Source organism: Pseudomonas poae, from assembly GCA_028869255.1.
Classification (GTDB): Bacteria; Pseudomonadota; Gammaproteobacteria; order Pseudomonadales; family Pseudomonadaceae; genus Aquipseudomonas; species Aquipseudomonas poae_C.
In genome coordinates this window covers 350,911-464,619 of the sequence record CP110972.1, presented here as the reverse complement: position 1 = coordinate 464,619, position 113,709 = coordinate 350,911, and the positions used below count along the sequence as shown (strand labels likewise).

Annotated in this window: 106 protein-coding genes and 11 pseudogenes (2 of these 117 cut by a window edge); 53 read left to right on the top strand and 64 right to left on the bottom strand. The window is 61.1% G+C overall.

Annotation, left to right across the window (positions count from 1 at the left end; all coding sequences use genetic code 11):
* On the bottom strand, positions 1-701 hold the 5' portion of the coding sequence (locus tag LRS56_02205) for an MBL fold metallo-hydrolase (GenBank protein ID WDU63405.1). 352 nt of this gene lie to the left of the window's left edge; only the first 701 of its 1,053 coding nucleotides appear in the window; its start codon is at positions 699-701; its stop codon lies beyond the left edge, outside the window.
* Positions 702-825: 124 nt separating this feature from the next.
* Here LRS56_02205 and LRS56_02200 point away from each other — a divergent pair, with 124 nt between their 5' ends.
* From LRS56_02200 to LRS56_02185, 4 genes are all read left to right on the top strand, one after another.
* Positions 826-1,452, top strand: a complete 627-nt coding sequence (locus LRS56_02200; protein ID WDU63404.1) for a TetR/AcrR family transcriptional regulator — start codon at positions 826-828, stop codon at positions 1,450-1,452.
* Between the two features lie 191 nt (positions 1,453-1,643).
* Positions 1,644-2,702: a diguanylate cyclase gene (locus LRS56_02195; protein ID WDU63403.1), complete on the top strand. Its 1,059-nt coding sequence runs from the start codon at positions 1,644-1,646 to the stop codon at positions 2,700-2,702.
* Between the two features lie 263 nt (positions 2,703-2,965).
* Entirely contained in the window at positions 2,966-4,285 is a 1,320-nt protein-coding gene (locus LRS56_02190) for a PAS domain-containing methyl-accepting chemotaxis protein (GenBank protein ID WDU63402.1), read from the top strand.
* 73 nt (positions 4,286-4,358) lie between these two features.
* A complete protein-coding gene (locus tag LRS56_02185; protein WDU63401.1) occupies positions 4,359-4,877 on the top strand; it encodes a DUF1003 domain-containing protein in 519 nt (172 codons plus the stop codon).
* Here the strand turns inward: LRS56_02185 and LRS56_02180 are convergent.
* Positions 4,859-5,758 (bottom strand): LysR family transcriptional regulator, encoded by a 900-nt coding sequence (locus LRS56_02180; protein WDU63400.1) that lies wholly within the window; start codon positions 5,756-5,758, stop codon positions 4,859-4,861. The two genes, LRS56_02185 and LRS56_02180, sit on opposite strands and share 19 nt — an antisense overlap.
* 80 nt (positions 5,759-5,838) lie before the next feature.
* Here LRS56_02180 and LRS56_02175 point away from each other — a divergent pair, with 80 nt between their 5' ends.
* Both LRS56_02175 and LRS56_02170 read left to right on the top strand, forming a co-directional pair.
* Entirely contained in the window at positions 5,839-6,546 is a 708-nt protein-coding gene (locus LRS56_02175) for a CTP synthase (GenBank protein ID WDU63399.1), read from the top strand.
* Complete coding sequence (locus LRS56_02170) at positions 6,543-6,866, top strand: antibiotic biosynthesis monooxygenase (protein WDU63398.1); 324 nt, start codon at positions 6,543-6,545, stop codon at positions 6,864-6,866. Before LRS56_02175 ends, LRS56_02170 begins: the two co-directional genes overlap by 4 nt.
* Before the next feature lie 208 nt (positions 6,867-7,074).
* Here LRS56_02170 and LRS56_02165 read toward each other — a convergent pair whose 3' ends face one another.
* Positions 7,075-7,398, bottom strand: coding sequence for a DUF2025 family protein (locus tag LRS56_02165; protein WDU63397.1), 324 nt, complete (start codon positions 7,396-7,398; stop codon positions 7,075-7,077).
* A gap of 232 nt (positions 7,399-7,630) precedes the next feature.
* Between LRS56_02165 and LRS56_02160 the strand changes: the two genes are divergently transcribed.
* The 3 genes and pseudogenes from LRS56_02160 (at position 7,631) to LRS56_02150 (ending at position 10,526) form a co-directional block, all read left to right on the top strand.
* Positions 7,631-8,758, top strand: a complete 1,128-nt coding sequence (locus LRS56_02160) for a glycerophosphodiester phosphodiesterase family protein (GenBank protein WDU63396.1) — start codon at positions 7,631-7,633, stop codon at positions 8,756-8,758.
* 100 nt (positions 8,759-8,858) lie between these two features.
* The gene (locus LRS56_02155) at positions 8,859-9,167 is read left to right on the top strand and encodes a PepSY domain-containing protein (GenBank protein ID WDU63395.1); all 309 of its coding nucleotides are present in this window, start codon (positions 8,859-8,861) and stop codon (positions 9,165-9,167) included.
* 187 nt (positions 9,168-9,354) lie between these two features.
* A pseudogene (locus LRS56_02150) lies at positions 9,355-10,526 on the top strand (GAF domain-containing sensor histidine kinase).
* Here the strand turns inward: LRS56_02150 and LRS56_02145 are convergent.
* Positions 10,527-12,153 (bottom strand): annotated as a pseudogene (locus LRS56_02145) (methyl-accepting chemotaxis protein).
* 262 nt (positions 12,154-12,415) lie between these two features.
* Between LRS56_02145 and LRS56_02140 the strand changes: the two are divergent.
* Positions 12,416-13,438 (top strand): transporter, encoded by a 1,023-nt coding sequence (locus tag LRS56_02140; GenBank protein ID WDU63394.1) that lies wholly within the window; start codon positions 12,416-12,418, stop codon positions 13,436-13,438.
* An 85-nt stretch (positions 13,439-13,523) separates the two neighbouring features.
* Here LRS56_02140 and LRS56_02135 read toward each other — a convergent pair whose 3' ends face one another.
* Positions 13,524-13,748 carry a hypothetical protein gene (locus tag LRS56_02135; GenBank protein ID WDU63393.1) on the bottom strand — a complete coding sequence of 75 codons (225 nt, stop codon included), beginning with the start codon at positions 13,746-13,748 and terminating at the stop codon, positions 13,524-13,526.
* A 358-nt stretch (positions 13,749-14,106) separates the two neighbouring features.
* Here LRS56_02135 and LRS56_02130 point away from each other — a divergent pair, with 358 nt between their 5' ends.
* On the top strand, positions 14,107-15,723 hold the full coding sequence (locus tag LRS56_02130) for an inorganic phosphate transporter (protein WDU63392.1): 1,617 nt from the start codon (positions 14,107-14,109) through the stop codon (positions 15,721-15,723).
* Positions 15,724-15,784: 61 nt separating this feature from the next.
* Here LRS56_02130 and LRS56_02125 read toward each other — a convergent pair.
* From LRS56_02125 to LRS56_02115, 3 genes and pseudogenes are all read right to left on the bottom strand, one after another.
* A pseudogene (locus LRS56_02125) lies at positions 15,785-16,758 on the bottom strand (biotin-dependent carboxyltransferase family protein).
* A complete protein-coding gene (locus LRS56_02120) occupies positions 16,755-17,633 on the bottom strand; it encodes an allophanate hydrolase subunit 1 (GenBank protein ID WDU65679.1) in 879 nt (292 codons plus the stop codon). The pseudogene LRS56_02125 and the gene LRS56_02120 overlap by 4 nt, the downstream one beginning before the upstream one ends.
* 60 nt (positions 17,634-17,693) lie before the next feature.
* A pseudogene (locus tag LRS56_02115) lies at positions 17,694-18,446 on the bottom strand (5-oxoprolinase subunit PxpA).
* Positions 18,447-18,550: 104 nt separating this feature from the next.
* On the opposite strand from LRS56_02115, the gene LRS56_02110 reads away from it, so the two are divergent.
* The gene (locus tag LRS56_02110; GenBank protein WDU65678.1) at positions 18,551-19,468 is read left to right on the top strand and encodes a LysR family transcriptional regulator; all 918 of its coding nucleotides are present in this window, start codon (positions 18,551-18,553) and stop codon (positions 19,466-19,468) included.
* Here the strand turns inward: LRS56_02110 and LRS56_02105 are convergent.
* Positions 19,465-20,361 carry a LysR family transcriptional regulator gene (locus tag LRS56_02105; GenBank protein WDU63391.1) on the bottom strand — a complete coding sequence of 299 codons (897 nt, stop codon included), beginning with the start codon at positions 20,359-20,361 and terminating at the stop codon, positions 19,465-19,467. The genes LRS56_02110 and LRS56_02105 overlap by 4 nt on opposite strands.
* Before the next feature lie 108 nt (positions 20,362-20,469).
* Between LRS56_02105 and LRS56_02100 the strand changes: the two genes are divergently transcribed.
* On the top strand, positions 20,470-21,228 hold the full coding sequence (locus LRS56_02100; GenBank protein ID WDU63390.1) for an SDR family oxidoreductase: 759 nt from the start codon (positions 20,470-20,472) through the stop codon (positions 21,226-21,228).
* Positions 21,229-21,288: 60 nt separating this feature from the next.
* Here LRS56_02100 and LRS56_02095 read toward each other — a convergent pair whose 3' ends face one another.
* Positions 21,289-21,729: a multidrug/biocide efflux PACE transporter gene (locus LRS56_02095; GenBank protein WDU63389.1), complete on the bottom strand. Its 441-nt coding sequence runs from the start codon at positions 21,727-21,729 to the stop codon at positions 21,289-21,291.
* 88 nt (positions 21,730-21,817) lie between these two features.
* Here LRS56_02095 and LRS56_02090 point away from each other — a divergent pair, with 88 nt between their 5' ends.
* The gene (locus tag LRS56_02090) at positions 21,818-22,672 is read left to right on the top strand and encodes a LysR family transcriptional regulator (protein ID WDU63388.1); all 855 of its coding nucleotides are present in this window, start codon (positions 21,818-21,820) and stop codon (positions 22,670-22,672) included.
* Positions 22,673-22,789: 117 nt separating this feature from the next.
* Here the strand turns inward: LRS56_02090 and LRS56_02085 are convergent, their stop codons facing one another.
* Genes LRS56_02085 through LRS56_02070 form a run of 4 tightly spaced genes read right to left on the bottom strand, consistent with a single transcriptional unit; the run spans position 22,790 to position 25,318 of the window.
* On the bottom strand, positions 22,790-24,001 hold the full coding sequence (locus LRS56_02085) for an RNA polymerase sigma factor (protein ID WDU63387.1): 1,212 nt from the start codon (positions 23,999-24,001) through the stop codon (positions 22,790-22,792).
* Positions 23,998-24,477, bottom strand: coding sequence for an SRPBCC family protein (locus LRS56_02080; GenBank protein WDU63386.1), 480 nt, complete (start codon positions 24,475-24,477; stop codon positions 23,998-24,000). The genes LRS56_02085 and LRS56_02080 overlap by 4 nt, the downstream gene beginning before the upstream one ends.
* 34 nt (positions 24,478-24,511) lie before the next feature.
* Complete coding sequence (locus LRS56_02075) at positions 24,512-24,856, bottom strand: YciI family protein (GenBank protein ID WDU63385.1); 345 nt, start codon at positions 24,854-24,856, stop codon at positions 24,512-24,514.
* 42 nt (positions 24,857-24,898) lie between these two features.
* On the bottom strand, positions 24,899-25,318 hold the full coding sequence (locus LRS56_02070; GenBank protein ID WDU63384.1) for a nuclear transport factor 2 family protein: 420 nt from the start codon (positions 25,316-25,318) through the stop codon (positions 24,899-24,901).
* A gap of 148 nt (positions 25,319-25,466) precedes the next feature.
* On the opposite strand from LRS56_02070, the gene LRS56_02065 reads away from it, so the two are divergent.
* A complete protein-coding gene (locus tag LRS56_02065) occupies positions 25,467-25,961 on the top strand; it encodes a GNAT family N-acetyltransferase (GenBank protein ID WDU63383.1) in 495 nt (164 codons plus the stop codon).
* Positions 25,962-26,029: 68 nt separating this feature from the next.
* Here the strand turns inward: LRS56_02065 and LRS56_02060 are convergent, their stop codons facing one another.
* The gene (locus LRS56_02060; protein ID WDU63382.1) at positions 26,030-26,509 is read right to left on the bottom strand and encodes a GyrI-like domain-containing protein; all 480 of its coding nucleotides are present in this window, start codon (positions 26,507-26,509) and stop codon (positions 26,030-26,032) included.
* Positions 26,510-26,704: 195 nt separating this feature from the next.
* On the opposite strand from LRS56_02060, the gene alaC reads away from it, so the two are divergent.
* Positions 26,705-27,916, top strand: coding sequence for an alanine transaminase (gene alaC / locus LRS56_02055; GenBank protein WDU63381.1), 1,212 nt, complete (start codon positions 26,705-26,707; stop codon positions 27,914-27,916).
* Positions 27,917-28,076: 160 nt separating this feature from the next.
* Here alaC and LRS56_02050 read toward each other — a convergent pair whose 3' ends face one another.
* Both LRS56_02050 and LRS56_02045 read right to left on the bottom strand, forming a co-directional pair.
* Positions 28,077-29,429 carry a GntP family permease gene (locus tag LRS56_02050; GenBank protein ID WDU63380.1) on the bottom strand — a complete coding sequence of 451 codons (1,353 nt, stop codon included), beginning with the start codon at positions 29,427-29,429 and terminating at the stop codon, positions 28,077-28,079.
* A gap of 84 nt (positions 29,430-29,513) precedes the next feature.
* The gene (locus LRS56_02045; GenBank protein ID WDU63379.1) at positions 29,514-30,047 is read right to left on the bottom strand and encodes a gluconokinase; all 534 of its coding nucleotides are present in this window, start codon (positions 30,045-30,047) and stop codon (positions 29,514-29,516) included.
* A 223-nt stretch (positions 30,048-30,270) separates the two neighbouring features.
* Between LRS56_02045 and LRS56_02040 the strand changes: the two genes are divergently transcribed.
* Positions 30,271-31,302, top strand: coding sequence for a LacI family DNA-binding transcriptional regulator (locus LRS56_02040; protein WDU65677.1), 1,032 nt, complete (start codon positions 30,271-30,273; stop codon positions 31,300-31,302).
* A gap of 179 nt (positions 31,303-31,481) precedes the next feature.
* Positions 31,482-31,721 carry a DUF6124 family protein gene (locus tag LRS56_02035; protein WDU63378.1) on the top strand — a complete coding sequence of 80 codons (240 nt, stop codon included), beginning with the start codon at positions 31,482-31,484 and terminating at the stop codon, positions 31,719-31,721.
* Between the two features lie 53 nt (positions 31,722-31,774).
* On the opposite strand, the gene LRS56_02030 is transcribed toward LRS56_02035, so the two are convergent.
* Positions 31,775-33,130: an ATP-binding protein gene (locus LRS56_02030; GenBank protein WDU63377.1), complete on the bottom strand. Its 1,356-nt coding sequence runs from the start codon at positions 33,128-33,130 to the stop codon at positions 31,775-31,777.
* Positions 33,127-33,837 carry a response regulator gene (locus LRS56_02025; protein WDU63376.1) on the bottom strand — a complete coding sequence of 237 codons (711 nt, stop codon included), beginning with the start codon at positions 33,835-33,837 and terminating at the stop codon, positions 33,127-33,129. The genes LRS56_02030 and LRS56_02025 overlap by 4 nt, the downstream gene beginning before the upstream one ends.
* Positions 33,838-34,006: 169 nt before the next feature.
* Here LRS56_02025 and LRS56_02020 point away from each other — a divergent pair, with 169 nt between their 5' ends.
* From LRS56_02020 to LRS56_01995, 6 genes are all read left to right on the top strand, one after another.
* Positions 34,007-34,795: a VacJ family lipoprotein gene (locus LRS56_02020; protein WDU63375.1), complete on the top strand. Its 789-nt coding sequence runs from the start codon at positions 34,007-34,009 to the stop codon at positions 34,793-34,795.
* A complete protein-coding gene (locus LRS56_02015; GenBank protein ID WDU63374.1) occupies positions 34,785-35,027 on the top strand; it encodes a hypothetical protein in 243 nt (80 codons plus the stop codon). The genes LRS56_02020 and LRS56_02015 overlap by 11 nt, the downstream gene beginning before the upstream one ends.
* 121 nt (positions 35,028-35,148) lie before the next feature.
* Entirely contained in the window at positions 35,149-35,781 is a 633-nt protein-coding gene (locus LRS56_02010) for a glutathione S-transferase (protein WDU63373.1), read from the top strand.
* A 15-nt stretch (positions 35,782-35,796) separates the two neighbouring features.
* A complete protein-coding gene (locus tag LRS56_02005) occupies positions 35,797-36,534 on the top strand; it encodes an NAD(P)-dependent oxidoreductase (GenBank protein ID WDU63372.1) in 738 nt (245 codons plus the stop codon).
* A 9-nt stretch (positions 36,535-36,543) separates the two neighbouring features.
* Positions 36,544-37,953: an MFS transporter gene (locus tag LRS56_02000; GenBank protein WDU63371.1), complete on the top strand. Its 1,410-nt coding sequence runs from the start codon at positions 36,544-36,546 to the stop codon at positions 37,951-37,953.
* 136 nt (positions 37,954-38,089) lie between these two features.
* Positions 38,090-38,581: a hypothetical protein gene (locus LRS56_01995; GenBank protein WDU65676.1), complete on the top strand. Its 492-nt coding sequence runs from the start codon at positions 38,090-38,092 to the stop codon at positions 38,579-38,581.
* 133 nt (positions 38,582-38,714) lie between these two features.
* Here the strand turns inward: LRS56_01995 and LRS56_01990 are convergent, their stop codons facing one another.
* From LRS56_01990 to LRS56_01980, 3 genes are all read right to left on the bottom strand, one after another.
* On the bottom strand, positions 38,715-39,503 hold the full coding sequence (locus LRS56_01990) for a methyl-accepting chemotaxis protein (GenBank protein ID WDU63370.1): 789 nt from the start codon (positions 39,501-39,503) through the stop codon (positions 38,715-38,717).
* A 5-nt stretch (positions 39,504-39,508) separates the two neighbouring features.
* Entirely contained in the window at positions 39,509-40,033 is a 525-nt protein-coding gene (locus LRS56_01985; protein ID WDU63369.1) for a PAS domain-containing protein, read from the bottom strand.
* Positions 40,034-40,187: 154 nt separating this feature from the next.
* Positions 40,188-41,057, bottom strand: coding sequence for a LysR family transcriptional regulator (locus LRS56_01980; GenBank protein WDU63368.1), 870 nt, complete (start codon positions 41,055-41,057; stop codon positions 40,188-40,190).
* A 96-nt stretch (positions 41,058-41,153) separates the two neighbouring features.
* Between LRS56_01980 and gstA the strand changes: the two genes are divergently transcribed.
* The gene (gstA, locus tag LRS56_01975) at positions 41,154-41,756 is read left to right on the top strand and encodes a glutathione transferase GstA (protein WDU63367.1); all 603 of its coding nucleotides are present in this window, start codon (positions 41,154-41,156) and stop codon (positions 41,754-41,756) included.
* A gap of 121 nt (positions 41,757-41,877) precedes the next feature.
* On the opposite strand, the gene LRS56_01970 is transcribed toward gstA, so the two are convergent.
* The 9 genes and pseudogenes from LRS56_01970 to LRS56_01930 form a co-directional block, all read right to left on the bottom strand.
* Complete coding sequence (locus tag LRS56_01970; protein ID WDU63366.1) at positions 41,878-43,272, bottom strand: aromatic amino acid lyase; 1,395 nt, start codon at positions 43,270-43,272, stop codon at positions 41,878-41,880.
* Positions 43,269-44,273: an ornithine cyclodeaminase family protein gene (locus LRS56_01965; GenBank protein ID WDU63365.1), complete on the bottom strand. Its 1,005-nt coding sequence runs from the start codon at positions 44,271-44,273 to the stop codon at positions 43,269-43,271. Before LRS56_01965 ends, LRS56_01970 begins: the two co-directional genes overlap by 4 nt.
* A 22-nt stretch (positions 44,274-44,295) precedes the next feature.
* Positions 44,296-45,228 (bottom strand): aliphatic sulfonate ABC transporter substrate-binding protein, encoded by a 933-nt coding sequence (locus LRS56_01960; protein ID WDU63364.1) that lies wholly within the window; start codon positions 45,226-45,228, stop codon positions 44,296-44,298.
* Positions 45,228-46,241: an ABC transporter substrate-binding protein gene (locus tag LRS56_01955; GenBank protein WDU63363.1), complete on the bottom strand. Its 1,014-nt coding sequence runs from the start codon at positions 46,239-46,241 to the stop codon at positions 45,228-45,230. Before LRS56_01955 ends, LRS56_01960 begins: the two co-directional genes overlap by 1 nt.
* A gap of 161 nt (positions 46,242-46,402) precedes the next feature.
* Positions 46,403-49,039 carry a TonB-dependent receptor gene (locus LRS56_01950; protein ID WDU63362.1) on the bottom strand — a complete coding sequence of 879 codons (2,637 nt, stop codon included), beginning with the start codon at positions 49,037-49,039 and terminating at the stop codon, positions 46,403-46,405.
* Between the two features lie 242 nt (positions 49,040-49,281).
* Positions 49,282-50,226 carry a FecR domain-containing protein gene (locus LRS56_01945; protein WDU63361.1) on the bottom strand — a complete coding sequence of 315 codons (945 nt, stop codon included), beginning with the start codon at positions 50,224-50,226 and terminating at the stop codon, positions 49,282-49,284.
* On the bottom strand, positions 50,223-50,732 hold the full coding sequence (locus LRS56_01940; GenBank protein WDU63360.1) for a sigma-70 family RNA polymerase sigma factor: 510 nt from the start codon (positions 50,730-50,732) through the stop codon (positions 50,223-50,225). Before LRS56_01940 ends, LRS56_01945 begins: the two co-directional genes overlap by 4 nt.
* 108 nt (positions 50,733-50,840) lie before the next feature.
* Positions 50,841-51,623: a PhnD/SsuA/transferrin family substrate-binding protein gene (locus LRS56_01935; protein ID WDU63359.1), complete on the bottom strand. Its 783-nt coding sequence runs from the start codon at positions 51,621-51,623 to the stop codon at positions 50,841-50,843.
* A gap of 9 nt (positions 51,624-51,632) precedes the next feature.
* Positions 51,633-52,562 (bottom strand): annotated as a pseudogene (locus LRS56_01930) (fatty acid desaturase).
* A 300-nt stretch (positions 52,563-52,862) separates the two neighbouring features.
* Between LRS56_01930 and LRS56_01925 the strand changes: the two are divergent.
* The gene (locus tag LRS56_01925) at positions 52,863-53,300 is read left to right on the top strand and encodes a GNAT family N-acetyltransferase (GenBank protein WDU63358.1); all 438 of its coding nucleotides are present in this window, start codon (positions 52,863-52,865) and stop codon (positions 53,298-53,300) included.
* A 59-nt stretch (positions 53,301-53,359) separates the two neighbouring features.
* On the top strand, positions 53,360-54,178 hold the full coding sequence (locus LRS56_01920) for a methyltransferase (GenBank protein WDU63357.1): 819 nt from the start codon (positions 53,360-53,362) through the stop codon (positions 54,176-54,178).
* A 138-nt stretch (positions 54,179-54,316) separates the two neighbouring features.
* Here LRS56_01920 and def read toward each other — a convergent pair whose 3' ends face one another.
* From def to LRS56_01905, 3 genes and pseudogenes are all read right to left on the bottom strand, one after another.
* The gene (gene def / locus LRS56_01915; protein WDU63356.1) at positions 54,317-54,856 is read right to left on the bottom strand and encodes a peptide deformylase; all 540 of its coding nucleotides are present in this window, start codon (positions 54,854-54,856) and stop codon (positions 54,317-54,319) included.
* 3 nt (positions 54,857-54,859) lie between these two features.
* A pseudogene (locus LRS56_01910) lies at positions 54,860-55,811 on the bottom strand (YihY/virulence factor BrkB family protein).
* Between the two features lie 170 nt (positions 55,812-55,981).
* The gene (locus LRS56_01905) at positions 55,982-56,167 is read right to left on the bottom strand and encodes a CsbD family protein (GenBank protein ID WDU63355.1); all 186 of its coding nucleotides are present in this window, start codon (positions 56,165-56,167) and stop codon (positions 55,982-55,984) included.
* 201 nt (positions 56,168-56,368) lie between these two features.
* Here LRS56_01905 and LRS56_01900 point away from each other — a divergent pair, with 201 nt between their 5' ends.
* Positions 56,369-56,746, top strand: coding sequence for a hypothetical protein (locus LRS56_01900; protein WDU63354.1), 378 nt, complete (start codon positions 56,369-56,371; stop codon positions 56,744-56,746).
* A 182-nt stretch (positions 56,747-56,928) separates the two neighbouring features.
* Here LRS56_01900 and fadD1 read toward each other — a convergent pair whose 3' ends face one another.
* Positions 56,929-58,620 (bottom strand): long-chain-fatty-acid--CoA ligase FadD1, encoded by a 1,692-nt coding sequence (fadD1, locus tag LRS56_01895; GenBank protein ID WDU63353.1) that lies wholly within the window; start codon positions 58,618-58,620, stop codon positions 56,929-56,931.
* 391 nt (positions 58,621-59,011) lie between these two features.
* Positions 59,012-60,700 carry a long-chain-fatty-acid--CoA ligase FadD2 gene (gene fadD2, locus LRS56_01890; protein ID WDU63352.1) on the bottom strand — a complete coding sequence of 563 codons (1,689 nt, stop codon included), beginning with the start codon at positions 60,698-60,700 and terminating at the stop codon, positions 59,012-59,014.
* Positions 60,701-60,923: 223 nt separating this feature from the next.
* On the opposite strand from fadD2, the gene LRS56_01885 reads away from it, so the two are divergent.
* Positions 60,924-61,868 (top strand): alpha/beta hydrolase, encoded by a 945-nt coding sequence (locus LRS56_01885; protein ID WDU63351.1) that lies wholly within the window; start codon positions 60,924-60,926, stop codon positions 61,866-61,868.
* Between the two features lie 69 nt (positions 61,869-61,937).
* Positions 61,938-62,408 (top strand): MaoC family dehydratase, encoded by a 471-nt coding sequence (locus LRS56_01880; GenBank protein ID WDU63350.1) that lies wholly within the window; start codon positions 61,938-61,940, stop codon positions 62,406-62,408.
* A gap of 83 nt (positions 62,409-62,491) precedes the next feature.
* Here the strand turns inward: LRS56_01880 and LRS56_01875 are convergent, their stop codons facing one another.
* A complete protein-coding gene (locus LRS56_01875) occupies positions 62,492-62,959 on the bottom strand; it encodes a PA2169 family four-helix-bundle protein (protein ID WDU63349.1) in 468 nt (155 codons plus the stop codon).
* A gap of 205 nt (positions 62,960-63,164) precedes the next feature.
* On the opposite strand from LRS56_01875, the gene LRS56_01870 reads away from it, so the two are divergent.
* Both LRS56_01870 and LRS56_01865 read left to right on the top strand, forming a co-directional pair.
* Positions 63,165-63,401, top strand: coding sequence for a DUF3820 family protein (locus tag LRS56_01870; GenBank protein WDU63348.1), 237 nt, complete (start codon positions 63,165-63,167; stop codon positions 63,399-63,401).
* Between the two features lie 11 nt (positions 63,402-63,412).
* Complete coding sequence (locus LRS56_01865) at positions 63,413-64,588, top strand: aminotransferase class V-fold PLP-dependent enzyme (GenBank protein ID WDU63347.1); 1,176 nt, start codon at positions 63,413-63,415, stop codon at positions 64,586-64,588.
* A gap of 105 nt (positions 64,589-64,693) precedes the next feature.
* Here LRS56_01865 and LRS56_01860 read toward each other — a convergent pair whose 3' ends face one another.
* From LRS56_01860 to zwf, 3 genes are read right to left on the bottom strand one after another with little or no spacing between them, the layout of a single operon-like run.
* Positions 64,694-65,359: a bifunctional 4-hydroxy-2-oxoglutarate aldolase/2-dehydro-3-deoxy-phosphogluconate aldolase gene (locus LRS56_01860; GenBank protein ID WDU63346.1), complete on the bottom strand. Its 666-nt coding sequence runs from the start codon at positions 65,357-65,359 to the stop codon at positions 64,694-64,696.
* Positions 65,360-65,376: 17 nt separating this feature from the next.
* The gene (gene pgl / locus LRS56_01855) at positions 65,377-66,090 is read right to left on the bottom strand and encodes a 6-phosphogluconolactonase (protein WDU63345.1); all 714 of its coding nucleotides are present in this window, start codon (positions 66,088-66,090) and stop codon (positions 65,377-65,379) included.
* The gene (zwf, locus tag LRS56_01850; protein ID WDU63344.1) at positions 66,077-67,543 is read right to left on the bottom strand and encodes a glucose-6-phosphate dehydrogenase; all 1,467 of its coding nucleotides are present in this window, start codon (positions 67,541-67,543) and stop codon (positions 66,077-66,079) included. The genes pgl and zwf overlap by 14 nt, the downstream gene beginning before the upstream one ends.
* A 219-nt stretch (positions 67,544-67,762) precedes the next feature.
* Between zwf and LRS56_01845 the strand changes: the two genes are divergently transcribed.
* Positions 67,763-68,623: a MurR/RpiR family transcriptional regulator gene (locus LRS56_01845; protein ID WDU65675.1), complete on the top strand. Its 861-nt coding sequence runs from the start codon at positions 67,763-67,765 to the stop codon at positions 68,621-68,623.
* Between the two features lie 120 nt (positions 68,624-68,743).
* On the opposite strand, the gene LRS56_01840 is transcribed toward LRS56_01845, so the two are convergent.
* The 10 genes from LRS56_01840 to LRS56_01795 all read right to left on the bottom strand — a co-directional run bounded on the left by LRS56_01840 (position 68,744) and on the right by LRS56_01795 (position 79,861).
* Complete coding sequence (locus LRS56_01840; GenBank protein WDU63343.1) at positions 68,744-69,589, bottom strand: D-hexose-6-phosphate mutarotase; 846 nt, start codon at positions 69,587-69,589, stop codon at positions 68,744-68,746.
* 102 nt (positions 69,590-69,691) lie between these two features.
* Positions 69,692-71,038, bottom strand: a complete 1,347-nt coding sequence (locus LRS56_01835; GenBank protein ID WDU63342.1) for a carbohydrate porin — start codon at positions 71,036-71,038, stop codon at positions 69,692-69,694.
* 84 nt (positions 71,039-71,122) lie between these two features.
* On the bottom strand, positions 71,123-72,283 hold the full coding sequence (ugpC, locus tag LRS56_01830) for a sn-glycerol-3-phosphate ABC transporter ATP-binding protein UgpC (GenBank protein ID WDU63341.1): 1,161 nt from the start codon (positions 72,281-72,283) through the stop codon (positions 71,123-71,125).
* Between the two features lie 2 nt (positions 72,284-72,285).
* Complete coding sequence (locus tag LRS56_01825) at positions 72,286-73,131, bottom strand: carbohydrate ABC transporter permease (protein ID WDU63340.1); 846 nt, start codon at positions 73,129-73,131, stop codon at positions 72,286-72,288.
* On the bottom strand, positions 73,124-74,032 hold the full coding sequence (locus LRS56_01820; GenBank protein ID WDU63339.1) for a sugar ABC transporter permease: 909 nt from the start codon (positions 74,030-74,032) through the stop codon (positions 73,124-73,126). The genes LRS56_01825 and LRS56_01820 overlap by 8 nt, the downstream gene beginning before the upstream one ends.
* Before the next feature lie 149 nt (positions 74,033-74,181).
* Complete coding sequence (locus tag LRS56_01815; GenBank protein ID WDU63338.1) at positions 74,182-75,468, bottom strand: ABC transporter substrate-binding protein; 1,287 nt, start codon at positions 75,466-75,468, stop codon at positions 74,182-74,184.
* A 104-nt stretch (positions 75,469-75,572) separates the two neighbouring features.
* Positions 75,573-76,832 (bottom strand): AGE family epimerase/isomerase, encoded by a 1,260-nt coding sequence (locus LRS56_01810; GenBank protein WDU63337.1) that lies wholly within the window; start codon positions 76,830-76,832, stop codon positions 75,573-75,575.
* A gap of 114 nt (positions 76,833-76,946) precedes the next feature.
* Complete coding sequence (locus LRS56_01805; GenBank protein WDU63336.1) at positions 76,947-77,789, bottom strand: ATPase; 843 nt, start codon at positions 77,787-77,789, stop codon at positions 76,947-76,949.
* Between the two features lie 127 nt (positions 77,790-77,916).
* Complete coding sequence (locus LRS56_01800) at positions 77,917-78,915, bottom strand: NAD-dependent epimerase/dehydratase family protein (GenBank protein ID WDU63335.1); 999 nt, start codon at positions 78,913-78,915, stop codon at positions 77,917-77,919.
* A 52-nt stretch (positions 78,916-78,967) separates the two neighbouring features.
* Complete coding sequence (locus LRS56_01795; protein WDU63334.1) at positions 78,968-79,861, bottom strand: LysR family transcriptional regulator ArgP; 894 nt, start codon at positions 79,859-79,861, stop codon at positions 78,968-78,970.
* A 99-nt stretch (positions 79,862-79,960) separates the two neighbouring features.
* Between LRS56_01795 and LRS56_01790 the strand changes: the two genes are divergently transcribed.
* From LRS56_01790 to LRS56_01765, 6 genes are all read left to right on the top strand, one after another.
* On the top strand, positions 79,961-80,401 hold the full coding sequence (locus LRS56_01790) for an ACT domain-containing protein (protein ID WDU63333.1): 441 nt from the start codon (positions 79,961-79,963) through the stop codon (positions 80,399-80,401).
* Positions 80,402-80,403: 2 nt separating this feature from the next.
* Positions 80,404-81,003 (top strand): LysE/ArgO family amino acid transporter, encoded by a 600-nt coding sequence (locus LRS56_01785; GenBank protein ID WDU63332.1) that lies wholly within the window; start codon positions 80,404-80,406, stop codon positions 81,001-81,003.
* A 178-nt stretch (positions 81,004-81,181) separates the two neighbouring features.
* Positions 81,182-81,778: a superoxide dismutase [Fe] gene (locus tag LRS56_01780; protein ID WDU63331.1), complete on the top strand. Its 597-nt coding sequence runs from the start codon at positions 81,182-81,184 to the stop codon at positions 81,776-81,778.
* Positions 81,779-81,925: 147 nt separating this feature from the next.
* The gene (locus tag LRS56_01775; protein ID WDU63330.1) at positions 81,926-82,186 is read left to right on the top strand and encodes a hypothetical protein; all 261 of its coding nucleotides are present in this window, start codon (positions 81,926-81,928) and stop codon (positions 82,184-82,186) included.
* Between the two features lie 210 nt (positions 82,187-82,396).
* Positions 82,397-84,448, top strand: a complete 2,052-nt coding sequence (locus tag LRS56_01770) for an EAL domain-containing protein (GenBank protein WDU63329.1) — start codon at positions 82,397-82,399, stop codon at positions 84,446-84,448.
* 270 nt (positions 84,449-84,718) lie between these two features.
* Positions 84,719-86,062, top strand: a complete 1,344-nt coding sequence (locus LRS56_01765; protein WDU63328.1) for a peptidase — start codon at positions 84,719-84,721, stop codon at positions 86,060-86,062.
* An 80-nt stretch (positions 86,063-86,142) separates the two neighbouring features.
* Here LRS56_01765 and LRS56_01760 read toward each other — a convergent pair whose 3' ends face one another.
* Together LRS56_01760 and LRS56_01755 are read right to left on the bottom strand one after the other, a co-directional pair.
* The gene (locus tag LRS56_01760) at positions 86,143-87,579 is read right to left on the bottom strand and encodes a hypothetical protein (protein ID WDU63327.1); all 1,437 of its coding nucleotides are present in this window, start codon (positions 87,577-87,579) and stop codon (positions 86,143-86,145) included.
* A complete protein-coding gene (locus tag LRS56_01755; GenBank protein ID WDU63326.1) occupies positions 87,576-90,359 on the bottom strand; it encodes a hypothetical protein in 2,784 nt (927 codons plus the stop codon). The genes LRS56_01760 and LRS56_01755 overlap by 4 nt, the downstream gene beginning before the upstream one ends.
* 87 nt (positions 90,360-90,446) lie before the next feature.
* On the opposite strand from LRS56_01755, the gene LRS56_01750 reads away from it, so the two are divergent.
* On the top strand, positions 90,447-91,901 hold the full coding sequence (locus tag LRS56_01750; protein ID WDU63325.1) for a TrkH family potassium uptake protein: 1,455 nt from the start codon (positions 90,447-90,449) through the stop codon (positions 91,899-91,901).
* On the opposite strand, the gene LRS56_01745 is transcribed toward LRS56_01750, so the two are convergent.
* The gene (locus LRS56_01745) at positions 91,858-92,916 is read right to left on the bottom strand and encodes an AraC family transcriptional regulator (GenBank protein ID WDU63324.1); all 1,059 of its coding nucleotides are present in this window, start codon (positions 92,914-92,916) and stop codon (positions 91,858-91,860) included. The genes LRS56_01750 and LRS56_01745 overlap by 44 nt on opposite strands.
* A gap of 160 nt (positions 92,917-93,076) precedes the next feature.
* Between LRS56_01745 and LRS56_01740 the strand changes: the two genes are divergently transcribed.
* The 3 genes from LRS56_01740 to LRS56_01730 all read left to right on the top strand — a co-directional run bounded on the left by LRS56_01740 (position 93,077) and on the right by LRS56_01730 (position 95,244).
* A complete protein-coding gene (locus LRS56_01740; GenBank protein WDU63323.1) occupies positions 93,077-93,388 on the top strand; it encodes a DUF962 domain-containing protein in 312 nt (103 codons plus the stop codon).
* A gap of 381 nt (positions 93,389-93,769) precedes the next feature.
* Complete coding sequence (locus LRS56_01735; GenBank protein WDU63322.1) at positions 93,770-93,943, top strand: hypothetical protein; 174 nt, start codon at positions 93,770-93,772, stop codon at positions 93,941-93,943.
* A gap of 104 nt (positions 93,944-94,047) precedes the next feature.
* Positions 94,048-95,244: an MFS transporter gene (locus LRS56_01730; GenBank protein ID WDU63321.1), complete on the top strand. Its 1,197-nt coding sequence runs from the start codon at positions 94,048-94,050 to the stop codon at positions 95,242-95,244.
* Here the strand turns inward: LRS56_01730 and arfB are convergent.
* The 3 genes from arfB to LRS56_01715 form a co-directional block, all read right to left on the bottom strand.
* Complete coding sequence (gene arfB, locus LRS56_01725) at positions 95,241-95,654, bottom strand: alternative ribosome rescue aminoacyl-tRNA hydrolase ArfB (GenBank protein ID WDU63320.1); 414 nt, start codon at positions 95,652-95,654, stop codon at positions 95,241-95,243. The two genes, LRS56_01730 and arfB, sit on opposite strands and share 4 nt — an antisense overlap.
* A gap of 12 nt (positions 95,655-95,666) precedes the next feature.
* A complete protein-coding gene (locus LRS56_01720; GenBank protein WDU63319.1) occupies positions 95,667-96,350 on the bottom strand; it encodes a pentapeptide repeat-containing protein in 684 nt (227 codons plus the stop codon).
* 106 nt (positions 96,351-96,456) lie between these two features.
* A complete protein-coding gene (locus tag LRS56_01715; protein ID WDU63318.1) occupies positions 96,457-97,875 on the bottom strand; it encodes an amino acid permease in 1,419 nt (472 codons plus the stop codon).
* A gap of 636 nt (positions 97,876-98,511) precedes the next feature.
* On the opposite strand from LRS56_01715, the gene LRS56_01710 reads away from it, so the two are divergent.
* Both LRS56_01710 and LRS56_01705 read left to right on the top strand, forming a co-directional pair.
* Positions 98,512-98,649 carry a hypothetical protein gene (locus LRS56_01710; GenBank protein ID WDU63317.1) on the top strand — a complete coding sequence of 46 codons (138 nt, stop codon included), beginning with the start codon at positions 98,512-98,514 and terminating at the stop codon, positions 98,647-98,649.
* Between the two features lie 73 nt (positions 98,650-98,722).
* Positions 98,723-99,681: pseudogene (locus tag LRS56_01705) on the top strand (leucyl aminopeptidase).
* A 188-nt stretch (positions 99,682-99,869) separates the two neighbouring features.
* Here LRS56_01705 and LRS56_01700 read toward each other — a convergent pair.
* From LRS56_01700 to LRS56_01675, 6 genes and pseudogenes are all read right to left on the bottom strand, one after another.
* Positions 99,870-101,080 (bottom strand): annotated as a pseudogene (locus LRS56_01700) (pseudouridine synthase).
* Between the two features lie 144 nt (positions 101,081-101,224).
* A complete protein-coding gene (locus LRS56_01695) occupies positions 101,225-101,416 on the bottom strand; it encodes a DUF1289 domain-containing protein (protein WDU63316.1) in 192 nt (63 codons plus the stop codon).
* 120 nt (positions 101,417-101,536) lie between these two features.
* Positions 101,537-102,475, bottom strand: coding sequence for an SMC-Scp complex subunit ScpB (scpB, locus tag LRS56_01690; GenBank protein WDU63315.1), 939 nt, complete (start codon positions 102,473-102,475; stop codon positions 101,537-101,539).
* Between the two features lie 12 nt (positions 102,476-102,487).
* Positions 102,488-103,187 (bottom strand): annotated as a pseudogene (locus tag LRS56_01685) (ScpA family protein).
* 120 nt (positions 103,188-103,307) lie between these two features.
* The gene (locus LRS56_01680; GenBank protein ID WDU63314.1) at positions 103,308-103,937 is read right to left on the bottom strand and encodes an L-threonylcarbamoyladenylate synthase; all 630 of its coding nucleotides are present in this window, start codon (positions 103,935-103,937) and stop codon (positions 103,308-103,310) included.
* Between the two features lie 13 nt (positions 103,938-103,950).
* Positions 103,951-104,814 carry a PHP domain-containing protein gene (locus LRS56_01675; protein WDU63313.1) on the bottom strand — a complete coding sequence of 288 codons (864 nt, stop codon included), beginning with the start codon at positions 104,812-104,814 and terminating at the stop codon, positions 103,951-103,953.
* An 87-nt stretch (positions 104,815-104,901) separates the two neighbouring features.
* Between LRS56_01675 and LRS56_01670 the strand changes: the two genes are divergently transcribed.
* From LRS56_01670 to LRS56_01640, 7 genes and pseudogenes are all read left to right on the top strand, one after another.
* On the top strand, positions 104,902-105,498 hold the full coding sequence (locus tag LRS56_01670) for a septation protein A (GenBank protein WDU63312.1): 597 nt from the start codon (positions 104,902-104,904) through the stop codon (positions 105,496-105,498).
* 1 nt (position 105,499) lies between these two features.
* Positions 105,500-105,799 (top strand): YciI family protein, encoded by a 300-nt coding sequence (locus tag LRS56_01665; GenBank protein ID WDU63311.1) that lies wholly within the window; start codon positions 105,500-105,502, stop codon positions 105,797-105,799.
* Positions 105,800-105,906: 107 nt separating this feature from the next.
* On the top strand, positions 105,907-106,314 hold the full coding sequence (locus LRS56_01660; GenBank protein ID WDU63310.1) for a translation initiation factor 2: 408 nt from the start codon (positions 105,907-105,909) through the stop codon (positions 106,312-106,314).
* Positions 106,315-106,321: 7 nt separating this feature from the next.
* Positions 106,322-106,999, top strand: a complete 678-nt coding sequence (locus tag LRS56_01655; GenBank protein ID WDU63309.1) for a response regulator transcription factor — start codon at positions 106,322-106,324, stop codon at positions 106,997-106,999.
* Between the two features lie 266 nt (positions 107,000-107,265).
* Positions 107,266-107,732: pseudogene (locus tag LRS56_01650) on the top strand (LTXXQ domain protein).
* 67 nt (positions 107,733-107,799) lie between these two features.
* Positions 107,800-109,143 carry a HAMP domain-containing sensor histidine kinase gene (locus tag LRS56_01645; GenBank protein WDU63308.1) on the top strand — a complete coding sequence of 448 codons (1,344 nt, stop codon included), beginning with the start codon at positions 107,800-107,802 and terminating at the stop codon, positions 109,141-109,143.
* A 40-nt stretch (positions 109,144-109,183) separates the two neighbouring features.
* Positions 109,184-110,533 (top strand): CoA transferase, encoded by a 1,350-nt coding sequence (locus LRS56_01640; GenBank protein ID WDU63307.1) that lies wholly within the window; start codon positions 109,184-109,186, stop codon positions 110,531-110,533.
* 97 nt (positions 110,534-110,630) lie between these two features.
* Here LRS56_01640 and LRS56_01635 read toward each other — a convergent pair whose 3' ends face one another.
* Entirely contained in the window at positions 110,631-110,891 is a 261-nt protein-coding gene (locus LRS56_01635) for a hypothetical protein (protein ID WDU63306.1), read from the bottom strand.
* Positions 110,888-112,314: pseudogene (arcD, locus tag LRS56_01630) on the bottom strand (arginine-ornithine antiporter). Before arcD (LRS56_01630) ends, LRS56_01635 begins: the two are co-directional and overlap by 4 nt.
* A 424-nt stretch (positions 112,315-112,738) precedes the next feature.
* Here arcD (LRS56_01630) and arcD (LRS56_01625) point away from each other — a divergent pair.
* Positions 112,739-113,709 carry the 5' portion of an arginine-ornithine antiporter gene (gene arcD / locus LRS56_01625; GenBank protein WDU63305.1) on the top strand. The gene runs 457 nt beyond the window's last position, so the window shows 971 of its 1,428 coding nt (coding positions 1-971); its start codon is at positions 112,739-112,741; its stop codon lies off the right edge, out of view.

Here is a 113,709-nt window from a genome sequence, read left to right as displayed (position 1 = left end):
TCGAAGTAGCCGGTGTCGCCGCTGAAAAAGATCCGTCGCGCACCATCGATCATCACCCAGGAACACCACAGGGTCTGGTTGGAGTCAAACAGCCCGCGCCCGGAAAAGTGCTGCGCCGGCGTGGCAATAAAGCGAATGCCATCCACCTCGGTGCCCCCCCACCAATCCAGTTGCCGTACCTTGCCGGCATCGACGCCCCACTTGATCAAAAGATCGCCCACGCCAAGGGGCGCCAGAAAGTAGCGGGTCTTGGCGGCCAACTGGACGACAGCCTTATGGTCAAGATGGTCGTAGTGGTTGTGGGAAAGAATCACCGCCTCCAGGGGCGGCAGCTCTTCAAGACTGATGGGCGGCTGGTGGAAACGCTTGGGGCCGGCCCAACTGAACGGCGAGGCGCGCTCGGCAAATACCGGGTCGGTGACCCAGAACTTGCCACGCATTTTCAACAATACAGTGGAATGCCCAAGGCGAAACACGCTGTGATCGGGAGCGGCCAATAGCTGCTCACGCGTCAGGGGTTGCACCGGAATATTGCCCACTGGCCGCGTACTGCGCGGCTTGTTGAACAGCATGTTCCAGAAGATGCGCAAGGTCTTCCCAAAGCCTCCGTGTTGAATCGGGGCGTCATTGGTGAAGTGCCCCTGCTCCTGCTCGGCAGGCTTGAGGGACGCAGGCTTAAGACGGGTTGAGAGGGTAGCCATTACTGAGTGACTCCTACGATTCGCTCATAAGTTACACTGCACAGTGTAGTTTCTAGATTGCAACAAAACCCGGAGCAAGTAAACTACCCGGTGTAATTTCCCCTCAAAGGACCGAGCGCCTTCCATGACTGCCCCTCAACGCCTTACCGACCGCAAACGCGAAGCCATTGTGGCTGCGGCTATCGCCGAGTTTCGGGCTAATGGGTTCGAGGTCACCAGCATGGACAAAATCGCTGCCACTGCCGGCGTGTCCAAACGCACGGTATACAACCATTTCCCGAGCAAGGAAGAGCTGTTTTCCGAGATTCTCCACCAGCTCTGGGCCAGCAGCGTTGCGCAACTCGACATCAGCTACGCCAGCGACCGCCCACTGCGCGAACAATTGCGCGGGTTGCTGGAAGCGAAAATGAAGATGATGTCGGACGCCAACTTCCTCGACCTGGCCCGCGTCGCCATCGCCGCCACCATCCATTCACCGGAGCGTGCGCAGGATATGGTCAACCGCCTGAGCAAACGCGAAGAAGGCTTTACCCAATGGGTGCGCGCCGCCCACGAAGACGGCCGCCTCACCTGCAGCGACCCCGCCTTCGCCGCCCACCAGATCCAGAGCCTGCTCAAAGCCTTCGCGTTCTGGCCGCAGATCACCCTGGGCCAACCGACCCTCGACGCCACCGCCCAGGCCGGGGTGATCGAGTCAGCCATCGATCTGTTCCTCGCCGGTTACGAAGTGAAAACGCCGCGCCAGCCATAAACCGCTGTTGTACGAGCGACATTTCGGGTCGTTTTTGACGCATTCGCCCTCTGTATTGCGCAAATGGCCTGGAAGGACACTGATTATTCCCACGCGAATAACTGACAATATTCACCGGCATTATCCGATCAACGGTTGATCCAGCGGACGCGCTTCGCCGTACCTGTAAAAAATAGCTGACCCAGGAATCTATGGAAAACAGACAAGGCAAAGGGCTGTCATTTGCCAAACGGATCTACAAGCCAAGGATCATCGGCCTGGGTATCGGCTGCATCAGTGTCATCGGGGCCCTGTGGCCCCTCACGATGCCAGGCTGGGTCTGGGCCTTTGTGTTGTTCAACGGCTTTGCCTGGGCGCATGTGGCGTATCAGCTTTCGACGCGCTCTCGCTATCCCTACCAGGCCGAGCAACGCAACTTGCTGTATGACTCGCTGTGCGGCGGTTTCTGGGCCGCCGCCACGCAGTTTACGCCGCTGACGGCGGTCACCATCCTGTCGATGATGACCATGAACAACGTCGCTGCGGGCGGCAAGCGCCTGTTCCTGCGCGGCTTGCTCGCTCAGGCAGTAGGCATCGGTGTGGCGTGGGCGCTGTTCGGCATCACGTTCAACCCCGACGTCGGCCTGCTGCAGGTCTACACCTGCCTGCCGATGCTGACCCTCTACCCGATGGCCATCGGCATGGTCTGTTACCAACTGGCGATCAAACTGTCGGAACATAAACGCGCCCTCAGTGCCCTGAGCCGCACCGACAGCCTTACCGGCCTGCTCAATCATGGCTCCTGGAAAGACCTGCTCCACCTCAAATACCACAAGTGCCAGCAACAGCAGAGCAACGCCACTATCGCGTTGATCGATATCGATCACTTCAAACAGATCAACGACACCCACGGGCATATCGTCGGGGACGCGGTGCTGCGGCAATTGAGCCTGGAGCTGCGGCGCAACCTGCGGGAAAACGACCTGGCCGGGCGTTACGGTGGCGATGAATTCTGTGTGATTCTTCCGCAAATGCCTCTGGAACAAGCCGCGCAGATCATGGAGCGCATGCGCGAAACCTTCAGCAATTACCGCAACCCGCAAATTCCGGAACTGCGCGTAAGCCTGAGCATCGGCCTGGCGGATTTCCAGCCGTTCTACACCGATGCGGCCATGTGGCTGAATGCCGCGGACCGTGCGCTGTACGCCGCCAAAGACACCGGGCGCAACCGGGTGAATGTCAGTGACGAAAGGGTCGCGCACTCCGCCTGAGATGGCCCTACGACATTTCGTCTGAATTTCCGGCTCCGCGCCCTCGTCGATAGCATAATGACACCATCGGTCGCCTACCCAGAAAAGGACCTCCCCAAGGGGCGAACTTCTTGGCAGGCTGATCACTCTTAATCCGTTGTTCCACCCCTGCTGTCAGCACAAGGAGGCTGACAATGAGCACGTCAACCGTACGGCAAAGCCTTACGGGGGCAGGCGCATACCCATGGATACTCCCTGCAGCTTGCTTGCCCGAGCCCCCGAACATGCTATTCAACGCCCACAAGAAAACCATCAATACCCTGCAACATACCGTCGCCCATCAGGCCAGCCTGCTGGATGCCATCGAGCGCTCCATGGCAGTGATTGAATTCGACCTGCACGGCACTGTGCTACGCGCCAATGACAACTTCCTCAAGACCATGGGCTACCGCGCCGATCAGATCGAAGGCCAGCCGCACCGGATGTTCTGCACGCCCGCCTTCGCCCGCAGCGCCGAGTACGGCCAGTGGTGGTCGAACCTGCGCAGCGGCCAATTGCAGTCCGGCACTTTTGAACGCGTGAGTGGCAACGGGCATTCGGTGTGGCTGGAAGCCAGCTACAACCCGGTGCGCGATGACACCGGCCAGGTGATCAAAGTGGTGAAGTACGCCATGGACGTCACCCCGCGCCTGCAGGCCGAAAGCGAAGCCAACGCCAAACTGGAAGCGATCGGCCGGGCGATGGCGGTGATCGAGTTCAACCTCGACGGCACCATCATCACCGCCAACGCGAATTTTCTGCAGCGCATGGGCTACAGCCTGGGGCAGATCCAGGGCAAACATCATCGCCTGTTCTGCACCCCGGAGCTGGCCAATAGCTCGGCCTACAGTGATTTCTGGCGGCGTTTGAACCAGGGCGAGCTGTTCAGCGGCCAATTTGAACGCGTGGATAAAAGCGGCCAGACCGTGTGGCTCGAAGCCAACTACAACCCGGTGTACGACGCCAGCGGGCGTCTGTGCAAAGTGGTCAAATTTGCGTCGGACATCACCGCACGCGTGCAACAACACGCTGCGGATGCACAGAGCGCAGCCCAGGCGTATCACTTGTCGCTGCACACCCAGGACATGGCGGAAAAAGGCGCCGAAGTGATTCAGAAAACCGCCAGCGGCATGCGTGAAATTTCTGCAGACATCGACGATTCCTCGCAGTTGATCGCCAAGCTCGGTGATCGCTCGCAGCAGATCACCGCCATCGTCAACACCATTCGCGGCATCGCCGACCAGACCAACCTGCTGGCCCTCAACGCGGCCATCGAAGCAGCCCGCGCCGGTGAACAAGGCCGGGGGTTTGCCGTAGTGGCCGATGAAGTACGGCAGTTGGCGGCGCGCACCAGCGGTTCCACCACGGAGATTTCCAGCATGATCGCGATGATTCAGGCTGAAACCCGCCAGGCCATCGACAGCATGGACGCCACCCGCGACCGCGCCGCGCAGGGTGTGGAGTTGGCCAACCAGGCCGGTACGGTGATCCTGCAGATTCGCGAAGGCACCAGCGAGGCAGTGCAGGCCGTCAGCGCGTTTGCCAATGAGCGTGGCGCCAGCTGACCCTATCTTCATGCGGGCGGCCGAGGGCCCGGTCTATAGTGCTTCACTGTCTCTATGAAAACCCGAGCCCGCCATGACCCCAGACAAGCCCGAAGCCGCCCCCGTCGACCACCTGCGCTTCCACCGTGGCCACGCCCACCTGGCGCCGACCTTCGGCAACGACACCTTTGCCCTCAAGGCCGAAGCCTTCGCCCGTTTCTTCGGCACCCCCACCTTCCTCGGTGCGCAAACCGCAATCGTGATTTTGTGGGTGGTGCTGAACATGACCGGCATCACGCACTTCGACGTGTACCCGTTCATCCTGCTCAACCTGGCCTTCAGCCTGCAATCGGCCTACGCCGCGCCGCTGATCCTGCTGGCCCAGACACGCCAGGCGGCCCGCGATAAAGCCCAGTCGGACGCCGATGCGCAGCACCGCGAAGCGCTGGCCATCGCCAACTCCGAACGCCAGGCCCAGGCCGCGCAGACCACCAAGCACTTGCTGGAACTGCTGGAGCAGAACACCCGGCTGACGGAGATGACCAAACAACTGACGGAGCACATCGACGCCCTGACGTGCGAAATGCATGAGCACTATGTGCGAAAAACCTGACGCCCCGGCAATTGCACATGCCGGCCCAACTCATCAAACAGCGTGACCACCGAGCGCAGCGCCCGGCAATCAGGGCGCGTCAACAGCCATAACGCCGTGTCGTGCCCTGCCAACGCGGGGCCCAATGGTTGCAGGGCGTCATCCAATAGAAAATCCGGTAACGCCGCCACACCCAACCCCGCCCGCACCAGCTCGGTCACCGACAGCATGCTGTTACAGCGATAGCTTGGGCGCACACCCGGCAAGTGTTCGCGGCGCCAGGCGACCGAGGGGTGGTCGGGCAGGAAGTCATCCGGGGCGATCCAGGCCAGCGCAGCCAGCTCGACGCCTGAGTGGCGGCGTGCATAGTCCACACTTGCGCAGACTTGATACGACACGGTGCCAAGGCAGCGTCCTACAAGATGCTCCGGCGGCGTACGGGTCAGGCGCAAGGCGATGTCCGCGTCGCGGCGGCTGAGGTTGGCGAAATCATTCGAGGTGCTCAGCTCCAGGGTCAGCGCCGGAAACTGCGGCATGAAGTGCGCCAGGGCCGGCAGCAGTAAACCCTGCAACACCGAGTCGGTGCAGGTGAGGCGCACCGTGCCGCTGATCACTTCACCGCCTTGCTCCACGCCGACCCGCGCAGCTTCCAGGGCTTGCTCGGCGTATTCCGCCTGCTGCGCCAGGGTGCCGGCCAGGCTGGTGGGCAGGTAGCCGGCGCGGCTTTTCTCAAACAGCGTCTGGCCCAGCGCCGCCTCCAGGCGTCGCACCGCACGGAACACCGTTGACACATCCACCCGTAACAACGCCGCCGCCCGCGCCAGGGTGCCGCCACGCACCAGCGCAAGGATCAGCGACAGGTCGGCGTAGTCAATTTGATAGTGCGTGGCTGCATTGAACATATGGGCAAATGCCAATATTGATTGCGTGAACGCCAATCTATAGTGCGCAACAGCACACAACAAGCCATGGGATGCCTTAGATGACCGCCACCGCCCTGCACCTCGCCTTGATCGGCGACTACAACCCCGACGTGACCGCGCACCAGGCCATTCCCGTTGCGGTGCAACAGGCCGCCGACACCCTCGGCCTGACGGTGCACCTGCACTGGCTCGACACCGACACCCTCACCGCAGTTGCTGAACTGCAAGGCTTCGACGGCTTCTGGTGCGTCCCCGCCAGCCCCTACCGCGACACCGAGGGTGCCCTGCGCGCCATCCGCTTTGCCCGCGAGCAACGGCGACCTTTCCTCGGCACCTGCGGCGGTTTTCAACACGCAGTGCTGGAATATGCCCGCAATGTGCTGGGCTGGGCCGATGCCGAACATGGCGAACTGGCGCCCAACGCTGAACGCGCAGTGATCGCGCCACTGAGCTGCGCCCTGGTTGAAGCCTCAGGCACCGTGCGTCTGGCGCCCTACACGCGTATCGCCGAGGCTTACGGCCGTCTCGACATTGAGGAAGGCTACCGCTGCAGTTACGGCGTAAATCGCGAGTTCGCTGACGCATTGCTGGAGCGCGAGCTGATTCCCAGCGGCCATGATTCGGCGGGGGAGTTGCGCGCCATGGAGCTGCTCGACCATCCGTTCTTCGTCGCCACCCTGTTCCAGCCGGAACGCGCCGCGCTTCAGGGCATTACCCCGCCCCTGGCGATTGCCCTGCTCAAAGCGTGTCAGGAGCAATCGGCATGATCGCCAACACACCCACCCCGCCCTACTACGCAGTGATTTTCAGCTCACTGCGCACCGAAGGCGATCAAGGTTACGGCCAGGCCGCCAACCGTATGTTGGAACTGGCACGCGAACAACCGGGGTTTCTCGGCGTGGAATCGGCGCGGGAGGATGGTCTCGGGATCACCGTGTCGTACTGGACCAGCGAGGCCGCGATCCTGGCCTGGAAGCAGCAGGCCGACCACCGTGCGGTGCGCGAGCAAGGGCGCGCCACCTGGTACTCGGCGTTTCAAACGCGGGTGTGCAAGGTGGAGCGGGCTTACGCCTTCACCAGCGAGTAACCCTGCATGGGTTTCGAGCAGGCTTATGTGGCAAGCAGGCTTGTTGTGGCGAGCGGGCTTGCCCGCGTCGGGGTGCGAAGCAGCCCCAAAACCAGCGCTCTCGGTGTATCTGAAACACCGAGGGGTGCTGAATGGGGGCGCTTCGCACCCCAACGCGGGCAAGCCCGCTCGCCACAAAAAGCCACAACAAGCCCGCTTGCAGCAGTTACTAGCTCACCAGACTGCGCAACGCACTGATCTGTGGAATTTCCACACGCCGCATATACACGCGCAGCGGTTCGCTGATGTTGATGCGGTCGTCGATGTTCTGGTCGAGCAGCAACTGGATGCGCTCGCGGGACAGGGTCATGGTTTGCTCGGGGGCCGGCAGCCAGACAAACTCAGCGGTGGGGATGATGCCGTCATCGGCCACGTCCATGCCGAAGGAGTCTTCGCTGAAACGTACGATGTACTGGCCGGTCTTGCGGTTCAGGCCGACAAAACCATGGAGTTGGTCGGCGGCCTGGCAGATAAGCTCGGAAGTAATGCGCATGGTAAACCTCACAGAAAAGTCCCACAGGGACTGGAAAGATGGTTTACACGCGTGGCGGAAAGTGCCGTCCTCTAACGGGGCAGCTTCGGGCAAGAGTACTGGAATGCGTCCTAAAAAAACCAAGAAAATTGGCCCGTGCGCACGTTAATGTCGGTTTGGTGATAGCGCCTTTCGCAATCAATTGTTAAAAAGGAGGCCTTCTCAAAGCTACCTCCACGAAAGGACTTCGCATATGCCTGTCACGTTTTCCAAGAGCGCCCTGCTGCTCGCACTGGCGCTCGGCCTCGGCCAGGCACAGGCTGCCGACCCGATCAGCCCGGCTGAATTGGCGACAAACGAAGGCATCCCCTACCCTGCCGTGATCGCTCACCGTGGGGCTTCCTACGACGCGCCGGAGTCCACCGCCGCCGCCTACAAGGTCGCACGCGACCTGGGCGCCGACTACCTGGAAATGGACCTGCAGCGCAGCAAGGACGGCGTCCTGTTCGCCCTGCACGACAACAACCTGCAGCGCACCACCGACGTGGCCACCAAGTTCCCCGACCGCAAGGACGCCCCGGCCAACGAGTTCACCTGGAAAGAGCTGCAAACCCTCGACGCCGGCAGCTGGTTCAACGCCGCCTACCCGGACCGTGCGCGCCCAGGCTTCGTCGGCCTGAAAATCCAGAGCCTGGACGACATCATCAAGATCGCCGAAGGCAACCCGCAGCACAAACCCGGCCTGTACATCGAAACCAAAGAGCCCAAGCAATTCCCGGGCATCGAAGCCGACCTGAAAAACAAGCTGCTGGATAAAGGCTGGTTGAGCTCCGCCGGTTCCAAGCTGGGCAAGAGCAACACCGGCGTCGGCCAGGGCAAAGGCCGTGTGGTGCTGCAAACCTTCGAGACTGCCAGCCTCAAAGAGCTGCAGAAAGAAATGCCGAACACCCCGAAAATCCTGCTGCTGTGGGTCGGCCCAGGCAGCATCGAGCCGAAATCCACGCAAACCTTCGCCGAATCCGGCGAACCGACCAAGGCCGCCTACTACGCCAAGCAAGCGCCGAAAGACGCCGCCGAGTTCGAAAAATGGGTGGACGAAGCCAAGAGCCTCGGCGCCATCGGCACCGGCCCGTCGGCCGAGCTGACCGACCACGGCGACCAAAGCTACACCGACCTGGTGAAGCCTGAAATGAACAAGCTGACCCATGACAAGGGCCTGCTGGTGCACGTTTATACCGTGGATGAGCCAGTGGACTTCGACAAGGTGATGAAGGCCGGCGTCGACGGCATTTTCACCAACCGCGCCGCCGAGCTGCTGAAGTTCTACAAACGCTGGCCGTCGTCCAGCGTGCAAGACCTGCTGAACGATCATAAGTACTGAGTGAGTCGGGCCTTGGTGTCAGTGCGCCATTAAGGATGAGTTAAGTTGCGCCGGTTAATCTGGCGCCACTTAAACAGCTCACCGAAGAAGGATACACACCATGAAAACCTTGACCGCACTGTTCGCCGCTACCGCCCTGACCCTGACCGCCGGCCTGGCCCAAGCGGATGTTCGCCCGGATCAGATCGAGGGCCTGCTCAAGTCCGGCGCCGTAATGCCGTTCGACAAACTCAACGCTGCCGCCGTGGCTAAACATGCCGGTGCGAACATCACCGACACCGAGCTGGACCACAACAACAGCGGCGTACTGGTCTACGAAGTCGACCTGACCGACACCGCCGGCAAGCGCTTTGAAGTGAAGCTCGACGCCAAGACCGGCGCCGTGCTGGAAGACAAACAAGACACTTGATTGTCCCCTGCAAAAAAAAACCGCGCCACCTTCGGGTGGCGCGGTTTTTTTATGCCTGCGCAGGCACCAGTCGTAGGAAAAAGCTCAACTTAATGAATGAAATTACACCTGCAACGCGCAAGGTCGCTAAAATCCCACCCATTGGCCGGGGCATAACGCTCAGCACCTTACGGATCGAGATTGCTGCATGGGGCAAAAAGCCGCCGATATCGCCACCATTGGCCGAATCAGTGCCGTGCCTGCTATGCTCAAAGTCATCAGCGACATGACTGGCCTGCGCTTTGCCGCCGTGGCACGTGTCACCGACGACACCTGGACCGCCTGCGCCGTGCTCGACCAACTGGAATTCGGCCTGGGGGTCGGTGGCGAGCTGGACCTGACCACCACCATCTGCCATGAAATCCGCGGTTCCCATGTGTCCGTGGTGATCGACAAAGCCAGCGAAGACCCGCTTTACCACGACCACCACACGCCGCGCATGTACCACTTCGAAAGCTACATTTCGGTGCCGGTATTTCGCACCGATGGGCGGTTTTTCGGCACGATCTGCGCCCTCGACCCCAACCCCGCGCCCCTGCGCAGCAGCACGATCCAGTCAACCATGGAGTCGTTCGCCCGCGTACTGTCGCTGCAGATCGAAGCCGAAGAAGCCGCGCAGCATACCCAGGCGCAACTGCAGGAAGAACGCGGCACCGCCGAGTTGCGTGAGCAATTTATCGCGGTGCTGGGCCATGACTTGCGCAACCCGCTGTTTGCCATCAACTTCGGCGCCGAACGGCTGCTGCGCAAATACCCGGACCCCGCCACCGACACCCTGGTGCGGCATATCCTCACCAGCGGCCGGCGCGCCGCGCAGTTGGTCGAAGACGTGCTGGACTTCGCCCGCGGGCGCATGGGCAGCGGAATTCCGTTGAACATCGGCGATTGCCAGGGGTTGCGGGAAGCCTTGCAACATGTGGTGTCGGAAGTGCAGGGCGTGCACCCGCAACGGCTCATCCAGGCCGATATCGGCGACTTGCAGGGCGTAAGCGGCGACCGCGATCGCCTCGCACAATTGCTCTCCAACCTGGTGGCCAATGCTATCCACCATGGCAGCCATGACGGGCCGGTGGAGGTCACGGCGAAGATCGAGCAGGGCCACTTCACCCTGACGGTGAAAAACCCCGGCAAGATCGACGAACAAGCACTGCCCCGACTGTTCCAGCCCTACGCACGCCCGGCCAATACCACCCCCAAGCCGGCCTGGGCCTGGGGTTGTATATCGTCAAGCAGATTGCCGAGGCGCATGGCGGTGAACTGAGCGTGAGCACCACCACCGAACACGGCACCGTGTTTACCTTCAGCCTGCCCACCGGCTGATCAAGCGCTCAGGCGCGCCGTCACCTCATTTAACTCGCCGGACAAACCGCGAGTTGTGGCTCGCCGCTTCGGTACGCTGCACGTTGTCGAGGTTGGCCGTGGCCACGGTGGTGATCTGCGTGATATTGCGCGAAATGTCTTCGGCCACCGAGGTCTGCTCCTCGGCTGCCGTGGCGATCTGGCGGTTCATGTCGCGAATCGCTTCTACCGCCTGGGTGATGTGGGCGAGCATCGCGCCGGCCTGGGTAACTTTTTCCACACTGTCATCGCTGCACGACTGGCCACTGACGATTGCCTGGGCCGCATCCACCGCGCCGGTTTGCACCGCCTGGATAATCTGGTTGATCTCGATGATCGACGCCGCCGTGCGCTGCGCCAGGCTGCGCACTTCATCCGCCACCACCGCAAAACCGCGCCCGGCCTCGCCTGCGCGAGCCGCCTCGATAGCGGCGTTGAGCGCCAGCAGGTTGGTTTGCTCGGCAATCGCGCGAATCACTTCGAGCACTTTGCCGATGCGCACGCTGTCGGTTTCGAGGCGACGGATAATCGTGCCCGTGTTGAGAATTTCGCTGCGCATCTGGCCGATGGTGGCGATGGTGATTTTCATCACTTCACCGCCTTCGCGGGCCGATTGGTCAGCCTCATCGGCGGCGCGCGAGGCACTGGCGGCGTGGCGTGCGACCTCCTGGGCAGTGGCAGACATTTCGGTCATGGCCGTGGCCACCTGGTCGGTGCGATTGAATTGCTCATGAGTGCCGGTGGCCATCTGCCCGGCAATTGAGTTCAACTCGCCGCTGGCGCTCACCAGGTCGGTGGCGCTGCGTTGCAGGCGGCTGAAAGTCTCGGCGAGGAAGTCGCGCAGGGTATTGGCGGCGGCGGCCAATTGGCCCAGTTCATCCTGGCGATCGCTGGTCACGCGCTGGGTAAACCGGCCATGGCTCAGTTGCGTCACGTAGTCGATCAGGCCACGGATCGGCAAAATCAGGTTACGGTTGATCAACCACAAGCTGAACAAGCCGATCAACGCGCCGGACACCAGCATGATCGCCAGGCCCACCAGCACCGTGCGCTCGGCATAGGCGCTGATGGCCAGGGATTTCTGGCTGCCTTGTTCACGCAGATCACTGACCAGGGCGCTCATCTGCTCACTGGCGGCGCGGTCCACACCTTTGACGGCCGTGTCGCCGGCCGTAGGATCGCCCCCCGCCGCCACGTAGGCATCACGCCCGCGCTGGTAAGCGACGCCTAGTTGCTGGTGTTCCTGGCGCAGGGTTTCGATGCGCCGGCTCAACGCCGGCTCGCTGCTGGTCTGGGTGACCAGGCGGGTGAGGATGCCTTGCACATCGCGCTGCCGGTCCTGGAACTGGCCCCAGTATTTCTCCATGTCCTGGGGCTGTTTGCCGCGCAACAACACATTTTTCCATTCCTGCACCTGCACTTTGAATTGCAGGTTGGCTTCGTCGATCAGCTGGGAAGTGAGCAACGGCCCGTCAATCAAACTGCGATAACTCTGCACCCCATTGGAGAGAAAGTTGAAACAGGCCAGGGCAATCAACAGCATCGCCAGCAGGCTGCCACCGAGCAGCGAGAGAATTTGTGCTCTCAGAGAGGTTCGCAAAACATTCATCGGGGAAAAGCCTCGATACAGATAATTCGTGCAGGCACGCGGTAACTTCCCTGTCATCAAAGGCACCCCCATCCACAGAGGCTCTTAATGCCCTGAATCGGCCGTGCTAGAGGCTTCTTGAACGAATCCTGACAAGCGGTCAAAAAAATGTCACCACAACGAAATAAATCCAAATTCGTCATAAAACTGTCAAATTTACTTGCAATGATTCGCTCACGCGAACCTGTGAAACGTCCTACAGGCGCTTTCTCTGCGAGCCTCCATGAACCACAGCCTCGACCACAGCCACCAGGATTCCGATCTGTTTGGCTTGCTTTACGGTTTCCGTTTTCGCCCCGGTGAAAAGGGTGAGCAAATTGATTCGGCCACGGCCCTGCGGGCCTTGCAACAACCGGCCGACCCGGACGAATTCCTCTGGCTGCACCTGAACCTGGCCCACGCCGCGTGCGAGCGCTGGATGCAGGCGCACCTGGACCTGCCCGAAGAGTTCTTCGAGGCCCTGCACGAAGGTTCGCGCTCTACCCGTATCGAACACGTGGACTCGGCTTTGCTGGCGGTGGTCAACGACGTGGTGTTCAACTTCAGCAGCATGGTCTCGTCGGATATTTCCACGCTGTGGGTGTGCGCCCGCAGCCGCTTGTTGATCAGCGCACGCCTGCAACCCTTGCACTCGGTGGACAAGCTGCGCTCGTCGGTCAAGGCCGGTGAGCACTTTCGCTCGCCGTTGGAATTGCTGGTGCACCTGCTGCGTGACCAGGGCGAAGTGCTGACCCAGATCGTGCGTAAAACCAGCATCAGCGTTGACCATATCGAAGACCAGTTGCTGTCTTCACGCCTGTCCACCAACCGCGCAGAACTGGGCGCGGCGCGCCGGGTGCTGGTGCGCCTGCAACGCCTGCTTGCACTGGAACCGGGTTCGCTGCTGCGCCTGCTCAACCGCCCGCCGCCCTGGCTGCAAAAGGAAGACGTGAAGGAACTGCGCAAATCCACCGAGGAGTTCGCGCTGATCATCAACGACCTGACGGCACTCGGTGAGCGGATAAAACTGTTGCAGGAAGAGATCGCCGCCAACCTCAACGAGCAAAGCAACCGCACGCTGTTTACCCTCACCGTGGTGACGGTGCTGGCGCTGCCGATCAATATCATTGCCGGCTTTTTCGGCATGAACGTGGGCGGCGTGCCGCTTTCCCAGGACCCCGAAGGGTTCTGGATTCTGGTGGCGCTGGTGGCGACATTTACCTTGATTGCCGGGCGCTGGGCGTTCCGTAAACGTAAGGATTACTGAGCAAGGTTAAAGACCGGTGCCGGAGCGTTGTCACTGACTACAACGGCAACGCCGGACTATTCCCGCTGCTGGACGGCGGGGTTAACTAGATATATTCAAGAATCACTTCCACCGGCCTGGAGCGCTTCACTGCAACTCCGGTTTCCGTAACGGCGTAGTTCAGAACGACTGAGTCCACCCCGCCAAGGTACTGAGCAGAAAGCTCGAATTTCCAGGGCTTGAGCAAATGTTCTTGCTTCAACGTCAGCTGTAAGTCGTCGTGATCCTGATTTTTTGCATAAATCAAAATTTGTTGACCGACCTTGGTCAACGAGCTGCCTGGAACTTCAACGCGCAAAGCGGCGGCGGTAGTTTTTTGACGGTCAATTTCCCATCCACCAAGGTGGCGTCCGGTACTTGGATATCAGCAAGATCAGGCATTTTGTTTCTCCTTTTCCATCGCGTGCCGCGAAAAATTCGCCAGTGCACCGCGTCGCCGACAATCAAGCCTTGAGGGTCGAGGCGTGTCTACTGTCAGAGTTCACAGGTACCTCACGCCATCGCGGTCAACACCAAGGCGGCGCGACGAGTGGTCACCCGCATCGCCACTAACACTGATCTGCCGCAGCATCTCTGTAACATTCTGCAATGAATATGAACGACATCCTCCCCACACTGGATGCTCCGGCATGGCCACCCCTTCCCTGACTGCCTCCACGCGCACCTCTGCTGCAGACCCCAAACCCAGGCTGGACAAGAAACCCGGCCTGGTGACGGTAATCATTTTCTTCGCCGTACTGGCCATGGGCCTGTTGTTTACCGCCTACAGCCTGATGCATGACATGCACGAAATGGGCGCCCAGCTCACCACCTGGACGCCGTTCCTGCTGCTGGGTGTGGCGCTGTTGATCGCCCTGGGGTTCGAGTTCGTCAATGGTTTCCACGACACGGCCAACGCCGTCGCGACGGTGATCTACACCAACTCGCTGCCACCGCATTTCGCGGTGGTGTGGTCGGGCTTTTTCAACTTCCTCGGGGTGCTGCTTTCCAGCGGCGCCGTGGCGTTCGGCATCATTGCCCTGCTGCCGGTGGAGCTGATTTTGCAGGTCGGCTCAAAGGCCGGTTTCGCGATGATCTTCGCCCTGCTGATCGCCGCGATCCTGTGGAACCTCGGCACCTGGTGGCTGGGTTTGCCGGCCTCCTCGTCCCACACCCTGATCGGCTCGATCATCGGCGTGGGCGTGGCGAATGCCTTGATGCACGGGCGTGATGGCACCAGCGGTGTGGACTGGAGCCAGGCGATCAAGATTGGTTACGCGCTGCTGCTGTCGCCGCTGATCGGCTTCGCGTTTGCCGCCTTGCTGTTGCTGGCCCTGCGCGCCTTTGTCAAAAACCGTGCGCTGTACAAGGCGCCAAAGGGCGACACCCCGCCGCCGTGGTGGATTCGCGGCATGCTGATCGCCACCTGCACCGGCGTGTCGTTCGCCCACGGTTCCAACGATGGCCAGAAAGGCATGGGCCTGATCATGCTGATCCTGGTCGGTACCCTGCCGATGGCCTATGCACTGAACCGCACCATGCCCGCCGAGCAGTCGTTGCAGTTTGCGGCGGTAGCCGAAGTGACCCAGGTGGCCCTGGTAAAAAGTGCGCCGCAGCCGCTGACGGGCGATCCACGACCGATCCTGTCGACCTACGTACGCACCAAGGAAGCCACCCCGGAACTGGTGCCCGCCCTTGCCGCCCTGGCCGGGCAAATCGGTGACGAAGTAAAAGGCTACGGCTCCCTGGCCAAAGTCCCCGCCGAAGCCGTAGGCAACGTGCGTAATGACATGTACCTGACCAGCGAAACCATTCGCTTGATGGACAAGGGCCAGGTCGGCAATTTCGACGCCGACACCCAAGGCAAGCTCAAGCTGTTCAAGGACCAGATCGACAGCTCCACGCGCTTTATTCCGCTGTGGGTGAAGATCGCTGTGGCCATCGCCCTCGGGCTGGGCACGATGGTCGGCTGGAAGCGCATTGTGGTGACGGTGGGCGAGAAAATCGGCAAGACCCACCTGACGTATGCCCAGGGCGCTTCGGCAGAAATGGTGGCGATGCTGACCATCGGCGCGGCGGATATGTATGGCTTGCCGGTGTCGACCACGCATGTGTTGTCGTCGGGCGTGGCAGGAACCATGGTGGCCAACGGCGGGGGATTGCAGATGCGGACTATCCGCAATTTGGCGATGGCGTGGGTGCTGACGTTGCCGGCGGCGATTTTGCTGTCGGGCAGTTTGTACTGGCTGTTCACCCAACTGTTCTGACACAACTCAGATATAAAAGTGGGAGCTGCAAGCCAGCTCCCACAATGGGTCTTGGGGTGTGTCAGAGAGTGAAGAGGTTAGCCATCGCCCTCAGGCGCTTCTTGTAAACCCGCCGCGCCTCCAGCGCCTCCTCCAGACTGACCGCCACAAACCCAGCCCGCTGGTTCGGCTGCATCTGCCCGATCAAATCCAGGTCGGCACTGATCACCGTGCCGATCATCGCGTACCCCCGCCCGACAACGCATCCCGATGCAACACAATCGGCTCCAGCCCGGCCGGTACCTGGATCGAACCGATCGGGTAGCAACTGTCGACGATATTCGAAGGGTCGGACCCGGCGCCAAACGGCTGCTCGCGTGGCTGAAAGCTCAGCGCACTGCCGCCCTTGAAGCGGTAGCCGATGCGATCCGCCTCGGAGCCGACGGTCCACGGCTCGGCAAAAAAGCTGCGTTTGGCGCCGTCAGTCAGCCGGTCGTAATACAGGCCCGGCACCACGCGCAACGTGACATCGCCGCCCACCGAGCGGCGCAATGCCATGGGCAAGCTATTGCCCGCCCGCCCCTGCCCGCTGGCGCCGCCGATGGGCAACTGATCGCCCTCTTGCAAGCGCCGCCCGTGAAAACCGCCGAGTGCGCCGAGGGTGTAAGTCGAGCGGCTGCCGAGCACCAGCGGCACATCAATCCCGCCGGCCACCGCCAGGTAAGTGCGCGCACCGGCCTTGGGAAACTCAAAGCGCAGCACCTGCCCGGCGCGCACCTGAAACGCGGTGTCCTGGTGCACCACTTCCCCGTCCAGACGCGGCGACATCAAGGCGCCACTGAGTGCGACCAAGGCGTCCTGCATGAACTCCAACTCAGGTCCGATCAGTGTGCATTCCAGGCCCGCCGCGCCCAGCGGATTGCCCACCAGGTGGTTGGCCGCACTCAACGCGTACTGGTCCAGCGCCCCCGAGGGCGGAATGCCCAAGTGGTAATAGCCTTCGCGGCCAAGGTCTTGTACCGAGGTGGCGAGGCCGGGTTTGAGGACCTTGATCATGCCAGCGCCTCCTGCAGGGTTTTCGGGTAGCCAACCGGGTCGGCGAGAAACGCGTCGAGGGAAAATTCCACCGGGCGGATGCGCAGGTCGAAACGGCCGGCGTCCACTTCGGCCACCGCCTGGTCGTAGGCATCCCGGCCCATGGGTTTGAACTGCACGATGTCACCGGGCCGGAAGAACACCATGTGCTCCTTGAGGTACGCCAACTGCTGCGCCGGGTCATAGATCGGTGCCGGGGTCACGCCGAACATCTGGTAGCCGCCGGCGCCGCGTACCGAATAGATGCAGCCGAAGCAGCCGCCATGGCCGAGGGTGAGTTTCGGCGTGTCGGTGCGCGGGCGCAGGTATTTGGGCACCTGCAATTGGCGTTCGCGCTCGACCATCTGGAACATGAACGGCAAGCCCGCGACAAACCCGACCATCGACACAAACCACGGCGCGCCGCTGTGGGCCGCGATAAACGCATCGACATCGGCGAGGCCGTTGATGCGTGCCGCGTATTCCAGGTCCGTGCCCGTGGGGTCTTGATGACGGTCACGAAAGCGCATCAGGGTTTCATGGGTCCAGGGGTCGTTGTAGAGCACCGGGATTTCGATGATGCGCGTGTGCAAGGTGCGTTCGGCCACGGCCTGGGCTTCGGCGGTTTGCACGGCATCGAGCAGCACATGGGGCGCGATACGGTCGGGGTCGAAGCGAATCTGGAACGACGCATTGGCCAGGCACACATCCAGCACGCCTTCCAACGCCAGGCGCTCTACGGCGCGGGTTACGGCCATGCCCTTAAAAAATGCCTGCAGGGACATGCTGTCGCTGACCTCGGCAAACAGGTGTTCATCACCGCCGAAGCTGTAGCGGATGGGGGTGGTTTCGGCCATGTCTGTTCCTCTTGGAATCATTGTAGAAAGGCAGGCAAAAAATGAACGATCGATCTTATTAGGGGTTTTGACCGTGATGCCCGCTTGGTCCAGTGCTTCGCGGGTGGCCTCCACCAGTTCCAGCGCGCCGGGGGTGTCGCTGTGCAGGCAGATGGAATCAAATTCGATAAACAGGTCTTCACCTTCTACGGTGCGCACCAGCCCAGTCTGACAAGCGCGTAGGACGCGAGCCGCAACCGTTGCAGGATCAAGTGCGCGCACATTGCGGGTAAACACAATCGAGCCGGTCAGATCGTACTCACGGTCGGCATAAAACTCGCGCACCACCGGTTGCCCGAGTTCCTTGGCCACCCGCCAGATCACCGAGTTGGGCATGCAGTACAGCAACAGCGTCGGCTCGATACGTTGCAGGTTCTGCACCAGCAGCCGCGCCGCTTCTTCGTCGCGGGCCAAGTGCATATAGAGCGCGCCGTGGGGCTTGATATGTTGCAGGGTCACGCCTTGGGCACGGGCGATTTCGCGCAGGGCGCCGAGCTGGTAGAGCATGTCATCCACCAGTTCCTGGGCCGATGCATTGATATGCCGACGGCCAAAGCCCACCAGGTCGCGAAAGCCCGGATGCGCGCCGATGGCCACGCCCAGTTGCTTGGCGCGCTCCACGGTACGGCGCATGGTGCCGGGGTCGCCGGCGTGGAAGCCGGTGGCGATATTGGCCGAGCTGATATAGGCCATCAGTTGCGCGTCGACCCCATCGCCGATGGTCCAGGGGCCGAAGCCTTCGCCCATGTCTGAATTGAAATCCACTGCCTGCATCAGAATCGCTCCGTCAAAGGTGATGCACCGAAAGTAGGCTGGGGCTTGACCCCTTGGGAAGATCTATTATCAGATGGCTCATCTTCTGAAAAACAGATATGGCTATGTCCCTGACCTTGCGCCAAATCCGCTACTTCGTCGCCACCGCTGAAATCGGCCAGATTTCCCAGGCGGCGATTCACCTGAACATCTCCCAGTCGGCGGTGACCACCGCTATCAAGGAGCTGGAAGCAATGCTCGGTGTGCAGCTGTTCGTGCGCTCGGCCCAGGGCATGAACCTCACCGACGCCGGGCGGCATTTTCTCAACCGCGCCTACGTGATTGTGCGCAGCGTGGAGGATGCGCTGAACAGCCCGTTGCCCGACTACCGCGCCAGCGGCGTACTGCGGGTGGCGGCCAGTTACACGGTGCTCGGCTATTTCTTGCCGCACCACTTGCAGCGCATGGAGCACTGGCACCCGGATGTGACCATCGAGGTGTTTGAACAGGAGCGCCAGGCCATCGAACACGGGTTGCTCGAGGGTCAATTCGACATGGCCGTGGTGCTCACCGCCAACCTCACGCACCCGGATATCGTGTCCGAGATCCTCTTCAACTCCGAACGCCGCCTATGGCTGCCCAGCCATCACCCGTTGTGCCAGCGCGGCGCCGTGAGCCTGGCGGATGTGGCGCAGGAACCGTATATCCTGCTCACCGTCGACGAGGCCGAACACAGCGCCATGCGCTATTGGGAACAGGCCGGGCAAACACCCAAGGTACGGCTGCGCACCAGCTCGGTGGAGGCGGTGCGCAGTATGGTCGCCAATGGCAGCGGCGTGGCGATTCTGTCAGACCTGGTGCATAGGCCCTGGTCGCTGGAAGGCAAACGCATCGAAACCCTGACCGTGACCGACCCGGTCACCCCCATGAGCGTCGGCCTGGCCTGGCACCGCGAGCGGGCGTTTACCCCGGCGATGCAGGCGTTCAGGGACTATTTCCACGACGCGTTCCTGGCGCCGCAGCAGTTGTCGGCGCGGCGTTAGAGCCGCGATTGCAAGGTGGCGGCCAGCCAATCCATAAACACCCGCACCCGCTGCGGCAAATGCCGTTGCCCGGCGTAGAGCAGCGACACGTCCAGCGCGGGTGCCGGGTAGTCGGGCAATATCGCCACCAGCTCGCCACTGTCGAGCAAGTCGCGAATCCCCAGGACGGGCACCTGGGTAATGCCGAAGCCCCCCAGGCACGCCGATTTATACGCATCGGTGCTGTTGACCGTGACCCGCCCGGCCATCGGCACCCGGTGCACCTTGTTGCCGTGCTGGTATTCAAACCCCGCCGAGCGTGAGCCCAGCGGGCGCACGTAATGCACCAACTGGTGGTGCGCCAGGTCGGCCAGGGTTTCGGGCCGGCCATGGCGGCGAAGGTAGTCGGCGCTCACGCAGTTGATCATCGGCATGCTGCACAGCCGCCGCGCCACCACCGACTGGTCGGGCTGCGCGCCGACGCGCAATACGCAGTCGAAACCTTCGGCGAGCAGGTCGACCTGGCGGTCGGTGGTGCTGACTTCCAGCTCGATCAAGGGGTGCGCATCCATGAATTCGGGCAGGCGCGGCAGGATCAAATCCCGCGCCATCACATTGGGCATGTCCACCCGAATACGCCCGCTCAGCTGCGCTTCATCCTGGCGAAACAGCCCTTCCAACTCCTCCATATGCGCGAGCAAATCCTTGCTGCGTTCATACAACACGCGCCCGTCCTGGGTCGCCTGCACCTTGCGCGTGGTGCGCTGCAACAGGCGGGCGCCGAGCAGTTCTTCCAGCGCCTGCACATGCTCGGACACGGTGGAGCGCGGCAGGCCAAGGCTCTCGCCTGCGCCGGTGAAACTCGACAGCTCGGTGACGCGCACGAAGGTGCGCAGCAGCTCAAGTTTGTTCATGGGATTGTTCGCCTTATCCGGCCAGTGATTCCGATTTGGCCATGTTTATCACGTTACGGCCGGACAAATACACTCAGCCTCACGATCACATCAGAAGAGGGCTACACCATGACCCGTAAAATCGCACTCATCACCGGCGCCAGCCGTGGCTTGGGCAAAAGCGCCGCGCTGCACCTCGCGGCACAAGGCGTCGACATCATCGGCACTTACCACAGCGCCGCAGCCGAAGCCCAAGCGCTGGTCGAGCAGGTTGAAGCCCTGGGTGGGCGCGCCGCCATGCTGCAGCTGGATGTGAGCCAGAGCGCGAGCTTCAATGGCTTTGTGAGCCAGGTCGGCTCTGTGCTCAAGGAGGTTTTCGCACAGGATCACTTCAACTTTCTGATCAACAACGCCGGGATTGGCGTACACGCCAGCTTTGCCGACACCAGTGAAGAACAGTTCGACCGCCTGGTGGCGATCCACTTCAAGGCGCCGTTTTTTCTCACGCAAAAACTGCTGCCGCTGATCAGCGATGGCGGGCGCATCATCAATATTTCCAGCGGCCTGGCGCGGTTCAGCCTGCCGGGGTATGCGGCGTATGCCTCGATGAAGGGCGCGGTGGAAGTGCTGTCGCGCTACCAGGCCAAGGAACTGGGCCCGCGTGGCATCACGGTGAACACCCTGGCGCCCGGCGCGATCGCCACCGACTTCAGCGGCGGCGCGGTGCGCGATAACCCGGACCTCAATACGATGGTCGCCAACAACACCGCCCTGGGCCGCGCCGGTTTGCCGGACGATATTGGCGGGGCGATTTCAACCCTGCTGGCCGACGGCAGCAACTGGATCACCGGGCAACGTATCGAGGCGTCGGGCGGTATGTTTCTGTAGCCATTTCGCGCTGGCAGCAATGCCCGCAAATGCGGGCATTGCTGGATTTTTTCGCGTGGCTCACGCTTCGCTAGGCAGGCGTTGCTGCAGGACTTTTTCCCGAATAACGTCATACCCCCAGTGATACACATAGGTGTACGGCAGGAAAAACAGCAACACGCCGATGTCGAGGATAAACGCCTGCATCAGGCTGATGTTCAGCCAGGCGGCGATCAATGGCACGGCCACCAGGATCAGGCCACCTTCAAACATCAGCGCGTGCAGCACGCGGGTCCAGGCGTTGTTGGCCAGTTGCAGGCGCACCTTGAGACGGTCAAACAGGCCGTTGAAAATCACGTTCCAGGTCAGCGCCATCAGGCTGAGCGCCAGGGTGACCATGCCCATTTCCAGGGCCGGTTTGTTCATGATCCACGCCAGCAACGGGGTGCAGATCAACAAGGCCAGCGCCTCAAAACCGATGGCCTGGCAAACACGTTCAGTAATCGACTTGGTAGGGTTCATAACCCGGCTCCGTGAGTGACGATGGTTGCCATGATCACCCCTAGACTCGATACTTCATAACCAATAACCATCGAGCAAGGCGATACTTATGGCCTCCAATGAAGTGCTGCAGGCATTTGTGCAAGCGGCCACCCAAGGCTCGTTTTCGGCGGCAGCGCGCAAGTTGGGCAAGAGCCAGTCCACCGTCAGCGCCGCGGTGGCGAGCCTGGAGATTGACCTGGATGTGGTGCTGTTTGATCGCAGCAGCCGCAAGCCGACGCTCACCCCGGCGGGCCATGTGTTGCTGCAACGCGCCGAGCAGGTGCTGGAGGCCAGCAGCCGCCTGGAACTGGCGGCGAGCCAGTTGGCCCAGGGTTTGGAGCCTAAAGTGACGATTGCGATGTCTGATACCTACCAATCGGAACGCTTCGAACTTGCCCTCAAAGCCTTTGAGCAACGCTACCCGGACCTGGAACTGGAATGGTTGATCGCCGAATGCGAAGACTTGATCGCCCTGGTACAAAGCGGCCGCGCCCAGATGGCGTTTGTCGAGGCTCAAGAGGTTTATCCCCCCGACCTGACCCGTGCGCCCGTGGCGGAACGCACGGAAATCGCGCTGTTCGTCGCGCCGGATCATCCCTTGGCCAGCTTGGCTGACATCAACCAACAAGCCCTGCAGCAGCACCGTGAACTGCGCCTGGCGAGCATCATCAACCCGAATGAAACCCGCCCCAGTGGCCGTGTGTGGTCGGCCCCGAGCTTTCTGATGCTGATGGAAATGGCCCAACTCGGTTTCGGCTGGGCGGCGTTGCCGCGCTGGCTGGTGGAGCGCTTTGGCAACGCCGGGCTGGTTGAACTCAACGTGCGCAGCTGGCCGCGCTCGGTGGCGGTGGATGCGCTGTGGTCGCGGCACCACCCGCCTGGGCCGGCGGGGAGCTGGATGTTGGGGTTGATGCTGGACTGATCAAACCGTAGGCGCTGGCTTGCCAGCGATGTGGGCCTGACAGTCGACATTTTTGTCGCCTGACACTCCGCTATCGCAGGCAAGCCAGCTTCCACATTTGGAGTTTTATTGTGTGGTTTATTTGAGTTCGGCCAGGCGTCGTTCGAGGAAGCGCTTTTCCGGGGTTTGCCGGGTCAGCGACAGGGCGTTTTCGTACGCCGCACGGGCCTCTGCAACCCGCCCCAACTGCCGACAAAACTCCCCTCGCGCCGCATGCGCCAAGTGGTAATCCAGCAACTCCCCGCGGTGCAAAATACTGTCCACCTGTTCCAGCCCCGCCAACGGCCCCTGCGCCATCGCCACCGCCACAGCGCGGTTGAGTTCGATCACCGGCGATGGCATCTGCCTGAGCAACACATCGTAAAGCCCGACAATCTGCAGCCAGTCGGTTTCCCCCGCATTCGGCGCTTCGGCATGCACCGCCGCTATGGCCGCCTGCAGGCAATACGGCCCAAAACGCCCGTTGGTCAGCGCCTGTTCCACCAGTGCGCAGCCTTCAGCAATCAAGGACGCGTCCCACAGCGAACGGTCCTGTTCATCCAGCAGCACCAGTTCACCGCCCGCCGAGGTCCGTGCCGCTCGGCGCGATTCGTGGAGCAACATCAGCGCCAGCAACCCGATCACTTCAGGCTCGGGCAGCAACTCCATCAGCAGGCGAGCGAGGCGAATGGCTTCGCGGGTCAGATCCTCCCGTGTGAGGTCCGCCCCCATCGACGCCGAATAACCCTCGTTGAACACCAGATAGACCACGCGCAACACGCTGTCGAGGCGCTCGGGCAATTCGTCGAGGCTCGGCACTTGATAGGGGATCCTTGCCTCGCGGATCTTGCCCTTGGCGCGCACGATGCGCTGGGCGATGGTGGTGGGCGTGGCGAGAAAAGCGCGGGCGATTTCCTCGGTGGTGAGGTCGCAGATCTCACGCAAGGTCAGCGCCGCCTGGGCGTCGGGCGCCAGCGCCGGGTGGCAGCAGGTGAAAATCAGGCGCAGGCGGTCGTCTTCCACGTCTTCAACATTCCAGTCGGTCGCCTCCAGCGCGTCGGCCTGCTCCTGCAATAAAGGGGTAAATCGAGCCTGGCGACGTAACCGGTCGATGGCTTTGAAACGCCCGGTCGAGACCAGCCAGGCCCTAGGGTTGTCCGGTACACCGTCCTGCGGCCAGCGCTGCACAGCGACAAAAAACGCCTCATGCAGCGCTTCTTCGGCCAAGTCGAAATCACCGAGCACGCGAATCAGCGTCGCCAACACGCGCCGCGATTCGCTGCGGTAAATCGCCTCGATCGCCGGCGTCAATCGGGCAGGCCCTGGGTGACCAGCGTCACCAGGCGCTCCAGGCTCTGGCCCCAGCCGTCATGAAAGCCCATGGCCTCGTGGGCCTGCTTGTCTTCCTGGCTCCAATGCATGGCACGGGCGGTGTAGAGGGTCTTGTTGCCGTCGACTTCCTGCAGGGTCACTTCGGCGGTCATAAACGGCTTGCCCGAAGGGATCCAGCCCGGCGCAAAGGCGTCGGTAAATACCAGCCGCCGTGGCGCGACGATTTCCAGAAACACGCCCTGTGTCGGGTATTCGGTGCCATCCGGGGCGCGCATCAAGGTGCGAAACAGGCCACCGACCCACAGGTTCATTTCGCACTCGGGGGTAGTCATGCCGTAGGGCCCCCACCATTGTTGCAGCAGCGCGGGCTCGGTCCAGGCACGGAACACCCGGCTGCGGGGCGCATCGATTACGCGGCTGATGGACAGTTCAAATTCAGCGGGTTGAGTGGTCATGGGTAAACCTCCTGGAATCTTGTGATTGTTGTATTCAGAGATTCAATTCACGCACGGGGCGCACTTCCACACTGCCGACCCTGGCCGCCGGAATGCCACCGGCCACCTGGATCGCCTCATTCAAATCCTTGGCCTCTATCAGGTAGAACCCGGCGAGCTGCTCCTTGGTTTCGGCAAACGGCCCGTCGGTGATCGACAGCTTGCCATTGCGCATCCGCACGGTGGTGGCGGTGCTCACCGACTCCAGCGGCTCGGCGGCGAGCATCCGGCCGCTGGCCTGGATGGCCTGGGCGTAGGCGAAACACTCCGGGTCGGCAGGGCTGTCGGGCGAGGTATGCAACACCTGCTCGTTGCTGTAAATCAGGCAGAGGTATTTCATGTGCGTCTCCGTTTTCGGACTACTGACTATAGTTCGTGGCGGTCAGGGTTTCAGGTCGAACAGACCGGCGCCGGTTTGCATATCGAAGGGCGCAGACCAATGCTCATGCACCACCTTCCATTGGCCATTGATGCGTTGGTAGCCGGCAGTCACGCGCATCCAGCACGTCTTGAGCACCCCATCCGGCCCGGTGCCGCCGCAGTGCGCGAGCCAGTGGGCAAATGCGCTGTCCGGCGCCTCCACGATATGCAACTCATGAAACTCGAAAATGCCGGGGCCGGGGCACTGTTTCATGCATTCTTCCCAATGGGCGCGGTAGGCGGCCTTGCCCTTGAATTGCAGCGCGGCAACGGCGTCGAACGCGAGGATATCGTCGGCGTAATAGCTGACAATTTTCTCGATATCCTTGGCGGTAACCGCGTGTTTCCATTGCTCGATCAGGCGGTTGATTGCAGTACTCATGGCGACACTCCTGGGGGGTGGAAAATCACAAGGAACACCCTTAGTCGAATCACCCTTGGGTAAATCGACACCCCGTTGAAAAATAATTTCGCCCCCGGCAAACCCGCTAGAATTCCTGTCTCTTTGTAGGATTTCGGATGCGTCACCCATGGAAACCCGCCTCGCCTCCTATGAGACGCTGAGCCTTGTGCAGAAACAGCAACTCGACACCCTGCAGGTGCATCCCGAACAACTGGCGTATTCCGGCGATATCTACTGCGCGCTGAACAGCCTGCTGGTCAACCCCAACCCCGCCGCCATCAAAGGCTTCGCCCTGCTCGCCGATGACCTGCCCGTGGCCTTTCTGCTGCTCAAACGCCCGCCGTGCCTGCCCCACTGGGCCGATGAACACAGCGCGACGCTGCATGCTTTACAGGTGGACCGCAACCAGCAAGGGCGGGGGTTCGGCAAAGCCTGCTTGCAGGCGCTGCCGGCCGCGGCTCTGCAGGCGTGGCCGCAGATCAAGGCGCTGGAGCTGTCGGTGGATGCGGACAATGTGGCGGCGATGCGGTTGTATCTGAGTGCAGGCTGGGTGGACAGCGGGGAGGCGTATAAGGGGCGGATTGGTAATGAGCGGCGCCTGGCGCTCACACTAATCGCATAAGCGACGCTAAACCTGTGGCGAGGGAGCAAGCTCGCGCGCCACGCAGATCGAGCGCCGATCAGAAAGGTTTACTTGGCTTCCACCGGCAACCAGATCTCGACACTGCCTGTGCCCTTGCGCGCATCAAAATCCGCGCTGTAGCGCTCGAAATCCGCCCCGGCGACCTTGTAGCCCGAGTGCGGCAACCACTCGAACATGATCCGCTCGTACGTCTGTTCCAGTGCCTGCACCGGGCCGTAGTGCGGGAACACCGCGTAGTGGTGCAGCGGGATTTCGATGGACTCGAAATTACCGGGCACATCGCTTTTGCGCGGCACTTCAACCCCGGCCAGGTAATCGAACTCGCCATGGCTGGGGTTATGGCACACGCCGTAGGTCACGCCGCCGACGCGCTGCTTGATGTCCTTGATGCAGGTATCAAATAATTCCCACAGCCGTGGGATATCACCGACGGTGGCCTTGGAATAACGCCCCTGTACACCGGCGATCACCAAGGCTTTGCCTTCTTCCATGCGTGGCTCTAACGGTTGTTTTGTCTGCTGATCCATACGAACAGTCTCCTTCTTATAAGGGAACAAACCCGTATCGAGTATAGGGGCATTTGCACGCCGCACTCCATGCAGAAATTTTTCCCCGGCATCTGGACAACCGGCCATCATCGCCCGTATTGTCTGCCCCGCAGGCCACCGCAGTGGCCGACGTCGCTCGGACGGTTCCGGGCGCTTACGTACTCCGAGGCAACAATGGCAGACCAAGGTTCGCCGCGCCGCTTTGCGCGCATAGATCGACTCCCCCCTTACGTGTTCAATATCACTGCCGAGCTGAAGATGGCTGCGCGTCGGCGCGGCGAAGACATCATCGACTTGAGCATGGGTAACCCTGACGGCGCCACGCCTCCACACATCGTGGAAAAAATGGTCACCGTCGCCCAACGCGAAGACACCCACGGCTACTCCACCTCCAAAGGCATTCCGCGCCTGCGCCGGGCGATTTCGCGCTGGTACAAGGACCGCTATGAGGTGGACATCGACCCCGAGTCGGAAGCCATCGTGACCATCGGTTCCAAGGAGGGCCTGGCGCACCTGATGCTGGCCACCCTGGACCAGGGCGACACCGTACTGGTGCCGAACCCCAGCTACCCGATTCACATCTACGGTGCCGTGATTGCCGGCGCCCAGGTGCGCTCGGTGCCGCTGGTGCCTGGCGTGGACTTCTTCGCCGAGCTGGAACGGGCGATTCGCGGCTCGATCCCCAAGCCGAAGATGATGATCCTCGGCTTTCCGTCCAACCCCACCGCGCAGTGCGTGGAGCTGGATTTCTTCGAACGGGTGATCGCCCTCGCCAAACAGTACGACGTACTGGTGGTGCACGACCTGGCGTACGCCGACATCGTCTACGATGGCTGGAAAGCCCCGTCGATCATGCAAGTGCCCGGCGCCAAGGACATTGCGGTGGAGTTTTTCACCCTGTCCAAGAGCTACAACATGGCCGGCTGGCGCATTGGCTTTATGGTCGGTAACCCGGAACTGGTCAACGCCCTGGCGCGGATCAAGAGTTACCACGACTACGGCACCTTCACCCCGCTGCAAGTGGCGGCAATTGCCGCGCTGGAAGGCGACCAACAGTGCGTGAAAGACATTGCCGAGCAGTACCGCCAGCGCCGCAATGTGCTGGTCAAGGGCCTGCATGAGCTGGGCTGGATGGTCGAGAACCCGAAGGCGTCGATGTACGTCTGGGCGAAGATTCCCGAGCCGTATGCCGCCATGGGCTCGCTGGAATTTGCCAAGAAACTGCTGCTGGAAGCCAAGGTGTGTGTGTCGCCGGGGATTGGCTTTGGCGAGTACGGCGATGATCATGTGCGCTTTGCGCTGATCGAAAACCAGGACCGGATTCGCCAGGCGGTACGCGGGATTCGCGGGATGTTCCGGGCCGATGGGCTGGTCAACAAAGCCTGACCCTGCGCACCTGCAGAAATGCAGTCAAAACTGTGGGAGCGGGCTTGCTCGCGAATGCGGTGGATCAGTCGCCAAATCCAGTGACTGACACTGCGTATTCGCGAGCAAGCCCGCTCCCACATTTGGATTGGGTTTTCACCCCTGCTTCATGGCGTGTCTGTCAGACCACCAACGACAGCAACATGATAAAGATCAACGCCACCACCGACAGGATGGTCTCCATCGCCGTCCAGGTCTTGAACGTCTCCGCCACGGTCATATTGAAGTACTGCTTCACCAGCCAGAACCCCGCATCGTTGACGTGAGACAGGATCAACGAACCCGCGCCCGTCGCCAGCACCAGCAGCTCACGGTTAACCCCCGGGATCATCCCCACCACCGGCACCACAATGCCCGCGCCGGTAATGGTCGCCACTGTTGCCGAACCGGTTGCCACACGAATCACCGCCGCCACCAGCCAGGCCAGCAGAATCGGGTTGATCTGCGCATTCACGGCCATATGGCCGATCACATCACCCACGCCGCTGGTCACCAGCATCTGCTTGAAACCGCCACCGGCGCCAATGATCAGGATGATCGCGGCAGTCGGCGCAAGGCTCGCGTCGAGCAACTTGAGGATCTGCTTGGAATGGATGCCCTGGCGAGTACCAAAGGTGTACAGCGACAGCAGCAGCGCCAGCAGCAGTGCGGTGATCGGGTGACCGATCATGTCCATCCAGTTGCGCACCACATTGCCTTCGGCAAACGCGATGTCGGCGAAGGTTTTCAGCAGCATCAGGAACACCGGCAGCAGCACGGTGATCAAGGTGACGCTGAAGCTCGGCAGGTTCTTGTTCTCAGGCTCGCGGGCCAGTTGATCGACCAGTTCCTGGGACGGGTTGCCCGGGATGTACTTGGCGATAAACGTACCGAAGATCGGCCCGGCGATGATGGCGGTCGGCAGCGCGACGATCAGGCCATACAGGATGGTCTTGCCGATGTCCGCGCCAAACACGCCGATGGCCAGCAGCGGGCCCGGGTGCGGTGGCACCAGGCCGTGCACCGCCGACAGGCCGGCAAGCAGCGGGATACCGATCTTGATCAGCGACACGCCGGTGCGGCGCGCCACGATAAACACCAGCGGGATCAGCAGCACAAAGCCGATCTCGAAGAACAGCGGGATGCCCACCAGAAACGCGGCGAACATCATGGCCCACTGGACTTTTTCCTTGCCGAAGGCGCGGATCAGGGTCTGGGCGATCTGATCGGCGCCGCCGGATTCAGCCATCATTTTGCCGAGCATCGTGCCCAACGCGAGGATGATGCCGACAAAGCCGAGCACCCCGCCGAAGCCGTCCTGGAACGCCTTGATGATCTTGTCCACGGGCATGCCCGAGGTCAGGCCGAGGAACCCGGCCGCGATGATCAGTGCAATGAACGGGTGCACCTTGAACTTGGTGATCAGAACGATCAACCCGATGATAGTGACCACTGCGTCTAGCAGCAGGTAGGACTCGTGGGACATGCCAAACATGGGGGGTCTCTCCTGTTTGTTGTTGTTATTAAAGCGGGTGTTGAACTTCCTGCCGGGGATAGCGCTATCTTTTCCGGCAAAAAATTAAGGATTAGGTTCAAAGCCGTGTTGCAGCCACCAGGCATGGGTTTGCTCGGCCAGTTCCTCGACGCTGTCTTCACTGGCGTTGAGCGCCAGGGTCAGCGGCTCGCCCACGGGCGATTCAAGCGTGGCGAACTGGCTGTCGATCAGGCTGGCCGGCATGAAGTGCCCAGGGCGATGGGACACGCGGTCGGCGGCCACGGCGCGGGTCAGCTCCAGAAATACAAAGCCCAGGCCCGGCGCGGCTTCGCGCAGGTGATCGCGGTATTTCTTTTTAAGCGCCGAACAGGTGAGCACCGGGTGTTCACCGGCCTTGAGCGAGCGGCGCAGCTCATCGCACAGGATGTCGAGCCAGCCGGCGCGGTCGTCGTCGTTGAGGGGGTGGCCGGCGCTCATCTTTTCGATGTTCGCGGCGGGGTGAAAGCTGTCGCCTTCAATCGCGGTGGCGCCGTTCAGGCGGCACAGGGCTTCGCTGACGCTGGACTTGCCACAGCCGGAAACACCCATGATGACCAGGGCGGTAACAGGTTGACTCATAAACACCTCAGGACGCAGATAGCGCTACCTTTGCACGCTGTAAGGCTAGTGCAAAAACAGGCTTTTCCCGCGCCGTCTTGTCTTTTTTTATGGAGTGACGCGTGCATCCTCGCCAAGCGACTTACACAAGAGCAGACCGGATCAGGCAACCCAACGCTCAAGAATTTGCAGCCTTATGGAGACAGCGCTACCTTAGTGCCTCGATTTTTGTTTGGCAAGCTGCCTGATGACCTCTAAGAACGATAAAAATACTCGCACCACCGGTCGCCCTACCCTCAACGAAGTAGCCCGCCTGGCCGGCGTCAGCCCGATTACCGCCTCCCGCGCCCTGCGTGGCGTGAGTACCGTGGCCACCGAACTGGCGGAAAAAGTGCAACGCGCCGCCGCCGAACTCAACTACGTAGTCAACCCCGCCGCCCGCGCCCTGGCCTCGGCGCAGAGCCATTCGGTGGTGGTCATCGTGCCGTCGCTGTCCAACCTGCTGTTTATCGAAACCCTCGAAGCCATCCACCAGGTGCTGCGGCCCAAGGGCTTTGAGGTGCTGATCGGCAACTCGCACTATTCACGCGATGAAGAAGAAAACCTGCTGCGCAACTACATGGCCTACCAGCCAAGGGGTTTGTTGCTGACCGGCTTTGATCGCACCGAAAGCGCCCGACGGATGGTCGAGGCGAGTAATGTGCCGAGCGTATACATGATGGACCTGGACCCCAACGCCGGCGTGAACTGCGTGGGCTTCTCGCAGTTGGCGGCAGGTGAAACGGCGGCGGCACATCTGCTGTCCCGGGGTTACAAACGCCTGGCCTATATTGGCGCGCAACTGGACCAACGCACGCTGCTGCGTGGCGAAGGTTTTCGCCGCGCCTTGCAGCAAGCCGGCCGGTACGACCCGGCGCTGGAGCTGCTGACGCCGCGCCCCTCCTCCGTGGGGCTGGGCGGCGAGCTGTTTTTGCAACTGCTGGCGGCCCATCCGGATGTGGATGCGATTTTCTTCGGCAACGACGACCTGGCCCAAGGCGCGCTGCTGGAGGCCATGCGCCATGGCATCAACGTGCCGGAACGCGTGGCGGTGCTGGGCTTTAACGACCTGCCGGCGTCGTCCTTCATGGTGCCGCGCTTGAGCAGCATCAGCACGCCGCGTGAAGCGATTGGCCGACGTGCGGCGGAGCATTTGCTGACGATCATGGCGGGCAACAAGATCGCCAAGCCGGTGGTGGATATGGGCTTTGAGTTGCAGGTGCGGGAGAGTACGTAGGACGCCTGTAGGACCAGACTGACATCAAGGTCAGCAGCCTCCTCCATTGCCTACACTTACGTCAGAATCCGCTGGCTTGTGCCCTTGGGTGGGGCTCTCTAAGGTTTGCCGGTCGCCGAATGTCTCGGTGATCGGGTTTAGTAGCCCACTTTTGGACTTTCTAGACCAGGAGCACGGTAATGATCAAAGAAATCGATACACCACCCACCACCCTCTTCACCGTTATCCCCGATGTGTCCACCGAAACCCTGCTGATCAACAGCTACGAAACCGTGTGTTCCGTCAGCACCTTGCTGCTTGACCTCTCCGATGACCTCACCGGCAAGCACCGCGATGTCGCCCTGGCCATTCATCAGTTGAGTGAGCTGAGTGTGTTGCTGGTGGGCAAGGCCATGGACCAGCACACCCCACGCTGCTGACGGAGCGCTACAGGGTCCGGCTTTTTGTCTGCTCGACAGGGCGTCGGATCAACTTAATTCATCGGCAAAACCACACGCACTTCCAGCCCATCAGCGGCGCGGTTGTGTAATGTCAGCGAGCCGCCGTGCTCAAGCACCGTCGCCCGGGCCGTGGGTAGGCCCAAACCAACGCCGCCGGTATTTTTGTTGCGTGAGCCCTCGATACGAAAGAACGGCGCAAACACCTGCTCCTGGTACTCGCTGGCAATGCCCGGCCCGCGATCAACGACCTGGATCTGCACGCGATCACCTTCGGCTGTCAAGCGAACACCCGCTTCGCTCCCGTATTTGATGGCGTTGTCCACCAGATTGCTCAGCGCACGTTTAAGGCCGATCGGGCGGCCGACATACACCAACCTGGCGGGGCCCTCATAGGTAACCTCGGTGCCAGCATCCTTGAAGTCATCGACCACCGTCAGCAGCAATTCTGCCAGGTCGAACGCTGTAGCCGGTTCAAGCCTCGCGTCATCCCGGAAGAAGTTCAGCGCACTGTTGACCATGGCCTGCATCTCATCAACATCGCGGAACAATCGGCTCTGCTGTTCGGCATCCTCAATGAACTCACCTCGCAGCCGCATACGGGTGAGCGGTGCGCGCAAATCGTGGGAGATAGCGGCAAGCATTTGCGTGCGGTCATTCAGAAAATGCTGGATCTGCGCCTGCATGGCATTGAAGGCCAGGATCGCCTGGCGGATTTCGTGAGGGCCGACTACAGGAATGGGCGGTGCACGGAAATCCTTGCCGAAGCGCCGTGCCCCTTGGGCAAAGCGTTCAAGCGGCGTCGCCAGATGGCGGGTCGCGATAAGCGCCACAGCCACCGTCGACAACAGTGCCAGCACGATCACGATCAGGTTGCGCTTGAACGGGTCCAGCCCCCATCTGCGGGTGGGCACCGAGAACTGCATCCAGGACCCATCGGTTAACTGAACCATCAACGTATAGGGGCGCTTGACGTGTTCGGCGGCCCAATCATCCGGCTCGTAGGCTTCGATGGAGGCGGCAGGCATCTCCAGCAGATCGCGCAGCAATTTTTGGCCATCGTTGAAACCCGGGTCGTTGATCTCGGGTAAATGTGCATCTTCGCGGCGCGCCAACCACTGCACGCTGAAGACCTTGTCGGTGGCAGCCTGGGTAAGCGTGTGTCGCTGATGAACAGGCGCTGCGTTGATAATCCGGGAAATGCTCGCCACCCGTTCCATCAAGCCGGTTTCGAGAATCGGCGGTCGGGCCCATACGCCGGCCACCAGGCTGAAAACGCTGTAGAGCCCCAGCGACGTCAACATCGCCGCCATGGTGGTCAGGGCGATCCAGCGAGCCACGGTGTCGTGGGGGCGATGGTATCGGGCGCGTAGCCTGGATAACACATTCATCGTTTGATCACGCTCGGGCTGAACAGATATCCGCCATTGCGGATGGTCCGAATCATCGGCTCAGCGTGTATGTCGGCTTCGAGCTTGCGGCGCAGTCGGCTGACTTGCACATCAATGCTGCGATCAAAGGCGTCGTAAGACTCACCCCGCGCCAGATCGAGCAATTGCTGGCGAGTAAGGATGCGGCGCGGGTGCTCGGCGAATACCAGCAGCAACTCGAATTCCCCGGTAGACAGCGGAATCATGACTTTTTCCGGCGAGCGTAATTCGCGACGTGTGATATCCAACTGCCAGTCTGCAAACTCGAGGATTGTGCGTGATGAGTCCTGCGCGGGGGCGGCAATCTCGGCGGTACGCCTGAGCACTGCGCGTACCCGCGCCAATAACTCCCGTGCATCGAAAGGCTTGGTCAGGTAATCATCGGCGCCCAGCTCCAGGCCCACCACCCGATCGCTCAGTTCGCCCATGGCCGTGAGCATGATCACCGCAATGCCATGCCTGGCACGCAGCTGCTGGCAGAGCACCAGGCCGCTGTCGCCGGGAAGCATGACGTCGAGGATGATCAGGTCCGGCAAACGCCGCTCCAGCGCTCGCCACAGCGACGGGCCATCGGTGGCGACTTCCACGCTGTAGCCGTGCTGTTCGAGGAACTTCTGCAGCAGGGCGAGGACTTCAATATCGTCATCGACCAGTAATAGATGGCTCACGGTGGGCTCGCTGGCGCAATGGGTTCGCAAGTGCGTATCTAAAATCATTCCTGGCGCTGCGTCATATATTTCAACTCGGTAATAAAGCGACAGGCAGGCAATAAAGCGGAAATCTTCAGGCAAAAAAACCCAGGCAGGATCGCCACCAATCCTTGTCGAGATGCCCTGCATGCTAACCATCAAACGCGCCACGCCTGTTGTACGCTCCGCCATTGTCGGTTTTGTCGTTGTACTCGCCAGTGGCTGCGCGAGCGCGCCTGAACCACTGCCCTCCCCCTGTGACCGCCTCGGCGATACGGTTCATGACCCGGCAGAGCCGCTCAATCGCGGGGTCTTCGCCTTCAATCGCACGGTGGATGATTACGCCCTGGCCCCGGTGGCACGCGGTTACCGGCATTTGCCTGGGTTCTTGCAGGCGGGCGTGCATAACTTCGTCGCCAACTTCGGCGAACCCAAGGTGTTTATCAATGACCTGCTGCAGGGCAATGGTGAGCGCTCCGTCACCACCTTCGGCCGCTTCGTGATTAACACCACGGTGGGGATTGTCGGGTTGATCGATGTGTCGGGCAAGATGGGTATCGAGCGGCACAAGGCTGACTTCGGCCAGACCTTTGGCGTATGGAATATCGCAAACGGTCCTATCGTTGAACTGCCGTTGCTGGGCACCGGCAACCTGCGTGATGCCACCGGCAAAGTGCTGAGCTTTGCGATCAACCCCCTGGGCAGCAACAGCGATACCGTCGAGACCCTGGGCACCGTCAGCACCGTTGGCGGCATCGTCGATGGCCGCGCCGAAGCCTTGCCGTTTACCGAGCAATTGCGTCAACAGCCGGATTATTACCGGGCACTGCGCGACAGCACTGCCGAGCGACGGGCTGATTTCGTGCTCGAAGGCAAGGCCGGCCGGGTCGCGGCCTACCCTTCGGTGTGCGTCAAAGGTGAGCAACATGGCGAGTAGAAACCAGACTCTGGTGCTGCACCGAAGAACGCGCAGGTCCAGCCCGGCGTTGCTGCATTGCCGAGAAATCGAACTGTCGGTGGAGGATGACGGCCGCCACGTCACCCTCAGTCGCTACGTGGAGTTGTACGGCGACGAAGCCAGCGCCTGGTGCTCGGTGCAGCATCATCGAATCCCCTTGGCCAGCATGCTGCGCTGGATGATCAGCCATGGGGAACGAACAGAGGTTTAAAGGCTGCGCTGCAGGTGTGGCAGGCCCACTGCCTTACTCGCTGGAAGCATCGTTGACAATTCGTTTCATCGTGTTGCTGGCACCTGCTAGATTGGTTGCTTTCCACTGCCAGGGAAGCACGATGGGACACTCACTGAAAATCTTGGGCCGCACCTCCTCCATCAACGTGCGCAAAGTGCTTTGGACTTGCCAGGAACTGGGCATCGACTACGTGCGCGAAGACTGGGGCATCGGTTTCAAGCCCACCCAGTCCGCCGAATTCCTCGCCCTGAACCCCAATGCCCAGGTGCCGGTGCTGATCGACGACCATGGCGTGCTATGGGAATCCAACACCATCTGCCGCTACCTGATCGGCCTGTACCAGCGCACCGACCTGCTTCCCGCCGAACCCGCACCACGGGCGCGCGTCGAGCAATGGGTGGACTGGCAAGCGGTGGAACTCAACCGCGCCTGGAGTGACGCCTTCAGCGCCCTGGTGCGCAACAACCCCGACGGCCTCGACGCCACGCAAATCGCCGCCGCCGTGCAGCGCTGGAATGACAAGATGGGCCTGCTGGAACAGCAACTGGCGAAAACTGGCGCTTATGTGGCCGGAGATGAATTCAGCCTCGCCGATATCATGATCGGGCTCTCGGTACACCGCTGGCAGATGACGCCCATGCAGCGCCCGCCCTACCCGGCCATTGCGGCGTATTACCAACGCCTCAGCCAGCGCCAGGGTTTCAAACTCTTCGCCCTCGACGGCCATAACTAAAACAAGGACTGCACCGTGAAAGGACTCAACCTACTGCTGACCGGCGCCTGCGGCAGAATCGGCAAGACGTTTTTCGACGCCTCGAAAGACCGCTACCGCTTTACCCTCACCGACCGCATCGCGCCGGATTTCGCCCCGGGCGAGCACCGTTTTGTACACGCCGACCTCAGCGACAACTCCAGCCTCAGCGCCTTGCTCGATGGCATCGACGTGATCGTGCACCTGTCGGGCATCCCCCACGCCAGTGCCTCGTTCGATGATTTGCTACCGAACAATATCCTCGCCACCACCTACCTGTTCGAAGCGGCCGTGGCCGCCGGGGTTAAACGCCTGGTGTTCGCCAGCAGCGCGCAAACCATCGAAGGCTACCCGGTAGACCGCCAGATCACGCCCGGCATGCAGGTGATGCCCGCCAACCTGTATGGCGTGAGCAAATGCTACGGCGAGGCACTGTGTGGCTATTACGCCGCCAAGACGCCACTGTCGACGATTGCCCTGCGCATCGGCGCCTTCGAATTCCCCGAAACCCACGACCTGAACAACGCCCGCGACCTCAGCGCCTGGCTCAGCCCACGGGATGCCGTGCACTTGCTGCAACGTTCGGTGGAGGCCGAAGGCGTGAAGCACTTGATCGCCCACGGCATTTCCAATAACCGCTTCAAACGCCTGGACCTCAGCGAAACCACACGGGTGTTGGGTTACCATCCGGTCGACGATGCGTTCCGGGAATTCGATATTCCGATTACTGACTGAGTTCTCACTATGCCCGCACTTTCCAGCACAGACGGTATCGACCCGATCCGTGCCGCCCATATCAGCGCACGCATTGACCGCCTGCCCGCCGTCGCCACCGTCTGGCGCCTGGTGGCATTGCTGTCGATCGGTGGTTTTTTTGAGCTGTATGACCTGTTCCAGACCGCCTATATCAGCCCCGGCTTGATCAGTGATGGGATCTTCCACACCGGCAGCGAGGGTGTGTTCGGCTTCTCGGATCAAGCGGCATTTGCCTCGGCGACCTTTCTGGGGCTGTTCCTCGGCGCCAGCCTGCTCAGCCCGATTGCCGACCGCTTCGGGCGCCGGGCGATCTTCACCTTTGCGTTGATCTGGTACACCGTCGCCACCGTGCTGATGGGCATTCAGACGTCTGCGCTGGGCATTATCTGCATGCGCTTTCTGGTGGGCATCGGCCTGGGCATCGAGTTGGTGACCATCGACGCCTACCTCTCGGAACTGGTGCCCAAACGCATGCGCAGCTCGGCGTTTGCCTTTGCGTTTTTCATCCAGTTTCTGTCGGTGCCGGCGGTGGCGTTGATGTCGTGGTGGCTGGTGCCCCAGGCCCCGTTCGGGGTCTCCGGCTGGCGCTGGGTGGTGCTCAGCAGTGCCGTGTTTGCGCTGTTTATCTGGCAACTGCGCAAGCGTCTGCCGGAATCACCGCGCTGGCTGGCGCAGAAAGGCCGCTTTGACGAAGCCGGAGCCATCATGGACAGCCTGGAAGCGCGCTGCCAAAAAGACCACGGCAAGCCGCTGGATGAGCCACAACCCGAAGCCATCAGCGTGCAAGGCAATGGTCGTTTTGCCGATATCTGGCAACCGCCGTACCGCCGCCGCGCCTTGATGCTGATTGTGTTCCATGTGTTCCAGGCCATCGGCTTTTTCGGCTTCGGCAATTGGCTGCCGGCGCTGCTGTCGGGCCAGGGCGTGAGCGTGACCCACAGTTTGCTGTACGCCTTTATCATCACCCTCGCCTACCCACTGGGGCCGTTGCTGTTTGTGAAGGTGGCCAACCGCTTTGAAAACAAATGGCAGATTGTCGGTTCGGCACTGGGCGCGGTGATCTTCGGCAGCCTGTTCGCCTTGCAGACCACGGCGGTCGGGCTGGTGATCTGCGGGGTGATGATCACCTTCTGCAATGCCTGGCTGAGCTTCAGTTACCACTCGTACCAGAGCGAACTGTTCCCGACCAATATCCGTGCGCGGGCGGTGGGGTTCTGTTATTCGTTCAGCCGCCTGTCCACGGTGTTCAGCAGTTTGTTGATCGGCTTTATCCTCGAGCACCTCGGCACACCGGGGGTGCTGGCGTTTATTGCCAGCAGCATGTTGATCGTGATGATCACCATCAGCTGGTTCGGGCCGCGTACGCGTAACCTGGCGCTGGAAAATATCGCCCACTGACGGCAACGGTTGGCCGCTTGCGGGACAACTATTGCCGCAACGGCCACGGCATCCTCAATAAAACCGGGTATCGCCTACCCGGCACGCTACTTGCTGCAGCTGTCGCATCGTACATTTGCACAGGTGACCGATTATGCTGCTCAGCACTAACAACACTCAGGCCGTGGCCACCGTTCAACAGCTCAAGCGACCCGACATGGACCCCGCCAACGCCGCCGCCAGCACGCTGTACAGCGGTGCCCTGCAAGCGGCGCAGCAAAGCGTGACCGTACCGGCCGCGCAGAAGGACCTGGACAAGGCCGTCGACCGCATCGACGAAGCCTTTGCCAAGACCCGCGTGCAGTTGCAGACCTCGGCCACCGACGTGCCGGCCACCAGCGCTACGTCCGGTGCGCGTTCGGAGTTCACGGATTACATGAGCAAATCCCCGGCCGAACGGATCCGTGAGCAATTGCTCAAGGAGCAGGGTTTGACCGAAGCGGACGTGCAGAATATGTCGCAGGAAAAACAGGATGCCATTTCCAAGCAAGTAGCCGAGCGCCTGAAACAGCAGCAAGAGCAGCAGGTCGCGGCGAAAACCGCTGACCCGCAGGCACAGACGTTGAAAGAAACCCTGGCGGCGATCTAAGCCACGAGGGGATAAAATGTGGGAGGGGGCTTGCTCCCGAAGACAGAGTGTCAGTCACTGCAGTAGGTGACTGATCCACCGCCTTCGGGAGCAAGCCCCCTCCCACATTGGATTTCAGCGTTTTCCAGATAAGTTACTGCAACTGCAACGTCGAGTTGAACTGACTGATCGCATCCACCACATGCCGTGAGCCTTCCTGAATCTCCAGGATCACCTGCCCCGCCTCGTTCGCCAGTTCCACTCCCAGCCCCGTGCGGCTCAAGCTCGACTGCATGCTCGACACCGCGCTCAGCGACAAGTCGTGGTTCTTGCGCACCACATCCACAATCTCCACGGTCGCCTGGCTGGTCCTGGCCGCCAGGCTGCGCACTTCATCGGCGACTACCGCAAACCCGCGCCCGTGCTCACCCGCCCGTGCCGCTTCAATCGCTGCGTTGAGCGCGAGCATATTGGTCTGCTCGGCAATGCTGCGGATGGTCTGCACAATGGCGCCGATGATGTCCGACTGTTTGCTCACCGCATCGATGCTCTGCGCCGCCTGGTTCAGATCGTGGGAAATTTCCTCGATGATCTGCACCGTTTGCTGCACCACCTCCGAGCCCTTGCGGGCGCAGACGTCGTTTTGCACCGAGGTGGCGTGGGCCGAATCGGCGGCGGTGCGCAGGGTGGTGACTTGGTCGGTGATGTCGCTGGCGAATTTCACCACTTTGTACAGGCGCCCGTTGGCATCGAAAATCGGGTTGTAGGAAGCTTCCAGAAACAGGGTTTTGCCGTATTTGTTTTTGCGCTCAAAACGGTGCGAGTGGTATTCGCCACGGTTGAGGGAGCCCCAGAATGCCTTGTAGCCCGGCGACTCCACCTCGCTGCGATGGCAGAACAGGCTGTGGTGCTGGCCGACGATTTCATCGAGGGAGTAACCCACCGTCTTCAGAAAGTTGTCGTTGGCATTGAGGATCTGGCCCTGGGGGTGAATTCGATCACTGCCATGGAGCGGCTGATCGCGTCGATCAGGCTTTGGTTTTCATGTTCGTGGTGCACCCGTGCGGAAATATCCGACGCTACTTTGATCACGCTCTGTACGTGATTGTCGCTGTCCAGCACCGGCATGTAGCTGGCTTCGAGCCACACCTGCTGGCCATGTTTGTTCAGGCGCATAAAGGTGCCACTCAGGGCTTCGCCCCGCGCCAGGTCGCGCCAGAGCTTGGCGTAGGCTTCGGTTTGAGCGTAGGCCTCGTCGCAAAAAACACGGTGATGTTTGCCGCGAATTTCGTCGGCGCTGTAGCCCATGGTTTGGCAGAAGTTGTCGTTGGCATCGAGGATCACGCCATCGCGGTCGAACTCGATCATGGCCATGGAGCGGCTGATGGCGGCAAGTTTGGCGTTGGATTCGGTGAGGGCACAGGAGAAACGCTGGATTTCAAGCAGGTCGGATTTATGGTGGAGGTTGAACATGGTCAGATCACCCTTGATTTCCTGGCGCCTGCAACGGCGCATTCCATTCTTCAGTTGGCTACTGCTGGAAACAACCATCCAAATCGCTTTACATGCCAAGCGTCATCAACGGTTCTGAGTGAGCATAGACACGGCTTGGCGCTATGCAAGGCCACTAGTCCGCCAGCATTTTCAGCAGTGCACAGGCGGCAGCAGAGGGTGTCTGGGTGGGCGATCCGACCAGTGCAAACTCGCGGTGCAGCGGCTCCGTCAGCGGCATTACGCGCAGGCCCTTGCGCAGGGTGGGCAGGGCCATCTCCGGCACCAGGGTCACGCCGACGCCTTCACGCACCAGGCTGAAAGCGCTGTTCCATTCGCGCACTTCCACGCGGATATCGCGCAGGGTCAGCCCCGCTGCCGCGCCCAGGCTGCGGGCATTCGCGGTGCAACCACCGGTGGCAAGCACGAAGGGTTGCTCAAGCAATTGCGCAAGCGACACCGTGGCATCAGCCGGCCGCTGCGCCAGCGGGTGAGTGGTCGGCAGCACCGCCAACCACAGGTCACGGCCCAATACCGTGGCATTGCGCTCGGGTTTGGGGTTGAGCACCACACCCAGGTCGATCAGGTCGGCATCGAGCAAGGTCAGTACTTCATTGTCCGTCACATCCAGGGTGGTGACCTCGATGCCGGGGTAGAGCTGAGCGAAGCGCTGCAACAAGGGTGTCAGAAACCTCGCCAATACCATGGGGAAACTGGCGATGCGAATCGTCCCACGCAGCATGGGCCTGGCTTCATCCACAGTGCTGCGAATCGCCTGCAAGGCGCCCAGCATCACCCGCGCCTGCTCAATCACACTCAGCCCCAGGGCCGTGGGCAAGGTCTTGCGCGGCTCACGGGTAAACAGCTGCGCGCCCAGGGTCGCCTCCATGCCGGCCATGGCCTGGCTCGCGGCGGACTGGGTCATGCCCACGTGTTCGGCGGCCGCAGTGATGCTGCCGTGATCGGCCACGGCCACCAGCAGGCGCCAGTGCATCAGGTTCATCATGGCAGTAGCTGTCCTTATGGCGGGGTGCTGAAGGTTTAATTTTACGCACGGTGCCATGCCCGTGAGACTGGCGCAAATTCAACGGAGCTGCCCCAGATGAAACTGTATTTCTTCCCTCACGCCTGTTCCCTCGCCCCGCATATCGTGCTGCGCGAATTGGCGCTGCCGTTCGAGCTGGTGCTGGTCGACAACCAGGCCAAAACCACCGCCGATGGCCAGGACTTTCTGCAGGTCAACCCCAAGGGCTATGTGGCGGCGCTGCAGCTGGAGAATGGCCAGGTATTGACCGAAGCCAGCGCGATCCTGCAATACCTGGCCGACCTGAAACCCACAGCCCACCTGGCCCCGGCCAATGGCAGCTGGGAGCGCGTGCGTTTGCAGGAATGGCTGAACTTTATCGCCAGCGAGATTCATGGCGGGCTGGCAGTGTTCTTCAACGACGCCATTCAAGGTGAAGTGCGGGCCATGTTCCAGGCCACGTTGTTCAAGCGTTTTGCGGTGCTGGTGCAAACATTGGAGCACCAGGATTATTTGCTGGGCGAGCAGTATTCGGTGGCGGACGCGTACCTGTTCGTGGTGCTGCGCTGGGCAGCCTTTCACGCTATCGATCTGGGCAAATGGCCGGCGCTGGCGGCGTTTCAAAAGCGGGTAGGCCAACGGCCTGCAGTGATCGCAGCGCTGGCCGCCGAAAGCCCATGACCTGAAATGCAATCAACCTGTGGGAGCTGGCTTGCCTGCGATGCAGGCGCCTTGGTACTTCAGGTACACCGCGCTGATGCCATCGCAGGCAAGCCAGCGCCCACAGTTGATCTTCGTGGGGTTAGAGAAAGGGTTTCAAGTGGCCAGCCGCGATGAAGGCACTTAGCGCCAGCACATCCACGGAGCCCGACCGATCCTGATCCAGATGCGCCACCTGGCTGCGCACGGCCTCATGAATCCGCCTAGCCCCCTGCCCCAGTTGCAGTTGCCCGCGCAGCTCCACCGCTTGCGCGGCGACGATCAGTTCGATGCTGGCCAGCCACAACACCCGCTCGGTCAAGCGGCGGGTCTTGTCGACCACGGCCAGGGCCTGCCCGGCGTAGTCTTCCACGCGGTCGGCCACCGGCACACTGACCGCCGGTAACGGGTTGGCCAGGTGCCCGATCTCCGCGAGCAACGCCGCGCTGGTGCGCTGCAATGCTGCCATCCCCACATGCCCCGGCTGTGTGATCAAAAAACGCGGCAAGTCGCTGGACGTGGGCGAGAGCAATTTGGCAATGCGCTCAGCGCTGCACGCGGCCACCCGACCCAGGGCCAGGCCCAGCCCTTCGGCGGCCAACGCCAAATGCGTGCTGTCGAAATTGGCCGTGGCCAACACCAGCGCTTCTTCACTGATCAACGCCGGGTTATCCGCGCCACTGCGCAGTTCCAACTCGACCAGCTCATGCAACTGCTGCAACGCCTGATGCGCCGCGCCCTGCACCACCGTTGCACAACGAAAACTCAACGGGTCCTGCAAGCGGCGCGGGTTATCCGCCAGCTCGCCGCCCGCCAGCAACTGCAGCAATGCCGCCGACTGCGCGGTTTGCCCAGGCGCCGGCCGCAGGCGTGAAGCCCATGGCTGAAACGGGCTGAGGTTGGCCCGGTAGCCTTCGCACGACACGGCCAACGCCGCCAGCAAGGCGTCCAATACCTGCTGCGCCTCGAACACCAGCAAGGCCCCCAGCCCCACACTGGCGGCATTCGCCGACACCAGCGCCAGGCCATCCTTACCGGTCAACGCCACACTGAGCGCCAGGCTCAAGTGGGCCAACGGTGCCAGGTCCGCCTCCCCCAACGAGCCGAGCAACGGCACCTCGGGCTCGACGCCGCTGTTGAGCAGGCCCAGCAACGCCTCTGCCGCGCGCGGTGAAATGCCCGAGCGGCCCTGGGCTAACCCGGCCAGGCGCGCCGCCGTGATCGCACGCAATTCCTGTCGATTGGCCAGGCGCCCCACCCCCACCGCACGCCCCAGCGGAATGCTCGCCTGCAACGGCGCCACGGCAGTGTCCACCGCCGCGCCGAGGCCGGTGGTCACGCCATAGATCGGCACGCCTTGCGCCGCCAGTTTCACCAGCAACCGGTGGCCTTCGTCGATACGTTGGCGCGCCTGGGTGGTGAAGTCCGCCGGGCTGTCCTGCCGGGCAATCGCCAGCAAATCGGCGAGCGACAGGCCCTGAGGATCGAAGTGGATCATGCCCAGCGCAGCCGCTGGCCAAGCCCCAGGCGCTTGGCTTTTTCCAGCAGCGCATGGCCCAGGGCGATATCGCTGAGGCTCAGCCCACGGTGCCAGAACAGGATGGTTTCCTCGGGGGTTTCGCGGCCGCTTTTCAAGCCGGCGACGATTTGCCCAAGCTCGGCGTGCAGGGTCTCGGCGCTGAGCTTTCCGGCCTCCACATGCGCACGCAGCGAGCCGAACAGCCCGCCCTTGCACTGGCCCCAATCGTCCACCACCCGCTTGCTCATGATGTCGGTGAGAGACAATTGCACCGCGCTCATGGTGCCGTAGGGCACCACAAACGCGCCGGGTTTGATCCACTCGGTGTGCAGCAAGGGTTCGGGCTGATCCAGGCGCGAGGCCTCGACCACGATGTCGGCGCCCCGCACTGTGGACTCCCAATCGTGCGTGACAATCACCGGCTTGCCGAGGTCCTGGCGCAGGCGTTCGGCAAAGGCTTCGCGGCTTTCGCTGCGCCGCGAATGCACACGGATTTCCTCAAAATCGAACAGGTGGTCCAGCAGCCGCACATTCCAGTACGCCGTGCCGCGCGCGCCGATATGCGCGAGCACCTTGCTGTCGGGCCGAGCCAGGTATTTGGCGCCGATGGCGGTGACCGCGCCGGTGCGCATATCGGTGATCGCCGAGGCGTCGAGGATGGCTTTTGGAATGCCGGTGGCCGGGTCCAGCAGGTTGAGGATCGCCAGTTCCGAGGGCAGTCCCTTGCGGTAGTTGTCGACAAAGTCGCCCACCACCTTGACCCCGGCGTAGCCGATATCGCCACCCAGGACGCCGCGCAGCACGTTGAAGTGGCCGTTGATCTCACCGCCGGGAATCAAGTGGGTGCGCGGCTCGATCACCGCCTCGCCACGCCCTTGAATCGCCAGACTGGCTTCGATGGCGCTGAGGATTTCATCATTGGTGAGCCCCAGTTCGTCGATGTCGAGGCCGTTGAGAAAATCAATGTAGATCGGTTGCATGGTCTGCTCACTGATTAAGGCATTAGGGCTTTGGGGCCTTGAACACTGCTTGCTGCACATCGAACTTTTTCGGGATCAGGCCGTTGGCCAAAAACAGGTCGGCGGTGCGTTGCTGGGTGGCGATGTCGCTGGCTTGCAGAGGACGGATCGGCGTGGAGGAGCGGTGTTCGAAGTAGCTTTTGACCACCGCCGGTTGCAGGCCGAGGGTCTTGGCCATCAACGCAATGCTCTCGTCGGGCTGGTCGAGGGACAGGCGCTGCGCCTTGGCCAGGGTCTGGATAATCGTGCCGATGGCCTGCGGATGCTGTTTGATAAACGGGCCGCTGGCGACAAAAAACGTGCCCGCCGGGTTAAGCCCTTGGCCATCGCCCAGCACTCGGGCGGAACCGTCGACCACGGCGGCCGAGTAGTACGGGTCCCACACCACCCAGGCGTCGACCTTGCCTTGTTCGAACGCGGCGCGCCCATCGGACGGCGACAGGTACACCACGTTTACGTCCTTCCATTGCAAGCCCGCACGCAGCAGGCTTTTAGGGAACAGGTTGTGGGCGCTGGAACCCTTGAGCAACGCCACGCGCTTGCCCTTGAGTTCGGCCACGCTCTGCACGCTGCTATTTTTTGGCACCAGCACCGCTTCGGATTTACCCTCGTTGGGCTCGACGGCGAAGTACTGCAACTCGATGCCGGCGGCCTGGGCGAAGATCGGCGGGATGTCGCCGATATTGCCGATGTCCAGGCTGCCGGCGTTGAGCGCTTCGATCAGCGGCGGCCCGCCGAGAAATTCGATCCACTGCACCTCGGTGCCGGGCAACGCGGCTTCGAAGAGTTTGTGCTCGCGGGCCAGTACCATGCTCACCGAGCTTTTCTGGTAACCGATCCGCAAGGTGGCGGGTTCGGCCGCCAGGGTTTGCCCGGCGACCAGTGCAAGCACCACAGCAGCGAAGGTTTTAAGCATCACAACGCTCCCTGGATCTTGGTCGCCACATCCGCCGGCACCCATTGTTGCCAGACTTGCGGATGGTCCTTGAGGAAGGCTTGCGCAACCTGGCGTGGCGGCGTGCGTTTCTCGCTCATGTCCCCCAGGATGCCGTTGAGCAGGTCAATCGGCAGGTCGACTTTCTCAAACACGCTGACCAGTTGCGGGTACTGCGCCTTGAACGGTGCCGACACCCCGATCGCCAGGCGTGCCGGCATCGAGCGGGTGCCGATGGGGTTGGGGTTTTTCGCGTCGGACAAGGTCTTCCAAGCCTCGGCATTGAACGGCGGCTCTTCCAGTTTGATCAGCTTGAAACGCCCCAGCAGCGGGGTGGGCGACCAGTAGTAGAACAGCACCGGTTTGCCGCGGCGGATCGACGACGCCACCTCGGCATCCAGCGCCGCGCCGGAGCCGGTGCGGAAGTTGACGAAGCTGTCGGTAAGTTTGTACGCCTTGAGTTTCTGGCTGTTGACGATCTCCGAGGTCCAGCCGGTGGGGCTGTTGAGGAAGCGCCCACGGCTCGGGTCTTCGGGGTCGCGGAACACGTCTTTGTAGCGCGCCAGGTCGGCCACCGACTTGAGGTCCGGCGCCAGGGGTTTGATGCCGCGTGCCGCGTCGCCCTTGATCACGTATTCCGGCACCCACCAGCCTTCGGTGGCGCCCTTGACCGTGTCACCCAGGCCTAACACTTTGCCTTCGCTTTCGGCCTTGACCCACGCCGGACTGCGCCCGGCCCATTCTTCGCCGATCACCTGGATATCGTCTTTGGCCAGCGCGGCCTCCAGGCTTACGGTGCTGCCGGGCAAAGTATCGGTGGGCAGGCCGTAGCCTTTCTCGACGATCAGGCGCAGCACCTCGGTGATCAGGCTGCCGCTTTCCCAGGTGATATCGCCGAAGTGGATGGGTTTGACGGCTTCGGCGGCTGTTGTGGGTTGCGCTAACACGGCCAGTGCCAGCAGCGAGCCACCGAGCAGGGTTTTGAGTTTTTTCATGCATTACCTCGTGGTGAATCATTCTCTAGAACACAGAAGATCCAGTGTGGGAGCGGGCTTGCTCGCGAATGCGGTGTGTCAGTGATGCATGAACTGGCTGACCCACCGTATTCGCGAGCAAGCCCGCTCCCACATTTGATCTGCGCGGTATTCAAGATCGGTTAAAAGTCATAACTGAGCCGCGTGTAGTAAAACGCCCCCTCCGGCGCCGACGGCGACAGGTAGCTGTACTGCTGGCCCGGGGTCTGGCGCAGGCGGGTGTTGAAGTCGTCGGGTTTGCTGTCGAACAGGTTGTTGGCGCCGACCGACAGGCGCAGTTGCTTGGTGAAGGCGTAGTTCACGTCCAGGTCGGTGTTCCATTGCGCGGCGAAGGTCTGGTCGTACTGGGCGTTGGCGGCGCTGGCGGCGTATTTGCGGTATTCGCCGTAGCGGGTTTCGCTCAGCGCAATGGTCCAGGCGCCGATACGGTGGGTGGCGCCGAGCACCAGCTTGTCTTCGGGGTAGCCGTGTTCGAGGAAACCTCGGGCTTCGCGGGTGAGGACGTCGAAACCGTTGGGGTTTTCGTGAACCTTCTCAATCGTGGTGCGGGCCTTGGTGTAGCCGGCCGACAGGCTCAACGCGCCGTACTGCGCCAGGTCCAGGTTGTACTTGCCGACGATGTCGACCCCACGCGTGCGGGTGTTGGCGGCGTTGGTCATGAACTGCGCCCAGGTGTACTGGCCAAAGCCTGCCTGTTGCAGGATCTGCTCGGCACGCGGCCCGGAAATGCCGCCGCTGTAGAGCAAGCGGTCACGAATCGAAATCTGGTAGGCGTCGATGGTCAGCGAGGCTTGTTCGATGGGGCGCAGCACCAGGCCCAGGGAATAGTTGGTGGATTTTTCGGGCTTGAGCGGCTCGGCACCCAGGGCGCGGGCGGCCGGGTTGTCGGCCGGCAGCATGCGGGTGAGCACCGGGTTGCCGTTGACGTCGACGTTGGTGGTGGTGGTCCACGAGGTGCCGATCTGGCCCAGGGTAGGTGCGCGGAACGAGTTGTTCACCGTGGCGCGCACGCCCACTTGCGGGGTGAAGTCATAGCGCGCCGAGAGCTTGCCGGTGGTGGCGGAGCCGAAGTCCGAATAGTGCTCGGTGCGCCCGGCCAGGCCGACCTGGAATTTGTCGGTGAGCTGGTGTTCAAGGCCGAAATACACGCCGCCCACGTCACGCTTGTAGGTGCCGGCGTCGTCCGGTGTGAGGCCGGAGGCTTGCACTGCGCCGACTTGCACCCCGTTGATGCCGCCGAACGAGTAGGACTCGTAGTCGCCCTCCTCCAGCCGATATTGCTCATGGCGGTAGGCAATGCCCGCCGACACAGTCAGCGGATGGCTCGACCAGTTCACGTCCAGGTCCTTGGCGTAGTCCAGGCCGATATTGGTCTGGTCGTTGACCAGGGTGGCCACGTCGAATTTGGTCGGGCTGTTGAGGCCGTAGCTCGGGTTGACCGTGTTGAAGGCCAGTTCATCGTGCTTGTCGCGGCCATAGGTAGCGCTCAGGTCGAAGCGCCCGAGGGTGTCGTCCTCATAGCGCGTGCCGACGGTGAGCGCGCCGTCTTCATAGCGGTAGCGGTATTTGGGAATGGTGCCGTTGGGGTAAATACCCGGCACGTTGTTCGGGTTGTTGGCCAGCAGCGGCGGCGTGTTGTTCACCGATTTGTCCTGGCCGAAAGTCGCGAAGCTGTAGAGGCGCCACTGTTCGCTCAGGCCGACTTCGGCATTCGCCGCCAGGTTGAATTTATCGCGCCCGGCCCCGCCCCAGCGCGGGTCTTGCAGTTGGCCGCCGGCCTCGTATTTATCGCCGATATCGGTGGGTTGGTTGTTCAGCGTATTGAAGCTCAGCGTGAGGAACCCGTCCCCCGGCAACCCCAGGCCGTACCAGCCATCGGTGGTCTTGCTGAAACCGTCGCCCTGGGCATATTTGCCCAGCTGGGTGTTGAGCTGGCCGCCGCTGTCACGCTCCTTGAGCACGATGTTGACCACGCCCGCCACCGCATCCGAACCGTACTGCGCCGAGGCGCCATCGCGCAGCACTTCGACGTGGTCGATGCTGCTGATGGGGATCATGTCCAGGTCCACCGGCTGCGCGCCAATGAACGGCACACCGCCGGAAATATTCACCACCGCCGAGGCGTGGCGGCGCTTGCCGTTGATCAGCACCAGCGTCTGGTCCGGCGCCAGGCCACGCAGGGACGCACCCTTGGGGTTCTGGCCACGGGTGGCGCTCTGGTTCTGCGGAAAGTTGAACGACGGCAACAGCTGGAACAGCGCCTGGTTGAGGCTGGTAGCGCCGGTCTGTTTGAGTTCTTCGGCGTTGATCACGTCCACCGGCGCCGCGCTGGTCAGGGCCGTGGCGTCGCTGCGCCGGGTGCCGATGGCGACCACGCGGTCGAGGGTCGGTGCTTGCGCCGCACGGGTTTGTGCCTTGAGGTTGCTGGTAGCGTTTTTACTCACGCTTTCTTTGATGATAAACGCACCGTCCGGGCTGACCTGAACCTGCAGGCCGGTGCCCTTGAGCGCGGCGTCCACCGCCTGTTGCGCCGACAGCGAACCGTCGACACTGGCCGAAGAATAATTACCCACTTGCGGCGTAAACGAGATCACCTGGCCGCTCTGGCGACTGATGTTCAGCAGCACTTCATCCAACGGGCCGGGCGCGATGTGATAGACCTGACGCGCCTCTTCGGCGCTGGTGGCAAACGAGAAAAACAGACTGGCCAACGGCACCAGGGCAAAGGTTCGAAGCGGCACACGGTTGAACTGACTCACTTTGGCTCCCCCCAAGGAAACTCGATAACGCTGCTCCCCGCAGCGCTTACGGGAGTGATGTGGGATGGCGCGGGCAAAACTTGCAGATCGTTTGGTTATGTTCATAGATCGTGGAGTGGTAACCCAATCAGTGTGGGAGCGGGCTTGCTCGCGAAAGCGGTGGCTCAGTGATGAATGTGCAAGCTGACACACCGCTTTCGCGAGCAAGCCCGCTCCCACATTTGACCGAGTCGTTGCACAGGTCAGGTGGCACTGACCGTCACCCACAACCCAGTGCGGCGGGTGATATGGATCGGCAAGGTGCGCGCCAGGGTGTCGAGAATTTGCTGGGGGTTGTCCAGCCGGTACAGGCCACTGACGCGCAACTCGGCCACGGCCGGGTCCAGGCGCAGCACGCCGTTGTGATAGGGCCGCAGCGCGTCGATCACTTCGGCCAGCGGGCGGTCGCGCACTTGCAGGAAGCCGTCGACCCAAGCCGTGGCGCCGGAGGAACTGGCTTGCACCGGGCCAAAGCCATCGCGGTCGTAATGCACTTCATGGCCGGCGGCGAGTTGCAGGCGCTCGCCATTCTGGCCGTCGATTTCTACCGCGCCGTTAAGGGCGACGACCTGGCCTTGGCCTGCCCGCTCGCGCACCAGAAAACGATTGCCGTAGGCGCGCAGGCGCGCCTGGTCGGTCTGGATCAGAAACGGTCGCAGGCGTTCACTGGCGACCTTGGCCAGCAGCTCGCCTTCGCGCAAACGCACCAGGCGTCGTTGCGGGTCGAACTGGATATCCGCCGCGCTTTGCGCGTTGAGCAGCAACTCGCTGCCATCGTCCAGCGTGACGGTGCGACGCTCGCCGGTGCCGGTGCGGATATCCGCCGTGAGTTCAGTCAAAGGCAAGCCCAACGGCCTGGCCAGCAGGGCCGCGCCGACCGCTACACCCGCACCGGCCAACGCCACCTGCAACACCTGGCGCCGACCGGACGGCGCCTCCAGCGCCTGCTGCAGAACCTTGCCACTGACCCCTTGCGCCTGGGGAACCTGGAACACCCCAAGGCGGGTTTCCAACTGCCGGCACAGGGCGTCATGGCGTGGGTCGGCGGCACGCCAGTGTTCGTAGCGCTGCCAGTCGCCCGCCGTGGCCTGGCCGGAACGCAGCAGCACATACCAGTGGGTGGCGCTGTCGATCAGGTGGTCATTCATTCCAGGCACAGCCGTAGGCATCGGTTGAAGGCGCGGGCCATGTAGTCGCTGACCGAGCGCTGGGAAATGCCCAGCTCGGCGGCGATCTCCGGGTAGGTCAGGCCATTGAGCTGGGACAGCAAAAAGGTCGCCTTGACCTTGGCCGGCAAGCCATCGAGCAACTGGTCGATGGCTTGCAGGGCTTCGAGCATTTGCGCCAGGTCTTCGGGAGACGGCGCGGTGGACGTTTCGTCGTTGTCCAGGGCGTCGAGGTAGGCACGTTCCAAATCGCGGCGGCGCCACAGCTGGTACATCAGGCGCTGGGCGATGGTGGTGAGCAAGGCGCGGGGCTGGCGGATCGGCTGCACGCCAGGCGCACTCAGGAGCTGGACAAAGGTGTCGGCGGCGATGTCTTCGGCGTGTGCACGGGAATCGAGGTGGCGGTGCAAACGGCTGCACAGCCAGTCGTAATGACTGCGGAACAATCCGCCCACGTAATCGCTGTGAGAAGTGTCGGCGCCGGACATAGTGGCTCCATCTGAGTAGGTTGCGCGTTATGTCCGGTGTTCCGGTGGGGCGATCCTAGCAAGGCTGCTTATTCTTTAATAATATTTAAAAGGTATTTTTATATAACCTTAACGAAGCTCAGGATAACCGACCCGCTCAGCCTGTTGCTGATAGTAGAGCAGTACCTGGTAATCGGCTTCGCTGGCGGCCAACACCTCCTGAATCCCCAGCGTCTGCGCAACCTGCGGCAGCGCCAGGTTCATCGCGGCACGGATCTCATGCACCTGCTGATCGCTTAAGCCAAGCGGGCCGATGTAGGGCAAGGTCGGGCTCGGTGCGCTGTGCGCAACGATACGCAGCCCGGCAACCTCATGCGGGGCGAAACGCGCCAGGTAATCGTAGGTGACGCTGTCGATGGCGGCCAGGTCGGCGTGGTCTTCGCGCAGCCAGCGCAGGCTTTCGCGGTGGGCGCCACTGACGCCGACGCTGGCGAAGAACCGGCCATCGCGCTGCAACGGTGCCAGGCGTTCACGCAGCAGGTTCATGCCGCTGTTGGAGTCGTGCCCGTTGATCACGCCGCGGCTGTTGTAGAAGTCCGCCAGGTGAATACGCGGGTTGTCATCACGGCTCAGCAGCAGGCTGCAGTGGGCGCCGTTGCTGCTGTGAGGCAGTTCATAGCGTGGCCGGCCGATCACGCGGACCTGGCCGCGCAGTTCGGTCATCAGCGGGTAGCCGCAGGTTTGCGTGACAAGCAACTCAGGGGCCAGCCATAGGCCGCGCAGGTCGAGGTGATCGGCGTTGCGACGCGGGGTATCGAGGCGCTCGAGGATGCGTGTCAGCCACTGTTGGTTGGCCTGCTGGATTTGCTCCGGTGCGACATACATCAGCAGCTCGGCGTAGCGTTCACTCATGGTCGTCTCTCACGCAAAAGGGTGCCGGGGGCTGTCGATGGCCTTGAGGCCATGGCGGCCGATCAACTGGCCGTAGCCCTGCACCAGAAACCCACCGCTGCGCGCCACCCACTGTTCACGGCGGGCACGGTAGACCCTGGGCAGCCAGTACCAGGGCAGTTGCGGCAAGTCGTGATGCACCGAGGTGCAGGTTGTTGTTCAGAAACAGCCAGGTCCATGGCCACGACGCCTCGTTAAGCACCGTGCGCTGCTCCGGCTGCGGGTGCGGGCGATGTTCATAGTAGGAACGGATCGACGCCAGGGACAAGGCCGGTACGCTGACCAGCAGCAGGTAATGCCACACCGACAACGCGCTGTAGTGCGCGATAAACATCAGCATCAACAGGGTCACTGCGCCGTGGGTCAGCCACATCGGCCACACCCGGGGCAGGCGCTGAAACTCATGGCGTGCCAACCGTGTGATCGCCAGGGGGCGGCCAGCAGCAAGCGGCCCAGCACGGTCTTGGTCAGCCAATGCACAGCGCGCTCAAACAGCGAGCTGTGGTCCCATTGATGCTGGTTCAGGTAGCGGCTTTCCGGGTCGATGCCGGGTAGGGTCAGGTCTGCATCGTTGTGATGCAGCAGGTGGCTGTCGCGGTACAGCGTGTAGGGGTACCACACGGCGAACGGGGCGTAGCCGAGCAGTTTATTCAGCAGGCGCGAGCGGGTGGGATGGCCGTGCAGCAACTCGTGTTGCACCGACAGCCACAGCGTCACGAGCGGGATCAGCAGCAGCGTGCTCAGCCACAGGCCCAGCCGATGGCTGGCGAGGATCACGGCGAACCAGCCGGCATACACGCCGATCAACAGCAGCCAGGTCGGCCATTCGGTCGTTGCCGTGAAAGTGCGTGCCAGGGCTTCGATTTCCCGGCGTTGGGCGTCATCAAGGTAGTTGGCCATCAATCGCTCAGAGCAGGTGTTTCCTGCTCTGTGCAATGAGCCGCAAGAATCTTGCAGATCGTTTGGTTCTAAGCTTGTAACTCAGTGACCGAACAGGCCGGTCTCGGACTTCTTGGCTTTCTTGTCGGCGCGTTTTTCATCGGCGGTCTTTGCCGGTTTCTTCTTCGCGGCTTTCTTTGAATCCATACCTTTGGCCATGATGCGTGCTCAACTTAAGGGGATGTAACACTGGGTATACCACCTATTGCCGCACAGAAGGCGCTTATAATCCCCGGCCCTTGATTATGTTTCCAATACACCATGCCCGAACTGCACATTGAAGCGCTGGCAGAGCCGCTATGGCCGCTGCTGAACAAGTTTTACCGCAGCCATAATTCGCCGATGAAGGCGCTCAAGGGCGGGCGTTTATGGGTCGCCCGCGATAGCGAGATTGTGGCCGGCCTGTGCCTCACGCCCGTGGTGGGCGGGCAGTGGTTGACCGGGGTGTTTGTCGACCCGGCTTATCGCGGCCAGGGTCTGGCGGCGCAGTTGATTCTTCAGGCCGTGGCGAATGTGGAAGGGACGGTATGGCTGTTGTGCCATCCGGATCTGGAAGGGGTGTATCAGCGCATGGGGTTCACCCAGGACACGCTGCTGCCGCAATCGCTCAGCGAACGACTGGTTCGCTACAAGCGCAACAAACCGATGATTGCGATGGGCTTAGAACCGTTGGTGAGGTCGACCGCAGATAATGTGTGATCGGCAGGTTATGGGCCCATGCTAGCCTCGACGGCACAGTGGCCCCTTACAGGATGATCATGAAAACGACGCTTGCAGCTCTGTCCCTCACCGCCCTCCTCGTTCCAACCTTCAGCCAGGCCGCCGACACGCCGATCAGCCCCCAGCAGTACGCCAGCGTGCTCGCCGGCAGCTGGCGCGAGCCGGCCAACAGCGCCCGCGACGGCTATCGCCATCCGCAGCAAACCCTGGAGTTCTTTGGCTTGCGCGCCAAGCAGACGGTGATCGAAATCACCCCGGGTGGCGGCTGGTACAGCGAACTGCTGGCGCCGCTGCTCAAGGATCACGGGCATTACATCGCTGCCGTACAGGCCGCGAGCAGCAGCGCCTACGCCCGTACCGCCGAAGAAAACCTGAAGAAGAAATTCGCCGCCGACCCGACGCGTTATGCCAAGGCCGAGGTGGTCGAGTTCGACCCCAAGGCGCCGGTGTTCGGCAAACCGGCTTCGGCGGATGCGGTGCTGACCTTTCGCAATGTGCATAACTGGGTGGCGGCCGATACCGCAAACGCCACGTTCAGCGCGTTTTACAGCGTGCTCAAACCGGGCGGCGTGCTGGGCGTGGAAGATCACCGGGCCAAGGATGGTGCGGATCTTGCGGCGATCCAGGACAGCGGTTACCTGACCACCGCGCAGGTGGTGAAGCTGGCGACCGATGCCGGGTTCAAGCTGGCTGGGCAGAGTGAAGTCAACGCCAACCCCAAGGACACCAAGGATTATCCGGCTGGCGTGTGGACCTTGCCGCCGACGTTGAAGTTGGGCGAACAGGATAAGGCGAAGTATGTGGCGATTGGTGAGTCGGATCGGATGACGTTGCGGTTTGTGAAACCAGCCAAATAATCTGAATCAACGTAGAACCCATGTGGGAGCTGGCTTGCCTGCGATAGCGGTAGGTCAGTCAGCCTTTCGGTGACTGTTGCATCGCTATCGCAGGCAAGCCAGCTCCCACATTTTGATTCGTGGTGTGCCAGCGGCGGGTTACTCGTCAGCGTTCGGATCCATATCCGGAAACATCACTTCAATAAACCCGAACTTGCTGAAGTCGGTGATCCGCGACGGGTACAACCGGCCGATCAAGTGGTCGCACTCATGCTGCACCACCCGCGCATGGAAGCCATCGGCAAACCGTACGATCGGCTCACCCTTGGGGTCGAAACCTTCGTAGCGAATCTGCTGGTAACGGTTTACCGCGCCACGCAGGCCGGGCACCGACAGGCAACCTTCGTAACCCTCCTCCAGCACCGGGCTGAGCGGCGTGATCAGCGGGTTGATCAGGATGGTCTGCGGCACGGGCGGCGCGTCCGGGTAACGTTCGCTGGCCTCGAAACCGAAGATCACCAACTGCAGGTCGACACCAATCTGCGGCGCGGCCAGGCCGACTCCGCCCACGTGCTCCATGGTCTGGAACATGTCATCGATCAATTGCCACAGCTCGGGGCTGTCGAACATTTCCGGCGGAACCGGTGGGGCGATACGCAGCAGGCGTTCATCGCCCATTTTCAGGATTTCACGGATCATCGATCAGACTTCGTCGGTAGTGGGCTTGGAATGGTCCCGGCCAAGGCCGGAGACATGCTGTTTTTCAACGCTGTGGCCCGGCTCGTCGAACTCTTTCTCGCCGGGGTCCTTGCCCTCGGCGGACATGTGCTCGATCACCGCATTCATCTCCGCCCCCAGCAACAGCACGGCGGCGGAAATATAAAAGTACAGCAGCAGCACGATGATCGCACCGATGCTGCCATACATGGCGTTGTAGTCGGCGAAGGTTTTGACGTAGTAACCAAAACCCAGCGAGGCGACGATCCACACCACCACCGCCAGCACGGACCCCGGGGTGATAAAACGGAATTTCTGCTCAACGTCCGGCATCACGTAGTACATGAGGGCCACTGGCGAACATCAGCAAAATCACGATCAACGGCCAACGCAGGATGGTCCACAGGGTAACCACGAATTCCTGCATGCCGATCTGCCCGGCCAGCCATTCCATCACCTGCGGGCCCAGCACCATCAGTGCGGCGGCGGCCAGCAGCATGCCGGCGATGCCGATGGTGTAGAACACCGACAGCGGGAAACGCTTCCAGATCGGCCGACCTTCCACCACGTCGTAAGCGGCGTTCATCGCGCTCATCATCAGGCGCACACCGGCGGAGGCGGTCCACAGGGCAATCACGATACCCACCGAAAGCAGGCCACCCTTGGACTGCTGCAACTGGTCGATCACCGGGTTGACCTGCTCCAGCGCCTGGGGCGGCAACACCAGTTCCGACTGCAGGCGCAGCCAGGTGAAAAAGTCCGGCAGGTGCAGAAAACCGATCAGGGCAATCAGGAACAGCAAGAAGGGGAACAACGAAAACAGCATCTGGTAGGCCAGTGCCGAGGCGTAGGTGGACATCTCGTCGTCGACGAATTCCTTGACGGTGCGCACCAGCACTTTGTGAAGCTTGAGACCGTCTAGTACCGGGAAAATCATAGCGTCTCCTTTCGCCGCAAAAAAGGTTGAGTTCGTGGGCGACTCAGGGGCCGTTTTCTACATCAAGGTAGCCTATTTGGCGACCTCGAAACAATTTCGAAACTTTAATCACGGGATGTGACACAAAAACGGCCATCCGTGGATGGCCGTCTGGCTGCGCGGTGGCAGTCTTACTTGGTCGCTTTCTTTACCGCGTCTTTGGTATCACCGACCGCTTTCTGCACTTCGCCTTTCTTTTCCTGGATCACACCTTCAGCGCGCAACTTGTCGTTGCCGGTGACTTTGCCGACACCTTGCTTGATGTTACCGACAGCTTCGTTGGCCACGCCTTTTACCTTGTCAGATGTGCTGCTCATGGTATTTCTCCGAAAGAACAATCAAAGGTTTTGGGTCATTACCTAGAGATTGACCTGAGGCCATTCGGCAGAGTTTCAATTATTTTTCGTCAGGCATTTCGTCGAAGGCCGCAGGTTTGGCTTTATGTTTTGCAGCCAACCCACGAGAATGCCCGGCACATTCAGGCTATAACGCTGAATAACAGATCCCGTAGGAAGGTTATGAAACTCAATAAAGCACAGGCCATTGCCCGCAGAAACCAGGAACTGGGCGGTGCCGTACTCGGCGTCAACAACTGCCACTTCACCGATCTGGACCGCAAACGCAATATCTGGTGGTTCGACCTGCCGGTGGTGCGGATTGGCGTGGGCCAATACGAGTGGATTCACCTGTTGATGCACAACGCCGAGACCGACCAACTGCTGCACCTCAAGGTGCCGACCGTGTTCCTGCGTGAAAAGCTCGAGGGGCTGGTGGTGCGCAATGCCGGCAAGCGCAAGCCGGAAATCACCCTGGAGCTGAGCGCAGACAAGGACTCGTTCCTCAAGGACGTGCGCCCGACCGGTGCCGGTGTGAGCTTCGCGCAGTTTGCCCTGTAATCGTGGGGTGATAGCTGTTTGTGGCGAGCGGGCTTGCCCGCGTTGGGCTGCGCAGCAGCCCCAATAAGATCGCCGCGCAGGGGCATTGAAATCTCGGTTGCAGTTTTCAGGGCCGCTTCGCAGCCCAACGCGGGCAAGCCCGCTCGCCACAAAAAACCCCGCATTGGCGGGGTTTTTATGGGTTACTTTTTAAGACCGAGCTTCTTCAGCTCTTCATCGCGCAACTCACGGCGCAGGATCTTGCCCACGTTGGTGGTCGGCAACGCATCACGGAACTCCACCGCCTTGGGCACCTTGTAGGCGGTGACGTTGGCGCGCATGTGTTCCATTACCTGGTCCTTGGTCAGGGTGGCACCCGGTTTGACCACGATAAACAGCTTGATGTGTTCCCCGGATTTTTCATCCGGCACACCGATGGCCGCGCACTGCAGCACGCCTGGCAGGCCCGCCAGCACGTCTTCCAGTTCGTTGGGGTACACGTTGAAACCGGAGACCAGGATCATGTCCTTCTTGCGGTCGACAATGCGCATATAGCCGTCCGGCTGGATGATCGCGATGTCCCCGGTCTTCAGCCAGCCTTCACTGTCGAGGATCTCGGCGGTGGCATCCTCGCGCTGCCAGTAGCCCTTCATCACCTGCGGCCCCTTGATGCACAGCTCGCCGATTTCACCCAGGGCCAGCTCGACGCCGTCATCGGTGATGACTTTGCACACCGTTGATGGCACCGGAATGCCGATGGTGCCGATCTGTATGGCCTGGCTCGGGTTGACCGTGGCCACCGGGCTGGTCTCGGTCATGCCGTAGCCTTCGCAGATGTCGCAGCCGGTCACGTCTTTCCAGCGCTCGGCGGCCGCCAGTTGCAGGGCCATGCCGCCCGACAGGGTGACTTTCAGCGCAGAGAAGTCCAGCTTGCGGAAACCTTCGTTGTTGCACAGCGCCACGAACAGCGTGTTGAGGCCGACAAACCCACTGAACTTCCACTTCGACAGTTCCTTGACCATCGCCGGCAGGTCGCGTGGGTTGCTGATCAAGATGTTGTGGTTGCCGATCAGCATCATCGCCATGCAATGAAAGGTGAACGCATAGATGTGGTAGAGCGGCAGCGGCGTGATCAGGATTTCGCAGCCTTCATTGAGGTTGGAGCCCATCAGCGCCTTGCATTGCAGCATGTTGGCGACGAGGTTGCGGTGGGTGAGCATCGCGCCCTTGGCCACGCCGGTGGTGCCGCCGGTGTATTGCAGCACGGCCACATCGCCGCTGGCCGGGCTTACGTCGTTGACCGGTTGGCCATGCCCCTTGGCCAGCACGTCGTTGAACTTGATCGCCTTGGGCAAGTGATAGGCCGGGACCATTTTCTTCACGTACTTGATGACGCTGTTGATCAGCAGGCGCTTGAGCGGCGGCAGCAGGTCGGCGACTTCGGTGACGATCACATGCTTGACGGCGGTCTTGGGCACGACCTTTTCCGCCAGGTGGGCCATGTTGGCCAGGCAAACCAGCGCCTTGGCGCCAGAGTCGTTGAATTGGTGTTCCATTTCCCGCGCGGTGTACAGCGGGTTGGTGTTGACCACGATCAGCCCGGCACGGATAGCGCCGAACACCGCGACCGGGTATTGCAGAACGTTGGGCAGTTGCACGGCGATTCGGTCGCCAGGCTTCAAGTCGGTATGCTGTTGCAGGTAGGCGGCGAAGGCACCGGACAATTCGTACAGTTCACCGTAGGTGATGGTCTTGCCCAGGTTGCTGAAAGCCGGTTTGTTGGCGAAGCGCTGGCAGGACTGTTTCAGTACCGCCTGAATATTCGGATACTCGTCTGGATTGATTTGTGCAGCAATCCCGGCGGGGTACTTATCCTTCCAAAAGTCTTCGTTCATGGAAGCCCACTCCTCAGCGACGTCAGCGACGCGAATTCATCATCGCATTTGATGCGATTATTATTGGTGTATGTTTTTTAGGTGAATCTGGCGCTTTCAAGCAGGCCGAGACGTCACAAAGCGCGCCGAGAGTAGCAGCTTTGCCAAGGGCCGCCTAGAGCCAAAAGAGGGCCCTACGGTCATAAACATGACTGTCCTACAATATTTGGTCACACTTCAAACAAGGGTAAAAACCCTTCGTGCAAGGCTCTGGAATAAGGCTTTGAGGACGAGAGACTACAAATGTGGGAGCGGGCTTGCTCGCGAATGCGATGTATCAGTCACCAAATATTTCGACTAATACATCGCATTCGCGAGCAAGCCCGCTCCCACGTTTTTACTGCATTTCAATTCAAGCGATGTCGCGCAGCTCCCGCCGCAAGATCTTGCCCACCGGCGTCATCGGCAACGACTCACGCAACACAATATGCTTGGGCACCTTGTACCCGGTGAAGTTGGTCTTGCAGTACGCCTTCAACTCCTCAAGGCTCACGCCCTCGGCACGCGCCACCACGAACAGCTTCACCGCCTCCCCCGTACGCTCGTCCGGCACGCCGATCACCGCGCAGTTGGCCACCGCCGGATGCGCCATCACCACGTCTTCGATCTCATTGGGGTACACGTTGAAACCGGAGACGATGATCAGGTCTTTTTTGCGGTCGACAATGCGCACGAAGCCATCGTCGTCGATCACTGCAATGTCGCCGGTCTTGAGCCAACCCTCGGCATCCAGCGCCTCGGCGGTGGCGGCCGGTTGCTGCCAGTAGCCCTTCATCACCTGCGGGCCCTTGATACACAACTCGCCGCGCTCACCCAAAGGCAACTCGACGCCCTGATCATCAATCACCTTCATCGCCGTGGCCGGCACCGGGATGCCCACGGTGCCCAGGCGGGATTTATTGCCATAGGGATTGGTGCTGGCCACCGGTGAGGTTTCCGTCAGGCCGTAGCCTTCGCCGATTGCGCAGCCGGTGATCTGCTCCCAGCGTTCGGCTGTGGCCTTGATCAGCGCGGTGCCGCCGGAGTTGGTGAGTTTGAGGTGGGAAAAGTCCAGGCTCTTGAAGTCCGGGTGGTCCATCAACGCCACAAACAATGTGTTAAGCCCCAGCAGCCCGGTAAAGCGCCACTGCTTCAGCTCCTTGATAAAACCGCCGATGTCCCGCGGGTTGGTGATCAGTACGTTGTGGTTGCCGGACACCATCATGCACATGCAATTAGCCGTGAATGCATAGATGTGGTAAAGCGGCAGCGGCGCAATCATCACCTCCTGCCCTTCCTTGATCAGCGGGTGGCCGTCTTCGCCGGTCTGCGACATGCAGGCGCGCACCTGCTGCATGTTCGCCACCAGGTTGCCGTGGGTGAGCATCGCGCCCTTGGCCAGGCCAGTGGTGCCGCCGGTGTATTGCAGCACGGCGATGTCATCCAGGCTCACCGGGTGCCGGGTCACACCCAGGCCCGCGCCCAGGCGCAGGGCACGCTTGAACGACACCGCCCGTGGCAGGTGGTAGGCCGGGACCATTTTCTTCACTTTGTCGACCACAGTGTTGACCAGCCAGCCCTTGGCGGCGGGCATCAAGTCGCCCATCCTGGCTTCGATCAGGTAGTCGATTTCAGTGTCGGTGCACACCTCCTGCACCCGCGAACCGAACAGGTTGAGGTAGACCAGCGCACGCACGCCGGCGTCCTTGAACTGGTGGCGCATCTCACGCGGGGTGTACAGCGGGTTGGTATTGACCACGATCAGCCCGGCGCGCAACGCACCGAACACGGCAATCGGGTAATGCAGCACGTTGGGCATCTGCACCGCGATGCGGTCGCCCGGCTTGAGGTCGGTGTGCTGTTGCAGGTAACCGGCGAACGCGGCGCTCTGGCGCTCCAGCTCGGCGTAGGTCAGGGTGATGCCCATGTTGCTGAATGCCGGACGGTCGGCAAAGGCCTTGCAGGAACGCTCGAAGACTTCGATCACCGACTTGTAGGCCGTGAGGTCAATGTCATTGGGAACGCCCGCGGCGCGTTTGTCATTCCAGAAATCAGGTTGCATTATTCTTGTCCCCTTACCTGAGTGTGCCCGGCCGCTTTTTTATGCAGCTGCAAAAAGCGGAGCTTCGGGGACGTTAGCAGCTATGGCCAAACAGGCAAATAAGGGAAAGTGCGTCATTAATTGCGTGAATCTTCCTACAAGGCCCTGCACTGATCAGACGCTTCCTGTGGGATGAGCTATACACTGCAACGACGCCGAGCAGAACCGGAGCAAAGGAACCGCCATGAACCACACCACCTTCTGGCTGACCGCGAATGACCACAGCCGCCTGTACGTCAATCAATGGATGCCCGATGGCCCGCCCAAGGCCCTGGTGATGCTGTCCCATGGCATGGCCGAGCACAGCGCACGTTACGCACGCCTGGCACAGGCGCTGTGCGGCGCCGGCTACGGTTTATATGCGCCGGACCAGCGTGGCCATGGCCGCACCGCCGACGAAGGCACTCTGGGCCTGTACGCCGAGAAGGATGGCTGGAACAAGGTGGTGGGCGACCTGGCCAGCCTCAACCAGCATATCGGCCAGCAGCAGCCGGGCCTGCCGATCATTCTGCTGGGTCACAGCATGGGCAGCTATATCGCCCAGGCCTACCTGCTGCACCACAGTGCCAGCCTGCATGGGGCGATTCTCAGCGGCTCGAATTTCCAGCCGGTGGCGCTGTACCGCGCCGCCCGAGTGATTGCCCGGGCCGAACGCCTGCGTCTGGGCTTGCGTGGGCGCAGCGCGCTGATCGAATTTCTGTCGTTTGGATCGTTCAACAAGGCGTTCAAACCCAATCGAACCGCTTTTGATTGGCTCAGCCGCGACCCGGCCGAAGTCGACCAGTACATCAACGACCCACTCTGCGGTTTCCGTTGCACCAACCAGCTGTGGGTCGACCTGCTCGGCGGCTTGCAGCAAATCAGCAAAGCGTCCAATCTCGCGCAGATCGACCCGGGCCTGCCGATCCTGGTGATGGGCGGCGAATGTGATCCGGTGAGTGAGGGCAAGCGTCTCAAAAGCCTGGCCCATGCGTTGCGTGAAGCCGGCTGCCAAAACCTGCAATTGACTATCTACCCGCAGGCGCGTCACGAAGTGTTCAATGAAACCAACCGCGATGAAGTCACCACGGATGTGCTGACGTGGCTCGACCAGGCCCTGACCTTGCGCAGGCCGGCCCGCTGCGAATAACTTTTCTTTTAAAATCAGCCGTTTAAAATCGGCCGATAATGACCGTTTAGCCACAGGATGCACCTTTAGATGACCCAGGTAACCAACACCCCGTACGAAGCCCTCGAAGTCGGCCAGACCGCCAGCTACAGCAAGACTGTCGAAGAGCGCGATATCCAGCTGTTCGCCGCCATGTCCGGCGACCACAACCCGGTGCACCTGGATGCCGAATACGCCAAGGCGACCATGTTCAAGGAGCGTATCGCCCACGGCATGTTCAGCGGCGCGCTGATCAGCGCGGCCGTTGCTTGCGAGCTGCCTGGACCGGGCACGATCTACATCGGCCAGCAGATGAGCTTCCAGAAGCCGGTAAAAATCGGCGACACCCTGACCGTGCGTCTGGAAATCCTCGAGAAACTGCCAAAATTTCGCGTACGCATTGCCACCCGAGTGTTCAACCAGCGCGATGAGCTAGTAGTGGATGGCGAGGCGGAAATTCTTGCGCCGCGCAAGCAGCAGGTCGTAACGTTGACCGAGTTGCCGCCGATCAGCATCGGCTGATCTCAATTTCAGGCTCAACACAATGCAAATGTGGGAGGGGGCTAACCCCCTCCACATTATTTACAGCATTTACAGCGCAGGGCTTACGACTGAGCGCGAGCCTGGTTACGCAGGGCTTTCACTTGATCGTGGTTGCGTTGTGCGCCGTGGAACTGACGCTCAACCAGGTCACGAATGCCTACCAGGTTGTGCTTGTTGATCTTCTCGATCGCTTCCTTGTAAGCCTTGAGGGCATGGTCTTCACCGCGCTCGGCTTCGTTCAGCACAGCCTCTTCGTCTTTGCCGGTGACCAGCGACTTCACGTCGACCCAGCCACGGTGCAGGGCACCTGCAACGCTGCCGGACTCTTCCGGATCACCGCCCAGGGCACGTACGGCAGTTTGCAGCTCGGTGGCGGCTGTAGCGCAGTCGGTGGAGCGTTTGACGAACAACGCCTTCAGCTCTGGGTGCTTGATATCTTCAGCACAGGTTGCGAAGCCTTTCTGGCCGTCTTTGCTGGTTTCGATCAGGTCATTGAGTACGGAGATCGATTCTTTGTTGATGTCAGTCATTTTTCAATTCCTTGTGCGGGTTAAGAAGGTTGTCTTAATGATTGCAGCGCCCGTGCCAGGTTCTTGAAAACAACTTTTTCTTTATTTTTCAATAACTTGAAAATTATTGAACCATCTGTATGTACGTTATTTGCATGATCTGTCATTTGGCCTTCATGCAGAATGCCTGTATTTTCGAAGGCCTCGACTCAACTGCTTGAAGCCCATGAACCCCGAAAAACTCGAACTGCTGATCACCCGCGAAATGCCTTTCGGCAAATACAAGGGACGGATCATCGCCGACCTGCCCGGACCTTACCTGAACTGGTTCGCCCGTGAAGGATTCCCCCACGGCGAACTGGGCGGTTTGCTGGCATTGATGCAGGAAATCGACCACAACGGTTTGTCTGAATTACTGGAACCGCTACGCGCCAAACATGGTAAACCCGCCCCGCGCCATTAAGAGCTCACGCCATGCCACGCAATGCAGGCAACGAACGTCACTGGCAGGCCATCGCCCAGTGCTATGCACTGGAACCTGGCCCGATCAACCTGGAAAACGGCTACTTCGGGCGCATGAGCCGCGAGGTGCAGGCGCAGTACCTGGAACACGTTGCGTTTATCAACCGCAGCAACGCGTTGCATGTGCGCCAGCGCTTCGAGCGAGGTGAAAATGTCGAGATCCGCCGCCAGTTGGCCGGGCTGATCGACGCCGACCCGGATTCGGTCGCGTTCACCCGCAACGCCACCGAAGCGTTGCAGTCGCTGATCCGTAACTACAACTGCCTGCAACCGGGCGATCAGGTGTTGATCAGCGATCTGGAGTACGACACGGTCAAAGGCGCGATGCGCTGGCTGGCAGGCTATCGTGGCGTTGAGATTATTGAAATTTCCCACACCCACCCGGCCAGCTTCGACAGCCTGCTGCAAACTTATCGCGATGCCTTCACTCAGCACCCGCGCCTGAAGCTGTTGGCGCTGACCCATGTCACCCACCGCACCGGCCTGGTGATGCCCGTCGAAGCCATCGCCAAGGCAGCGCAGGCGCATGGCGTGGACGTGATCCTCGATGGCGCCCATGCCTTGGGCCAGATTGAATTCAACCTGGCTGCGCTGGGTATCCAGTTCGCCGGTTTCAACCTGCACAAATGGATCGGCGCGCCGCTGACCCTGGGCTTCCTCTATATCGCCCCCGAGCGCCTGGCCGATATCGACCCGGACATGGGCGAGTTCCACTACCCCGCTACCGACGTCCGTGCACGTACGCCCTACAGCACGCCGAATTTTCCGGCACTGATGACCCTGCCATTGGTACTGCAGGAACATCAGGCATTGGGTGGCGCCGCGGCCAAAGGTGCGCGGGTCAATTACCTGCGGGACGTGTGGGTGAGCCAGGTGCGGGATTTACCGGGAATCGAGGTGCTGACGCCGGATGATCCGAGGCTGTATTGCGCGATTACGGCGTTCAAGTTCAGCGGGCGCGATCAGCAGGTGATGGTGGATCGGTTGCTCAAGGAGTACGCACTGTTTACCACCACGCGCACGGGGGCGGCGTTCGGCACCTGTATTCGGGTGACGCCGGGGTTGGTGACATCAGTGGCGGACATTGATGTGCTGGTCAAAGCCATTACCGAGCTAAGCGCGGACTAAAAATGGATCCCATGGTGCTTTTTATAGGCAAAAAAAAGCGGTACACCGACCAAGTGCACCGCAAAAATGCCGTTAAGCACAGCAACAACGATTCGGTAAATCAGCTCAATCCAGCAGCGCCAGCGCCTGCGCGGTGACTTCCTGGATGCGTGCCCAGTCGCCGTTCTTGACCCACTCCGGGTCCAGCATCCAGCTACCGCCCACGCACATCACGTTTTTCAACGCCATGTAGTGTTTGATGTTGGCCGGGCCAACGCCGCCAGTTGGGCAAAATTTGACTTCGCCGAACGGGCCGCCAAGGGCCTTGATGGCTGCGACGCCGCCGCTGACTTCGGCCGGGAACAGCTTGAAGCGGCGGTAGCCCAGGCCATAGCCTTCCATGATGCCAGAGGCGTTGCTGATACCGGGCAGCAGCGGAATCGGGCTGTGCACCGAGGCTTCCAGCAGGTCACGGGTAATGCCGGGGGTGACGATAAACTGCGAGCCGGCCACTTCGGCCGCTTCGAGCATATGGCGATCGAGCACGGTGCCGGCGCCGGTGCACAGTTCAGGGCGTTGCTCGCGCAGTACCTGAATGGCCTTGAGGCCGAACTCGGAACGCAGGGTCACTTCCAATGCGGTCAAACCACCGGCTGCCAGGGCGTCGGCCAGCGGCAGGATGTCCTGTTCGCGGGCGATGGTGATCACCGGCAGGATCCGCGCCTTGGCGCAGAGGCTGTCGATCAGGGCAACTTTATCCGCCATGGACACGGTCGGTTGAGGGCTTTTCATAGCGGCTGATCCTTGGCTCATGGGCACCAGTAAATCTCTAATGTAGGTTGCAAAAACGCGCGAATCGGCATGGCAGCAACATCGTCACTGGCCAGCGCGGCGCTCAAGGTGGTCAATTTCGAACTGCCGGAAATCGACAGCGCGGTGTAGTCGGCCGTGGTCAGCAACGCACGACTCATGGTCAGGCGCTGGTGCGGCACGGTCGGCGCCAGCATCGGCCAGCAACGGCGGGTACCGTCGGCCTGCAAGGCTTCACTCAGGTTCGGACTTTCGGGAAACAGCGAGGCGGTGTGGCCGTCATCACCCATGCCCAGTACCAGCACATCAATCGCCGGCAGTTCGGCCAGCAAGCGATCGGCCTGCTCGGCAGCGTCTTCAAGGTTGGCGGCGGCGCTGTACAGGCTGAGGAACTTCGCCTTGGCCGCGGGGCCTTGCAGCAGGTGTTGCTTGAGCAGGCCGGCATTGCTGTCGGCATGTTCTACCGGCACCCAGCGCTCGTCGGCCAGGGTGACGGTAACCTTGGACCAGTCCAGCCCCTGCTTGGCGAGGTTCTGGAAAAACGCCACAGGGCTACGGCCACCGGACACCACCAGGGTCGCCTCGCCACGGGCACTGATGGCCACGCGCAGTTTTTCGGCCACGTCCAGCGCCAGGCCCTCGGCCAGCAGCACTGGCGTGCGGAACTCATGGGGTGTTACACCCTGAGGCAGTTTCAATTCAGATATCGCCATACCACGACCTCCCATCCCGCGTGATCAGTGCAATAGAGCTCATCGGCCCCCAGGACCCCGCCGCGTACGGCTTGGGCGCGTCACCGGACTTTTTCCACCCGGCGATCAACTGGTCACACCACTTCCACGCGGCTTCGATTTCATCTTTGCGAACAAACAGGTTCTGATTGCCGCGCATCACTTCCAGCAACAACCGCTCGTAGGCATCCGGAATCCGGGCGCTGCGGTAGGTGTCGGAAAAATTCAGTTGCAGTGGCCCGCTGCGCAGTTGCATGCCCTTGTCCAGGCCCTGCTCCTTGGTCATTACGCGCAAGGAAATACCTTCGTCCGGTTGCAGCCGGATGATCAGTTTGTTGCTGATCTGCAGGCGCTGCTCGGGGGCGAAGATGTAGTGGGACGGTTCCTTGAAGTGGATGACGATCTGCGAGAGCTTTTGCGGCATGCGCTTGCCGGTGCGCAAGTAGAACGGCACTCCGGCCCAACGCCAGTTGCGGATATCGGCACGCAGGGCGACGAAGGTTTCGGTGTCGCTCTGGGTGTTGGAATTCTCTTCTTCCAGGTAGCCCGGCACCGGCTTGCCGGCGCTGTACCCGGCGATGTACTGGCCACGCACCACTTGGGTGGTCAGGCCATCCGGGCTGATCGGCGCCAGGGCCTTGAGCACCTTGACCTTCTCGTCACGGATGCTGTCGGCGGACAGGTCGGCCGGCGGGTCCATGGCAATCAGGCAAAGCAGCTGCAGCAAGTGGTTCTGGATCATGTCCCGCAGCTGGCCGGCCTTGTCGAAGTAGCCCCAACGGCCTTCGATGCCGACCTGCTCGGCCACGGTGATTTCCACGTGAGAGATGTAGTTCTGGTTCCACTGGGTTTCGAACAGGCTGTTGGCGAAACGCAGGGCGATCAGGTTCTGGACGGTTTCTTTGCCCAGGTAATGGTCGATGCGGTAGGTGCGGTTTTCCGGGAAAAACTGCGCCACGGCGTCGTTGACCTTGCGCGAGGACTCCAGGTCCGAGCCGATCGGTTTTTCCAGCACCACGCGGGTGTTTTCCGCCAGGCCGACCTTGGACAGGTTCTCGCAGATCGCGCCGTACACCGCTGCCGGCGTGGCGAAATAAGCGATCAGGCGCTGCTCGCTGCCGGCGATTTCAGCCAGGGCCACGTAGTCATCAGCTTTCATGAAGTCGACATGAACATAGGTCAGGCGCGCCAGGAAACGCTGGGCGGTGACTTCGTCCAGTTCCTTGCCGACGTATTTACGCAATGCTTGTTCGATGTGCGCCAGGTGCTGCTGCTCGGAGCCGGCTTCGCGGGCCAGGGCCAGGATGCGCGTGTCTTCGTGCAGGAGTGCTGCGCCATCGAGTTGATAGAGGGCAGGAAATAACTTGCGCAGCGCCAGATCACCCAAGGCGCCAAACAGGGCAAAGGTGCAGGGTTCTACGGTTATCGAAGGCATGATGTTTGTTCTTTTATCAAGTTAAGCTACAAATACCTTTTTTCAAGGCATCACTCAAGGAAAAATGTAGTAATAACCACAACATTTTCCCGAAATACGCATTCCGAGTGGTGGTGTTCAGCTACCCTCAGTAGGATAGGCCACCGCAAAGAGCCACTCGTCGATTGGCTACCGCTCATAATTTGCATCGTCGCCCGAAGGAAAGACTGAATGGACCGCGTGCGAAATCTTCTGGAACAGATCCGGAACCGCCTCGAAGAATTGAACAAGGCTGAGAAAAAAGTCGCCGAGGTCATCCTGCTCAACCCGCAGCAGGCGACCCGCTTCTCCATCGCAGCCCTCGCCCAAGCCGCCTCGGTCAGTGAACCGACGGTCAACCGCTTCTGCCGTTCGTTCGGCGTCAGTGGTTACCCTGAACTTAAATTGCAGCTGGCGCAAAGTCTGGCCAGCGGCGCTGCGTATGTCAGCCGCGCCGTGGAGGCCGATGATAACCCCGAGGCCTACACCCAGAAGATCTTTGGCAGCGCCATTGCATCGCTGGACAGCGCCTGCCAGGCCCTGGACCCGGCCCTGATCAGCAAGGCCGTGGACCTGTTGATCCAGGCGCGGCAGATCCACTTCTTCGGCCTGGGCGCTTCGGCGCCGGTGGCCATGGATGCGCTGCACAAGTTTTTCCGCTTCAACCTGGCGGTCACCGCCCATGCCGACGTGCTGATGCAACGCATGATCGCGTCGGTGGCGCATACCGGCGAGCTGTTCGTGATCATTTCCTACACCGGGCGTACCCGCGAGCTGGTGGAAGTGGCGCGTATTGCCCGGGAAAACGGTGCGTCGGTGCTGGGCGTAACGGCCGAGAACTCGCCGCTGGCCAAGGCCAGCACTGTGAGCCTGAATATTCCGTTGCCGGAAGACACCGACATCTACATGCCGATGACCTCGCGGATCATCCAGCTAACGGTGCTGGACGTGCTGGCTACCGGGATGACCTTGCGCCGAGGCGTGGATTTCCAGCCGCATTTGCGCAAGATCAAAGAGAGCTTGAACGACAGCCGGTATCCGGTTGGGGATGAGTTTAACTGAGCCAGCCTGTGTGTTGGCTTCACTGGCCTCATCGAGGGCAAGCCCCCTCCCACATTTGACGGTATTCACAAATTAAACTGTGGGAGGGGCTTGCCCCCGATGAGGCCATCAACCACACCGCTAAACCCCAGCCCGTGCCTGCAAACTGAGATGCGCCCGCTCCCCCGGCGCCAGGCTGGCCCCGGCCATCGCCGACTCCACGCAGACAAAACCCGACGCCTCGTTGAAGCTCACGCCCAGCAGCGGCCGGCTGCCTGGGTGCCATACCACGGTGTCGGCGCTGTCGCCGGTGTCGATGCACAGTTCGCGCTGCCAGGCGTGGTCCTTGAGGTGCAACTCGCCCTCGTGCTGGAACACCCGCTGACACCCGCCATCCACGCGTAACTCGCCTTCCTGCTGGCAGGCCTGACGCCTGAGTTGGTCATAACCTTGCGCCCCGTCGAGCCCAGACAGCGCTATCTCATCAACATGACCAATACGCCAGTAAGCGTGCAAAGCATGGCTCAACTGGCACGGCAGTTCGTCCTGATGCTCGGTGCTCAGGCGCAGCTCCAGGGTTTCGCCCAGGTGTGCGTGCAGGTCGACCTGCCAGTCGCACAGCTGCAACTGCCAGTGCAGGTGCACGCCGTCGTCGTCGGCGCTGCTGTCGAGCAGCTTCCAGTCGATCAACCGCGCCCAGCCATGGGACGGCCACGCGTTTTCGCTCGGGTGGCGGCCATACCACGGCCAGCACACCGGCACGCCGCCACGGATGGCGCCGACTTGCGGCCACTTGGCCGCGCACCACAACCAGGGTTTCTGGCCACGCGGCTGAAAGTGCAACAGTTGCGCGCCCTGGCGACTGAACACCGCCTGGCACAGCGGATGGTCGATCACCAGCACGTCGCGCATCTGAAAGCGTTCCCAGGCGAACACCGGACGCTCGCGCAGGGATTTGAAAAAGCGTTGCAGCGGATGCTCATGCATGTGCCACGGTCCTGAATATCATCACAGTGCTGCCCAAAAAAAGCGGATAGCCATGGCTACCCGCAAAATGCGCACAGAGAGAAGGAGCTTATCGCAACAGCGTTAGAACGTAGACTGAATTTTCAGGCCCGCCACCAGCGCGTTGTCGACTTTATCCACGCCGCCCGGTTGGACAACGTATTGCAGGTTGGGCCGCACAGTCAGCCAGTTGGTGACGTGGAAGCCGTAGTTGATCTCGAAGTTGTATTCGGTTTCACGAATCGGCGAGAACAGCGGGTTGTCGTAGTCGTTCACGCCATTGGCAACGTTGAGCAGTTCGGCGTTTTTCTTCACGTCATCGTTGACGTGCAGACGCGCAGCACCAATACCGACGTCATCTTTTGGACGCGCATCGAATGGGCCTTTGTACACCAGCATGATCGACTGGTAGTTGTCGACCAGGTTGGTTTCCTTGTCGTGGAAGGTGGCGTTGGCCGCGATGTTCAGGCCGCGGGAAGCGTCGCCGTTGTGGCTGGTGAGTTGCTGTTGCGCAACGAACCAGTAGCCTTTCTTGCTGCTGTGGGTACGGTAGGCTAGACCCGAGCTGGCCGCATCGCCGCCGTTCACGTCTTCACGGACGTCGGCTGCATCGGCGGCGCTCTTGTAGTAACCCACACGGTATTCGCCCGGCAGGCTATTAACTTTCGGCGACCAGACCAACTCCACCGGAATCACGGTGCCCTTGGTGCCGCTGCCGCTGAGCTTGAAGCCGTTGCCGTGCTCCAGCTGCGATGGGTTCTGGTTGTACGCACCGATTTGCGCATACAGCTCAGGCGTGATGTTGTACTTCACGCGGATCGCGGCCTGGCTGACGGGCCAGTTGTACCAGGTGTTTACATAGTTACCGACTTGGGAACCGCAGAACGACAGGTTCTGGAAGTCGCATGGGAAGGTGTTGAAGTCTTCGCCTTCGCCGAAGTAACCGAGTTTCACGTCCAACTTATTGTCGAACATCTGGTGCTGGATCCAGAACTGGGTCAGACGCACCATGTGGCCACGGCCGTAGACTTCCATGGACGAACTCAGCGTGCCGGCACGCGGGTCGCCAATACGGTCGTTGGAGATGTTTTGGCCATTACGGTTGGTCAACTGGATCTTGGCCTGAGTATTGTCCCAGCCCCACAGCTTTTGCAGGTCCAGTGCTACGCCCAACCCGAACTGGTCGGAGTAACGACCGGTTTTGTCGTTGTTGTAGCCGCCTTTGAGGTTGGCGCCCATTTCCCCTACGTAGTCAGCCTTGATGTCGATACCTTGCTCGATCAGCTTGGTACGCTCGCCACCCCAATCGCCGGTCATCCACTTGGAATCGGCACTGAATGCATCGGCCGCCATCGCATTGGCGGACAAAACCAGGGCTGCTGCAGCTGACATTTGGCAGATCAGCCGAGTGTTGTTGTGTTGCTTTTTCATCCCTACATCCTCGTCTTTATTGTTATTAAACTGTTTTTATCTAACGCGGGTTACTTTTTTATTTAAAACAACAACTTAGCTACTTCAGCGGCCTTTGAATTGGGCCACATTGTCGGCATGCCCCTGTGCGGGCAATGAAGAAGCAGTGCCCAGGCGTTCGCCAGTGTTGGCGTCGAACAGCAATACCTTGGCCGGATCAAATTGCAGTGTCAGGGTCTCGCCGACCTGGGGCGCCACATCCGGCGCCAAACGGCAGCAGACCTTGGTGTCATTGAGTTGCACGAACACCAGGGTGTCCGGACCGGTCGGCTCGGTGACCTGGACTTCGGCACGAATGCTCGACGAACCATTGCCCTCCCCCGCCGCCAACACGATCTGCTCCGGACGCAGGCCCAGAATCACATCACGGTCCTCCAGGCCCTCGTCGTTCATGCCCAACGGCAATTCGCAACGTGCCTGGCCGCTGTCGAGCAGCGCCACCAAACGACCTTCCTTGCGTTTTAGACGCATAGGAACGAAGTTCATCGGTGGTGAACCGATAAAGCTTGCCACAAACAGGTTAGCCGGGTCGTTGTAAATTTCTTTCGGCGTACCGAATTGTTGGATGATGCCGTCCTTCATCACCGCCACTTTATCGCCCAGGGTCATCGCCTCGATCTGATCGTGGGTGACGTAGACGGTGGTGGTCTTGAGGCGCTGGTGCATCAGCTTCATTTCGGTGCGCATCTCGACCCGCAGCTTGGCGTCGAGGTTGGACAGCGGTTCGTCGAACAGGTAGATCTTCGGCCGACGCGCCAGGGCCCGGCCCATAGCCACGCGCTGTTGCTGGCCGCCGGAGAGCTGGCCAGGTTTGCGGTTAAGCAAGTGTTCGATCTGCAGCAGCTTGGCCACACGTGCCACTTCGGTGTCGATATCGGCCTGGGCCATCTTGCGGATTTTGAGGCCGAATTCGATGTTTTCGCGCACGCTCATGGTCGGGTACAGCGCGTAGGACTGGAACACCATCGCGATGTCTCGGTCCTTGGGGCTCATGCCGCTCACATCCTGGTCGCCGATCATGATCGCGCCGCCGGTGATGGTCTCCAGGCCCGCGATGCAGTTCATCAACGTGGATTTACCGCAGCCCGAGGGGCCGACCAGAATCAGGAACTCGCCTTCCTTGATCGACAGTTCGATGTTTTTCAAGGTGTCGGGCAGGCCGGCGCCATAGGTCTTGTTTACATTGCGAAGTTCGAGCGTAGCCATGATTACCCCTTGACCGCGCCGGCTGTGAGGCCGCGCACGAAATACTTGCCTGCGATCACATAGACCAGCAGGGTCGGCAGCCCGGCGATCATCGCCGCCGCCATATCCACGTTATATTCCTTGGCCCCGGTGCTGGTGTTGACCAGGTTGTTCAGCGCCACGGTGATGGGCTGCGAGTCGCCGCTGGAGAACACCACACCGAACAGGAAGTCGTTCCAGATCTGGGTGAACTGCCAGATCAGGCAGACCATGATGATCGGGGTCGACATCGGCAGGATGATCCGACGGAAGATGGTGAAGAACCCTGCACCGTCCAGGCGTGCAGCCTTCACCAACGCATCCGGAATGCTCACGTAGTAGTTACGGAAGAACAGCGTGGTAAACGCCAACCCGTAGACCACGTGCACAAACACCAGGCCGGTGGTGGTACTGGCCAGGCCCATCTTGCCGAGGGTGAACGAGGCGGGCAGCAGCACGGTCTGGAACGGCAGGAAGCAGCCGAACAGCAACAGGCCGAAGAACAGCTGCGAACCACGGAAGCGCCAGAACGACAGCACATAGCCGTTCAATGCACCAATGGCGGTGGAAATCAGCACGGCCGGGACGGTGATCTTGATCGAGTTCCAGAAGTAGCCGTCAACCGTAGCCCAGGCCTTGACCCAGCCAATGCCGGTGACCACGGTCGGCCAGCTCAGCAGGTTGCCGGTGCTGATGTCTTCCGGGGTCTTGAAGCTGGTCAGCAGCATCACCACCAGTGGCACCAGGTACAGCAGGACAGCGAGGATCAGCACCGCGTAGATCGCGATGCGGCTCAGGCTGATCGGAGGTTTGGCAGCGAGACTAGTCATTACGCTTGGTCCTCAGCTCGGAGTAGAGGTAAGGCACGATGATCGCGAGGATCGCACCGAGCATCAGGATTGCACTGGCCGAGCCCATGCCCATCTGGCCACGGCTGAAGGTGAACGAATACATGAACATCGCAGGCAGGTCGGACGAGTAGCCCGGGCCGCCGGCAGTCATGGCCGCTACCAGGTCGAAGCTCTTGATCGCAATGTGCGCCAGGATCATCACCGCACTGAAGAACACCGGACGCAGGCTTGGCAGCACCACGCTCCAGTAGATACGCGGCAGGCTGGCGCCGTCGATCTGCGCGGCACGGATGATCGACTGATCGACGCCCCTGAGGCCCGCGAGGAACATCGCCATGATGAAACCCGAGGCTTGCCATACCGCTGCAATCACCAGGCAGTACACGACGCGGTCCGGGTCGATCAGCCAGTCCAGGCGGAAGCCTTCCCAGCCCCAGTCACGCAGGAGTTTGTCCAGGCCCATGCCCGGGTTGAGCAGCCATTTCCAGGCGGTACCGGTGACGATCATCGAGAGCGCCATCGGGTACAGGTAAATGGTGCGGATAAAGCCTTCGCGGCGGATTTTCTGGTCGAGGAAGATCGCCAGCGTCACGCCAATAACCAAGGTGATGCCGATAAACATCCCGCCGAAAACAGCCAGGTTCTTGCTCGCTACCCACCAGCGGTCGTTGTCGAACAACCGCGCGTATTGCGCAAGGCCCGCCCATTTGTAACTTGGCAGGAACGTGGAAGTGGTGAACGACAGTACAAACGTCCACAGGATGTAGCCGTAGAAGCCCACCAACACGATGAACATGCTGGGCGCCAGCACCAGTTTGGGGAGCCAGCGCTGCAGTGCATCGAACGGCGAGGCTTTGCTGAACACAGCAACAGAACTCATGGGGAAATCCAATACAGGGAAAAAGGACTACAGGGTGAGTCTCTTGTCGAACGCGGTTTATGTGGGAGCTGGCTTGCCTGCGATGCCGACACACCGAGTTGCCTGCATCGCGGGCAAGCCCGGCTCCCACAAAAAGCCGCTACCGAAGGTTACTTGGCCGACTTGATCGCAGCGCCCAATTTCTTGGCGGTGTCGGCCGGATCGGCTTTCGGGTCATTGATGTAGTTGGTCACGACATCAAAGAACGCACCTTGCACGGCCAGGGTCGTGGCCATGTTGTGCGCCATGCTTGGCTGCAGGCCGCCGGTCTTGGCGTCTGCCAGGAAGTCTTTGGCAGCCGTCTGGGCGCAGGAATCGAAACCGAGCTTGTCCATTTCATTGAGCATGTCGGTACGAACCGGGATCGAGCCTTTGTTGATGCTGAAGACTTTCTGGAAGTTTTCACCCAGCACGACTTTGGCAATGTCCTGCTGACCGGCAGCAGTGCCTTTGTCTTTCTGCTTGAACACCGCCAGGGAGTCGATGTTGTAGGTGAAGGCTTTGTCGGTGCCCGGGAAGGCTACGCACTCGTAATCCTTGCCGGCGACTTTCTTGGCGGCGGTCCACTCGGACTTGGCCCAGTCACCCATGATCTGCATGCCGGCCTTGCCGTTGATGACCTTGCCGGCTTCGAGATTCCAGTCCTGGCCTTTGCCGTCGACGTCCATATAGGTCGCGACTTTCTTCAGCTCAGTCAGGGACTTGACCATTTCCGGGCCGGTCAGCGCAGCGTTGTCCAGGTCAACCAGGGCTTTTTTGTAGCCATCGGCACCCATCACCGACAGCACCACGGCTTCGAATACGGTGCTGTCCTGCCAAGGCTGGCCACCGTGGGCGAGCGCAATGAAGCCCGCGGCTTTCAGCTTGTCGCCGGCTGCGTAGAATTCTTCGAGGGTGGTTGGGTTCTTGGTGATACCGGCTTTCTTGAAGACTTCCGGGTTGATCCACAGCCAGTTCACGCGGTGGATGTTCACCGGTACGGCGACGTAGTCACCGTCGTACTTCACGGTGTCGGAGACTTTCTTGTCGAGCAGGGAGTCCCACTTTTCTTGCTTGGCGACGTCTTTCAGGACATCGGTGTCGAGCAGGCCGGTGGACGCCCATTCCTGGATGTCCGGGCCTTTGATCTGGGCAACGCCGGGTGGGTTGCCGGCGACTGCACGGCTTTTCAGCACGGTCATCGCAGTGGCGCCGCCGCCACCTGCAACAGCACCGTCTTTCCAGGTGAAGCCGTCTTTTTCGACTTGGGCCTTCAAGACATCTACAGCCGCTTTTTCACCGCCCGAGGTCCACCAATGCACAACTTCAACCGTCCCTTTCGAGTCGGCGGCAAAAGCACTGAGGGGAAACAACGAGGCAACGGAAATAGCTACGGCGAGGCGATTAATCGCGTTCATCTGAATACCTTTTCTTGTTGTTATGCATGCAAGTCTGGAGCTTGCGCTGCACGGAGTTTAAACATGGATGTTTTAAACGCAGGTAACAAAGGGATGCACAAATGTCACCACTTGGTGACATAGCGCCCAACCCCGATTGCACTGGCCATGCTTGGCGCCAACGGCAGCGCAGGCAGCAATACCGCTTGCCAGGCATGGTACAGGTCCGGTTTGCCGCCCCAGATTTGGCTGCTGGGTTGGTTGTGCGGGTTAAGTTCGTGGTGCCAACTGCCGTGGAGTCGGTCGATAAAGTGCGTTTCGCAAAACTCCCAGACGCGCCGATACCAGGTTTCATAATGCAGCTCACCCGTACGCTTGAGCAGGGCTTGGGCCGCCGCGCTGGCTTCAGCGTGCGTCCAGTGCAGGCGTTCGCGCACCACCGGGCGCTGGCTCCAGTCCAGGGTGTAGACGATGCCGGGAGCGCCGTCCACGGCCCAGGCGTACTCGCAGGCACTGGCGAACAGGCCCTTGGCGTCGGTGACCAGCCAATCCGGCGTGACGAGCCCGGCTTGCAGGCGCGCCGCCTCCAGGTGCAGCACCAGCCGCGCCCACTCGAAACCGTGGCCGGGGGTGATGCCGTAAGGGCGGAAGCCGTCGGCAGGGTTGTCTTCGTTGTAACCGAGCAAGGGTTGCCAGTGGGCGTCGAAATGCTCGATCACCATGAACTGGTTGCCGGCAGCGTGGCTGTGGATAACCCGCTCGACGATGCGCAGCGCCCGGTCCAACCAGCGTGTTTCACCCGTGACATCGGCCAGGGCGAGGAAGGCTTCGGTGGCGTGCATGTTGCTGTTGGCGCCGCGATAGGCTTCAACGCCGCTCCAGTCCTGGGCAAAGGACTCGAGCATCGCGCCCTCCTCTTCGCTCCAGAAAAACTGGTCGATGATATGGATCGCGTCGTTCAACAGAGTGCGTGCGCCCGGTGCGCCGGCCACCACCGCCGAGCTGGCGGCCAGGGCGACAAAGGCGTGCAGGTAGGCAGCCTTGCCACGGTTGCCGTCGACGGCATGGGGCGCGGCGAACCAGCCACCGTGTTCACTGTCGTGCAGCGGGCCACTCAGGGATGCCACGCCATGCGCCACCAGGTCGGCATACCCCGGCAGGCCAAGGGCGTGCGCCATGGCGAAGCTGTGGGTCATGCGCGCAGTGTTCATGGTTTCGGCATGGGCATCGGCCGGCAGTTGGCCTTTATCGTCCAGGTTGCCGAAACCGTCGGGCAGTCGCGAGGCCTTGGCGAACATCAGCAGGCGCTGGCCCTCGGCGGCAAGCCAGGCGTGATGGGCAGGTGCATTCAGCCAACTGCTGGCAGGCAGTGGTTGCGTGGTCATGGGTGGCCCTTATTATTTTTTGTGGGATGACCGGAGTCTAAACAAGGGCGACGCGTGGGCAAGTAACGAAGGGGATGGGAAATGTCACCAGATGGTGACATTTCTCGACAACCGTTATTGAGTGAGCGGCGTGATCCTCGCCGGCGCGCTGAGTTGCTGACTCAGGCTCTGCACCTGGCTCTGCAAGGTGGTGATATTGCGTGTGGTCTGGATGCGGAACACGTCGAACTCTTTATTGGTCGGCGCATCACTGTTGGCCGGCTGGTTGTCCTGCGCGCTCTTGAGAACCACCAGGTCCTGTTCGATACGTGCGATGGCCGCGCTTGGGTTGCCCTGTTTTTTCAGCGCCGCTACGTCGGCGGCCAGGTCCTTGATTTCGGTGTCGCGCTTGGTATCGCCTTGCGCAGCCTTGAGGGCTGCCACGGCGTCGGTCAGCGCCTGCACCTGGCCTTGCAGCTTGGCATTGGCGTTTGACAGGTCGGTGGTGCTGGCGGTCATCTGCGCCAGGCGCTTGTCCAGCTCGGTGGCCTGTCCGGCCACGCCGACCTGTTGCTTGCCCTGTTCCAGCAGTTGGCTCTCAAGCTGCTTGATCTGCAATTTCAACGCTTCGCTGCCGTTGTTCACGCTGGCCTCGCTGGCCACCACTTTGCCGGAAATATCCTGCAGGCGCCCCGCCGCTTCTTCGCTGATGCGCGCAAAGCTTTCCTGGGTGGCCACCAATTGCTGGCCCATCAGGGAAATCTGCTGGAAGCTCCACCAGGCAAGGCCCGCGAAGGCGATCAGCAGTGCGCCGACCAACGCCCACAGCGGGCCGGTGCTGGCGCTCTTGACCTTGACCACCGGCGGCGTGCGCGAGCGCACGGACGTGGCGGGAGTCGGCTCGAAATCATCATCGTCCCCGTGATCGGCCCGCAGGCTGGGAACGTTGTCAAAATCGTCATTAGCATCGTTACGCATGAATCAACCCTGAATCGGTGAGATGGCTACGTGTAAAGCCGAGCGACGGGAGTATAAACCCCGTTAGCGCCGCACTGATCGACCCGGAACCGCGAATTCGGTTCCCGAAGTGTTGCATGGTGTGAGCTTACTGGCGCCCAGGATCCTGGGCCTTCCACCAGCTGCAGAACTCGTCGAGGGCCGTCCACAGGCTGACCTTGGGCTCGTAATCCAGATAATGCCTGGCCCGACTGATGTCGAGGGTGAAATCTTTGTTCATCACCTGCATCCCCAGCCTCGACAACGCCGGCTCCGGGCGCCCCGGCCACATCGCGCAGAATGCCTCGTTCAACGCCGCGACGCTGTAGGACAAGCCGTAGGAGCGATAACGGGTCACCTGCGGCATCTCCATCTGGCGCATCACGTAGTTCACCACATCCCACACGGGGACCGGCGTGCCGTTGCTGATGTTGTAGGCTTTGCCCAGCGCGGAGCCTGTGGCGAGCAAACTGCTGAGCAGCGCCTCGTTGAGGTTATGCACGCTGGTGAAATCAACCTTGTTCAGGCCGTCGCCAACAATGGCCAGGCGGTTCTTGCGCTGCATTTTCAGCAGGCGCGGGAAGATGCTCATGTCACCGGCGCCGGTGACGAAGCGCGGGCGCAGGGCCAGCACTTCCAGGCCGAACTCCTGGGCACCGAACACCTTTTGTTCCGCCAGGTACTTGGTCGCGGCGTAGGGGTGCTTGAAACGCTTGGGCACTTGTTCTTCGGTGAGCCCGAGGTGGTCGCGCCCGTCGAAGTAGATCGACGGCGACGACAGGTGCACCAGGCGCCCGACCCGTTGTTTAAGGCAGGCTTCGACGACGTTTTCGGTGACCAACACATTGCCCTGGTGAAAGTCCCGGTACTTGCCCCACAGCCCGACGGCGCCGGCGCAATGCACCACGGCTTCAACATCACGGCACAGGTCGCGCACCAGGTCGGCATCATTCAAATCACCCTGGATAAACTCGGCGCCGCGCCGTACCAGGTGTTCCACACCTTCGGCGCGCCGCCCGTTGACCCGTACGTCCAGGCCCTGCTCCAGGGCGAAACGCGCAAAGCGCCCGCCGATGAAGCCGCTTGCGCCGGTGACCAGAATTTTCATGTATTACCCCGTGTTCTTTCGTTTTTCATCGCTGTTGCCTTGACGCCCGTCGTCACTCCAACGGCACCAACCATTGGCCGCACGCCTGGGCCAGATGGTCGGTCAACAAGCCCAACAGTTGCCCGCCACTGCGCCAATGATGCCAGTACAACGGCACATCGATGGGCTTATCTGGCAATAACTCCACCAGCACACCCAGTTGCAACTGGTCGCGCACCTGCAATTCCGGCACCAGGCTCCAGCCGAGCCCGGCTTCCGTGAGGCGGATAAAGCCTTCGGACGAAGGGCATAAGTGGTGTTCGAAACCACCGTCCACGCCAAGCGACGCGAGGTAGCGGTGCTGCAGGAAATCATCCGGGCCGAACACCAGCGCGGGCGTGCGCGCCAATTGGTCGGGGCGCACTCCGGCAGGAAAATGCCGCGCAATAAACGCAGGGCTCGCCAGTGCCCGATAACGCATGGCGCCGAGCAACACGCTGCGCGCACCGGCCACCGGGCGTTCGCTGGCGCAGATACAGGCCGCCACTTCACCGGCACGCATGCGCTTGAGGCCGACGGTCTGGTCTTCCACCACCAGGTCCAGCAACAAATGGTGCTCGGCGCAAAAGCCACTGACCGCCTCGGCCCACCAGGTGGCTAGGCTATCGGCATTCAAGGCGATGCGCAGGCGTTCGGGCATGCCCTCCTCGTCCAGCGCCGGCACCAGGCTTTGCAGGTCGCGCTCCAGCAGCCGCACCTGCTGCACATGGTTGAGCAGGCGACGGCCGATTTCGGTGGGCGTCGGGGGCGTGGCTCGCACCAGCACTGACTGGCCGATGCGCGTCTCCAGCAGCTTGATACGTTGCGAAATGGCCGATTGCGAGATGCCCAACACCTGAGCCCCTCGTTCGAAGCCGGCTTGCTCCACGATCGCCGCGAGGGCAGACAGCAACTTATAGTCGAACAACAGATTTCCTTATGAGTGATCAGCTTTATTGATTTTTCTTATACAGCTTTGTGCCAGAGAATGACCAGCGTCTTTTCTTCTCAACTCAAGGATCTCCCGATGACTGGCGAAACCGATCTGAATATTCTGCTGCGCACCATGAGCCCTCAACTCAACCCCGGCGAGTACGTGTTTTCGACCATCCCCGGGAGCACCTTTCCGGACGGTGCCTCCGTCATTGGCAGCTTCCGTGAGGCCGAAGGGCTGACCCTGATCCTGGAGCGTTCGCAAGCCCAGGCCGCCGGGCTGGAGTTCGATTTCGTGATGGCCTGGATCACCCTGAATGTGCAGTCATCCCTGCAAGCCGTTGGGTTGACCGCCGCCTTCGCCACCGCCCTCGGCGCTGCCGGGATCAGCGCCAATGTGATCGCCGGTTTTTACCATGACCATATATTTGTCGGCTTGGCCGACGGCGAACGGGCAATGGCCGTCTTGCGCCAATTGGCGCGGGACGCGGGTGCGGTCGACAACACAGATGTGGAAGTGGGCAGGGAAGACTGATTATGTGGCAAAGCTATATGAACGGGCTGCTGGTGGCTTTCGGGCTGATCATGGCCATCGGCACCCAGAATGCATTTGTGCTGGCGCAAAGCCTGCGCCGGGAACACCACCTGCCGGTGGCGGCCCTGTGCATCGTGTGTGACGCGATTCTGGTAGCGGCCGGAGTATTCGGCCTGGCGACAGTGCTGGCGCAAAGCCCGTTGCTGCTGGGCATTGCCCGCTGGGGCGGCGCAGCGTTCCTGTTGTGGTACGGCACCTTGGCGTTGCGTCGGGCGTTTTCGACACAAAGCCTGGCACACGGGGATAACCTCAAGGTGCGCTCATTGCGCGCCGTGTTACTCAGCGCCTTGGCGGTGACCCTGCTCAATCCCCACGTGTACTTGGACACGGTGCTGCTGATCGGCTCCCTGGGCGCTCAACAAACCGAACCAGGGGCCTACGTGGCCGGTGCCGCGAGCGCGTCATTCCTGTGGTTCGCCACCCTGGCACTCGGCGCCGCATGGCTGGCACCGTGGCTGGCGCGCCCCGCCACCTGGCGCATTCTGGATCTGCTGGTGGCCGCCATGATGTTCAGCGTGGCCTATCAATTGATCAGCGCCTGACGAATATTCCAAAACGCTCTGGAACCTCTATCCCACACAGTTGTTGCGTGGTTTTGCCGCACCCCCGGTGCTATGATCCGGACCCTGCGCCGCAAAGAGTACAAACTCCCCGGCGCTTGTTTGGCCGCCCGTGATCGGCCTTGCGCTCACCGCAACTGACCTGATTAGGAGAATCATCATGGCTTTCGAATTGCCGCCGCTGCCCTACGCACACGATGCCCTGCAGCCGCACGTTTCCAAGGAAACCTTGGAATTCCACCACGACAAGCACCACAACACCTATGTCGTGAACCTGAACAACCTGGTGCCTGGCACCGAGTTCGAAGGCAAGACCCTGGAAGAGATCGTCAAGTCTTCTTCGGGCGGCATCTTCAACAACGCCGCTCAGGTCTGGAACCACACTTTCTACTGGAACTGCCTGGCGCCAAACGCCGGCGGTCAACCGACCGGCGCACTGGCTGAGGCCATCAACGCTGCGTTCGGTTCGTTCGACAAGTTCAAGGAAGAGTTCACCAAGACTTCCGTCGGCACCTTCGGTTCCGGTTGGGGCTGGCTGGTGAAAAAGGCTGACGGTTCCCTGGCCCTGGCCAGCACCATCGGCGCCGGCAACCCGCTGACCAGCGGCGACACCCCGCTGCTGACCTGCGACGTCTGGGAACACGCTTACTACATCGACTACCGCAACGTGCGTCCAAAGTATGTGGAAGCGTTCTGGAACCTGGTCAACTGGAAGTTCGTGGCTGAGCAGTTCGAAGGCAAGACCTTCACTGCCTAAGCACTACTTGCAGTAGAAAGAGCCCGGCAATTGCCGGGCTTTTTTGTGGGCGATGAATAAGTTGGCAGGTGCCGGAACTCAGCGAGGGGAATTTGCCACCCAGTCAGCGTGAGGAATTCACCTCTCTTACCTGTCGGAGATTTTACAATGATTCCAGGCATAGGCGGCGCATCAGCAGCACTCCCTTTGATCGGCGAGGCCGTGAAAATGGGGACCGAGGCCGTGAAAACGGGGACCGAGGTCATGAAACTCGGGGGCGAACTACTCAAGGCGATGTCCAAAAAAGACAACGAGGGTGACCAAAAAGACAAGGTCGCCGGCGAGGACACCCATCGCGCCCATGGCCCTATAAACATCGCGGTAAACAACGACAACAACAACAACAACAATAACAAGATCCCCAACTGATCCAAACTTCGCCGTGCATAACGTACGATGCGCTCTGCGTAGTCACTGAGTGATCCCAAGGCAGGCGGATACCTATCCGCCTCGCCCCAACCGCCTCCTCAAGTTCCTCGCCAAACCAGCCGATGCCCTAATGTTCCTTTGACTGCCATCACCAGATTGCCAATACTCATGGCATATTGAGGCTACCCGCATGGAACAAGGAATGACCCTTTGAAGCTGGAACTCAAGAACAGCTTGTCGGTGAAGTTGCTACGGGTTGTGCTGCTCTCGGCATTGATCGTGGGCGTTGCGCTGAGCGTGGCGCAGATCGTCTTCGATGCCTACAAGACGCGCCAGGCCGTGGCCGGTGATGCCCAGCGCATCCTCGACATGTTTCGCGACCCCTCGACCCAGGCCGTCTACAGCCTGGACCGCGAGATGGGCATGCAAGTCATTGAGGGCCTGTTCCAGGACGACGCGGTGCGCATGGCGTCCATCGGCCATCCCAACGAAACCATGCTGGCGGAGAAAAGCCGCGCCTTGCAGCAAGCCCCCAGCCGCTGGCTGACCGACCTGATTCTGGGCCAGGAACGCACCTTTACCACGCCTCTGGTCGGCAAGGGCCCCTACAGCGAGTATTACGGCGACCTGAGCATCACCCTCGACACGGCCACCTATGGCCAGGGTTTTATTGTCAATTCGGTGATCATCTTCATTTCCGGGGTATTGCGCGCCCTGGCCATGGGCCTGGTGCTGTACCTGGTCTACCACTGGCTGCTGACCAAGCCGCTGTCGCGCATCATCGAGCACCTGACCTCGATCAACCCCGACCGGCCCAGCGAACACAAGATCCCGCAGCTCAAGGGCCATGAACGCAACGAGCTGGGGTTGTGGATCAATACCGCCAACCAGTTGCTTGAATCCATCGAACGTAATACCCACCTGCGCCACGAAGCGGAAAGCAGCCTGCTGCGCATGGCCCAGTACGACTTTCTGACCGGGCTGCCGAACCGCCAGAAACTGCAGGAGCAGTTGGACAAGATCCTGATCGACGCCGGCCGTCGCCAACGGCGCGTGGCCGTTTTGTGCGTGGGGCTGGATGATTTCAAAAGCGTCAACGAGCAATTCACCTACCAGGCCGGCGACAAATTGCTGCTGGCCCTGGCCGATCGCCTGCGTGCCCACAGTGGCCGCCTCGGCGCGCTGGCCCGCCTGGGCGGCGACCAGTTCGCGCTGGTACAAGCCGATATCGATCAACCCTACGAAGCGGCCGAGCTGGCGCAGAGCATCCTGGATGACCTGGAAGCGGAGTTCGCCCTCGACCACGAGGAAATCCGCCTGCGCGCCACCATTGGCATCACCTTGTTTCCGGAGGACGGCGACAGCACCGAGAAGCTGCTGCAAAAAGCCGAACAAACCATGACCCTGGCCAAGAGCCGTTCGCGCAACCGCTATCAGTTCTATATCGCCAGCGTCGACAGCGAAATGCGCCGCCGCCGCGAGCTGGAAAAAGACCTGCGCGAGGCCCTCAGCCGCAACCAGTTCCACCTGGTGTACCAGCCGCAGATCAGTTATCGCGACAACCGCGTGGTGGGCGTGGAAGCCCTGATCCGCTGGCAGCACCCGGAACATGGCCTGGTGCCGCCGGACCTGTTTATCCCGCTGGCCGAACAGAACGGCACCATTATTCCGATTGGCGAATGGGTGCTGGACCAGGCCTGCCGACAATTGCGCGAATGGCATGACCTGGGCTTCACCGACCTGCGCATGGCGGTCAACCTGTCGACCGTGCAGTTGCACCACACCGAGTTGCCGCGAGTGGTCAACAACCTGATGCAGATTTACCGTCTGCCGCCGCGCAGCCTGGAGCTGGAAGTCACCGAAACCGGCCTGATGGAAGACATCAGCACCGCCGCCCAGCACCTGCTGAGCCTGCGCCGTTCCGGTGCGTTGATTGCGATTGATGACTTCGGCACCGGCTATTCATCCCTGAGCTACCTGAAAAGCCTGCCCCTGGACAAGATCAAGATCGACAAGAGCTTCGTCCAAGACCTGCTGGACGATGACGACGATGCAACCATCGTGCGCGCCATTATCCAACTGGGCAAAAGCCTGGGCATGCAGGTGATCGCCGAAGGGGTGGAAACCGCCGAGCAAGAGGCTTACATCATCTCCGAGGGTTGCCATGAAGGTCAGGGTTACCACTACAGCAAACCCCTGCCGGCGCGGGAGTTGGCGGCCTATCTGAAGCAATCCGAGCGCAATAACGCCGCAATCCTCTGACAAGCGTCCTGTGGCAAGCGGGCTTGCTGTGGCGAGCGGGCTTGTTGTGGCGAGCGGGCTTGCCCGCGTTGGGCTGCGCAGCAGCCCCCGACTCAGAGTCTAAAAAGGGCCCGCTTCGCGCCCCAACGCGGGCAAGCCCGCTCGCCACAGAAACAATACTGAATATTTCCCGCGTATAACCCTTTACACAAAATGCAAATCTTTCGCATTATGTCGCAGTTTTTGCGCTCCCCCGCGCGCCCCATCAACAACCGAAGCAGGATGTTCGCCATGATTCGTATGCCCCTGGCCACCGCCAGTCTGCTGGCCATTGCTATTTCTCTCGCCGGCTGCGGCGAAGGTAAAGACAAGGCCGCCGCGCCTCAGGCCCCGACCCCGGCCGCCAGCACTACCGCACCAGCGGCTGCCACTCCTGCCGGCCAGGTCGACGAAGCGGCCGCCAAGGCCGTGGTCGCGCATTACGCAGACATGGTGTTCGCGGTGTACAGCGATGCCGAGTCCACTGCAAAAACCCTGCAAACCGCGATCGACGCCTTCCTCGCCAAGCCGAACGACGACACGCTGAAAGCTGCGCGTACCGCCTGGATCGCCGCCCGCGTGCCGTACTTGCAGAGTGAAGTGTTCCGTTTCGGCAATACCATCATTGACGACTGGGAAGGCCAGGTGAACGCATGGCCGCTGGACGAAGGCCTGATCGACTACGTCGACAAATCCTACGAGCACGCCCTGGGTAACCCCGGCGCCACCGCCAACATCATCGCCAACAATGAGATTCAGGTCGGTGAAGACAAGGTTGACGTGAAGGACATCACGCCGGAAAAACTCGCCAGCCTCAATGAGCTGGGCGGTTCGGAGGCCAACGTCGCCACCGGCTACCATGCCATCGAATTCCTGCTCTGGGGCCAGGACCTGAACGGCACCGGCCCAGGCGCCGGCAACCGTCCTGCATCGGACTACCTGACCGGCGACGGCGCCACCGGCGGCCACAACGAGCGTCGCCGCGCCTACCTGAGCGCCGTGACCCAACTGCTGGTCAGCGACCTGCAAGAGATGGTCGGCAACTGGAAACCCAACGTCGAAGACAACTACCGCGCCACCCTCGAGGCCGAACCCGCCACCGATGGCCTGCGCAAAATGTTGTTCGGCATGGGTAGCCTGTCCCTCGGCGAGCTGGCCGGTGAGCGCATGAAGGTATCCCTGGAAGCCAACTCGCCTGAAGACGAGCAGGACTGCTTCAGCGATAACACCCACAACTCGCACTTCTACGACGCCAAGGGCATCCGCAACGTCTACCTGGGCGAGTACACCCGTGTCGACGGCAGCAAAATGACCGGCGCCAGCCTGTCGTCCCTGGTTGCCAAGGCTGACCCGGCCGCTGACACCGCCTTGAAAGCCGACCTGGCTGCGACCGAAGCGAAGATCCAGGTCATGGTTGACCACGCCAACAAGGGTGAGCACTACGACCAACTGATCGCCGCCGGTAACGATGCAGGCAACCAGATCGTACGTGATGCGATTGCCGCACTGGTCAAGCAGACCGGTTCGATCGAAGCCGCTGCCGGCAAGCTGGGCATCAGCGACCTGAACCCGGATAACGCTGATCACGAGTTCTGATCCGTACAGGCCTCCCTGAAGCCGCAGTAAAAATGCCCCGACCGTTCGGGGCATTTTTTTTGCCCGCTTGCCGGCCTCTCTTAAATCCGGATGACGAAAATAGAGGTTGCCCCGTCATGGCTACGGTTAATACCTCCCATCAGCGAGACCAGGTTGTTGCTCCTCTGTGCAGTGCCCACCCGCTCATTCAATAAGGTACTCATCAGGAAAGGGCTGGGCGCGTTAACCCCGCTTCGACTGACAACGCCTGCAGACGTCCTTTGCAACTGCAGCCAGTACAACGTCTGACTTTTCGGCCGCCTGAACAGCAACTCGCCGGGCATGGGGTAGCTGAAGTCGATTTGATAGCCATCACGGGTCAACACCTCGACCATCAGGGCCCTGAGCGATGGTCTACCGCCGGCCTCCAAAGCGTCCTGAAAAGGTGGCCCAATACGATCGGTACGATAGTTCAGTTGCGAGTATTGCCCAGGCGCATCGTTCAGCAACCAATGGCCCTGGACCGTTGGCGAGGACCTGGGCAGCAGCGTCATTGGCTCCCCCAAGTGGGCTGGCACCACTGATGCGCCAGAACGCCAATGGCGCAAGGTCCGCTGCATCATGCTGGCTCCCCAGGCGGTCAACCCGTTCGGGTTAGCCGCGTTGAACAGCGCCCGTGCGACTTCTTCCACACTGGTCGCCGTCAGCATTGGAAAAGCCTCTGCCACCGAGGCGGCCATTGTCTTTCGAAACGGCATTGGCATGGGGTTGATCCAACGACCATCCGCGGCGGCGAAGGTCGCCACGCGCGGCTGGTCGAACAGGTCCCTTCTGAGCATCGACTCAAACTGCTCGTAGGTGCGCAACGACAGAGTGGGATCACGCATGAATACCGTATTGATAGTTCGAGGCGGGACGGCACCGAGAGGCAGAATCGGATAATAGTGCTGATCAATCTTGATGTATTCGGTGCCAATCAGCTCGGGCGGCCCGCCCACGCGCACATAAATGCCCTGCTCGACGTGCTTTAGCTGGAGCTGGACAGGATCAATGGTTTGCCCCCAGTCGACGAATCGTTCACGCGCTGGCCTCACGGGCCCTGCCCGGCTGGGCCCAGGCGTTACGTTAACCGGCGTCAGTGGCGTGCCAGGTAAGTCGGCGCCCCTGAGGCGCGCCAATAGACGCTGAGGCGTCACCATCAAATACTGATCAAAGAGGTCAAGCGCAGCGCCCGACCTCAGGTAGTGGACCAGGCTGAGTTGAAATTCGAGTTCATGCCCACATGGAAAGTTGAATGACTCAAACACTCGACGAACCTTGGCTTCGTCTAGAAAAGGATAGAGCTGCATCAACTGCTCATCGGGTGACAAGCCGCCCCTCAGGCCCCTGCCAGGAGGCGAGCCCACTTCCCAGCGGCCTTTTTGATCCAGGCGGATCAGATCTTGGTGATGCCGATGAGGCCTACGCACATCCTTGACCCGCCAGGCCTGCTCGCCGCCGTCATCGATGATCGAGAACCAACGATTCTGCTCGTTCATAAAATACTCTCGACCGCCCCCTCCCGCAAAACACGGTAATAGATACCCTTGCCCTCCCAGCCGCTGAGAACGCGCACATCAGCAGGCTTCGTTCTCAGGGCCATCTGCGGGTTCAGCCCTCGAGGCGCAGATGAAGCGACCCGTGTACCCGTGCGGGCGCCGGCCCCCATGGCACCATCGATCAACGCCCCCGCAAGCTCGCCCAGAGCCCGCACAATATAATGGGCAGCCTCCTCACGGTCCCCAAGGCTAGCGGCGTCCACGGCTTTGAACACCGCGTACAGGCTTCTGGCCAGGTTGATCGGAAGCATGATCTTGATCGGTAGAACGACGGTGACGATGTCGAAAATCGCAGTGGCTACCGTCACGGCAGTGTCGATATTTGTTTCGCCGGTGGTCGTCGATTGGTCCGCGGCATCATTGATCGCGAAACTGGCCTCCACCTCATAGGCCTCCTCGAAAATGTTATTGGCGATCCTTGGCATGTTCAGCAGCGTAACGTCACCGCGCCCCTGCAAGATACTTCGGGTCCGTTTGCGCTGCGCGAGCACCACCCGCCCGAGCAGGTAGTCACGCCAAAAGCTGTTAAACGCAAAATCACTGGATAACCGGTCATTCGAAAACTCATAAAAGACCCGACCACCCGGTGCTTGCGGCGCGTAAACCACGGTAGAACCGACACTCGAAGAGGCGGCGCGAAACAACCACACACCCCGCACCCGCTCGCCCCGCAACCTCAAGGATTGCACCACAATCCGCTGACCTTCGACGGTCTGGCGCCGATCACTGTCGACAGGCTCATCCAGCACCGCCTGCACCCAGTTGAAACCACGCGCCAGCCGGTCCGGGAGAAAGTCACCGGCGATTTTCGCCTCAATGGCATCCAGCCGTACCTGCAGTGCCAGGCATCGGGCGAAATTGCCTTTTTGCGTCAGCGCTTCGGGTGAGGTGATCAACCGATCCTTTAAAAACGCATCGTAGTGGTTGCCGATATTGGCGCTACGGACCAGGTCCTTCACCTGTTCAGGGGTCAGGGCGGTATAGGCCACATCGTTTTTGTCGGTGAGTCGGGAAAAGTTGGTGAAGTTGAAGTCCAGCCCGCCCACATTTTCAAGGGCCAATTCGGTCAGGCTGCGTTTGCGGTGCACCCACCTCTGCACGCTTCCTTCTACGGTTCCTGACGCAGGGGCCCCGGGCACATAGGGCCTGGTCGGCACATACGGCTCTCGCGTATGAATCACAATCGTGTCCGGGTCGACGTGCAACCCGAATTGCTCCTTGAGCAGCGCCCGCAGTTGCTTATTGCTGTAGGCAAGCAAGGCGGTTCTGTCACTGAACTGGGCAAGGGACAGCTGCCCCTCGGACTCAGGCAGGTTGGACAGCTCGTCGCAGTAATTGCGCATCGCCGTGTGCCAGGCAAGCTTGTCGGCGTTATCGGCCCCCTCCAGAAAGGTTTTGAGCTGAGCCTGCCCACGCTTTCCAAACCGGGCCACCAGCACCCCGCTGCTGTCGAAAGCACGCTCCAGATCGGTCGCTTGATCCAGGCTCTGCGGCAACCAGGCAGGGTCTGCCCCGTCCCGGAGCACCTGATAGCGGGTGACTGTCGCGATAAAGTCCTCGTGCAGCTTGAGGCATTGGCCCTCAACGGCATGGCTGAACGGTGAGTCCAGCCATTCGAGGTATTTGAATTGCTCGCTCGGCTTGCGCTCACGGTGCAGAGCCAAGCCATGGGGCTGGTCGTTTTGCGCCATCAACGCCAAGAGCCGGGTGAACTCCTGGGGATGGTTCAAGCGCCGGTGCAGTTCCCGGTCAAGGCTGGCCAGGGAGTCAAATTCCTCCAGGCCAGTATCAGGGCTGAACAACAGCACAATTCCCAGATTCATCCCCGCATGCACCGCACGCACCTGCGGCTCGTCGGGTACCTCTGCCACAACGGTGCTTTCGGCGTCCTGCGGGTCGCGGGCGGTCAGGATAAACGCGCCGTAAAGCGCTGGGTGTATCCCCGCCGCGCCCTTGACAGCCAGGCCATAGACGCACGGTTTATAGCTTTCGAACGCCCGACGAGCCAGCGCGGTGGGAGCGCGCAGCACCTTGTCGAACAACGCTTCGCCTGCGGCCGTGAACAGGCCATCGTTTTTGAGCAAGGCCAATTCGGTACGCAACTGTTCGATTCTTGTATCAATCAGCCGCTGTTTACGCGTGCGCACATCGCTCGAACCTTCCAGTGTGAGGCTCCAGAACGTGTGCATGAAGGCCTTGTAGCGGGCGGCCAACTGCGTCGCCAGGCTGTCGACAAACCCATCGAACGCCTGGGCCGTCAGGGCAGGTTCGGGCTGCGTGTCGCCCCCCTCGGCAGGCGCACGCAAAAACACGGTGTCGCCACTGGCGTAGGTGGATGCCTGGCCCGTTGCAATGCGCTGCACCATGGCATCCAGCAGCGTGGGCGGCAACGGCATGTCATCCGTGGTGGGCTGCTGCGGCTCCCGGGACTGAACATAGCCTTTGCCCACCCCGAGCTGAGGCGTCAGCTCGCTGAACTGCTGATCAAACTCGGACTGCACAAAGGCCTCGAAATCAGGTTGCTTCACCAGCAACTCCATGACCTTGCGGTTCAGCCTCGACAGTTTGCGGGTCAGGGTGATCTGTGACGGCGGGTCGTTGGCAAGCAGGCGCCCCATCAACGGCGTATCGGTTAAATATTCAAACGGCATGGCGGCGATCTCGGAAGAAGTCAGAAGCCCCATGCTGAAGAACCGAACGATTGCGGGTGCGTTATACATGTGTGGGCGAGCGCACACACCGCGCCGGTTTACTTGCCCTGCACCCCAGGTAGAATGGCGCCTTTCCCTGTTACCCGAGCAGACTTCATGGCGTTGCCGACCCTACGCATCATCGGTTTCATTATCGGCATCTTCCTGATCACCCTCGCGATCGCCATGGTCGTGCCCATGGCCACCCTGGTGATTTTCGAACGCACCAGCGACCTGCCGTCGTTCCTGTGGGCCAGCCTGATCACCTTTATCGCCGGCCTGGCCCTGGTGATTCCCGGCCGCCCCGAACATGTGCACTTGCGCCCGCGCGACATGTACCTGCTGACCGTGACCAGTTGGGTGGTGGTGTGTGTGTTCGCCGCGCTGCCGTTTTTGCTGACCCAGCACATCAGCTACACCGACTCGTTTTTTGAAAGCATGTCCGGCATCACCGCCACCGGTTCCACGGTATTGAGCGGCCTGGACACCATGTCGCCGGGCATCCTGATGTGGCGCTCGCTGCTGCACTGGCTCGGCGGTATCGGCTTTATCGGCATGGCGGTGGCGATCCTGCCGCTGCTGCGCATTGGTGGCATGCGCCTGTTCCAGACCGAGTCCTCAGACCGCTCGGAAAAGGTCATGCCGCGCTCGCACATGGTGGCGCGGCTGATCGTGGCGGCGTATGTGGGCATCACCATCCTCGGCAGCCTGGCGTTCTGGTGGGCCGGCATGGGCCTGTTCGATGCGATCAACCACGCCATGTCGGCGATTTCCACCGGCGGGTTCTCGACCTCCGATGAATCCCTGGCCCACTGGAAACAACCGGCGGTGCACTGGGTGGCGGTGGTGGTGATGATCCTGGGCAGCTTGCCGTTCACCCTGTATGTCGCCACCTTGCGCGGCAACCGTCGGGCGTTGATCAAGGACCAACAGGTGCAAGGCTTGCTCGGCCTGCTGCTGGTGACCTGGCTGGTGCTCGGCACCTGGTACTGGTGGACCACCAACCTGCATTGGCTGGACGCCCTGCGCCACGTGGCATTGAACGTGACCTCGGTGGTCACCACCACCGGTTTTGCACTGGGGGACTACAGCCTGTGGGGCAACTTCTCACTGATGCTGTTCTTCTACCTGGGCTTTATCGGCGGCTGTTCGGGGTCGACGGCGGGCGGGATCAAGATCTTCCGGTTCCAGGTCGCCTATATCCTGCTCAAGGCCAACTTGAATCAGCTGATTCACCCACGTGCAGTGATCAAGCAGAAGTACAACGGCCACCGCCTCGACGAAGAAATCGTACGTTCGATCCTGACCTTCTCGTTTTTCTTCGCCATCACCATCTGCGCCATCGCCCTGGCCCTGTCGCTGCTGGGCCTGGACTGGATGACCGCGCTGACCGGCGCGGCCAGTACCGTGTCCGGCGTGGGCCCCGGCCTGGGCGAAACCATCGGCCCGGCGGGCAACTTCGCCAGCCTGCCGGATGCAGCCAAGTGGATCCTGTCGCTGGGCATGCTGCTGGGTCGGCTGGAAATTATTACAGTCTTTGTTCTGTGCATTCCGGCATTTTGGCGTCACTGACCGTCGACGCTTCCTGCAACCGCGCCCGGTATTCGCCGGGCGTGGCGTCGAACCAGCGGCGGAAGGCGCGAAAGAAGTTGCTCGGGTCGGCAAAGCCCAACAGATAAGCGATTTCCAGCAGGGTCATGCTCGGCTGCGCCAGGTACTGTTCGGCCAATTCGCGGCGGGTATCGTCGAGCAGGGTCTGGAAACTGGTGCCCTCTTCCTGCAGGCGCCGCTGCAAGGTGCGCTGGGACAGGTGCAGGGTCTGGGCCACCACTTCGCGTTTGGGTTCACCCTGGGGCAACAGGCGGCACAATACCTGGCGCGCTTTGTGGGTCACGCGGCTTTCAGAGAAACGCGCCAGGTACTCGCCGGCAAACCGATCATGCAGCAGCGCCATGGCCTCGTTGGCCGTGGGCAGCGGCGCATCCATATCGGCCCGCTCGAATATCAGCGCGTCATAGGGCGCATCGAACTCCAGGGGCGCATGGAAGGCTTGCTTGTAAGGCGCCAGGTCCGCCGGCTGGTCACCTTGCAACAGCACCTTGCGCGGCTGCAGGGTGCGCCCGGTCAGCCAGCCGCACAGCGCCAATGCACTGGCCAGGGAGGCCTCGGCGCTTTGTCGGGTGGGTGGGAGATGATCGCCGTGCACCGTCAGAATCAGCGCATAGCCTTCGGGTAACAGTCTGAAACTCAAGTCAGCGCTTTCGGCGATGATGCGCTGGTAACGCACCAGGCGCATAAAGCCTTCGGCCAGGGTGTTGCTGGACATCAGCGCATAACCGGCCACATGGAACGACGCCGGGCGCACCACCTTGCCCATGTTCAGGCCAATCGCCGGGTTGCCCGACAACTCCACCGCCCGCTGCCACAGCCGGGTCATGGAGTCTTGCGGAAACCGCGCATCGGGGTCATTCAAAGCGGCGTAGTCCAGCCCCAGTTGCGTGAACAACGCACGGCAATCCAGGCCGTCCATTTCCAGTGCCTTGACTATCCCCATCGCCCAGCTTGCAGAAGTTGTTCGTTCGCTCATGGCGTCTTCTTAATAAAGCAGGCTTAAACGGCAGCCAGGAAGCCAAGGATACTAAAGTGGCATCTATTGTCACTGGCTGTTACCACTGATCACTCTAGACTCAAATAAGCTCCCCGCCGAACATCTGTTGGGCGGCATAACAATCAAAGGGCCCTTCGCCGTGGAAAACGTCAAGCGATTCAATAGCTTTGCTGAGTTCTACCCCTATTACCTGGCCGAGCACGCCAACAGCACCTGCCGGCGCTTGCACTTTATCGGCACCACCCTGGTCATCGGCATTCTGGCGTATGCCGTCGGCAGAGGGTCACTGGGCTTGCTGCTGGCCGTGCCGATTGCCGGTTACAGCTTTGCCTGGATCGGCCACTTTTTCTTCGAAAAGAACCGCCCTGCCACGTTTCAGCACCCGTTCTACAGCCTGCTGGGCGATTTTGTGATGTACCGCGACATGATTCTGGGCAAAGTGCCCTTTTAAAAAGCGCCCTTCCAGCCTGTGACCTCTTGTCACTTGCCTAAAAACTGAAAATTCGTCGGTCTAGCCTCATAAAACTCTTTTTGTCATTTTCAGTGCTGTATCCTGCCAAGGCTTTTTGAGAGCGCGCAATCACACTGCGATTGAAAAAACAGACCTTGCGAGGAGCGACGACGATGCACGAGATACCTAATCTCCCCTTCCCAAGCCTGCACCCTACTGAGCAGCCAACACCGCAGCAGGCCAGCGACAAACAGTCTGAGGCCAAAGAAGCAAAACCAGTCGACAGCGAAAGCCAGGACTGACGCCGTACCAGACCGTGTGGAAAGCGCAGCGTTTTTTGAGCGTTTTCCACACTGCCTGAATCACCCCGAGATACCCGCCATGACAGATAGCCTCCCTGATACCGCCGTCCTCGACACTGCCCTGCAGATGGTCGAGATCTGGAACCGCCTCAGCGCGGACAAACAAGCCCTGTTGCTCAAGCGCTTCGGCACCCAGGAAAACGCATTGGCCGCCCTGGTCACCACCCAATTGCTGGCCCCGCCCCAAGCCTGAGGTCATCCCGACCTGAGGTTTTCGTGTTTTAGCGCCCTGCACTGGCGAAAGCCCCGGTATCATTAGCAGCCTATCGTTACCTGCTGCGACAGTGGATCTCTCCCATGCCAGATACCCAGCGCCCCATGGCGGTCACGCTGCAAGTTGTTTCCATCGTGTTGTTCACCTTTATCGGCTACCTGAATATCGGCATTCCCCTGGCCGTGCTGCCGGGCTATGTCCACAGTGAACTGGGCTACGGCGCGGTGATCGCGGGGCTGGTGATCAGCGTGCAATACCTGGCCACGCTGTTGAGCCGTCCTTATACCGGTCGCGTCATCGATAACCTGGGCAGCAAGCGCTCAGTCCTGATCGGCCTCGTGGGGTGCGGCCTGAGCGGTGTGTTCATGTTGCTGGCAGCCTGGTTTGCAAGCTTGCCGACCCTGAGCCTGTGCTGCCTGCTGATCGGCCGCCTGGTGTTGGGCAGCGCTGAAAGCCTGGTGGGTTCGGGCGCCATCGGCTGGGGGATTGGCTTGGTGGGGGCGAAGAACACGGCCAAGGTCATTTCTTGGAACGGTATCGCCAGCTATGGCGCGCTGGCGGTCGGCGCCCCGCTGGGGGTGCTGCTGGTCAGTCACTTCGGGCTGTGGAGCATGGGCGTCAGCATCATTCTATTGGCGGTGTTTGGCCTGCTGCTGGCCTGGAAAAAGCAAGCGGCGCCGATTGTGGCCGGCGTGCGCCTACCCTTCATGAATGTACTGGGCCGGGTAATGCCGCATGGTTGCGCACTGGCCCTGGGCTCCATCGGCTTTGGCACCATCGCCACGTTTATCACCCTGTATTACACCACCCAGCACTGGGATAACGCGGTGTGGGCACTGACCCTGTTCGGCGCCAGCTTTATCGGCGCACGCCTGTTGTTCGGCAATATGATCAACCGCATCGGCGGCTTTCGCGTGGCAATTGCCTGCCTGTCGGTGGAGATCCTCGGCCTGCTGTTACTGTGGCTGGCGTCGGACGCCAACCTGGCCCTGGCGGGTGCAGCCTTGAGCGGCTTCGGCTTTTCCCTGGTCTTCCCGGCATTGGGGGTGGAGGCGGTCAACCTGGTGCCGGCGTCCAGCCGGGGTTCGGCAGTGGGCGCCTATTCGTTGTTTATCGACTTGTCGCTGGGGATCACCGGCCCGCTGGCCGGGGCCGTCGCGGCAGGCTTTGGCTTTGCGTCGATCTTCCTGTTCGCCGCCATCGCGGCGTTTGGCAGCTTGCTGCTGTGCGTCTACCTGTACCGCCAGGCGCCCAAGGCCCGCGAAGCCCGCGACGCCTAGAAATCCACCTTGCCGCGACCGGCCTTGATGCTGCCGCGCTTGGTCTTGGATTCGAGGCGGCGCTTTTTCGAGCCCAGGGTCGGCTTGGTCGGACGGCGCTTCTTCTCGACCTTGGTGGCACTGAGGATCAGCTCCACCAGACGTTCCAGCGCATCGGCGCGGTTCTGTTCCTGGGTCCGGTATTGCTGGGCCTTGAGCACCAGCACGCCTTCGCTGGTGATCCGGCTGTCGCGCAGTGCCAGCAGCCGCTCCTTGTAGAACTCCGGCAGTGACGACGCCGGAATATCAAAACGCAGGTGCACCGCGCTCGATACCTTATTGACGTTCTGCCCGCCTGCGCCCTGGGCGCGAATGGCGGTCAGCTCGATTTCGGCATCGGGCAGGTGCACATTGTTGGAAATCACCAGCATCAATCAAACACCTTAGGCAACGGACAAACCCAACTCGGACAACAACATCGACGCCTGGGCTTTGGATATCACGGCGCCTTTGAACAGTTTGGCATCATTGAGGCGAAACCCGCTCAAATCGGCACCGCGCAGGTCGGCACCGGCGAAATTCGCGCCGTTGATACGCGCGTGGGCAAGGCTGCAGTCGATCAACTCGGCCTTGCGAAAGTCGGCATCCGACAAATCGCTGTCGGAAAAATCCAGGTTATTCAGCACGGTTCGCGCAAACGACAACCCGCACAAGAACGCGCTGTTAAGCCGGGTTTCGCTGAAGCTCAGCCCAAGGGACGCGCAATGGGTGAAGTTGGCACCCGTCAGCTTGCAGTGAGCGAAACTCGCCTGGGACAGCTTGCTGCGCTGCCAGCGCGTGTTGTTGAGGTCGCAGCTGCTGAATTGCGCTTCCAGCAGGTTTGCCGCTTCGAAGATCGCGTGGGCCGCCCGGCAACTGGTCCACTGGGTGCCTTCCAGGCGCGCGCCGAGGAAGGAGGTTTGGACCAGGATGCAGCGCTCGAACACCCAGTGATCGAGCGACATCCGTGACAGGTCCGCACCACTCAAGTCCACGCCCACCAGCCGCAAGGGCCTGCCGTGCTGGTTGATCAAGTCCTCCAACGCATCGCGCTGCAGGGTGCCGCCATCGATATCGGTGTGTTGCATGGGGGCTCCGCAGACAAAACAGATAAAAATCCAGGCGCGAGTCTAACCCGCCAGCGCCAACAAAAAACCCGGCAAGACGCCGGGTTTTCCGTTTACGCGAGGCAGCCTACTTCAGCGCCGCACTCGCCGTCAGCGCCGCTTCGGCCCTGCGCTTGTTCTTGATCCAGTAACACACCGCCATAAACGCCACCCACACCGGGATTGCGTAGACCGATACCTGAATCCCCGGAATCATCAGCATGATCACCAGGATAAATGCCACGAACGCCAGGCAGATGTAGTTGCCGTACGGGTACCACAACGCCTTGAACAGCGGCACCTGGCCGGTGCGGTTCATGTGCTGGCGGAACTTGAAGTGCGAGAAGCTGATCATCGCCCAGTTGATCACCAACGTGGCCACCACCAGCGACATCAGCAGTTCCAGCGCGTGTTGCGGGATAAAGTAGTTCATCAACACCGCCACCAGGGTGACTGCCGCTGAGGCGAGGATCGAACGCACCGGCACGCCGCGCTTGTCGATCTTCGCCAGCGCCTTGGGTGCATCGCCCTGTTCGGCCATGCCCAGCAGCATGCGGCTGTTGCAGTAGGTGCCGCTGTTGTACACCGACAACGCCGCCGTCAGCACCACGAAGTTAAGGATATGCGCGGCGGTGTTGCTGCCCAGCATCGAGAACACCTGCACGAACGGGCTGCCGCTGTAGGCATCGCCGGACGCGTTGAGGGTGGCCAGCAGGCTGTCCCACGGCGTCAGCGACAACAGCACCACCAGCGCGCCGATGTAGAAAATCAGAATGCGGTAGATCACCTGGTTGATCGCCTTGGGGATCACGGTGCGTGGCTGATCGGCTTCGGCGGCGGTGAAGCCGAGCATTTCCAGGCCGCCGAAGGAGAACATGATGATCGCCATGGCCATCACCAGGCCGCCCACGCCATGGGGGAAGAAGCCGCCGTGTTCCCACAGGTTACTCACCGAGGCTTGCGGGCCGCCGCTGCCGCTGACCAGCAGGTAGCTGCCCAGCGCGATCATGCCGACAATCGCTACCACTTTGATGATGGCGAACCAGAACTCGGCCTCACCAAAGACTTTGACGTTGGCCAGGTTGATCAGGTTGATCAGCACGAAGAACGCCGCCGCCGAGACCCAGGTCGGGATCTCCGGCCACCAGTAGTGCACATATTTGCCAACGGCCGTCAGCTCCGACATCCCCACCAGGATGTACAGAATCCAGCAGTTCCAGCCCGACAGGAAGCCGGCGAAACCGCCCCAGTACTTGTGGGCAAAGTGGCTGAAGGAACCGGCGACCGGCTCTTCGACAATCATTTCGCCGAGCTGGCGCATGATCATGAAGGCGATAAAGCCGCAGATGGCATAGCCCAGGATCATCGACGGGCCGGCGGATTTGAGCACCCCGGCCGAGCCCAGGAACAGGCCGGTGCCGATGGCGCCGCCAAGGGCGATCAACTGGATATGCCGATTTTTCAGGCCGCGTTTCAGCTCGCCTGAAGAGGAATGGGGTCCACTCATGAAAAGGGTCTCACGCAAGGTTTGATGATGTTGTATGCACGTTGCTGGCTTGAATCTCGACTCAAGCAGCGCCGCTCAAACCCCAGCGCAGGCACCAGGAGTACAGCGTCTTTCTAACGGTCATGCGTCACCTGTTTGTTTTTATCTGTGACGAAATCGAACCCGTCCGGCTCGTGGCCAGGCGGAGTGATCAGGGTCGGTAAACCCCGAGGTCTTGGCCTTTTGCGTGGTCACGCAAGGGGGTCACAGTAAAACGCGGCGCATTGTACACCGCTCGACCGCGTGAGGATGACTCCGCAGCGGGTCTGCGACGATCTGTCAGCTATTGCTTACAGCCCAACGCCACTCAAGAAAGCCGGAGATTTATCGTAAATTAATCGTTACAGCATGGAAAATCCTCGTTACAGCCGTCATCGCACGGAAAAATGTCGTCGGGAAAATTCCTACACATTGCCCTGGGCAATGCGTTGTTTTTTCTGAATAAAAAATGACATCGAAAAAACAGAACAAAAAATTCAAATGAAACCGTGTCAATAAATATTTTGCATTACCAAACACTCTCTCCTAGGTTCATTCACTTGCTGGCGACGCCCGCCGGCAAGCCGTCCTCAAACAACGTCATCTAGGAGATACACCATGCAAGCACTGGAAAAAGACCTGGAAACCGAACTGCAACTCGACGATTGGTTTGAAGCGCCGACCCACGAGGCCGCCGTTGAAATGATGCAAGCCGATGCCGTTGTGCCTTTCGGCACCGCGATGTGGCCTTTCTAAAAACCGGCAGGCTCCCGGCAGGTGCTGTGCACGGCACCTGCCTCCTTACCCAAGGCACACAAGGAACTACGTCATGGACAAGGCCCGCGCCGTCGAACACTTTCTCTACTACCTGGCTCACCATCCGGCCCTCCAGGGCGCAGCTGCCCTACCGTGCTGCTGGGCCATACCGAACGCTACGACGCGATTGCCCAGGCGATCAGCCACGGCAGCGCCGCCCGCTTCAACTTCCAGGTGCAGCGCCTCGACCTGGTCAGCAGCGACAGCCTGGCCGAGGCCATCGAAGCCTGCGACCTGTACCTGTTTCTCTACGACTCCTCCACCCTGCCCAACCCACGCGCCGAAGGCCCGGAGTTTATCCGCGCCCTGCAGGGCGTAATGGCCGAACACTGGAAAAAATCCCTGCTGTTCAAAGACTATGGCGATTATTTCTACGACACCTTCAGCGTCGAGCCGCAGCGCATCGCCGACCTCAACGCCACACTGATCCGGCGCATGTCCGAGGCCAACGTGCTGAGCTTTACCGACAAGCACGGCTCACGCCTTGAAGCGCCGATGAGCAGCATCAAGAAGTGGACCAATATCAACGGCGTCGGCAACCATGACCTGGCCCCCGGCGAGATCGCCACCCACAGCGAGGCCATTAACGGCCAGGTGCGGTTTGTCGGCACTTTCCTCAGCACCATCCCCTTCGCACGCAAATACGGTGTGCTGCAGTCGCCGCTGGAGCTGTGGATCGAGAACTCGACGATTTGCAGCGTGGCCAGCGAGGTGCCGGGGCTGGCAGAGGATTTCAACAAGTACCTGAACGCCAACCCGTCCAACCGCCGTGTGGAGGAGTTGGGGATTGGGACCAATGAAGGGGTCAAGGACTTGTATGCGCGCAATGCCGGGTTTGAGGAGCGCCATTGCGGGCTGCACCTGGGCCTGGGTGGAGGGCAGAAAGGCAGCCATCATTTGGATCTGATCTTTGCCAGCGGGGTGTTGGCGCTGGATGACAAGCCGGTGTTTGATGGGACGTTTGCGTTTTAGCAGAATCTGCATCACCGAGGTCCCTGTGCAAGCCAGGCTTGCCCGCGATGGCGGTGTGTCAGCGGGCCTGTGTACCCTCTGATACACCGCTATCGCAGGCAAGCCTGCTCCCACATTTGATTGGGTTACCAAATTGAGGGCAAAAAAAACGCCAACCCTAGGGTTGGCGTTTTTGTGCAGCGCTTACATCACTGCGGCTTCTTGCGACCAAAACCAGGACGCTGACCCGAACCGGCCGGGGCGCCACGGCGCTTGCCCGACGGCTCGTCCGCGACCAGTTTAGGGCCAGGGCGCTTGTTCGCCGCCGGCTTGGCTGGACGCTTGGTACTGGCGTTGTCGGCTGGGCGCTCGGCTTCACCCCGGTTGCTGCGACCACCTGCCGGGGCAGGACGCGGGTGCGTGGCGCACGCTCACCTTCCTGACGCGATGGCGCGGTTGGGCGACGCTCACCCTCGATGTGCGGCTCACGCGAGATACGCCCACCGGTCGCCGGTGCATTCAGCGCCGGGCGCACAGTGCGCGCAACACGTTCGGTACGGGCCACAGGGCGCGACGATTTACGCTGCATACGCTCAAGTTTGTCTTTGCTCTTGGCGTTCATCTGCGGCATGGCGACCGGCGTCAGGCCGACTTCGGCGCTGAGGATGTCGACTTCGTACTGGCTCATTTCGCGCCAGCGGCCCATCGGCAGGTCGGAGTTCAAGAACACCGGGCCAAAACGCACGCGCTTCAGGCGGCTGACCACCAGGCCCTGGGATTCCCACAGGCGACGTACTTCGCGGTTACGGCCTTCCATCACCACGCAGTGGTACCAGTGGTTGAAGCCTTCGCCGCCGGGCGCCTGCTTGATGTCGGTGAACTTGGCCGGGCCGTCTTCCAGCACCACGCCCGCCTTGAGGCGTTCGATCATCTCGTCATCGACTTCACCGCGTACGCGCACGGCGTATTCACGGTCCATCTCGTAGGAAGGGTGCATCAGGCGGTTGGCCAGCTCACCGTCGGTGGTGAACATCAGCAAGCCGGTGGTGTTGATGTCCAGGCGGCCGATGTTGATCCAGCGACCTTCTTTCGGCTTGGGCATCTTGTCGAACACAGTCGGACGGCCTTCCGGGTCGTCACGGGTGCAGATCTCGCCATCGGGCTTGTTGTACATGATCACGCGGCGCACCGACTCGGCGGCCTCTTCACGCTTGATGACCTTGCCATCAATGGTGATTGCATCGTGCAGGTCGACGCGCTGGCCAAGGGTGGCTTCAACGCCGTTGACCTTGATGCGCTTCTGGGTGATCCAGGCTTCGACGTCGCGGCGCGAGCCCACGCCGATACGCGCCAGCACCTTTTGCAGTTTTTCGCCTGCTGGGCCGATTTCCTGGCTGTCGTTCTGGTCTTGGTCGTTCATCTTGAGCACCTCCCGGTGGGTCGATTCAGGCGTGGCCTGAAGAGTGTTGAAAGCTGGGCTTTGGGCGAATAGGTCGCCAAAGGGTCGCGAATCATACGCGCATGGCGCGCATTGCGCATCAGAGACTAGTCGATCAGGGCGCAATCATTTGCTTTTCCGCCGACCGGTGGCGCCCAAGGCCAGCAGGCGCAGCTCGGCTTCGGCCAGCACCGTGCGCTTGTCGGTTTTGTCGAGCTTCTTCCAGGCGCGGATTTCGCGCTTGCTGCGGCCACATCCGACGCAGATGTCGTCGGTGAACTTGCAGATACTGATGCAGGGGTCTTTGGTGGAACTCATTTGAGCGCTCCCAGGCAACTGACTTCGGTGGGAGCTGGCTTGCCTGCGATGGCATCACCTCGGTTTAACAAAAAGACCGAGTCACCTGTATCGCAGGCAAGCCAGCCTGCTGACGCCGCGTCAGTCTTCAAACTGGCGGCGCTCGGCCTCGATCGCTTCAGCCAGGGCCCGGGCTTCGTCTTCCTCGTCGCTCAGCGGTGGCTGTTCGAGGGCGGCGACGGCAGCCAGAAGTTTTTCCCGGGCTTCGGCCACGCCGAGGATATCTTCCCCGGGCTCAGGCTCCGGTTCTGCTTCGACTGGCGGCTCAACGTCAACGTTCACCTCGGTTTCAGGCTCGGCCGTACCATCACGCAGCAAGTCATCGAAGTCGGTCTTGATGCCCTGCTCCATATCGTCCAATTCCAGCAACAAGGTGTGGAAACTGGTTTCGTCCTTCGGCTCTTCCGGCTCGGCCGTGGCGTCGGCCAGTTCCTGCAGGCTGGCCGGCACCGGCGCGTCGTCAAAGTCGAGCACCGGCTCGGCTTCCATCTCGCGCAGTTCGGCGAGCGGCGGCAGGTCGTCGAGGTTCTTCAGGTTGAAGTGGTCAAGAAACACCTTGGTGGTGGCGAACATCGCCGGCTTACCGGGCACATCGCGGTAGCCGACGATGCGAATCCACTCGCGCTCCAGCAACGTCTTGACGATATGGCTGTTGACCGCCACGCCCCGCACGTCTTCGATTTCGCCCCGGGTGATCGGCTGGCGATAGGCAATCAGCGCCATGGTTTCGAGCATTGCCCGTGAATAACGCTGCGGGCGTTCTTCCCACAAACGGCCGACCCACGGGGAAAATTTCTCACGGATCTGCAGGCGATAACCCGACGCCACTTCGCGCAGTTCAAAGGCGCGGCCGTCGCAGGATTTGCGCAAAATCTCCAGCGCCTTCTTGAACACCGGCGGTTCAGGGCGTTCGGCTTCTTCAAACAGTTCGAACAGACGCTCCAGGGATTGCGGCTTACCCGAGGCCAGGAGAAAGGCTTCCAGCAACGGGGCCAGTTCGCGGGGTTCAGTCAGATTCATCGATTCAGCTCTTTATTCGGCTCGCGCCCGCACGTGGATAGCCGCAAAAGGCTCATTCTGGACCAGCTCGACCAAGGATTCCTTCACCAGTTCGAGGATCGCCATAAAGGTCACCACCACCCCCAGGCGCCCTTCCTCTTTGGTAAACAGCTCGACAAACGGCACAAACCCGCCGCCCTTGAGGCGATCCAGCACATCGCTCATGCGCTCGCGGGTCGACAGGGCCTCGCGGCTGACCTGGTGATGTTCAAACATATCGCCACGGCGCAGCACCTCGGCCATGGACATCAGCAATTCTTCCAGACTCACATCCGGCAACAGTTTTCGCGCCCGGGCTTCCGGGGCGTCGAGCTTGGGCACCACCACGTCGCGCCCCACACGGCTCAAGCCGTCGATGCCTTCGGCGGCGGCCTTGAAGCGCTCGTATTCCTGCAAGCGACGGATCAGTTCGGCGCGCGGGTCATCCTCTTCGGCTTCGACCGTTTCCGAGCGCGGCAGCAGCATGCGCGACTTGATCTCGGCGAGCATGGCGGCCATCACCAGAGTATTCGGCAGCCAGCTCCAGGCGCACCGACTGCATCAACTCGACATACCCCATGTACTGGCGGGTGATTTCCGCCACCGGGATATCGAGGATATTGATGTTCTGCTTGCGGATCAGGTACAGCAGCAAGTCCAGCGGGCCTTCGAAGGCTTCCAGGAACACCTCCAGGGCATCCGGCGGGATGTACAGGTCCAGCGGCATTTCCATCACCGCCTGGCCATACACCATGGCAAACGGCAGTTCCTGCTGGGCGCCCGCCTGGCTGTCGACGGTCTCCACGGCCGACATTCAGGCCTCGACCATGAACGGAGCCGGGTCGCCGCAACCCACGCGGATTACTTCGGGCTCGCCGTCGGCCAGGTTGATCACGGTGGAGGCTTTGCCGCCGCCGAAACCGCCGTCGATGATCAGGTCGACCTGCTTTTCCAGCAGTTGACGCATTTCGTACGGGTCTTCCAGCGGTTCGGTGTCGCCGGGCATGATCAGCGACACGCTCATCAAAGGCTCACCCAGCTCGGCCAGCAGCGCCAGGGCAATCGGGTGCTCCGGCACGCGCAGGCCGATGGTGCGCTTCTTGGGGTGCAGCAGCAGGCGCGGCACTTCGCGGGTGGCGTTGAGGATAAAGGTGTAGGGCCCGGGCGTGTGGGCCTTGAGCAGGCGGAAGGTGCCGGTGTCGACCTTGGCAAACAGCCCAAGCTGGGACAAGTCGCTGCAGATCAGCGCGAAGTTGTGCTTGTCATCCAGTTGGCGCAGGCGTCTTACACGCTCGACCGCGCCCTTGTCGCCGATCTGGCAGCCAATGGCGTAGGACGAATCGGTTGGGTAGATCACCACGCCACCGGCGCGAATAATCTCCACGGCCTGTTTAATCAGGCGCGCCTGGGGGTTTTCCGGATGAATCTGGAAGAATTGACTCACGTGTTCTACCTGTTCAGACGGTGGCAATAATGGGGTCATGCTTGAATCGCCCCCACAAGAGCGGCAAGTCTTCCGGGACGGGGCGATACTCGCCGATCTCGGACCAGCCGCCTGGGCCATGAAAATCACTGCCGGCACTGACCAGCAGACCAAATTCGCGGGCAAGAATCGCCAGGCTGCCCACCTGATCGGCGGGTTGATGCCCATTGACCACTTCGATTGCGTGGCCGCCCGCTCCAATATAGTCGCCAATCAGCTTGCGGCGCTTGCTTCGGGTGAAATCGTAATGCCAGGGATGCGCCAGGCTGACCCAGGCCCCGGAGGCCCGCAACGTGCCGACAGTGTCTTCGAGGGTCGGCCAGTGTTGCTTGACGTCGCCCAACTTGCCGGCGCCCAGCCATTTGCGAAAGGCTTCGGCGCGGTCTTTCACAAAACCTTCACGCACCATCCAGTCGGCAAAGTGCGGGCGGGCCGGTGCGTTACCGCTGTCGCCCAGTTCCTGCTGGATGGCGCGGGCGCCGTCCAGCGCGTTGGGCATGCCTTTAAGGCTGAGTTTGCGGCTTATTTCTTCGGACCGCAGCCAGCGGCCATCGTGCAATTGCGCAATGGCCTCCACCAATGCCGGGGCATTTTGATCAAAACCGTAGCCCAGCACATGAATCGTGGCGCCGCCCCAGGTGCAGGACAATTCCACCCCGTTGACCAACTGCATACCCAGCGAATGCGCGGCTTCGCGGGCTTCGTCGAGGCCTTCAAGGGTGTCGTGGTCGGTCAATGCCAGGACTCGCACGCCTTTTTCAAACGCACGCGCAACCAGTACCGCGGGCGCCAGGGCGCCGTCGGAGGCCGTGCTGTGGCAGTGCAAATCAACATTCACGGGGATGTGTAACCTCAAGTCAGCTGGCGCTTTCGCTACCAAGGATGTTTGTTATTATGCCGCCACATCCAGCTTCTGGCTCTTACTGTGAAACAATTCATCGACTTCATCCCGCTGTTGCTGTTTTTCATCGTTTACAAACTCGACCCTCGAGTCATCGATATCGCAGGCCATGAGCTGACTGTCGGGGGCATCTACAGCGCCACCGCCGCGCTGATCATCAGCTCCGTCGTGGTCTACGGCGCAATCTTCATTTCCCAGCGCAAACTGGAAAAAAGCCAATGGCTGACCCTGGTCGCGTGCCTGGTCTTCGGGGGCATGACCCTGGCCTTTCACAGCGAAACCTTCCTTAAATGGAAAGCTCCGGTGGTGAACTGGCTGTTCGCCCTGGCGTTTATCGGCAGCCACTTTATCGGTGACCGCCTGCTGATCAAGCGGATCATGGGCCATGCACTGACCCTGCCGGAGCCGGTCTGGACGCGTTTGAACGTGGCCTGGATCGTGTTTTTCCTGTTTTGCGGCGCCGCCAATCTGTTCGTGGCGTTTACCTTCCAGGACTACTGGGTCGACTTCAAGGTCTTCGGCAGCCTGGGCATGACCGTACTGTTCCTAGTCGGCCAGGGTATCTACCTGTCGCGCCACCTGCATGACACCGACCCCACCACGCCGAAAACCGAGGACTGACATGCTCTACGCCATCATTGCCACCGACGTTGCCAACTCGCTGGAAAAACGCCTGAGCGTACGCCCGGCCCATGTCGAGCGCCTCAAGCAACTGCAAGCCGAAGGCCGCATCGTGCTGGCCGGCCCGCACCCCGCAGTGGACAGCAATGACCCGGGCGATGCCGGTTTCACCGGTAGCCTGATCGTCGCCGAGTTTGCCTCCCTGGCCGACGCCCAGGCCTGGGCCAAGGCTGATCCTTATGTTGCGGCCGGCGTTTACGCTGACGTCGTGATCAAGCCGTTCAAGCAAGTCCTGCCTTGATCCAGGCTCGCGCCGAACCTAATCGGTACGGCGCACTCATAATTGCTCATTATTCGCGGTAACCTGCCGACAACGTTCTGAATATTCGTGTGGAATCAGGAGTTCCGATGCGCTTACGTCAGTTGTGTCTGTTGGCAGTGTTAATGATCGGGGCTACGGCCCACGCTGAAGAAACCTCGAACACCGGCAGTTCCACGCCCCTGTCCTTGAGTGCCGGCGCCCAGATCACCGAATTGCAGCAACGTTTGAAAGAAAGCGAACGGCTGCGCGAAGAACTGAGCAAGCAACTGCAAAGCGCAGACTCGAACCGCGAAAGCGCCCAGTTGAGTCGCCTTCGCCAAGAGAACCAACGCCTGGCCCAGCAACTCAAAGATACACAGGGCGGCGCCTTGACCCGATGGCTGACCGAGCAACAGCAATGGTTTGTCACCGGCGGGGCCGTCGCGCTGATCGCCTTGCTGTGCGGGATCTTCGCCAGCGGTGGGCACCGTCGCCGTCGACAATGGCTAAATTGAGTGAGTCATGAGCGAGCTGTTACTGATAGATGATGACCAGGAGCTCTGTGAGCTGCTGACCAGTTGGTTGAGCCAGGAAGGGTTCCAGGTGCGCGCCTGCCACGATGGCTTGAGCGCTCGCAAAGCCTTGGCTGACAGCGCCCCGGCGGCCGTCGTGCTTGACGTGATGCTGCCCGACGGCAGTGGCCTTGAGCTGCTCAAGCAATTGCGCAACGACCACCCGGACCTGCCCGTGCTGATGCTCTCGGCCCGTGGCGAACCGCTGGACCGCATCCTCGGGCTGGAACTCGGCGCCGACGACTACCTGGCCAAACCCTGCGACCCACGCGAGCTGACCGCCCGCCTGCGGGCCGTATTGCGTCGCAGCCACCCGGCCGCGGTGTCCACCCAACTGGAACTGGGCGACCTGTGCTTCAGCCCGGTGCGCGGCGTGGTCAGCATTGATGAACAGGAATTCACCCTCACCGTCTCCGAAAGCCGCCTGCTGGAAGCTTTGCTGCGCCAGCCCGGCGAGCCGCTGGACAAGCAGGAACTGGCGCAGATCGCCCTGGGCCGCAAGCTGACCCTTTACGATCGCAGCCTGGACATGCACGTGAGCAACCTGCGCAAGAAGATCGGCCCGCACCCGGATGGCCGGCCACGGATCGTGGCGTTGCGCAGTCGTGGTTACTACTACGCACCCTGAGCATCAACACTATTCCCTGTGGGAGCGGGCTTGTGTGGGAGCGGGCTTGCTCGCGAATGCGGTGGGTCAGCTAGCACTGTATAGACTGACACACCGCATTCGCGAGCAAGCCCGCTCCCACATATGAATGCCTAACGCCTGAAAGTTTTGTCAGTTCGCAACAAAACCCTCTTTACGCAAGCTTTACCCTCCCTGACTGCCGCTGACCTTGATCTGAGTAATCTACTCACATCCGGACTCACCGGAATAGAGACAGGAGAATCACCATGCGCAAGACCCTTATCGCTTTGATGTTCGCCGCTGCCCTGCCAACCGTTGCCATGGCCGCCATGCCAGAGGGCCCAGGCCCGATGGGCGAACCTTCCGGCCACATGATGGGTGGCCCGGGCCACGGCGGTGAACACGGTCCGCGTGGCAAAGGCGGCCCCTTCAGCCAGTTGGACCTGAGCAAGGAACAGCGCGAGCAAATCGGCAAGCTGATGGGCGACCAATGGCACGCTCGCAAAGACCTGTAGTCAAAAAGTACCTGGACAAACTCCCGGCCGCCGACCAGAAAGCCATGCAGGATGAGATCGCCGCCGGCAAGCAGAAAACCCAGGCGGATATCCGTGCCGTGCTCAAGCCTGACCAACAGAAGAAATTCGACGAAATCGTCAAGAAGCAAGAACAGCGCCGCGCCGAATGGAAGGAATTCCAGGCCTGGAAAGCGCAACAGCCGCAAAAAGCGCAATAATGCGCGAGCGTTAACTCCCCAGCCCAGTGGCTCGCGCCGCTGGGCTTTTCCTGTTTGAGGGTTCCCTGTGCGTTCATTGTTCTGGCGCATCCTGGCCAGTTTCTGGCTGGCCATCGCCTTGGTTGCCGGGTTGTCGATCCTGCTTGGGCACATGCTTAATCAAGATGCCTGGATTCTCAGCCGTCATCCCGGCCTCAACAACCTGCCCGAAGAGTGGACCCAACTCTACGAAGCCCAGGGCGAGGACGCGGCCCAGGAATTGCTGCAACAGCGCAAACGCCAGTACCACATCGACGTGCAAGTGCTCAACGAAAGCGGCGAGCCGGTGGTGCGCGGCACCTTCCCGCGCCGCGCCGCCGCCTTCGAAGCCCGGCAGAATGACAGCCAGGACGGCCATCTGCCCTGGCGTCGCCTGACCGCCGAGTACACCAGTGAAAAAACCGGCGACACCTACCTGCTGATCTACCGCATCCCCCATCCCGAACTGGATGCGTGGCACCGTAACAGCCTGCTATGGCCATTGAGCGCGCTGGCGATTGCCCTGGTGGTGCTGACCCTGTTCAGCCTGCTGGTGACGCTGTCCATCACCCGCCCGCTCAGCCGCCTGCGCGGCGCGGTGCATGACCTTGGCCAGACTACCTACCAGCAAAACAGCCTGGCGCGCCTGGCCGACCGGCGCGATGAGTTCGGCGTGCTCGCGACCGATTTCAACCGCATGGGTGCACGCCTGCAAAGCCTGATCGGCAGCCAGCGCCAGTTGCTGCGGGATGTGTCCCACGAGCTGCGTTCGCCCCTGGCGCGCCTGCGCATTGCCCTGGCCCTGGCCGAACGCGCCAGCCCCGAAGAGCGGGAAAAACTCTGGCCGCGCCTGACCCGCGAATGCGACCGCCTGGAAGCGCTGATCAGCGAAATCCTGGTACTGGCCCGCGTCGATGCCGACAACGCCAGCGCCGAAGAGGTCGACCTCAACTTGCTGCTCAAGGCCCTGCAAAAAGACGCCCAACTCGGCGCGCCGGACCAGGTGGTGCAACTGAGGAGCGAACCCGACCTGCGCCTCAAGGGCTGGCCAACCATGATCGAACGGGCGCTGGATAACCTGTTGCGCAATGCCCAACGCTTCAATCCGAAGGGCCAGCCGATTGAGCTGCAGGCACATCTGCACGGCGAGCACATCATCATCAGCGTGCGCGACCACGGCCCCGGCGTAGAGCCCGAACACCTCAGTCAACTGGGCGAGCCGTTCTACCGCGCCCCCGGCCAGACGGCGCAAGGCCACGGCCTGGGCCTGGCGATTGCACGCCGAGCGGCCGAACGCCATGGCGGCAGCCTGTTCCTGGCGAACCATGCCGAGGGCGGCTTCATCGCCAGTATCGACCTGCCCCTGGAACCCGGGGTTGTCACACCGCCCTAATGATCTTCTATAGTGGCCCTTCTCATACGGAGGGCCTTTGATGACTGACCTGCTGACTCCCATCCAAGCCGCACTCGATCTGCCGCAAACCCCATTGACCCTGACCGAGGTCGGCGCCCTGCCCTCGGCCTTTGCCGTCACCGACCTGGCCGGCGCCAGCATCGGCACCGCCGGCCAGGCTGTCGCCGAGTTGATCCAACAACAAACCGGGCGTTTGCCCGGCGTCAGCGTGGACCGACGCCTTGCCTCATTCTGGTTCTCTTCCTCCCTGCGCCCAGTGGGTTGGCAAACGCCGCCGCTGTGGGACCCGGTCGCCGGCGATTATGCCGGGGCCGATGGCTGGATTCGCCTGCACACCAACGCCCCTCATCACCGTGCCGCCGCCGAGCGGGTACTCGGCAAGGTCAATGACCGCGCCGAGATGGCCGGCAAGGTCGCCAAATGGAATGTGGCCGAGCTGGAACAGGCGATTGTCGATGAAGCTGGCTGTGCGGCGCAGATGCGTACCTGGCAAGCCTGGCAGCAACATCCGCAAGGGTTGGCGGTGAATGCCGAAGCGCTGGTGCAGCGTCAGCTCTTTGAAACCACCGCTGACAAACCCTGGCTCGGCTCGGTGGCCCGCCCCCTGGCCGGGATCAAGGTGCTGGACCTGACTCGCGTATTGGCCGGCCCGGTGGCCAGTCGTTTTCTGGCGGGCCTGGGCGCCAATGTACTGCGCATCGACTCGCCCAGCTGGAACGAGCCGGGCGTGGTCCCGGAGATGACCTTGGGCAAACGCTGTGCACGCCTGGACCTGAAAACGCCGGAAGGCCGCCAGGTTTTTGAAAGCCTGCTCAAGGACGCCGACGTTCTGTTCCACGGGTACCGCGCCGATGCCCTGGAGCAACTGGGCTACGCCGCTGGCGAACGGCAACAGATTGCCCCCGGCCTGATCGACGTGAGCCTCAACGCCTACGGCTGGAGCGGCCCGTGGCGTAATCGCCGGGGTTTCGACAGCCTGGTGCAGATGAGCAGCGGGATTGCCGACGCCGGCATGGCCTGGAAACAATCGGACAAACCGTTGCCGCTGCCCGTGCAGGCACTGGACCATGCGACCGGCTACCTGATGGCGGCCAGTGCGATTCAGGCGTTAAGCCAACGGCTGAAAACCGGCCGTGGCGGCTCGGCGCGGTTGTCATTGGCGCGTACGGCGAAGCTGCTGGTGGACGCGGGGCAAGTACCGCAGCAGTTGGCGTTGCGGGCTGAAGATCCGGGGGATCAGGGCCTGGTGGTGGAGCAGACGGCCTGGGGCCAGGCCCATCGCTTGCTGGCGCCGCTGACCATCAGCGGCACGCCGTTGCAGTGGGACTTGCCGGCGGGGGAATTGGGTTCACATCGACCGCAGTGGTGACCTGAACACCGCTATCGCAGGCAAGCCAGCGCCCACATTGGAATGCATTCACTTGTAGGAGCCGGGCTTGCCCGCGATAGGGCCCGTACAGACGCTATCAATCCACCCGCTGCAACGACGTCCACAAATGCTGCGCCGCATACGCCCTCAAAGGCCGCCAGCGCGATATCTCCCGACGCAAACGCATCCGCGATGTACTGCGCGGTCCAGTCGCCAATGCCCGGTAATGCCGCCCGCCCACGCTGATACTGCGTCGATACACACCTGCCACCACCGTCTCCAACCCGGTGATCGCCCGCGCCGCAAAAAAACCCAACATCGCCGCCCAGTCATAGGGCGCCTGATACGCCAATCTCACAACGACAATACCCCGCTGTACAGCCCATACGCCGCCAGCCCCGCGCCGGCGATCACGCAGCTGAAAATGCCTTTTTCCACGTGGGTAAACAAGGGTTGGGCCTGCTCGCGCTTGGCCAGGGCAAACAGGATCACACCGGGCGCATACAGCAGCGCCGACAGCAGAAGGTATTTCAGGCCGCCTGCATACAGCAGCCACACGGCGTAGCCCAGGGCGATCAAACCCACCAATAGGTCCTTGAAGCGCTGGCGCTGGGCGCCGTCATAGGTTTCGCCGCGCCCGCTCAACAGCACCGCATACGCCGCCGACCACAGGTAGGGCACCAGGATCATCGAGGAGGCCAGGTAAATCAGGGTGGTGTAGGTGCTGTGGGAAAACAGCGTAATCACCAGAAAGGCCTGGATCATCAGATTGGTCAGCCACAGGGCGTTGACCGGCACTTGATTGGCGTTTTCCTTTTTCAGAAAGGCCGGCATGGTCTTGTCATGGGCAGTGACGTAGAGGATTTCAGCACACAACAGCGCCCAGGACAGCAACGCCCCCAGCAGCGAAACCGCCAGCCCGAGGCTGATCAGCACCGCGCCCCAGGGCCCGACGATATGTTCCAGCACGCCCGCCAACGAGGGGTTTTGCAATTGCGCCAGTTCCGGCTGGCTCATGATCCCCAGAGACAGCACGTTGACCAGCACCAGCAGCGCCAGCACTCCGAGAAACCCGATCACCGTGGCGCGGCCCACGTCCGAGCGCTTCTCGGCCCGCGCCGAATAGACGCTGGCGCCCTCAATGCCGATAAATACAAACACGGTGACCAGCATCATGTTGCGCACCTGATCCACCACACTGCCGAACTGCGGGTTGCCCAGGCCCCAGATATCCCGGGTGAAGATATCGGCCTTGAACGCCACGCCGGCGATCACGATAAACATCACCAGCGGCACGACCTTCGCCACGGTAGTGATCTGGTTGATGAAGGCCGCCTCCTTGATCCCGCGCACTACCAGAAAGTGCACCGCCCATAGCAGCAGCGACGCGCAGCCGATGGCCACCGGCGTATTGCCCTGGCCGAACACCGGAAAGAAGTAGCCGAGGGTGCTGAACAGCAACACGAAGTAGCCGACATTGCCCATCCACGCACTGATCCAGTAACCCCAGGCCGACGAAAAACCCATGTAGTCGCCAAAACCGGCCTTGGCATAGGCATACACCCCGGAATCCAGGTCCGGCTTGCGGTTGGCCAGGGTCTGGAACACAAACGCCAGGGTCAGCATGCCGACGGCGGTGATCGCCCAACCGATCAGCACCGCCCCCACCTCGGCACGCGCCGCCATGTTCTGCGGCAAAGAAAAATCCCCCCGCCGATCATCGAGCCCACCACCAGGGCAATCAGGGCGCTGAGTCGAAGTTTCTGGGCCGGTTGAGACATGCAGACTCCTGAACAAATAATAATTGCGCTGACAAACGAATTAACTCAGCGAGTGTAGCGTTTATTAAATACTGCGATAAAACCCACAGGCTCATAACGCAATGGCATGACAGTTTATAAAGTTTAGGCTTATTTAGATTTTAAATAACGCCAGCACTTGCTACTTGGACGGACGGCTGGAAAAAGTTTGCACATTCGGCAAAACGGTCTAGCTTCAAACGACCACAGCGCAGACTAAATAATTAATTACAACGGAGAGACCGCTCTGGAAAGCGCCTTTCCGAGGAAAAGTATTGCCCAAGGGTTTTCCCCCCTAAGTCATTAATTCACAATGGAATGTGCCAATGAAGTGATCTGAGTCAGCTGTTTGATTAGCGCACGGATTTATTCTGTGGTCTCTCTTCTCCTGCATTGGAGTTATGCGATGTCTGAATCTCCCGGAAAACTTCGACTCGGCGCACTGGTTGCCTTGGTCGTGGGCTCAATGATTGGTGGCGGGATCTTCTCACTTCCGCAAAACATGGCGGCCAGTGCCGACGTGGGCGCGGTGCTGATCGGCTGGGTAATTACCGCCATCGGCATGTTAACCCTCGCATTTGTGTTCCAGACCCTGGCCAACCGCAAACCCGACCTGGACGGCGGTGTGTATGCCTACGCCAAGGCCGGTTTCGGCGACTACATGGGCTTTTCGTCGGCCTGGGGCTACTGGATCAGCGCCTGGTTGGGCAACGTCGGCTACTTCGTATTGCTGTTCAGCACCCTCGGTTACTTCTTTCCGGTCTTCGGCGAAGGCAACACCCCGGCGGCGGTGATTGGCGCGTCGGTACTGCTGTGGGCCGTGCATTTCCTGGTACTGCGCGGGATCAAGGAAGCCGCGTTCATCAACCTGGTGACCACGGTCGCCAAGGTGGTGCCGCTGGTGCTGTTTGTGTTGATCGCTCTGTTCGCGTTCAAACTGGACATCTTTACCGCGGATATCTGGGGCGTGAAAAACCCCGACCTGGGCAGCGTGATGAACCAGGTGCGCAACATGATGCTGGTCACCGTCTGGGTATTTATCGGCATCGAAGGCGCGAGCATCTTCTCGTCCCGTGCGGAAAAACGCTCCGATGTGGGCAAGGCCACCGTGATCGGCTTTATCACCGTGCTGCTGTTTTTGATGCTGGTGAACGTGCTGTCCCTGGGGATCATGACCCAGCCGGAACTGGCCAAACTGCAGAACCCGTCGATGGCTGCCGTGCTGGAGCATGTGGTGGGCCACTGGGGCGCGGTGCTGATCAGCGTCGGCTTGATCATCTCGCTGCTGGGCGCGCTGCTGTCGTGGGTGTTGCTGTGTGCGGAGATCATGTTCGCCGCCGCCAAGGACCACACCATGCCGGAGTTCCTGCGCCGCGA

What these genes read in the sequence shown, in the direction of transcription:
- LRS56_02200 (WDU63404.1), top strand. Translation starts at nt 826, where the DNA reads ATGACTGCCCCTCAACGCCTTACCGACCGCAAACGCGAAGCCATTGTG.
- LRS56_02195 (WDU63403.1), top strand. Translation starts at nt 1,644, where the DNA reads ATGGAAAACAGACAAGGCAAAGGGCTGTCATTTGCCAAACGGATCTAC.
- LRS56_02190 (WDU63402.1), top strand. Translation starts at nt 2,966, where the DNA reads ATGCTATTCAACGCCCACAAGAAAACCATCAATACCCTGCAACATACC.
- LRS56_02185 (WDU63401.1), top strand. Translation starts at nt 4,359, where the DNA reads ATGACCCCAGACAAGCCCGAAGCCGCCCCCGTCGACCACCTGCGCTTC.
- LRS56_02180 (WDU63400.1), bottom strand. Translation starts at nt 5,758, where the DNA reads ATGTTCAATGCAGCCACGCACTATCAAATTGACTACGCCGACCTGTCG.
- LRS56_02175 (WDU63399.1), top strand. Translation starts at nt 5,839, where the DNA reads ATGACCGCCACCGCCCTGCACCTCGCCTTGATCGGCGACTACAACCCC.
- LRS56_02170 (WDU63398.1), top strand. Translation starts at nt 6,543, where the DNA reads ATGATCGCCAACACACCCACCCCGCCCTACTACGCAGTGATTTTCAGC.
- LRS56_02165 (WDU63397.1), bottom strand. Translation starts at nt 7,398, where the DNA reads ATGCGCATTACTTCCGAGCTTATCTGCCAGGCCGCCGACCAACTCCAT.
- LRS56_02160 (WDU63396.1), top strand. Translation starts at nt 7,631, where the DNA reads ATGCCTGTCACGTTTTCCAAGAGCGCCCTGCTGCTCGCACTGGCGCTC.
- LRS56_02155 (WDU63395.1), top strand. Translation starts at nt 8,859, where the DNA reads ATGAAAACCTTGACCGCACTGTTCGCCGCTACCGCCCTGACCCTGACC.
- LRS56_02140 (WDU63394.1), top strand. Translation starts at nt 12,416, where the DNA reads ATGAACCACAGCCTCGACCACAGCCACCAGGATTCCGATCTGTTTGGC.
- LRS56_02130 (WDU63392.1), top strand. Translation starts at nt 14,107, where the DNA reads ATGGCCACCCCTTCCCTGACTGCCTCCACGCGCACCTCTGCTGCAGAC.
- LRS56_02120 (WDU65679.1), bottom strand. Translation starts at nt 17,633, where the DNA reads ATGGCCGAAACCACCCCCATCCGCTACAGCTTCGGCGGTGATGAACAC.
- LRS56_02110 (WDU65678.1), top strand. Translation starts at nt 18,551, where the DNA reads ATGTCCCTGACCTTGCGCCAAATCCGCTACTTCGTCGCCACCGCTGAA.
- LRS56_02105 (WDU63391.1), bottom strand. Translation starts at nt 20,361, where the DNA reads ATGAACAAACTTGAGCTGCTGCGCACCTTCGTGCGCGTCACCGAGCTG.
- LRS56_02100 (WDU63390.1), top strand. Translation starts at nt 20,470, where the DNA reads ATGACCCGTAAAATCGCACTCATCACCGGCGCCAGCCGTGGCTTGGGC.
- LRS56_02095 (WDU63389.1), bottom strand. Translation starts at nt 21,729, where the DNA reads ATGAACCCTACCAAGTCGATTACTGAACGTGTTTGCCAGGCCATCGGT.
- LRS56_02090 (WDU63388.1), top strand. Translation starts at nt 21,818, where the DNA reads ATGGCCTCCAATGAAGTGCTGCAGGCATTTGTGCAAGCGGCCACCCAA.
- LRS56_02080 (WDU63386.1), bottom strand. Translation starts at nt 24,477, where the DNA reads ATGACCACTCAACCCGCTGAATTTGAACTGTCCATCAGCCGCGTAATC.
- LRS56_02075 (WDU63385.1), bottom strand. Translation starts at nt 24,856, where the DNA reads ATGAAATACCTCTGCCTGATTTACAGCAACGAGCAGGTGTTGCATACC.
- LRS56_02070 (WDU63384.1), bottom strand. Translation starts at nt 25,318, where the DNA reads ATGAGTACTGCAATCAACCGCCTGATCGAGCAATGGAAACACGCGGTT.
- LRS56_02065 (WDU63383.1), top strand. Translation starts at nt 25,467, where the DNA reads ATGGAAACCCGCCTCGCCTCCTATGAGACGCTGAGCCTTGTGCAGAAA.
- LRS56_02060 (WDU63382.1), bottom strand. Translation starts at nt 26,509, where the DNA reads ATGGATCAGCAGACAAAACAACCGTTAGAGCCACGCATGGAAGAAGGC.
- alaC (WDU63381.1), top strand. Translation starts at nt 26,705, where the DNA reads ATGGCAGACCAAGGTTCGCCGCGCCGCTTTGCGCGCATAGATCGACTC.
- LRS56_02050 (WDU63380.1), bottom strand. Translation starts at nt 29,429, where the DNA reads ATGTTTGGCATGTCCCACGAGTCCTACCTGCTGCTAGACGCAGTGGTC.
- LRS56_02045 (WDU63379.1), bottom strand. Translation starts at nt 30,047, where the DNA reads ATGAGTCAACCTGTTACCGCCCTGGTCATCATGGGTGTTTCCGGCTGT.
- LRS56_02035 (WDU63378.1), top strand. Translation starts at nt 31,482, where the DNA reads ATGATCAAAGAAATCGATACACCACCCACCACCCTCTTCACCGTTATC.
- LRS56_02030 (WDU63377.1), bottom strand. Translation starts at nt 33,130, where the DNA reads ATGAATGTGTTATCCAGGCTACGCGCCCGATACCATCGCCCCCACGAC.
- LRS56_02020 (WDU63375.1), top strand. Translation starts at nt 34,007, where the DNA reads ATGCTAACCATCAAACGCGCCACGCCTGTTGTACGCTCCGCCATTGTC.
- LRS56_02015 (WDU63374.1), top strand. Translation starts at nt 34,785, where the DNA reads ATGGCGAGTAGAAACCAGACTCTGGTGCTGCACCGAAGAACGCGCAGG.
- LRS56_02010 (WDU63373.1), top strand. Translation starts at nt 35,149, where the DNA reads ATGGGACACTCACTGAAAATCTTGGGCCGCACCTCCTCCATCAACGTG.
- LRS56_02000 (WDU63371.1), top strand. Translation starts at nt 36,544, where the DNA reads ATGCCCGCACTTTCCAGCACAGACGGTATCGACCCGATCCGTGCCGCC.
- LRS56_01985 (WDU63369.1), bottom strand. Translation starts at nt 40,033, where the DNA reads ATGTTCAACCTCCACCATAAATCCGACCTGCTTGAAATCCAGCGTTTC.
- LRS56_01980 (WDU63368.1), bottom strand. Translation starts at nt 41,057, where the DNA reads ATGATGAACCTGATGCACTGGCGCCTGCTGGTGGCCGTGGCCGATCAC.
- gstA (WDU63367.1), top strand. Translation starts at nt 41,154, where the DNA reads ATGAAACTGTATTTCTTCCCTCACGCCTGTTCCCTCGCCCCGCATATC.
- LRS56_01970 (WDU63366.1), bottom strand. Translation starts at nt 43,272, where the DNA reads ATGATCCACTTCGATCCTCAGGGCCTGTCGCTCGCCGATTTGCTGGCG.
- LRS56_01965 (WDU63365.1), bottom strand. Translation starts at nt 44,273, where the DNA reads ATGCAACCGATCTACATTGATTTTCTCAACGGCCTCGACATCGACGAA.
- LRS56_01960 (WDU63364.1), bottom strand. Translation starts at nt 45,228, where the DNA reads ATGCTTAAAACCTTCGCTGCTGTGGTGCTTGCACTGGTCGCCGGGCAA.
- LRS56_01955 (WDU63363.1), bottom strand. Translation starts at nt 46,241, where the DNA reads ATGAAAAAACTCAAAACCCTGCTCGGTGGCTCGCTGCTGGCACTGGCC.
- LRS56_01945 (WDU63361.1), bottom strand. Translation starts at nt 50,226, where the DNA reads ATGAATGACCACCTGATCGACAGCGCCACCCACTGGTATGTGCTGCTG.
- LRS56_01940 (WDU63360.1), bottom strand. Translation starts at nt 50,732, where the DNA reads ATGTCCGGCGCCGACACTTCTCACAGCGATTACGTGGGCGGATTGTTC.
- LRS56_01935 (WDU63359.1), bottom strand. Translation starts at nt 51,623, where the DNA reads ATGAGTGAACGCTACGCCGAGCTGCTGATGTATGTCGCACCGGAGCAA.
- LRS56_01925 (WDU63358.1), top strand. Translation starts at nt 52,863, where the DNA reads ATGCCCGAACTGCACATTGAAGCGCTGGCAGAGCCGCTATGGCCGCTG.
- LRS56_01920 (WDU63357.1), top strand. Translation starts at nt 53,360, where the DNA reads ATGAAAACGACGCTTGCAGCTCTGTCCCTCACCGCCCTCCTCGTTCCA.
- def (WDU63356.1), bottom strand. Translation starts at nt 54,856, where the DNA reads ATGATCCGTGAAATCCTGAAAATGGGCGATGAACGCCTGCTGCGTATC.
- LRS56_01905 (WDU63355.1), bottom strand. Translation starts at nt 56,167, where the DNA reads ATGAGCAGCACATCTGACAAGGTAAAAGGCGTGGCCAACGAAGCTGTC.
- LRS56_01900 (WDU63354.1), top strand. Translation starts at nt 56,369, where the DNA reads ATGAAACTCAATAAAGCACAGGCCATTGCCCGCAGAAACCAGGAACTG.
- fadD1 (WDU63353.1), bottom strand. Translation starts at nt 58,620, where the DNA reads ATGAACGAAGACTTTTGGAAGGATAAGTACCCCGCCGGGATTGCTGCA.
- fadD2 (WDU63352.1), bottom strand. Translation starts at nt 60,700, where the DNA reads ATGCAACCTGATTTCTGGAATGACAAACGCGCCGCGGGCGTTCCCAAT.
- LRS56_01885 (WDU63351.1), top strand. Translation starts at nt 60,924, where the DNA reads ATGAACCACACCACCTTCTGGCTGACCGCGAATGACCACAGCCGCCTG.
- LRS56_01880 (WDU63350.1), top strand. Translation starts at nt 61,938, where the DNA reads ATGACCCAGGTAACCAACACCCCGTACGAAGCCCTCGAAGTCGGCCAG.
- LRS56_01875 (WDU63349.1), bottom strand. Translation starts at nt 62,959, where the DNA reads ATGACTGACATCAACAAAGAATCGATCTCCGTACTCAATGACCTGATC.
- LRS56_01870 (WDU63348.1), top strand. Translation starts at nt 63,165, where the DNA reads ATGAACCCCGAAAAACTCGAACTGCTGATCACCCGCGAAATGCCTTTC.
- LRS56_01865 (WDU63347.1), top strand. Translation starts at nt 63,413, where the DNA reads ATGCCACGCAATGCAGGCAACGAACGTCACTGGCAGGCCATCGCCCAG.
- LRS56_01860 (WDU63346.1), bottom strand. Translation starts at nt 65,359, where the DNA reads ATGAAAAGCCCTCAACCGACCGTGTCCATGGCGGATAAAGTTGCCCTG.
- pgl (WDU63345.1), bottom strand. Translation starts at nt 66,090, where the DNA reads ATGGCGATATCTGAATTGAAACTGCCTCAGGGTGTAACACCCCATGAG.
- zwf (WDU63344.1), bottom strand. Translation starts at nt 67,543, where the DNA reads ATGCCTTCGATAACCGTAGAACCCTGCACCTTTGCCCTGTTTGGCGCC.
- LRS56_01840 (WDU63343.1), bottom strand. Translation starts at nt 69,589, where the DNA reads ATGCATGAGCATCCGCTGCAACGCTTTTTCAAATCCCTGCGCGAGCGT.
- LRS56_01835 (WDU63342.1), bottom strand. Translation starts at nt 71,038, where the DNA reads ATGAAAAAGCAACACAACAACACTCGGCTGATCTGCCAAATGTCAGCT.
- ugpC (WDU63341.1), bottom strand. Translation starts at nt 72,283, where the DNA reads ATGGCTACGCTCGAACTTCGCAATGTAAACAAGACCTATGGCGCCGGC.
- LRS56_01825 (WDU63340.1), bottom strand. Translation starts at nt 73,131, where the DNA reads ATGACTAGTCTCGCTGCCAAACCTCCGATCAGCCTGAGCCGCATCGCG.
- LRS56_01820 (WDU63339.1), bottom strand. Translation starts at nt 74,032, where the DNA reads ATGAGTTCTGTTGCTGTGTTCAGCAAAGCCTCGCCGTTCGATGCACTG.
- LRS56_01815 (WDU63338.1), bottom strand. Translation starts at nt 75,468, where the DNA reads ATGAACGCGATTAATCGCCTCGCCGTAGCTATTTCCGTTGCCTCGTTG.
- LRS56_01810 (WDU63337.1), bottom strand. Translation starts at nt 76,832, where the DNA reads ATGACCACGCAACCACTGCCTGCCAGCAGTTGGCTGAATGCACCTGCC.
- LRS56_01805 (WDU63336.1), bottom strand. Translation starts at nt 77,789, where the DNA reads ATGCGTAACGATGCTAATGACGATTTTGACAACGTTCCCAGCCTGCGG.
- LRS56_01800 (WDU63335.1), bottom strand. Translation starts at nt 78,915, where the DNA reads ATGAAAATTCTGGTCACCGGCGCAAGCGGCTTCATCGGCGGGCGCTTT.
- LRS56_01790 (WDU63333.1), top strand. Translation starts at nt 79,961, where the DNA reads ATGACTGGCGAAACCGATCTGAATATTCTGCTGCGCACCATGAGCCCT.
- LRS56_01785 (WDU63332.1), top strand. Translation starts at nt 80,404, where the DNA reads ATGTGGCAAAGCTATATGAACGGGCTGCTGGTGGCTTTCGGGCTGATC.
- LRS56_01780 (WDU63331.1), top strand. Translation starts at nt 81,182, where the DNA reads ATGGCTTTCGAATTGCCGCCGCTGCCCTACGCACACGATGCCCTGCAG.
- LRS56_01775 (WDU63330.1), top strand. Translation starts at nt 81,926, where the DNA reads ATGATTCCAGGCATAGGCGGCGCATCAGCAGCACTCCCTTTGATCGGC.
- LRS56_01765 (WDU63328.1), top strand. Translation starts at nt 84,719, where the DNA reads ATGATTCGTATGCCCCTGGCCACCGCCAGTCTGCTGGCCATTGCTATT.
- LRS56_01760 (WDU63327.1), bottom strand. Translation starts at nt 87,579, where the DNA reads ATGAACGAGCAGAATCGTTGGTTCTCGATCATCGATGACGGCGGCGAG.
- LRS56_01755 (WDU63326.1), bottom strand. Translation starts at nt 90,359, where the DNA reads ATGTATAACGCACCCGCAATCGTTCGGTTCTTCAGCATGGGGCTTCTG.
- LRS56_01750 (WDU63325.1), top strand. Translation starts at nt 90,447, where the DNA reads ATGGCGTTGCCGACCCTACGCATCATCGGTTTCATTATCGGCATCTTC.
- LRS56_01745 (WDU63324.1), bottom strand. Translation starts at nt 92,916, where the DNA reads ATGAGCGAACGAACAACTTCTGCAAGCTGGGCGATGGGGATAGTCAAG.
- LRS56_01735 (WDU63322.1), top strand. Translation starts at nt 93,770, where the DNA reads ATGACAGATAGCCTCCCTGATACCGCCGTCCTCGACACTGCCCTGCAG.
- LRS56_01730 (WDU63321.1), top strand. Translation starts at nt 94,048, where the DNA reads ATGCCAGATACCCAGCGCCCCATGGCGGTCACGCTGCAAGTTGTTTCC.
- arfB (WDU63320.1), bottom strand. Translation starts at nt 95,654, where the DNA reads ATGCTGGTGATTTCCAACAATGTGCACCTGCCCGATGCCGAAATCGAG.
- LRS56_01720 (WDU63319.1), bottom strand. Translation starts at nt 96,350, where the DNA reads ATGCAACACACCGATATCGATGGCGGCACCCTGCAGCGCGATGCGTTG.
- LRS56_01715 (WDU63318.1), bottom strand. Translation starts at nt 97,875, where the DNA reads ATGAGTGGACCCCATTCCTCTTCAGGCGAGCTGAAACGCGGCCTGAAA.
- LRS56_01710 (WDU63317.1), top strand. Translation starts at nt 98,512, where the DNA reads ATGCAAGCACTGGAAAAAGACCTGGAAACCGAACTGCAACTCGACGAT.
- LRS56_01695 (WDU63316.1), bottom strand. Translation starts at nt 101,416, where the DNA reads ATGAGTTCCACCAAAGACCCCTGCATCAGTATCTGCAAGTTCACCGAC.
- scpB (WDU63315.1), bottom strand. Translation starts at nt 102,475, where the DNA reads ATGAATCTGACTGAACCCCGCGAACTGGCCCCGTTGCTGGAAGCCTTT.
- LRS56_01665 (WDU63311.1), top strand. Translation starts at nt 105,500, where the DNA reads ATGCTCTACGCCATCATTGCCACCGACGTTGCCAACTCGCTGGAAAAA.
- LRS56_01660 (WDU63310.1), top strand. Translation starts at nt 105,907, where the DNA reads ATGCGCTTACGTCAGTTGTGTCTGTTGGCAGTGTTAATGATCGGGGCT.
- LRS56_01655 (WDU63309.1), top strand. Translation starts at nt 106,322, where the DNA reads ATGAGCGAGCTGTTACTGATAGATGATGACCAGGAGCTCTGTGAGCTG.
- LRS56_01640 (WDU63307.1), top strand. Translation starts at nt 109,184, where the DNA reads ATGACTGACCTGCTGACTCCCATCCAAGCCGCACTCGATCTGCCGCAA.